Here is an 86163-nt window from a genome sequence, read left to right on the forward strand (position 1 = left end):
GCTCGAGGTCGTCCAGGGACGCGATCTTGCTGGTTGCGTGGCGCTCGAGGGCGAGCGCGAGCTCGTCGCGGGCGATGCCGCAGCCGTCGTCCACCACCCGGATGCGGCGCACGCCACCCTGTTCGAGCTGCACTTCGATCGCCTGCGCGCCGGCGTCGACCGCATTCTCCAGCACCTCCTTGAGCACCGAGGCGGGGCGTTCCACGACCTCGCCGGCAGCGATCTGGTTGACCAGCAGGTCGGGCAGGCGATGGATGTGGGGCATGGGGTGGCGCTCGGCAAAGCCGGCATTATACAAAGGCCTGCGGTCGCGGCCGGGAGGTGTGTCCGGGAAGTGTGGCCGGGAAGTCGCGGGAAGGCGTTCCCGCTCGGTTATGATCGAAGCCGGTATGCACGAAGCAGGGGAGGGCGACGGATGGCGGAGGCTGCAGGCCTTGGGCGGCGGGGGCGGCGTGACGGCGCGGTCCTCATGGTCGCCGTGCTTCTGGTCGCCGCCTGCGTGTTGCTGTCGGCGTGCTCGGCGCCGGGGACTGCACCGAACGCACGCGGCAGGGGCGGGTTCGACCTCGGTCAACTGGTCAAGACCGACATCAACCGCGTTGCCGAAACCCACCAGCAGCACGTGTTCGCGAGCCTGAGGCGGCTGGCCGACAAGCTCTACCGGCGTAACCCTGCCGAGTGGCGCAAGGGCGGCGCGCCGAGCGCCGAGGCGGCGATCTCGCGCATTTTCGACGAGAAGCATCGCTGGCGTTTCGCGGCGCTCGGCCACCGCCGCGACCTGGAGGCGATGCGCATCGCACTGCATCCGGAATTTCGCGGTGATCGCGTGCAGGCGCTGATCGTCGGCCTGGCGAGCATGGTGCAGTCGGCCCTGGGCGACCGCGAAGTTTTTTACATGCTGGATGATCTGGCGCCCCAGCACCTCTACAATGCGGCCCGCAACGTCGAGATCGTGGCCTGGAAGCTGGCGAGCACGCGTGACGCTGCGGGAAGTCTGCTGCTGCTCTCCAACGAGATCGGCGAGGTCAGCAACCTGAGCTTCGAGCGCGAGTTCGGGCGCGTCATCGGACTGCTCGATGCGCTGGCCGACATCGTCGAGGATGAGACCGAGCGCACGGTGACGCGCGTGGTCCAGAACCTCACCACGGCTGTCTTCCTGCCGGTTTACTGACTTTCGTCGGGCACAACGACTGCCCGGCATCCCTTTCAATCCAGCGGTTTTTTCATGAAGTCCATCGTCATTCTCATCTCGGGTCGCGGCAGCAACATGGAAGCCATCGTGCGTGCGCGCATCCCGGGCGTCCGCATCGCGGCGGTGATCAGCAATCGTCCGGGTGCAGCAGGGCTCTCCTTCGCGCGCTCGCACGGGATTGCCACCGCCGTGGTCGATCACACCGCGCACACCGACCGCGCCAGCTTCGATGCCGCGCTGGCCGAGTGCATCGATGCCCATGCGCCGGATCTGGTCGTGCTCGCGGGGTTCATGCGTGTACTGACCGATGGCTTCGTGCGCCGCTACGCGGGGCGGCTGATCAACATCCACCCCTCGCTGCTGCCGGCGTTTCCCGGCCTGCACACGCACCGGCGCGCGCTCGAGGCCGGGGTGAAACTGCATGGCGCGACGGTGCACTTCGTGACCGCCGAACTCGACGACGGACCGATCGTGGTCCAGGCCGCGGTGCCTGTGCGTGCCGACGACGACGAGGCGGCGCTGGCCGCGCGCGTGCTGGGGCAGGAACACGTGATCTACCCGCAGGCGGTGCGCTGGTTTGCCGAGGGGCGGATTGCGTTAGATGCGAGGGGGCGGGCGGTGGTGCGCGATGCGCGTATCGATGACGATGCGGTGTGGATCTCGCCGGCGCCCGACCGGTTTGCTGCAGGAGGTGACTGATGCGCAAGGTACTGACAGGATTTTTCCTCGCGTTCGCGATGCTGGCTTCGCCGACGATGGCGGCCGCGGGGGCCAAGGTGGCGCCCGTGGGCAGCATCTACTTCGACGTTCATTACGGCTCGCAGGGTCTGAGGATCGGCGAGGCTCGCCATGACTGGCGCTTCGCCGGTGACAAGTACGAGATGAGCCTGAACCTGGAGGCCAAAGGGCTGGCTGGCTTGTTCGGGTTGCAGTACGAGCAGCGCAGCGTCGGTACGACGGATGCAAAGGGCATGCGCCCCGAGCGTTTCACCGTCGACCAGCGCGGTCGCAAGCTCGAGAGCGCGGAGTTCGACTGGCAGGCGGGGCGGGTGAGCATTCGCCGCGACGGCAGCGAGCGCCGCAGTGGCGCCATCGCGCCGGGCGACCAGGACCTGCTCAGTCTGTGGCATCAGGCGCGACGGGTCGCCGAGACGGGCAAGGCGGTCAAGCGCACCGTGGTTACCAACAAGAGCGTCAAGCAGGCGACCCTCGAACCCAGCGGCACCGAAACCCTCAAGCTCGCCATCGGCCAGGTCGACACACTGCGCGTGCGTGCCTGGGCGGAGGAAGGCGAGCTCGACATCGAAATATGGCTGTCGCAGCAGCATGGGCTGCTGCCGGTGCGCATCCGCATCGAGGACGAGAAGGGCGGGGTGCTCGATCAGCGCGCGTCGCGCATCGAACTCGGTGCGCCCGCGGAAGATCCCCCAGCCACGCAGAATTCCACGCAGAACTGACATGAACAACAAGACAAGCAAATCCACCTCGGGCAAATTTACCGCAGGCAAGCCGGCCGCAGGCAGGACCACCGCAGCCAAGCCCACCGAAGGTGCGCCGAAGGCGCCCGAAGGCGCCGTGTCCCGCCCGCTCTTCATCCAGGCCACACAGGCGCTGAGTGCAGTGCTGGCGTTCGATTTTCCGGCCGACGCGGTGCTGTCGCGCCACTTCCGCGACAACCGTGAACTCGGCCACCGCGACCGCGGCTTCATCGCCGAGGCGGTCTATGGCGTGCTGCGGCGGCTACGCTGGCTGCGCCGGCTGGCGGGCGAAGAGGCCACGCCGCGCATGCTGCTGCTGGCCTGGTTCGCGCGCGGCGAGGGCTGGCCGATGCGCAACTTCGAAGGTCTGGTGAGTGCCACCGAGCGTGACTGGGTGGCCTCGGTCAAGGCCGCGGATCCGGGCGAGCTGACCTTGGCCGAACGCGCCGACCTGCCCGACTGGCTGGCCGAGCGCCTGCTCGCGCAGATGGACGAGGCGGACGTGCTGGCGCTGGCCCACGGCCTGAACCGTGCGGCGCCGCTCGATCTGCGCGTGAACCTGCTCAAGGCGGACCGTGACGCCGTGCTCGCCCGCCTGCGCGAAGACGGCGTCGGTGCCGAGGCTGGCACACTTTCGCCGCAGGCGATCCGCCTTGCCGGCAAGCCTGCACTGCAGAAGTACCCGCTGTTCCTCGACGGCAGCTTCGAGGTGCAGGACGAGGGCAGCCAGTTGCTCGGCCTGCTGGTGCAGCCCAAGCGCGGCGAGCTGGTGGTGGATTTCTGTGCCGGCGCAGGCGGCAAGACGCTGCAGCTCGGCGCGATGATGCGCTCGACCGGGCGGCTGTATGCCTTCGACGTGTCGGAGAAGCGGCTGGCGAAGCTCAAGCCGCGCATGGCGCGCGCCGGGCTGTCGAACGTGCATCCGGTGCTGATCGCGCATGAGTCCGATGCCAAGGTCAAGCGCCTGGCGGGCAAGGCCGACCGCGTGCTGGTCGATGCGCCGTGCACCGGTCTGGGCACGCTGCGCCGCAACCCCGACCTCAAGTGGCGCCAGTCGCCGGCAGCGGTCGAGGAGATGGTTGCCAATCAGGGCGCGATTCTGGCCGCGGCTGCGCGCCTGGTGCGACCGGGCGGCCGCCTGGTCTATGCGACCTGCAGCCCGCTTGCCGAAGAGAACGATGGCATCGTCGATGCCTTCCTCGCCGCCCATCCCGAGTTCCGTTCGCTGTCGGCGCAGGAGATCCTCGACAAGCAGGGCGTGAGCCTGGAGACCGGCGAGCGCCTGCGCATGCTGCCGCACGTGCATGACACCGACGGCTTCTTCGCAGCGGTGATGGAGCGTGCCTGAGCGGGACCCCGGTAGGCGCCGGAAGGGCGTGGCGGCAGGCCGGGCGCTTCTGACCGGGGCCGCGCTGCTCGCCGTTTCGGCCCTGACGCCCCAGTTGGCGCACGCCAGCCAGCGGTTTCCCGCCCACGGCGAGATCGAAGTGGCGTTCTCGCCGCGCGACGACACCGAGAAGGTGCTGATCGACCTCATCCGCAGCGCACGCAAGAGCCTGAAGGTTCACGCCTATGTCTTCACCAGCCGGCAGATTGCCGATGCGATGGTGGCTGCGCATCGACGCGGAGTGAAGGTCGAGGTACTCGCCGATGCGCAGATGAACCGGCGCGAGAAGGGCAATGCCGTTCCGCGCCTCCTGGCCGGTGGCGTGCCGGTAGCCTTCGAGACGCGTTACAACGCCGCTCACAACAAGGTGCTGATCGTCGACGCCGAAGGGCCCGGTTGTGCGGTGCTCACCGGGTCTTACAACTTCACCTGGTCGGCGAAAAACCGTAACGCCGAGAACCTGCTCATCGTGCGCGATCAGTGCGCCCTCGCGCGCGCCTACCGCGATAACTGGCAGCGCCATCGCGCCGAGGCCACCCCGGTCAGCTCGCTGCCGTGGCGGCCCTGATAGCCTACCCGGCGTTGAACGCCTTGCGTCAAAGGGAGTCTGAACAAAGTGTGCCATCCTGCCCGGGGTGGCGCCTGGCGGGCACCCGAAGCGGCTCCCGCCCTGCAGCTTCCTGCGGATGCGTTGCGCAGGGCGGCGTAGAATCGCCGGGCTGTTTCTCTCAAGGATGTTGATCCGCATGTACAACGGGTTGTTCGATCTCCCCTGGTGGGGCTACGTCGTCGTGGCCCTCGTTCTCACCCACATCACGATCGCCGCGGTGACGATCTTCCTGCACCGTCACCAGGCTCATCGCGCACTCGATCTGCACCCGATTCCCAGCCACTTTTTCCGCTTCTGGCTGTGGCTGACCACCGGCATGGTCACCAGGGAGTGGGCGGCGATCCACCGCAAGCACCACGCCAAGTGCGAAACCGAGGAAGACCCCCACAGCCCGCAGACGCGCGGCATCCGCAAGGTGATCTGGGAAGGTGCGGAGCTTTACCGCGCCGAGGCCATGAACCAGGACACGCTGCAGCGCTATGGCCACGGCACGCCCGACGACTGGCTCGAGCGCAATGTCTATCGCCGCTCGGCGCTGGGGGTGTCGGTCATGCTGGTGATCGACGTGATCGCATTCGGCGCGCTCGGGCTGACGGTCTGGGCGGTGCAGATGGCTTGGATTCCGATCTGGGCCGCTGGCGTCGTCAACGGCATCGGCCACTACTGGGGCTACCGCAACTACGACTGCGTCGACGCGTCGCGCAACATCTCGCCCTGGGGCATCCTGATCGGCGGCGAGGAGCTGCACAACAATCATCACAGCTTCGCCACCTCGGCCAAGCTGTCGTCGAAGTGGTACGAGTTCGACATCGGCTGGATGTACATCCGCATCCTGGAAATGCTCGGCCTCGCCAAGGTCAAGAAGACCATCCCGCAGCCGAAGTTCGGCGAAGCGAAGGCGGTGCCCGATTTCGACACGCTGCAGGCCGTCGTCACCCATCGCTACGACGTGATGACGCGCTACATGCGCTCGCTCAGGCGCCTGTGTGCCGAGGAGGCCGAGCGCCTGAAGGCGGCGCACGGATCGGCGCTCGATGTGCGTGCGTTGCGGCGCTGGGTGCTGGCGGGCGAATCGGCTCAACTCGCGGTCGAACAGAAGCAGCAACTCGCGGTGGTGGTGAAGCAGAGCCCCGCGCTCAGCACCGCGCTGTCGATGCGCGAAGAGCTCGCTGGCCTGTGGGCGCGTTCGAACGCGAGTCGCGAGCAATTGCTGGCGCAGTTGCAGGACTGGACTGCACGCGCCGAGCAGAGCGGCATCCGGCAGTTGCAGGAGTTTTCGCAGCGTCTGAGGCGTTACGCGGTCTGAAGTCTCATCGACGGCGGCGCGGGTGGACAGGGCGCTCACTCGTGCCGCCCCACCCCGCGCCGCGCGCAACGCGGGCAGGGGCCGGCTTTCAGCTCGAGAGGTAGCGCGCGAACAGCGTCGCCATGGGCTTCGCCGCGGCTGAAAGCGGGACGCCGCGCAGGCGCAGGATGCCGAAATCCATTGCCGGTGGCAGCGGCGCTACCTTCAGACATTGAATGCCGTGGCCGACCAGCCTGTCCCTGAACAGGCGCTCCGGGCCGATGCCGATGCAGTCCGTGCGTTGCATCAGTTCGAGCATCAGCATCGTCGATGCGCAGCGGATCATGTGCTGGGGCGGGGGCTGGCCCTGCTCGCCCAGCCACGACAGGAGCGCGCCCCCCAGGCTGCCGGGGCTCAGGTTCATCACCCATTTCGCATCCCGCAGCTCGGCCCAGGTCGCCGCCGCGGCCAGGGGATGTCCCTCGCGTGCGGCCAGCACGGCATTTGCGGGCCCCAGGGGCTCGAACACGATCTCGTAGGGCAGGTCGGCGGCGTCGGCTACCGCAAGCGCAAAGTCCAGGCGACCCTCGATCAGATCGGGCAGCACCTGGGTCAGCAGCCCTTCGGTGAGGTGCACCTCGGTCTCAGGCTGCAGCGCCTCGTACTCGCGCAACACCCTCGGCAGCACCGTCGCGCCCACCATCGGCGTCACGGCGATCACCACCCGCGCACCGGGCCCGCCATGCAGCAGGCGGACTTCCTCCACCGCCTTATCCAGGATCGACAGGGCCAGCCGGGCGTGGCCGAGCAGGAGCGAGCCGGCGGCAGTGAATTCGATGCCCTTGTAGCTGCGGGTCAGGAGCTGGGCGCCCACGTCTTCCTCAAGCTCGCGCAGGGCCTTGGTCAGTGCGCTCTGGCTCAGGTTCATGGCGCGCGCGGCGGCGCGGATCGAGCTGCTCTCGGCCACATGTACGAGTGCTCGGAGCTGGTGGTCTTTCATCGGTTCGCCCGCTGTTGGCCTCAGGTTGTCGCTCGCGCAAGGTATCGCCTTGGGCGAGTGCGTTCAAGCGATTCCATAAACGACAGAGCGGCCATCCATAAGTGATTCGGGGCGATTCCAGACGGTGGTCATCGCGGAAAACGGAATGCCTTATTTTTTATGTGGGAATCCCTAGGATGGCGGGGCAGAAATCGATCAACCCGCTGCCTTTAGGAGACCACCATGACAGCCACTGCGGGTAAGGCTTCAACGTATCAAGGTAACGACAAGCTACTGTACGGCATCATCCTCGGCGTCATCACGTTCTGGCTCTTCGCGCAGACGACCCTGAACATCGCGCCGGCCATGCAGAAGGACCTCGGTCTGGATGCAAGCATGATGAATATCGCGGTCGCCATCACGGCCCTGTTCTCGGGCATCTTCATCGTCGTCATCGGCGGCCTCGCCGACCGCATCGGCCGCGTCAAGACCGTGCAGATCGGCTTCTACCTCAGCATCATCGGTTCGCTTCTGATCGCGATCGCCCCCACCGGCAGCATGGCGACGGCCTTCCTGCTGGTCGGGCGCGCGCTGCAGGGCGTATCGGCGGCGTGCATCATGCCCGCCAGCCTCGCGCTGGTTAAGACCTACTGGGACGGTCCGGCGCGCCAGCGTGCGGTGAGCCTGTGGTCGATCGGTTCCTGGGGCGGTTCGGGCGTGTGCTCGCTGTTCGGCGGCCTGGTGGCCGACAACATCGGCTGGCGCTACATCTTCTTCGCCTCGATCGTCGTTGCCGTCATCGGCCTGCTGATGATGAAGGGAACGCCGGAAAGCAAGGCCGAGACCAAGGGCGCGTACAAGTTCGACCTGGCCGGCGTGCTGACCTTCCTGATCGCCATGGTGGCCCTGCAGATCGTCGTCACCCAGGGTAACAAGATGGGCTGGACCAGCCCGCTGATCCTCAGCCTGATCGCGGCGGTGATCGTTTTCGGTGCGCTCTTCTTCCGCATCGAGAACACCTCTGGTCAGCCCTTCGTCGATTTCAAGCTGTTCCGCAATCCGACCTACACCGGCGCCACGATCTCCAACTTCCTGCTCAACGGCGTGGCCGGCACCCTCCTGGTCTCCCTGCAACTGGTGCAACTCGGCGGCGACATGACCGCTCAGCAAGCGGGCGGACTGACCCTGGGTTATGCGGTGGCGATCATTGCCTTCATCCGCGTCGGCGAGAAGCTGCTGCAGCGCTTCGGTGCGCGCCGGCCGATGATCTGGGGTTGCCTGATCACCGGTCTGGCGATCGTGCTGCTGTCGCCGGCCAACGTGCTGCTCGATGACTACAAGATCCTCGCCATGATCGGTTACACGCTGTTCGGTGTTGGCCTCGCCTTCTACGCCACCCCTTCCACCGACGCCGCGCTCTCCAGTCTGCCGGCCGCCCAGGCGGGTTCCGGTGCAGGCATCTACAAGATGGCTTCCTCGCTCGGCGCCGCCTTTGGCGTGGCGATCTCGGCGGCGATCTTCACCGCGCTCAGCGCCAACCCGGAGAGCGTTTCCTGGCTTGCCGGCGTGATCACCTTCGAAGGCCGTCAGGACAACCTGGCCGTGCGTGAGGCCGCGATCATCGCCCTGATGTTCAACGTCTTCATGGTGGTCGTGGCGATCATGTCGATCATGCTCACCGTCCCCAAGGCCAGTCCGAAGCAGGCGCGCTAAGGCAGGCAGCGCCCACCACGGACCAACGGCACGGCCACGCAACACACCGCGCCTGCCGTACGCCGCGCACCGCGGCAACACGAATGAAAACGACGCCCGGGTTGAGTGTGCTCAGTCCGCAGGGCCCGGGCGTCCCTGCAGAACGTCTCAGGTTTCGATCAGGAGTCATCATGGACACCCTTTTGAATGCGCTGTCGGCCGATCAGGAACAGATGAAGGCGTGGCGGCATCACATGCACCGCCACCCGGAAGTCGCCTTCGACGAACACAACACCGCGCGCTACATCGCCGAACTCCTTCGCGGGTGGGGTTACGAGGTTGCCGAGGGCGTGGGCAAGACCGGCGTCGTCGCCCGGCTGAGCTGCGGCGACGGCAAGAAGTCGATCGGCCTGCGCGCCGACACCGATGCGCTCGCCGTGCAGGAGATGATCGACAGCGATCACAAGAGCACCATCGAAGGAAAGTCGCACACCTGCGGCCACGACGGTCACAGCGCGATGTTGCTCGGCGCGGCGCAGTACCTGGCGCGCACGCGGGCCTTCAACGGCACCGTCAACCTGATCTTCCAGCCCGCGGAAGAGATCATGGGCGGCGCGGTGGCGATGATCAGGGATGGGCTGTTCGAGCGTTTCCCGATGGATGCGGTGTTCGGCATGCACAACATGCCCGGGCTCGAGCGCGGCAAACTTCACTTCACTGGCGGCCCCATCATGGCAGCGGTGGATAACTGGGAAATCGTGCTCACGGGCAAGGGCAGCCACGGTTCGATGCCCGAGAAGAGCATTGATCCAGTTGTGGCCGGCGCGTCGCTGGTGATGGCCTTGCAGACCATCGTGTCGCGCAACGTGGCGGCGAAGGACTCCGCCGTGGTGTCGGTGGGGGCCTTCCTGGCTGGCGACGCGGGCAACGTGATTCCGCAGACGGCGACGCTGCGCCTGAGCATCCGCAGCAGCGCGCCGGAAACCCGCAAGCTGGTGCTGGAGAAGGTGAAGTCGATCACGGCCGCCCAGGCCTCAGCGTTCGGTGTCGGCCACGAGATTCGCGAGGGCGCGCCCGGGGCGGTGCTGGTCAATGATCCCGATCAGACCCTCGAATGCGCGGACGTCGCACGCGCGCTGCTCGGCGAGGAGCAGGTGGTGATGCCCGGCCCCACCTTCATGGGCAGCGAGGACTTTGCCTACTATGCGCAGCAGAAGCCGGGCACTTATTGTTTCATCGGCAATGGCGACACACCGATGGTGCACCACCCGATGTACGACTTCGACGATCGCAATCTCCCCGTGGGGGCTGCCTACTGGGTGGCGGTGACCGAGCACTTCCTGAAGTAAGTCCTGTATAAGGACGGGCGGCACGCTTCGCAACGCGGGGCGTGCCGCCTTGTCGCGTGCGTATCGTGACCGATGCGCACGATTTCAGCCTTTGCCAAATCCTTTAGCGCGCTCCCTGGGGGCGCGAACGCTTTTCCGGTGCTGAACAGATGAAGTTTGAAACGATCCTGCTGGTCATCGAGGTCGGCGGCACGCTTGCATTCGCCATGTCCGGCCTGCTCGAGGCAATCCGCAAGCGCATGGACATCATCGGCGTGTTTTCGGTCGCCTTCGTCAGCGCCTTTGGTGGCGGTACGGTGCGTGATGTGCTGCTGGATCGCCAGCCGTTGTTCTGGATCCAGAATCACGAATACGTCTGGATGGTCATCGGGCTGGCGCTGACGGCGCCGCTATGGTTGAAGACCTCCCAGCATCAGCTGACGGAAAAGGCCATGGAGTTTGCAGATGCCTGCGGTCTGGGGCTGTTCGCCATTTCGGGCGCTTCGATCGCCACCGCTGCCGGCATGCCGCCAGTGGTGGCGATCCTGATGGGGGCGATCACGGCGGTGTTCGGCGGGGTGTCGCGTGATGTGCTGTGCAACCAGATCCCGAAGGTCTATCACGACCACCGGCCCTACACCCTGTGCGCGGTCGTGGGTTGCGTCGTGCTGCTCGCGGCGAACGCGCTCGGCTTTGCGCCGCAGGTGTCCATGGTGGCCGGAATCTGCACGGCGACCGGCTCGCGCCTGCTGGCGGTTGCATTCGGATGGAAGCTCCCGGCCTGGCCCTCACATAAGGCCTGATCAGCCCCTCTGCTGCGGCCGCTTGCGAGCCCCGCGCCTGGCGGCGCCGCTGCCGGGGGTGTTGCGCGCTCAGGCGCGGACCGCGTCCGCCCAGCAGTTGGGTGTTTCGTACAACCGCACGCGCTCGAGCCGGAGGTGGTTGCCGTAGCTGTCGCGGTAGGCCGGATCGAGGATGCGGAAGGCCTCGGCGGCGAGGTTTTCCGCGGTGGGCACAACGTCCAGCACCACGGTCTTGTGCCCAGGTACGGCGGCGAGAAAATCGGCGACCAGCGTGTCGCCGCGATAGACGAGGAAGGCGTGGTCCCATTGATGGACCACGAGTTCGTTGGCAATGCGCTTGACGTCGGCGAAATCCATCACCATGCCATTGACCGCCAGGCCGTCGGCCTTGATGATCTCGCCGGACAGGGTCACTTCGAGCGCATAGCGGTGGCCGTGCAGGTGGCGGCACTGGCTGGCGTGATCGGGAATCCGGTGACCGGCGTCGAATTCGAGGCGGCGGGTGATGCGCATGGCGGGTCTCTCTGAAATGGCCGCGGATTATAGCACCGGCAGGCCCCGTGGCTGCCTGGGTGGTTTCTGCAAGTATCTGAGCAAACGATGAATTCTTCTATCCCGCATGCTGCCGGCAGTGCCGCGGCGCTGACGATCCGCAATCATGATCGCGATCTCGCCGGGCTCACCTACGTCTATCCGGTGCTGTCGCGCCGTGCGGGTGGGGTGTCGGTGGGCATCAACCTCAATCCCAACAATGCCTGCAACTGGCACTGCGTGTACTGCCAGGTGCCCGACCTCGTGCGCGGCAAGGCGCCCGCCATCGATCTCGCACAACTCGAGGACGAACTGCGCGGTTTTCTCGGCGACCTGGTGCATGGTGGCTGGATGGCGCGCTTCGTTCCCGAAGGCTTGCGTGTGATCCGCGACATCGCGTTCTCGGGCAATGGTGAGCCGACCAGTGCGGTCGTGTTTCCCGAGGCAGTGGCCTTGGTGCTGCGCTTGCGGGCCGAGTTCGGGCTGTCGAGCGCCGAGGTGCCCCTGCGCCTGATCACCAACGGCAGCCTGATCGGTCAGGCGCGCGTGCAGGAGGGCGTGCGCCTGCTGGGCGAAGCGGGTGGTGAGGTGTGGTTCAAGGTCGATGGCGGCACGGCCGATGCGATCGAGCGCATCAATGGCGTGCGCCTCGAGCCCGAATCGATCGCGCGCAATCTGGCGCGCTGTGCGCAACTGTGCCCCACCTGGGTGCAGACCTGCATGTTCCGCTGGGATGGCGAGGCGCCTTCAGCGGCGGAACTCGATGCCTATCTCGCAGTGCTCGAAGCGGCCGGCATCGATGCGCTGCAAGGCGTGCTGCTGTACGGAATCGCCCGCCAGTCGATGCAGCCCGAGGCGGTCCGGCTTGCGCCACTTGCCGGGGACGAACTCGAGTCGATCGCAGCGTACATACGAAAAAAAGGGCTGACGGTTCGCGTCAGCCCTTGAACGTGTGCGCCACGCGCTCAGCGTTCCTTGCGCTTGGCGCGCGCTTCCTTCTTTAGCGTCTTGTACAGCTCGGGGTTGCTGGCCTTGAGGTATTCGGCCACATCCACGTCGTCGCGCTTGACCTTGTTGATGTCGATCTGTTCGACATGCACGAGGCGGAGCAGCGCCTGGACCGGACGCGGTATGTTGCGTCCACTCTCATAGCGCGAACCGCCGCTTTGCGTGACGCCGATCTTGGACCAGAACTGTGACTGGTTCAGTCCCAGCTTGCGGCGGATTTCACGAACATCCAGTTTTTCGGTGGCTTTCATCAGACTATCCTCATCGTTGAACAGAACCTGTGCTCGGCTCGCCAAGATTCCCACATTGCATTGACTTTTACCTATGACCAAAGTCATAAGACAAATGAAGTATAGGTCACTATTCCTTCAACATACAGTGTTGATTATGGCGATTTTGTTAAAAACTACGTAAATCTCTATCGCCTCGTTTTGCCCTGTGTCAAGCGCGCAAAAAGTCGCGCCTTTGGATAGAATCATGGGCTTTATCCACTAGCGCTTGGATACGACAATGGCACTGATAGTTCAGAAGTACGGCGGCACCTCGGTTGGAAGCCCCGATCGCATCAAGAACGTCGCGCGCAAGGTGGCGAAGTTCCGCGCTGAGGGTCATCAGGTGGTGGTCGTGGTGTCGGCGATGAGCGGCGAGACCAACCGCCTGATTGCGCTGACGAAAGAGGTGGCAGCCAACCCCAGTCCGCGCGAACTCGACGTCGTCGTGTCGACCGGCGAGCAGGTCACGATCGGCCTGCTGTGCATGGCGCTCGAGGACGCCGGCGTGCCGGCCAAGAGCTACACCGGTGGCCAGGTCAAGATCCTGACGGACTCGCTGCACACCAAGGCGCGCATCCTCAACATCGATGACGCGCCAGTGCGTCGCGACCTCGACGAAGGCAAGGTCGTGGTCGTTGCAGGCTTCCAGGGTGTGGACGAGCAGGGCAACATCACCACGCTCGGCCGTGGCGGCTCGGACACTACCGGCGTGGCCCTGGCTGCGGCGCTCAAGGCCGACGAGTGCCAGATCTATACCGACGTCGACGGTGTCTACACCACCGATCCGCGCATCGTCCCCGAAGCCCGCAAGCTCGACACCATCACCTTCGAAGAGATGCTGGAAATGGCCAGCCTGGGTTCGAAGGTGCTGCAGATTCGCTCGGTCGAATTCGCCGGCAAGTACAAGGTCAAGCTGCGCGTCCTCTCCAGTTTCGAAGGTCGCGAAGGCGAGGGCACGCTCATCACCGTTGAGGAAGACAAGAAAATGGAACAACCCGTCATCTCCGGCATCGCCTTCTCGCGCGACGAAGCCAAGCTCACCGTCACCGGCGTGCCCGACAAGCCGGGCATCGCATACCAGATCCTGGGGCCGATCGCCGACGCCAACATCGACGTTGACATGATCATCCAGAACGTCGGCCATGACGGCACCACCGACTTCTCCTTCACTGTTGGCCGTGGCGATCTCTCCAAGGCACTGAACGTGCTCGAAGGTGTTCGCGCCCACATTGGCGCGCGCGCGGTCGACAGCGACGGCTCCATGTGCAAGGTCTCCATCGTCGGCGTCGGCATGCGCTCGCACCCGGGCGTCGCCTCCCAGATGTTCCGCACGCTGGCCGAGGAAGGCATCAACATCCAGATGATCTCGACCTCGGAGATCAAGATCTCGGTGGCCATCGAGGACAAATACCTCGAGCTCGCCGTGCGCGCGCTGCACAAGGCGTTCGGCCTCGAAGCAGCGGCCTCATAAAATCGATTCATCCTGTTTGACCGGCAGGCGCGAACTCGCTATGATCGCGCCTTCCTGATGGAGACGTGGCCGAGAGGTCGAAGGCACTCCCCTGCTAAGGGAGCAGACGGGCAAAACCTGTCTCAAGGGTTCGAATCCCTTCGTCTCCGCCAGAAATAAAGATAAGCTCTTCATTTTGAAGGGCTTTTTCTTTTTCACGCATGCGCATCCATCTCGCGCCCTCAACATGTCCCAGCTCCCTCGCGCCTGCGGTGTCGACTTCGGCACGTCGAACTCCACCGTGGGCTGGCTGCGTCCGGGTGTCCCCGCCCTGATCCTGCTGGAGGACGGGCGCCAGACCCTGCCGTCGGCCGTGTTCTTCAATGCCGACGAGAACTCGGTGAGCTTCGGGCGGGCGGCGATGGCCGAGTATCTCGAGGGTTACGAGGGCCGGCTGATGCGGGCGCTCAAGAGCCTGCTCGGCACCAGCCTCATCGACGGCCATACCGAAGTGCTCGGTCGTCCGCTCGGCTTCCGTGAGCTGCTGGCGAACTTCATCGCCGAGCTCAAGCGCCGCGCCGAGCGTGAAGCGGGGCGTGGTTTCGAGATGGCAGTGTTCGGTCGCCCGGTGCACTTCATCGATGACGATCCGGTGGCCGATCGGCGGGCGCAGGACACCCTGGAGGCGATTGCGCGCCAGGTGGGCTTTCGCGAGGTCAGCTTCCAGTTCGAGCCGATCGGTGCTGCGCTGCATTACGAAAGCTCGCTGAGTCGCGAGGAACTGGTACTGATCGCCGACATCGGTGGCGGCACGGCCGACTTTTCGATCGTGCGCCTGTCGCCCGAGCGCATGCGCCATGACGATCGCCGTGCGGATGTGCTCGGCAATGCGGGCATCCACATCGGTGGCACGGATTTCGATCGAATGCTGAGCCTTGAATGCGTGATGCCGCTGTTCGGGTATCGCACCCGCATGCGTAACGGCGCCGAGGTGCCGTCGAGCATCTACTTCCAGCTTGCCGCCTGGCATACGATCAACTTTGCCTATACCCGGCAGGTGTGGGCGGACCTGCAGCATCTCTATCGCGACGCGACCGCGCGCGAAGCACTCGATCGCCTCTGTCACCTCGTCAGCCAGCGCGAGGGGCACTGGCTCGCGCTCCAGGTCGAGCAGGCCAAGGTTGAGCTGTCGGCAGAGCGCGCCACCCGGATGACGCTCGACCGCATTGCCGACGGGCTGGTGCTGGACGTTACGCGCGAGGCCTTCGCCGCTGCCACCCAAGGCCTCGTCGAGCGTGTCGGCGCTTGCGTGGCCGGTCTGCTGCAGGACGTGGATGTGGCGCGCGCGCGCATCGACACCATTTATTTCACCGGCGGCGCGAGCGGCGTCCCCCAGTTGCGCGACCGGATCGCGGCCGAATTGCCGGACACGCGGGTCGTGGAGGGTGATCTATACGGCAGCATCGGCACCGGCCTGGCCGTGGAGGCGGCGCGGCGCTACGGCTAAGCGCTGGCACGATCAGCGGACGACGTGATTCCGGCTCATGTCTTCTCGGCGCGTGCGGGTTCGCGGCGTTCTGCGAGTACGAGCAGATTGCGTGGTGTCAGCGTGCGAGCGCAGAAGTGGCCGACCTGGACATCGAAGCCGCGCTCATCGAGACCGAGGGCGATGTCGAGTACGAGCCAGAGCTCGAGCGCGCGGCGAAAGGCATGGCGAACGAGTTCGAAGCGCCGCACCTGCGCGCGGCGCTGCCAGCCGAGCGCCTCCCAGTCTGGCCAGGTGATTTGCGCAGGCAGCGCGACGTCCTCGCGTGCAGCAAGCTGGCGGCAGAAGACTTCGAAGCCGTCAGCTCGCCAGGATGCCGGGACCGGGCGGAACGGGCGGGGCGCCTCGCCTTCGATCGCATTGCGCAGCGCGACGAAGCCGAGTTTCCACGCCTGATCGCGGGCGAGGCGTTTGCGATCATGGCGCGGCGCCGTTACGGTTTCGGTCACCGCCAGGCGCAGCGTCGAGGCATCGAGAGCGAGCCGGGCATCGCGGCTGAGGGGAAGGTAGACGTCGTCGGTGCCGAGGTGGTAGCAGCACGGGGCAATGCGATACGCCTGGGCGCCGTCGCGATCCGCGCTGCGCACGAGGCAGCGATGGAGTTCGCCGCAAGCATGTAGTGCCAGCACGGAGTGGTCGCGCACGTGGGCACGGGATGTTTCGTCGAGCGCGTTCGCGCATACCACCTGCTGATCCGTGCCCGTACGGGCCGCCAGGCGCACCGCGTCGGCGCACAGTGCGGGGTCGATCTCGAGCGAAATGACCTGCATGCGATCGGCGAGCGCGACTCGACGCCCGAGGTGGCCCTTTCCTGCACACCATTCCAGGACGGGGGTCGTGGCGGCTGGCATGTGGCGGGTGAAGGCCTCGATCTGCAAGCGCTTGCGACCCGGGATGCCGTCGTCGAAATGCGCGTTGCACGCGGGCACGGTGCGTCCGGGCAGCTCGGGCACGCGGCAGGCGTCGACCAGGCGGTCAAGTTCGGGCAGTTGCGACGCAAGCCATGTGGTGCAGGCGTCGACGTCGTCGGCGAATCGTTCGACGAACTCGTCATCGAGCGCTTCCAGCGCAGCAGCCAGGCCCGGCCACTGCGCGCACCACTCCGGGCGCGCTACGTGAAATGGGGCGGGGCGCCAGAGCGACGCATGCCGCGTCAACAGGGACTGGAGGCCGAGGAAGCGGGCGCGAAGGTTCATCTGTCGATGAGGCGCGTTGACGCGCCGGGTGGGCTAATCCTCGTCATCCTCGTCCTCGTCATCATCGATGACAGCATCCACCCCAGCGGCTGCGACATCGACCGTCGTCTCGACGACGGTGGCCGTCACGCTGACAGCCGTTGCGGCCACCGATACGACCGCATCGGCAACGGCGACGACGGCGCAACCGTTCAAGCAGATGACGCCAAACAATGCAAGGAATAGGGTGCGAGACATGAATGAAGTTGCTGGATTCGTCGAGTTCGGCGCTCGATCGGGGCAAAGGCCGTGCTGTGAAAGCCATTGACCTGGCGGCTTGGACGCATGGCAAGGGCGACACGGAGCGATGCATGCAGTTTAATTGATGGGCAAAGGATCTGCGTCGGCATGGCGGTGACCGCCTTGATCGGCCGGTGTGCAGAGGCGCTTTCAAGTGCCGGCTGTGACGCATGTGTCCAGGCGCAAGATTGTGCGCGTGAGTTACGCGCTGATCAGCTTTTTTGTGCGCAGTCGGGCCAGGTTGCGATGTCAATCCGCCAGGAATTGCGCAGAATCATGGTCGCCAACCCGAGAGGGGGCGCGGATAAGTCGACGCTTGCCCTGAACGGGATGGACCGGATCATGGTGCCGGTCTCGCCGTCCCGCCGCATACCCCGTGATTTCGCGTTGATCCGCCAGCGAACGCCTGGTCTACGCTTCCTGTACCCCCGACACGATCAGACCCCAGCCCATGAGCTCCCCCGACATTCCACGAACCGGCACCGAACCGGGCCGCGTCCTCCGACCCGCCCGAGCCTCCGACCAGGCCGGCTGGAGGCGCTGGATGCCGGGCGTGCAAACCCTGCGCAGCTACGAGCTCGCCTGGCTGCGCCATGACCTCGTCGCCGGCCTGGTGCTGGCGGCGATGCTGGTGCCGGTGGGCATCGCCTATGCCGTCGCGTCGGGTCTGCCGGGTATCTACGGCCTCTACGCCACCATCGTCCCGCTGCTCGCCTACGCCGTGTTCGGCCCCAGCCGCATCCTGGTGCTGGGCCCCGACAGCGCGCTGGCCGCGCTGATCCTCGCGGTCGTGCTGCAGCAGTCCGGCGGCGACCCGATGCGCGCGGTCGCGCTCGCCGGCGCGATGGCGCTGGTCTCCGGCCTGGCCTGTATCGTGTTCGGACTGCTGCGCCTGGGCTTCGTCACCGAGCTGCTGTCCAAGCCGATCCGCTATGGCTACATGAACGGCATCGCGCTGACGGTGCTGATCAGCCAGCTGCCCAAGCTGTTCGGCTTCTCCATCGACGGCGGCGGGCCGGTGCAGGATCTGTGGGCGATCGGCGTGGCGATTGGCGAGGGTCGCACCAACTGGACCACCTTCCTCCTCGGCGCGGGCACGCTGGCGATCATCCTGCTGCTGGCGCGCTACCCGCGCATACCCGGCATCCTCGTCGCCGTCATTGCGGCGACGCTCGTCGTCGGTGCGCTGGACCTGGGCGAGCGCGCGGGCGTCGCGGTGCTCGGCGCGCTGCCCCAGGGCCTGCCGGCTTTCGCCATTCCGTGGATCACCTGGGGCGACCTCGGCACCGTGGTCATCGGCGGTCTCGCCGTCGCCCTGGTGTCGTTTGCCGACACCAGCGTGCTGTCGCGTGTCTATGCGGCGCGTACCCGCACCCACGTCGACCCGAGCCAGGAGTTGGTCGGGCTCGGTGCGGCCAACCTTGCGGCGGGGTTCTTCCAGGGCTTTCCGATCAGCAGCAGCTCCTCACGCACGCCGGTCGCAGAGGCGGCGGGTGCGCGCACGCAGCTCACCGGGGTCGTCGGCGCGCTCGCGGTCGCGCTGATGCTGCTGCTCGCGCCCGACCTGCTGCGCAATCTGCCGACCAGCGCGCTGGCGGCGGTGGTGATTGCAGCCGCGCTCGGCCTGTTCGAATTCGCCGACCTGCGCCGCATCTGGCGCATCCAGCGCTGGGAGTTCTGGCTCTCGGTGGGCTGCACCGCCGGGGTGGCGGTGCTGGGCGTCATCCCCGGCATCGGCCTGGCCATCGTCGTCGCCGTCATCGAGTTCCTGTGGGATGGCTGGCGTCCGCACTTTGCGGTGCTGGGCCGCGCCGAGGGCGTCAAGGGCTACCACGACATCAAGCGTTATCCCGATGCTCGCCGCGTGCCCGGGCTGGTCCTGTTCCGCTGGGACGCGCCGCTTTTCTTCGCCAACGCCGAGCTGTTCCGCGAGCGCGTGCTCGATGCGATCGACGAGTCGCCGACGCCCGTGCGCTGGCTCGTGGTCGCCGCGGAGCCGGTCACCAGCGTCGACGTCACCGCTGCGGACGTGCTCGCCGAACTCGACGAGAGCCTTCAGAGTGCCGGCATCGAGCTGTGCTTCGCCGAGATGAAGGATCCGGTCAAGGACAAGCTCAAGCGCTTCGGCCTGTTCGTGCGCTTGGGCGAGGAAACCTTCTTCCCCACGCTCGGCGTTGCGGTCAGCGCCTACGTCGCGGCCCACGACGTCGAGTGGAAGGACTGGGAGGAGCGCCAGGCGTGACGCACCGGGCTGATGTTCCCCTATCGGGACCACTCGCGGACGGGCTCGCGGCATAAGCAGGCAAGCCCGCGAGGGCCGACTCAGCGCGGCGCGCATTGGTGGGGGTTTAGCGCCCTGATCGACCTCTTTCGCTCAACACGCCTGGACCTGCGGGGCTGAAATGCGTGCGTCTTGTGCTCGTCAAATCCGCGCAACTCACGGCGCCCGTCTGATTGCCTCCCCTGGCGTATCCGGTGGCGCTGATCGCCGCCGGGTACGGTCGTGGATCCGCCTCGGGTTCGAAGGTCATCGAGCGGACATCTTCGTTCGGCATCATCCGTGTTCTCGCCTACCAATCCCCAGAGGACAACATGAAGATCTCCGCACTTGCCCGCGCTGTCTGTGCCGGGGTGTTTGCAAGCAGCATGCTTGCCGTGGCCGCCCCGGCGGCCTCGCCGTTCCAGGTGAAGCTGACACCCTTGGGCAGTTACGCATCGGGGCTTTTCGATCAGGCGGCGGCCGAGATCGTCGCGCACGATGCCAAGACGCAGCGCCTGTTCGTCGTCAATGCGGCAAGCGGCTTGATCGACGTCCTCGATGTCCGCGATCCCGCGCGGCCGAGCTTCATGTTCAACGTGTCACTGGGCGGGACGGTCAATAGCGTCGCCGCTCACCAGGGCTTGATCGCGGCGGCCGTCGAGAACGTGGACAGGACTGCCCCCGGCCGCGTCGCCTTCTTCACCGCCGATGGCCAGGTTCTGGCCGAGCTCGCGGTGGGCGCCCAGCCCGACATGCTGGTGTTCACGCCCGATGGCAAGCGCGTGCTGGTGGCCAACGAGGGCGAGCCGAGCGACGATTACCAGATCGACCCCGAGGGCTCGGTCAGCATCATCGAGGTGCCGGCGAACCCGAAGCTGCTCGGCACGCAGCATGTACGCACCGCGCGTTTCGACGGGTTCGAGCAGGGCAGGCTCGACCCGGCGGTTCGCGTCTTCGGACCGGCCGGCAGCGTCGCTCAGAATCTGGAGCCCGAGTACATCACGGTAGCCGGCGACGGCCGCACCGCCTGGGTGGCGCTGCAGGAGGCCAACGCGATCGCGATCCTCGACATCGATGCAGCCCAATTCACGGCGATCAAGCCGCTCGGCTTCAAGGACCACATGGCGCCGGGCAACGAACTCGACGTCAGTGATCGCGACGGCGCCATCCGCATCGGCAACTGGCCGGTCAAGGGCATGTACCAGCCCGACGCGATCGCGAGTTACCAGCGCGGCGGCCAGACCTTCATCGTCACCGCGAACGAGGGCGACTCCCGCGACTGGTCGGGCTACAGCGAGGTCTCACGCCTGCGCAGCCTCCCCAAGCCCCTGTGCGCGGATGGCCCGCAGATCCAGGCCTTCCTCGCCGACAACCCGTACGGCATCGACACCATCGCGCAGTTGCGCGACAACGCCAATCTGGGCCGTCTCAACGTCACGACGGCGACCGGTTTGCGTGCGGACGGAAGCTGCCATGAAGAGATCCACGCCTTCGGCGCGCGCTCGTTCTCGATCTGGAACGCCAATCTGGAACTGGTGTTCGACAGCGGCGCAGACTTCGAGCGCCGGATCGCGAGCGTGGCACCGACGACCTTCAACGCCAACCACACCGCCAACGCGTTCGATGCGCGCAGCGACGACAAGGGCCCCGAGCCCGAGGCGCTGGCAGTTGCGCCCCTGTTCGGTCGGGTGTTTGCCTTCATCGGGCTCGAGCGTGTCGGCGGCATCATGGTGTATGACGTGACCAACCCGAAGGTGCCGAACTTCGTGCAGTACCTCAACTATCGCGATTTCGGCGCGGCCCCGGGGACGGCGGAGGCGCTCGACCTCGGCCCCGAGGGTATCCGTGTGATCGCTCCCGAGATGAGTCCCTTGCCGGGCGTGCCGCTGCTGGTGGTGGCGAACGAGGTCAGTGGAACGACCACGCTGTTCCGCATCGAGCGTGAGCGCCTGGTGGGCGCGAGTTCGCGCTGACGCATGCGTGACCGGCGCCGCCTCCGCGTACGCGCAAGGGGCGGCGCCCGGTTGACCTCAGTCTTTCAGGCCTGCGCGCAGGCGGGCCAGGTTGCGATGCCAATCCTCCAGCGCATCCTGGTCATCCACCAGATCCGCGATGGTGCGCTTGCGTTGGGCAGTCCAGGCGCTGTAGGACGAGTGCTGTTCGGACTCGTTGCTTGCCATGTTCGCGTGAGACGCGACGGTGCCCGGGGTGTCCGGGTTCGGTGAGCGTGTGGTCGAAGCATGATTCGTGCGCATTTTGCGTACCTCCTGTTGAAATGACGAAGTGGGTGAGTCGGGGTTGATGGATTCGGTCTGAGTCCGGGCGGGCTGCGCCGCACGGGGCGTCAAGGCTCGAGTACGTAGGTGCCCGGTGCGTCGCCAAGGCTGGGATGGCGTTCGTCGAACGCGGGGCGGGCCGGGACGAGCTCGCCGGCGCGCGGCTTGAGCCAGGCCATCCAGTCGTCCCGCCAGCTTCCCGCATGGGTCTCGGCGCGATCGCGCCACTGCGCGGCCTTGTCGGTGCGGTGCGCGCTGCCTACCCAGTAGCGCCGCTTGGCAGGGCGCACCGGCGGATTCACGATACCCAGGATGTGGCCCGAGCTCGACAGCACGAAGCGCTTGTCGGCGGCGATGTGGTGCAGGGTGCGAAACGCCTGCGTCCACGGTGCGATGTGGTCGTCCTCGGCGGCCACCGCGTACAGCGGCTGGCGGATCGCGTGCAGGTCGATCGGCTCGCCGGCCACGGTCAGCGCCCCGGGCTGGATCAGGTGATTGTTCAGATACAGCTCGCGCAGGTACCAGGCGTGCATGGCGTAGGGCATGCGCGTGGTGTCCATGTTCCAGTGCAGCACATCGAACGGCGCGGGGGCTTCGCCGTACAGCCAGCCATGCACGACGTAGTGCCAGACGAGGCTGTTCGAGCGCAGCAGGCGGAAGGACGAGGCCATGTCCTTGCCGTCGAGGTAGCCCTTTCTCTCCATCTGGGCGGTCAGGTGCGCAACGCTGCCCTCGTCGATGAAGACCTCGATGTCGCCGGGTTTGTGGAAGTCGACCAGCGTGGTCAAGAGCGTCCAGTCGCGCACCGGCACCGCCTCTTCGCCGAAATGCCGCGCCGCCCACGCCATGTAGATCGCCAGCGCGGTGCCGCCGATGCAGTAACCCACAGCATGAACCCTGTCCGCCCCGCTGAACTCGCGCGCCACCTGCACGATCGCGTCGACGCCATCGCGGATGTAGTCGTCGAAACTCACGTCGCGCATCGATTCGTCGGGGTTCTTCCAGCTCGTGATGAAGACATCCAGGCCCTGATCCAGCAGGTAGCGCACCATGCTCTTCTTCGGGTTGAGATCGAGCACGTAGAACTTGTTGATCCAGGGTGTGACCTTGACCAGATCCCAGGTCGGCGATTCGGTCCACACCGGGTCGGCAAAGCGCGGATCGTCGGCGTGGGGCCGGACGGGATCGGGGCTCGGCAGGCCGACGCTGCGGTGGAAGCTGTGCCACTGCAACTGCCACAGGTCGGTGGTCAGCGCGGCCATGCGCTCGCTCAGCTCCTGCGGATGCATGAGCCAGGCGAGTTGGGCATGCAGCAGCGGCGCGGCGACGCCGAAGGGGTCGGCACGGGCGGCGATGCCGTCCTTCAGCGCAGTGACCTGACGATACAGCGCCTTGCCGTCGGGCACGCCGTTGGGACTGAAAACCTGCCTGCGAGGATGCGTCCGGCCCTCGGGGGGATGCCTGCCAGCGTGGCTGGGCGTGCGCATGCCGATGACTCCAACTGAGCTTGAGCGGGTTCACCGGCCCGCAACCGGGGCAACTCGTGATTGCAGCGCGACTGTGCGCTCGTTGCTTGACAGGCGTATTTCACTTCCGTGAATCCGGTGCCACGCGCGACGTGTCGCAGTGCACCACAGCGCGCAGCCGGTGTGACACGACTGTCACATTGCGCGCAGAGAATCGCGCCCAAGTGAATGGGAGCGTGCAATGGAAAAGATGGAAGCCGTCGCCACCTTGGGGCAGACGGAGCTGCTCAAGCCCGCGCGGGTGCGCGCGGCGCTGGCGGCCAATGACCGCTTGAAGCTCTACCTGAGCGTGCTGCAGGCGGCGCACGAACATGCCGCGGGCGCGGACGCGCCCACGCTCGACCTGTCGCGCGAGTTCGCGGCGGCGGGCGTCAAGGCCCCCTGGCTGGCCGAAGTGCCGGCCAACGCGTTTCGCGAGGGCAAGCGCCTGCACATCGCGGACTTGCCGCGACTGCGCGAGCTGCTCGCCGAGGATCTGCGCGTGATGGGGCGCCCGGTCGAGGACCAGGGGGACCAGGGCGATCTGACGACGCGGGTCGATCATTGGTGCGACTGGCTCGCGCAACTGGAACCCGACACGCTCTCGAGCGACGACCTGCACGCGCTCACCAGCGGCAAGCGCGGCAAGGACGACAGCCTGCATCTGCTGGTAATGGACCTGCACAAGGCGATCAACCGCCTCGCGGCCGAGCTCTCGAGCGAGAACATCGACGGCGCCCACGTGTGGCAGATCGACGAGGCCGACCGCGCCCGCGTCGCCGCCTTCATGCGCGGCATCAACCAGACCCGCGCGCTGAAGCTTTCCCATCCGGGGCTCGATACCGCCGCCACCCGCGACGGCGAGCGCCTGCTGCTGCAGAACGACATCGGCACCAACGACGCCCACGTGCTGGTGATCCAGGTCGAAGGGCTGGAGGTCACGCTGACCTATTCCGACCTTCAACGGCGCCGCTTCGCGTTCTTCCAGTCGCTGCTGTGCGAGGTCGGTGCGAGCTGGAGCGAGCCCCAGGCCCGCACCAATGCCGATCTCAACTTCGGCGCAACCTATTACGTCGGCACCGCCCACTTCAGTTGCACCGACGAGTCCCACCTGGGGACGGTGCTCGAAGGCATCGGCGCGCGCATCGTGTTCCTGATCGACTGGAACCGCGCGCGCAAACGCCTGGAGCAATTCGTCAGCAAGACCGACGCGGTGGCGATCCTGAGCGAGGCGGCGCGCCGGCGCAGCGGTCACATGGCGTGGCTGGAGGCGGGCGGCGAAAGGCTGATCTTCGACGCCATGCAGGCGCTGGGCGCGGATTACTTTCGCATCGGCGACCGCCTCGACACCGTGATGGGCACCGAGAAGGCGCGCGCCTTCGTGCTCGACGTGATGGCGCTGGCGATGGGCGCCGCGCAGCAGCACCAGCCGCTCGCGCTGGTCGCCGACGACACGCGGCTGCTGCTCACCCGCTACCTGCGTCGGCATGACGAGTTCGACCTGCTCGCCGAGCACGCCGCCTACTGCCACGCCATGGCCGAGGGCCTGCGCGACGGCCTGGCCCACGGTCATGAGCGCGATCGCAAGGCCGCGCGTGAATTTGCCGAGCGCGCCAAGGACTGGGAACGCCGCGCCGACCAGTTGGTGATGGACGCGCGCGCCCGCGCCGAAGCCCGGCCGCGCTGGGAGGCGTTCGCCGAGCTGGTCGAGACCGCCGACGACGTGGCCGACGCGCTCGAGGAGGCCGCCTTCCTGCTGTCGCTGATCGCAGCCGACCGCCACCAGGGCTGGCGCGGGGAAGTGCACCAGACCATGCAGTTGCTCGCCGATGCGGTGCTCGGTGCGGCGCAGGACCACGTGCGTGCGATCGAGGTGGCGCGCACGCTGGGCGAGGGCAGCAGCGCCGAGGACCACGAGGAGTTCGTCGCCGTGCTATGGCGCGTGCTCAACGCCGAACGCCAGTGCGACGTGCTGCTGCGCGATGTGCGGCGGGCGCTGGCCGAGCACGTCAGCGATGCGGCGACCTTGAACCTGAGTACCGACTTCGCGCAGGCGCTGGAGTCGGCTTCGGACTGGCTGCTGGCGACCGGCTACGGCCTGCGCCGGCTGGCCTTCAGCCGTGTGGGGGTGGGGCAATGAATGCACGTGTGGAACAGGTTGATTCGAGCGCCGCCGCGAGTGTCCTGACCGACGAGCGCTGCGTCGTGCACATGATCCATCGCGACGTGCCGCTGCCGCCCGGAAGCGGCCCCGCCACGCTGGGCGCCAAGGCGTGGAACCTCGCGCGCATGGCGGCGCTCGGCCTGCCGGTGCCGCCGGGCTTCGTGATCGGCACCGGCTGGTGCGTGCAGGCGCAGGCGCTCGAAGACGGCCACTGGCACCCTGCGCTCGAGATGCTCGAGCAATCGTGCGGGCTGCGTCTGGGCGACCCGCGTCACCCGCTGCTGGTGTCGGTGCGCTCCGGCGCGCCGGTGTCGATGCCGGGGATGATGGAGACCTTGCTCAACATCGGCCTCAGCGCCACGACCTTGCCCGGTTTCATCCGCAGCACCGGGCATCCGCGCCTGGCCTGGGACGCCTACCGTCGCCTGATCGCCGGCTACGGCGAGGTCGTCGCCAGCATCGATGCGGCGCACTTCGAGGCCGACCTCGATGAACTGCGCGGCCAGACCGACGAACGCGAGCTTGATTTCTCCGTGCTGCGCGCGCTCGCCGAGCGCCATCTGGACACCTACCGGCGCGAGGCCGGCGAGGCGTTTCCGCAGGACGCGCACGAGCAGCTCCGGCAGGCCATCGCCGCCGTGTTCGTTTCGTGGAGCAGCGACAAGGCGCGCACCTACCGCACGATGCACAGCATCGACCACCGCATCGGCACGGCGGTGACGGTGCAGCGCATGGTGTTCGGCAATGCGGGCGGACTCTCCGGCGCGGGGGTGGGCTTCACGCGCGATCCGAGCAGCGGCGAGCCGCAGCCGTGGGTGGATTTCCTGTTCAACGCCCAGGGCGAGGACGTGGTGAGCGGGCGGCGCAGCGCGCTCGGTCATGAAGCGCTGGCGGCGGTGGCGCCGGCGGTCTGGCAGGCGCTGCTCGATGCCACAGCCCGCCTCGAGCGCACCTTCGGCGACATGCAGGACTTCGAGTTCACCGTGCAGCAGGGCCAGCTTCACCTGTTGCAGACCCGCAAGGGCAAGCGCACGCCGCTGGCGGCGGCGCGTATCGCGCTCGATCTGCTCGACGAAGGCGTGATCGAAGCGCACACGGCCGCCGAACGCACGCGCGGCCTCGATGCCCGCGCGCTGGTGCAGCGCCGGATCGGGTCAGTCGACGGTGCGCCGATCGAGCCCATCGCCCATGCGCCGAGCGCCGCGAGCGGCGTCGCCTGCGGCGAGATCGCGCTCGACGAGCCGCGCGCCCGCGCGCGGCGCAAGGCCGGGGCGCGGGTGATCCTGGTGCGCCACGACGCCGAGACGCGCGACATCGCCGCGCTCGATCTGGCCGACGGGCTGCTGACCTGCCGTGGCGCGCGCACCTCGCACGCGGCGGTGGTGGCGCGCCAGCTCGGCAAGGTGTGCCTGGTGGGCTGCGAGGCGCTGCACATCGACGAGGCCGGGCGCGCCGTGCAATTTGGCGAGCGCGTGCTGACGGAAGGTGCGGTGCTCACGCTCGACGGCAACGAAGGCGCGATCTACGCCGGCGCCACGGCGATCGTCGAGACCGTGCCGGAGGCGCTCCTTGCCCGCCTCGACGCACTGCACCGCCCGCCGGTGCCCGCCGCGCAAGCCTGAAAAGGGGGGCTGAAGGCGCGCGGCGCTTCGCACTTGCATCGGCGATAATCGGGCCGTTCCGCCCCCACGACCCGAGCCCATGAACCAGCAAGCCCTCTCCGCCCTCATCTGGTCGGTCGCCGACCTTTTGCGCGGCGACTTCAAGCAGTCCGAATACGGCCGCGTCATCCTGCCCTTCACCGTGCTGCGCCGGCTCGACTGCGTGCTGGCGCCCACCAAGGCGGCGGTGCTCGCCGAACACAAGGCCAAGGGCGAGGCCGGGCTGCCCTTCGAACCCTTCGTGCTGAAGAAGTCGGGCGTGCCCTTCTACAACGTCAGCGCGCTCGACCTGCCCACGCTCGCCGGCGACCAGGACCACCTGCGCGCCAACCTGCACAGCTACATCCAGGGCTTCGCGCCCGACGTGCGCGACATCTTCGAGCGCTTCGACTTCGCCAACACCGTCGAGCGCCTGCACAAGGCCGGGCTGCTCTACCTGGTGGTGGAGAAGTTCGCCCACATCGAGCTCCACCCCAGGCGCGTCGACAACGTGCACATGGGCCTGGTCTTCGAGGAGCTGATCCGCAAGTTCGCCGAGATCTCCAACGAGACCGCCGGCGAGCACTTCACCCCGCGCGAGGTCATCCGCCTGATGGTGAGCCTGCTCTTCATCGAGGACGACGACGCGCTCGGCAAGCCCGGCATCGTGCGCACCATCTACGACCCCACCGCCGGCACCGGCGGCATGCTGTCGGTGGCGGGCGAGCATCTGCACGACATCAACCCCGGCGCGCGCCTCACCATGTTCGGCCAGGAGCTCAACCCCGAGTCCTACGCCATCTGCAAGGCCGACATGCTGATCAAGGGCCAGGACGTGCGCAACATCGTGCTCGGCAACACGCTGTCCGAGGACGGCCTGCTCGGCAAGCTCTTCGACTACATGCTCAGCAACCCGCCTTTCGGCGTGGAGTGGAAGAAGGTCGAGAAGGAGGTGCGCCGCGAGGCCGAGGAGAAAGGCTTCGCCGGCCGCTTCGGGCCGGGCCTGCCGCGCGTGTCGGACGGCTCGCTGCTCTTTCTGCTGCACCTGATCGCCAAGATGCGCCCGGCCGAGCAGGGCGGCAGCCGCATCGGCATCGTGCTCAACGGCTCGCCCTTGTTCACCGGCGGCGCCGGCTCGGGCGAGTCCGAGATCCGCCGCTACTTGCTCGAGAACGACCTGGTCGAAGCCATCGTCGGCCTGCCCACCGACATGTTCTACAACACCGGCATCAGCACCTACGTGTGGATCCTCACCAACCGCAAGGTCGACGACCGCAAGGGCTGGGTGCAACTGATCGATGCCTCCAGCTTCTGGCAGAAGATGCGGAAGAGCCTCGGCTCCAAGCGCAAGGAACTGTCCGAGGCCCACATCGGCGACATCACCCGCATCTTCGGCGGCTTTCTGGAGGTGGAGCAGGCGGTGGTGAGCGACGCCCAGGGCAAGGAGCTCGCCCGCGTCACGCTGTTCCCGGACGTCAAGCCGCCGACCGCGCCCGAAGGCGGCAAGGTCAAGCGCGTGCCCATCGCCCGCGTCTTCCGCAACGAGGACTTCGGCTACCGCACCATCACCGTCGAGCGCCCGCAGCGCGACGCGCAGGGCAACATCGTGCTCGGCGAGCGCGGCAAGCAGAAAGGCAAGCCCCAGCCCGACACCGCGCTGCGCGACACCGAGAACGTGCCGCTATCCGCGGACGTGCAGGCGTACTTCGAGCGCGAGGTGCTGCCCCACGCCCCCGACGCCTGGATCGACCACGACAAGACCAAGGTCGGCTACGAGATCCCCTTCAACCGCCACTTCTACGTCTTCGAGCCACCGCGGCCGCTGGCGGCGATTGACGCGGACCTCAAGCGCTCGATGGACCGGATCAAGCAGATGATCGAGGGGTTGGCGGGATGAGCTTTCCGCGTTATCCGGAGTACAAGGACTCGGGCGTCGAGTGGCTCGGGGAGGTGCCGGGGCATTGGCAGGTCTTACCTATCCGAACTGTGGCCAAACTCGAGTCGGGGCATACGCCCAGTCGCAGTCGCCCGGATTATTGGGAGAACTGTGATGTCCCCTGGTTCACGTTGGCGGACGTCTGGCAAATCAGGGAGGGTGCTGATTACGTCTTTCAGACCAAGGAGTCCGTAAGTGCGGTTGGCCTGGCGAACTCGTCCGCGCGCCTCTTGCCTGCGGGTACGGTGATCCTCTCGCGAACTGCGTCTGTTGGGTTCTCAGCAATCATGGGAGTCGCGATGGCGACCACTCAGGATTTTGCAAACTGGGTCTGCGGATCAAGGGTCCTGCCGAAGTATTTGCTTCACACCTTTCGGGCGATGGGTATGGAGTTTGAGAGCCTGAAGTTCGGGTCCACTCATAACACCATCTATATGCCCGACATCGCAGCGTTTCGTTTCGCACTTCCGTCAATTGAAGAGCAAAGCGCCATCGTCACCTATGTTGATCGAGAGGTCGCCAAGATTGACGCCCTCGTCGCCGAGCAGCAGAACCTGATCGCGCTGCTGAAGGAAAAGCGCCAGGCGCTGATCTCGCACGCGGTCACCAAGGGGCTGGACCCGGATGCGCCGATGAAGGATTCCGGGGTGGCGTGGCTGGGGGAGGTGCCGGCGCATTGGCGAGTCTGTTCGCTGCGGCGCGCGATCGCCAAGATCGAACAGGGGTGGAGTCCCGATTGCCATGCGCGTCCCGCCGAGGCGGGCGAGTGGGGCGTGCTCAAGGCCGGGTGCGTCAATGGCGGCAAGTACCGTCCAACCGAGAACAAGGCGCTCCCGTCGGAGTTGCTGCCTGACGAGTCCTACTGCGTGGAGGTCGGCGATGTCCTCATGTCTCGCGCGAGTGGCTCGCCCGACTTGGTCGGATCGACGGCGCTGGTGCGGGAGACGCCAGGGCGTCTGATGCTTTCCGACAAGATCTTCCGGCTCCGCCTTGAGATCGATGTTGCTCCGGCATTTTTTGTGGCGATGTTGAACGCTCGCGCCTTGCGGGCGCAGATTGAGCAGGCGCTGAGTGGTGGCAACGGCCTGGCGAACAATCTGCCCCAGTCGAACTTGCTTGCGTTCATCTGTGCTTTGCCGCCTGAGGAGGAGCAGGTTGCGATCGCCGCACGACTCAATCGCGACATCGAAGGCCTCGATCAGTTGATGGCTGAGGCGGAGTCGACAATCAGCCTTCTAATCGAGCGCCGCACCGCCCTGATCTCTGCCGCCGTCACCGGCAAGATCGACGTCCGCCACCTCGCCGTCGCCTCCGCCGAACCCACCCCGGAGCCCGCATGACCCCCGCCGCGCGCCCGCAGACCATCCAGATCTTCCTGCCGCTCGGCGACCCGCGCGGCATCCGCATCGCCGAGATCACCACCCGCATCGTGCAGCTCATCGAGGTGCCGCGCCCGCAGCTTGACGTCTTCCTCGCCATGCCCGAGAGCGAGCAGGTGGCGGTGTATTTCCTCTTCGGCCAGAGCGACGACGGCGCCGAGCCCAAGGTCTACATCGGCCAGACCGGCGACCTGCGCAAGCGCCTGGCCAGCCACAACAAGGACAAGGACTTCTGGCAGCGCGCACTGGTGCTGATCTCGCGCACCGGCAGCCTCACCCAGACGCACGGGCTGTTCCTGGAATGGCAGTGCATCCAGGCCGCCCGCCAGGCCGGGCGCTACGTCACCGAGAACGGCAACGCCGGCACCCGGCCGCACACCCCCGCGCCGCTCGAAGCCGACTGCATGGAGATCTTCGACACCGGCCGCACGCTGCTCGCCACCCTCGGCCATCCGCTCTTCGACCCCGTCGCCAACCCCGCCGGCCCGGCGGGCGAGGCCGAACTCTTTTACTGCCGCCGCGCCGGCACCGACGCGCGCGGCGAATACACCGCCGAGGGCTTCGTCGTGCTCAAGGGCTCGAAGGGCCGCGCGCAGATCGCCAGGGCCTTCGAGCATCACTCCTTCGCCAAGCGCCGGAACGAGCTGATCGAGCAGGGCAGGATCGTGGTCGATGGCGACGCCACCGTGTTCACCGAGGACGTGCTGTTTGCCTCGCCGAGCGGCGCGTCGGCGGTGGTGTGCGCGGCGGCGTCGAACGGGTGGTTGGACTGGAAGACGGCGCGCGGGGAGACGCTGAGCGAGGTGAAGCGCGGGGGGTGAATTTGTCGCGGGCAGGCAGCTTGCGTTCATTCGGCTGCTTTACTTTGAAAACTCCCGGATATCAGGTGCTGTTTACGCTGAATCAACCTCTCAGATTTCCGGTTCTTGGAATCAGCACATGGAAAGAATAGTTAAATCCCTGCTAAATGGCGACTTTGAGATGTACATGTCGGATTGCGTATTCCGCCAGTGCGGATTGGACTCCCCGATTGTCTACGAGGGGCCGGGACTTCTCACGCAGACGCGAGACAAATCCATACTCCTGAGGGTGTTCGCCGCTCCCGTAGACCATTCGGAGGCGTTTAGCCGCCAGTTCAACGACGACCTGACGCCGGGCGAATTGGTTCCGGACTCCCAGTACTACGACTTCGAGGGGAGAGACCCCTACGGGACGGTCTGGACGGCGAATCGGATATCAATCGAGACGGACTTCGGTTACGGAACCTACGTGCGCGCGCGACCGAGGACTCTCGAGAAGAAAGAGGAGCGGTCGAAGCCGGTTGAGCGGCCGGTGGTGGTGGCATTTCTTCCAGGAAAAATGGACCTGCCATGGCACGCGGTTACCGAGAAGGGAGAGCGGGGCTGGTCGTTAGACCGATTCGAAACGAATGCAGGTTGCCTTGAGTGGCGGGTCGCCAAGACAGACGACGGCGCGTGGCTTACCTTCAAGTGCGAGGACTCCCCAGTTGAACCCCGCTTTGCGGCGTTCCTGCGCGGCCTGTCCATTCTCGTGGGGAGGCGGCTGAAGCCTATTTGCCTCTCAATTTTCGAAGGTGAGCAGCAGACGACGAAGGTGCTGAACCGGCTTCACGAGCCCGACGCCGAGAGGCTGCTTGCTCCAGTTAGTGCGCAAAGGGATTTATCGGATGACGCCCACCTATTTCTGGAGCGGTTCATGGCGAGGGCAGGGGAAGAGGGCGAGTTTGGGGAGGGTGCATGCGGTTTGGCGCATCAGTACTGGTATCGGATCCTCAGGTCCCGCGAGAGCGACATCGAGAACAGCTCGCTGGTACTTTCCGTGGCCGTCGAGGGACTGGTGAAGAAGACTCTGCTTTCGAAGACGGACGCCGATCCCGAGTTCGTAAAGCAAGCCGAGGAAGCCAAGCCTATTTTGAAGAAAGCTGGGCTCGGCCCTCGGGCACTAGACTGCGTCCTGTCAAGCTTGGGTAACGCAAAGCATCCGAGGGTTTCGGACGCCTTGCGGCGACTCGCGACAGAGGGCGTCGCGAGCGAGGCCCACATCAAAGCCTGGAAGGGGCTCAGGAACGCGGCCGCCCACGGGAGCGTCCTGGAAGAAGACGGCAGGGCACTGCAAGAACACCTAGATCGCTTCCATGTCTGCCTCGACCTGTACTACCGGCTCGTTTTTGTTTTGATCGGATACAACGGAAGGCACACGGACTACGGAACGAGGGGGTGGCCGACACGCAGATTTCGACTGGGCAGGGAACTAACAGCCTCCACCGCTGAACCGGTCAGTACTCCTGAGTGCGCCTAGGTAACAAGATAGCCGAGCTACCGAAGAAGGTGGACCCTGTCTCGGAGTCTGCAGGGAACGAATTGCCAGTAGCCATAGCCTGTCACAACGAATGGCTACTGTGTTTCGTCCAGACTCTCAGCCGCTGACAGGGCGAAGAACCGTAATGGAGCACCTAACAGATTTTCGCGGACAGCCCAGGGGCGCGCGTCGTGGGCAAGCCTGAGGTCGGCCGCCCTCGCCGGAGCGTACAATGACGTTCAACTTAGACGACATTTAGCTCGATGCCGATGATCGCTGTTCACGTGGAAAAAGCCCTCGAAGACGAGATCTGTCGCGACCTCGCCGCCGCGGGCTGGCTGCACGAGGCGGGCGACGCGGCGCGCTACGATCGCGCGCTGGCGCTGTTCCCGGACGACGTCACGGGCTGGATCCAGACGACGCAGCCCGAGGCCTGGGCGAGCATCGAGCAGACCCACGGCGCCAACGCGCGCAAGGTGGTGTGCGAACGCCTGTGTGAGGGCGCTGGGGTCAGGTCTTTCATTGCACTGCCCCCGTCTTCTTCCCCTGCTCCGCCGCCTACGCTTGCCGGCGGCGGCGCGCCATTGCGATGTCGTAGCAATCCTAAACATGACAGGGAGCAAGCATGTCGCTACAAAACCTCCTTGATATCGAGCTTCCCATCCTCCAGGCGCCGATGGCCGGAGTGCAGGACAGCGCACTGGCGATCGCCGTGTCGAACGCGGGCGGGCTGGGCGCGTTGCCGTGCGCGATGCTGGACGCCAACGCCGTGTGCAAGCAGGTCGAGATCCTGCGTGCAGGGACGAGCCGCCCCTTCAACCTCAACTTCTTCAGCCATACGCCACCCGTACCCGACGAGGACAAGGCACGGGCGTGGCGGGCGCTTTTTGCCGGCTATTACGCCGAATTCGGCCTCGATGCCGGTGCGCAGCCTGCCGGGCCGGCTCGGCTGCCGTTCGATGACGCGATGGCCGATGTGGTGTGCGAGTTGCGCCCGGCCGTGGTCAGCTTCCACTTCGGCCTCCCGGCGCCCGCGCTGTTGAAGCGGGTGCGCGACGCCGGCGCCCGGATCCTCGCTTCGGCGACGACCGTGGACGAGGCGCGCTGGCTGGAAGCGCGGGGCGTCGACGCGGTCATCGCGCAAGGTCTGGAGGCGGGCGGGCATCGCGGGATGTTCCTGAACGACGACATCGCCACCCAGGTCGGCACCTTCGCGTTGGTGCCGCAGGTGGTCGAGGCGCTGCGCGTGCCGGTGATCGCCGCGGGCGGGGTCGCGGATGCGCAAGGCGTGCGCGCGGCGCTCGACCTGGGAGCGGCCGGCGTGCAGGTGGGAACAGCCTACCTGCTGTGTCCGGAAGCGACGACGAGCGCGATCCATCGGGCGGCGCTGAAGCGCGAGTCGGCCCGCGTCACTGCGCTGACCAATCTCTTCACCGGCCGGCCCGCGCGCGGGATCGTCAATCGCCTGATGCGCGAGCTCGGCCCGATGAATGCGCAGGCGCCGCAGTTCCCGCTTGCCGCGGCCGCACCGGCGCCTTTGCGCGCGCGGGCCGAGAGCCTTGGAAACGGCGATTTCTCGCCCTTGTGGGCGGGGCAGAACGCAAGCGGCTGCAGGGAGATCGGCGCGGGTGAGCTGACGCGAGCGCTGGCGGGGCTAAGGTGGGGCGATCGTCGGTATCGGGCCGATACACGCCCGTAGCCTTGTTCGGGGGCCAGCACATGAACGGCCTGCCACCCGGGGGCCTTTCTCATCGCTTGAAGGTTTGAAAGGCACGGATAAGCGCATCAAGTGGTGCTAATCTTGAAGCAGGTCACCTCAACGAGTCCATCATGCGTACCACCCTCGCGCTCGACGACGAGCTGCTTGCCAAAGCCCAGGCGTTGACCGGGCTGACCGAGAAATCCACGCTGGTGCGGGAAGCCCTGCGTGCGCTGATCCAGCGCGAAAGTGCGCGGCGCCTGGCCCTGCTGGGTGGATCCGAACCTCAACTGAACGACATCCCGCGGCGGCAGCCGGAATCCGCTGCATGATCCTTGTCGATACCTCGATCTGGATCGATCACCTGCGCGGATCGGATGAACACCTGTCCGGGCTTCTCACCGCGGGGAGGGTGCTGACGCATCCGTATGTGCTGGGCGAAGTCGCGCTGGGTAACGTGAAGAACCGTGCTGCCGTGTTGGGTGCGATGAGCGATCTGCCGCTGGCGGCGGCCGCGACGGACGATGAGGTGCGCCGCTTCATCGACGCCCGTGCGCTTTTCGGGCTGGGCATCGGTTACATCGATGCGCATCTGCTGGCCGCCGTGATGCTGGCGCCCGGAACCAGGCTGTGGACGCGCGACAGGCGCCTGGGCGCTGCAAGCGCTCGTCTCGGTCTGGCCTATGCTCTGGCCCATTGACTCGCGTACCGGAATTCCGATGACCGCCCTCCACACCGAAAAAGCCCTCGAAGACGAGATCTGCCACGACCTCGCCGCCGCCGACTGGCTGCACGACGCAGCCGACGCCGCGCGCTACGACCGCGCGCTGGCGCTGTTCCCCGACGACGTGGTGGGCTGGATCCAGACGACGCAGCCCGAGGCCTGGGCGAGCATCGAGCAGACACACGGCGCCAACGCGCGCAAGGTGGTGTGCGAGCGCCTGCGCCGCACGCTCGCCGACCACGGCACGCTGCACGTGCTGCGCCACGGCTTCGAGATGCTGGGGCTGCGCCGGCCGATCCTGATGGCGCAGTTTCGCCCCGCGCTGGCGATGAACGCCGAGCTGCAGGCCAAGTACGCCGCCAACCGCCTGCGCGTGGTGCGGCAGTTGCGCTATTCGCTGCACCACGAAAACTGCATCGACCTCGGGCTGTTCCTCAATGGCATTCCGGTGGCGACCTGCGAGATCAAGACCGACTACACCCAGGCGGTGGACGACGCCGTGCTGCAGTACCGCAAGGACCGCCCGCCGCGGGTGGCGGGCAGCAACGCGGTCGAGCCGCTGCTGGCCTTTCCGCAGGGCGCGCTGGTGCATTTCGCGCTCAGCAACTCGGCGGTGCGCATGACGACGAAGCTCGACGGCTTCGACACCGTGTTCCTGCCTTTCGATATGGGTGACGCCGGTGCCGCCGGCAATCCGCCCAACCCGGCGGGCTACGCCACCGACTACCTGTGGAAAGACGTATGGGCGCGCGACTCGTGGCTGGAGATCCTCGGCCGCTACATCGTGCCGAGAAAGAACGACGCCCGGCAGCTCGTCAACACCATCTTCCCGCGCTACCACCAGCTCGACGCCACCCGCGCCATCGTCGCCGCGGTGCGCCGCGACGGCCCGGGCGACAAGTACCTGATCCAGCACTCGGCGGGCTCGGGCAAGACCAACTCGATCGCGTGGACCGCGCACTTCCTCGCCGACCTGCACGACGCGGACAATCGCAAGGTCTTCGACACGGTGGTGGTGGTGTCCGACCGCACCGTGCTCGACGACCAGTTGCAGGAAGCCATCATGGGCTTCGAGCGCACCCAGGGCGTGGTCGCGGTGGTGAAGGGCGAGGGCGCGAGCAAGAGCCAGGAGCTGGCCGAGGCGCTCGCCGCCGGCAAGAAGATCGTGGTGTGCACGCTGCAGACCTTTCCCCGCGCGCTCGACAAGGTGCGCGAGCTGGCGGCGACCGAGGGCAAGCGCTTTGCGGTGATTGCCGACGAGGCGCATTCCTCGCAGACCAACGAGACCGCCGCCAAGTTGAAGGAAGTGCTGTCGCCGGCGGAGCTCGCCGAGCTGGAGGACGGCGGCGAGATTAGCACTGAGGACATCCTCGCCGCGCAGATGCAGGCCAAGGCGGCGGGCTCATTTGACAACACTCGGTTGGGCATCACCTTCGTCGCCTTCACCGCCACGCCCAAGGACAAGACGCTGCAGCTCTTCGGCACGCGGCCCGACCCATCGCGCCCGCCCGCTGATGAAAACCTGCCCGCGCCCTTCCACGTGTATTCGATGCGGCAGGCGATCGAGGAGGGCTTCATCCTCGACGTGCTGCAGAACTACACCAGCTACAAGGTCGCCTTCAACCTGGCGCACGAAGGCGGGGCCAGGTACTCCGAGGTCGATCGCGACACCGCCATGAAGGGCATCATGGGCTGGGTGCGGCTGCACGAGTACAACATCGCCCAGCGCGTGCACATCGTGGTCGAGCACTTCCGAGCGCACGTGGCGCCGCTGCTCGGCGGCCAGGCCAAGGCCATGGTGGTGACCGCCAGCCGCAAGGAGGCGGTGCGCTGGCAACTGGCGATGCGCAAGTACATCGACGAGCACGGCTACCGCATCGAGACCCTGGTGGCGTTCTCGGGCGAGGTGGAAGACCCCGAATCCGCGCCCGAACCGCTCGCCGAGACCAGCGCGCTGATGAACCCGCGCCTGCGCGGCCGCGGCATCCGCGAGGCCTTCAAGGGCGGCGACTACGCCATCCTGCTGGTGGCCAACAAGTTCCAGACCGGCTTCGACGAGCCGCTGCTGTGCGGCATGTACGTGGACAAGCGCCTGGCCGGCATCCAGGCGGTGCAGACGCTGTCGCGCCTGAACCGCGCGCACCCGGGCAAGGACACCACCTACGTGGTCGACTTCGTCAATGACCCCGACGAGGTCCTCGCCGCCTTCCGCGTCTATCACACCACCGCGGAGCTGGCCGGCGTGAGCGACCCCGAGCAGATCTACACCCTGCGCGCAAAGCTTGACGGGCTGGGCTTCTACGACAGCTTCGAGGTCGATCGCGTGGTCGAGGTGGCCCTGCACGACAACAAGCAGTCCGCGCTCGACCGCGCCCTGGTGCCGGTGGCCGACCGCCTGATCAAGCGCCACGCCGCCGCCCGGCGCCGGCTGCGCGACGCGGACAAGGGCAGCCCCGACGCTCACGCCGCCAAGCTCGAGCTCGACGCGCTCGTCCTCTTCAAGCGCGACATCGCCACCTACGTGCGCCTGTATGGCTTCCTGTCGCAGATCTTCAACTACGGCAACACCGACATCGAGAAGCGCGCGATCTTCTTCGGCCTGCTGCACAAGGTGCTCGACTTCGGCCGCGAGAGCGAGACCGTCGACCTGTCCTCGCTCGCGCTGACGCACTACACGCTGAAGAACCTCGGCACCCGCCGCCTGGCGCTGGACGCGGGGCAGGGCGAGTACAAGCTCAAGCCCAGCGGCCCCGGCGGCGGCGAGGTGCGCGACAAGCAGAAGGCCGCGCTCGACGAGATTATCGCGCGGGTGAACCTGCTCTTCGTCGGCGAGCTCACCGAGGGCGACAAGCTGCTCTACGTGAACAACGCCATCAAGGGCAAGCTGCTGGAATGCGAGACGCTGATCGAGCAGGCGGTGAACAACACCAAGGAGCAGTTCGGCAACTCGCCCGATCTGGATGCGCGCATTCTGGATGCGGTGATGGATGCGCTCTCGGCCTTCACCTCAATGAGCCGGCAGGCGCTCGAGTCGGAGCGCATCCGCGCCGAGATCAAGGCCATCCTGCTCGGCCCCGGGCGGCTATACGAATTGCTGCGCGAGGCCGGGCGGCGGGGAAGCTGAGGTGACTCGATGCGGCGCGCGGCTCAGGCCTTGCGGGGGACTGCGCACTCCGCGCAGTGGTAGCCATAGCGCGAGGTACCCCGCACGGCTTGTCGGCGGCCATTCACGACCCGGCTCTGGCGGCATTTCTGGCACCTGAACGACGGCAGGGTGACCCCCGCGAGCCCGGCGAGGCGTTGCGTGGCATCGCGGTATTGCTCGATCGCGTACTGGCTTCCATCTCTGCTCGTGAGCGGCATGCACACTCCTTCGGTGATCAGCGGGCTTTGGTAAGGACTCGTGGCGTCTCGTAGTGTCCGCACTCAGGGTTTCAATCCTGTGAAGTGCGCGCGCGGGGCTCACGAGCAGGATGCGATATCGAGCGCGGCCTCCTGAGCCGTTCCGCTCACGCCCGCCGAAGCCTGCTCCAGAATCCGACCCAGGATCTCGGGCGCCTCGAACAATGCCCGGTTGTCGATCCGTCTCACGCTCGCCTGGAATGCATCGAGACCGCTCAGGAGCTGTGCCACCGCGCGGTCGATGGTGCGAAAGCTGCCGTGCACCACGCCCAGCCCGTTCTCGCGCACCCATTCGGCGTTGTAGCGCTCCTGCGGCATGGTCCACGCGTTGTCGACGACGATCACCGGCAGGCCCTGCTGCACGGCCTCGCTGATGCTGCCGGGTCCGGGCTTGCCGATGAAGAAATCCGCCAGGCGCATGTAGTAGGGGATGTCGGAGGTGAACTCCACCACCAGGCGCGGTGCTACTTGCGGGAGCTGGCGCAGGCGCGCGGCGAGCGCCTTGTTGTGGCCGCAGATCAGGATCAACTGCGTCGCCGCCGCCAGGCGCTGCGCGATGCCGAGCATCGCCTTCGAGCCGTGGCCGCCGAACAGCACGAGCCCGGTGGGGCGCTTCGGGTCCAGGCCCAGACGCGATCGTTCCTCGGCGCGATCGACCGTGATCGGCTGGTAGAACTCGGGCCGGATGATCATCCCCGATGTGCTGTGGATGCGCGCCGCGTCGTGGCCGAGCATGCGCGCCTGTTCCGCGGCGCGTGGTGTGCCGCAGATGAAGTGCTGGGGCTGGTCGGCCTCGATCCAGAAGTTCGGCGGCAGGTCGGCGAGGTCGGTGAGCAGGGTGACGTAGGGCACCCCGGGCAGCGCCGAGGCCACGCTCTGGTAGAGCGCGCGGTTGAAGTTCGGCACCAGCGACACCACCAGATCGGGCTCGGTGCGCAGCCAGTGCTGCTGCAGTTGCCGGACCAGCAAAGGGTGACCAAGGCGGATGGCGGCCTGCAGGAGCTTCAGCTCCTGCGTCATGCCCAGCGTCCACCCGCGCGCCAGGCGCTTGTTGTACCAGTCCTCCGGCCCGCTACCGGTGACCGCGCGGAACTTGTCCTGCGGATCGAGCACCTCGAAGAGATTGACCAGGCGCACCTGCCAGGACGGGGCGTGCCGGCGCGGCGCCTGCCGGTGCAGCGCCGCCTCCAGGGCCAGCGCCGAGGCGCGGTGGCCGCCGCCGGCGTTGAAGTAGATAAGGTCGATCTTTTTCGTGCTCATCCTTCGTCCCCGCCGGGCTGGCCGGGTACCGATCCGCCGCCGATTTCTGTTCCCGCCGCGGTGCTCGGGAGCGCTTGAGGTAGTCCGAGGGTGTGCAACAGCTTTCCCGCGAACTCGGCGGGTGAGGCGTGGATGAAGTCGTCGGGCACGCCGAGGGCTTTGCGCAGGCGCAGTCGATCCTCCGCGCCGTAGGCGACGATGAAGGGGTACATGCCGGCACCGATCGCGGCGACGTAATCGCTGTATTCATCGCCGCAGGCGTAACAGCGCGCCGGGTTGATCGCCATGCGCTCGCGCGCGTCCCGGAACGAGGGCGTCTTGTCCCCACCCAGCGGGAGGCAGGCGAAATGGTCGAAGGCGTCGATGTCGATGTCGTGGCGCGCGAACAGGAGTCGGAGCGTCTCTTTCGGATCGACCGTGACGTTGCGCGTGACCAGGCCGACGCGCACCTGTGGCTCGGCGAGCAGGGCCTGGAGCAGGGGGGCGATGCCGGGGTAGAGGCTGGCCTCGGTGCGATAGAAGTCGGTCAGCGTCGCCAGCAGGCGCTTGCGGTTCTGCTTGCCGAACTGGTGGCGCAGGTTGTTCGGGAACTCACGCAGCCCGCCGAGATACTTGAAGAGCTTGCGCCGTTTCTGGAAGCGCTCCAGATCGCCGATGGCCATGCCGTGGCGCAGAAAGCTCTGCTCGATGGCATGGAAGGCGTCGATGGTGGTGCCATCGGCGTCGAAGATGACCAGTTGGTCGCGGTTCGGATAGGGAGCCATCCCCGCAAGCTAAATGAGCAATGCGACGGATTCGTGACACGCGTGTTCCGCACCCGGACGCTTGCGCGCCAAGGCGCACAGCCCGAATTGCCATGCGAGCGGGGGGGAAAGGAGAGGTGTGGAGTGCCGCTGTTGGTAGAAACAGAACAGTAAGCAAAGTGTCCACAAACGAAAAACCCACCGCTTAGGGTGGGTTTTTCTGCTTACCTGGGCTTTCTCCGCTCTCGCGGATTTGAGGTAAGTCTTCCATTTTGTGGGGCGACATACCGGTTTCGAACCGGTGACCTTTGGAGCCACAATCCAATGCTCTACCAACTGAGCTAATGCCGCCACTGCAGGACCCCGGAAATACCGAAGCCCTTGAAACTTGTCCTGGCCTGCCCGGCAGGGATCGAACCTGCAACCCCCAGCTTAGAAGGCTGGTGCTCTATCCAATTGAGCTACGGGCAGATTCCCGCGGGCAATCGGAGTGTGAGCTGGTCGGGGTGGAGGGATTCGAACCCCCGACATCTTGCTCCCAAAGCAAGCGCGCTACCGGACTGCGCTACACCCCGAGAGCCGCGAACTATACAGAGTCCTTTTCGCCGCGTCAAACGTATTTCGTGCTTTTGTTCATGCGCCTTTCAGGCGTTTGCTGCCTGATGCCATGCACGTACTGCCCGCAGCAGGTTCGCCAGCAGCCAGCCGAATTCCACGGTGACGAGCAAGCCTGCAAGTGGAGTGATCACCGGCACCAGCACTGAGAGCAGCAATGCAGCCAGCGCCGCGGCATGAACGCGCAACTGGTTGCGGATCAGTACGTCGGGAAGCAGCTTCTTCATGTTCGGAGCACGGATCCGGGCCTGGGTCAGGTTGAGCCAGGTCAGGAAGGGCACGATCTTGTAGAGCATCGCGCTGATGGCGCCGGCGAAGGTGCCGTGGAGCACGAGGACACCGGCGAGCACGGGCCACTGGGGGGCTTCGTGGGCCAGCGAGACGAGCAGCACGAGCAGGCTGCCGAGCAGGGCGATCATCGCGAGCCGAAATGCCCGGAAGGGCGCGTCCGGCGTGCTGCGCCGCGAGTTGCGTTGCAGCTTGAGGGTCTGCAGCGCGAATCCGCTGGCCAGGACGAGCAGCAAGGCGGAAAGCGCGAGCTTGAGCCAGGCGATGTCGGCGATCAGGGCGGATGACCACAGCACCAGCGAGACGAGCGTGGCGGGGGCCCAGAAGCGGGTGAAGTTGGCGGGATAGGCGGGGGTGATCTGGAACATCGGCACGACCACCCAGCTTGTTGCCGCGAGCAGGAGTCCGCCCCAGCCCATCCAGGCCCAGACGGCGTGCAGGTCAACCAGGGTCGGAAGTGCGATAGGCAGTGCGAGGCCCTGGCCCAGGGCGAGGGCGAGCACGATTCCCAGCGCGGTGGTGAGTGCAAGCGCCGCGAGGGCGAGGCGCAGATCGCGCGGGGTCCGGCTGGCGCCCTGGGCGGGCGCTGCGCGTGCAAGGCCGATCAGGCTGGCGGCGAGGAAGATGCACAGGCCGGATGCGAGCAGTACGCCGCCGGAGAAGATCGCGAGCGGTGAGCCGCCACCGAGTCCGAAGGCGAGACTCGTGGCACCAGAGCCAAGCAGGACATGCGTGGCGCCGGCGACACGCAGCGGGGCAGGGAAGCTGGCCCCAGCCACCACAGGCAGGATCTGCAGCAGGGCTCCGAGCATGACGTGCAGCATGAAGCCGGCAGCGAACAGATGGACCACCGCCAGTGCACCAGGTGTCCATCGGGATCCGAGCAGTTCGCCATCGAAGAGTAATACCAAGCCGGCGACCAGGCCGAAGATCGGCGCGGTCAGGAAGAATCGCAGCGGTGCCGAGAGCGGCGGCGTGTCCTCGTAAGCCAGGCCCGGGTTGGCACTGCTCATGGTCGGCTGATGAGGATCTCGACGGCGCCGTCGTCGCGAAACTCGGCCGTGTGGCGGTAGCCATCGCGCTCGAGCATGCGAAGCAGCGGATGCGGCATGCGATCGATCAGCAAGGTGAACTGCCCGCCTGCCGGCAGGTCGGCAATGGCTTCCATGGCGCGCTCGAAAGGCTCTGGCGGTTCGAGGCCGCGCGCGTCGACAGTCTTTGTGCTCATGCTGCGTGCTCCGGGGCGAGTCTGTTGGAAAGTGTGTCCACCAGTGCGTCACGCTCGCCGCCCAGACGCAGGTCGCACATCGGGTAAAGGATGTTCTCTTCCTTCATGTTGTGCTGCTGCATCATGATCAACAGGGTTTCGGCCTCGCCCGCGAATTCGTCGAGGTCACGACTGGCAAGTGCGGCGTGCAACTGTGCCAACGTCGTGCGCATCTCGGCGTGTTCGCCACGCATCACCTGGGTCGGCCCCTGCGTCATGCCGGTCACCGCCTCGAAGCGCGGGAACAACTCCTGCTCCTCGGCCTGAAAATGGGCTTCCAGTCCGGTCGTGAAGGCCTCGAGCGCCAGCGCAGCCGCGTTCCAGTCCTTCTTGTGCGCGAGGGTCTCGGCCCGGGCGAAATCGTGGTCGCAACTGCGGTGGTCGTGCGTCATCAGTTCGGCGATCGAGGTCATGTTCCGCTCCGGGGGGTTTGTCGCACGCATTTTCCGCGCGCTCGATCAGAAGGCATTGATACGAGTCAAGTCGACCATCTCGGGTGGCCGATCCACGTCGGCGGCTGCCCATGCTCGGGCTCGCCTGCGTGCGCCGCGGCAGGCACAATGCGGCTTTTTTCGCGATGGAATACGCCCGGATGCAATCGAGCGGGATGCCCAGCCGATGGGGGCGGATCTTCCTTCCGTTCGCGCTCGGCTATTACCTGTCCTACCTGCTGCGCACCGTCAACGCGGTGATCTCTCCCGCGCTGACGGCCGAGTTCGATCTGTCGGCGGCGAATCTGGGCCTGCTTACCAGCACCTACTTCCTTGCTTTCGGGCTGGCGCAGATACCGGTGGGGATCGCGCTCGATCGTTTCGGACCGCGCCGGGTCGAGGCGCTGCTGCTGCTGATCACTGCCATTGGTGCGGCGATTTTCGCGCTCGGCGACAGTCTGCAGATGCTCGGCTTCGGGCGCGCCTTGATCGGGCTCGGCGTGTCGGCGTGCCTGATGGCAGCGCTGAAGGGTTTCGCGCTGTGGTACCCGCGCGAGCGCCAGAGCTCGATGACCGGATTCATCATGGCGGCAGGCGCGCTCGGCGCGCTGACGGCGAGCATGCCGCTGGAGGCGGCGCTGCCTGTTCTCGGCTGGCGTGGCGCGTTCTGGATCATTGCCGTCGTCGCCTTGGTCGCGTCGTTCACGATTTTCCGCAGCCTGCCCGATGTGCCGGTGCAGGAAGCACGCGGCAGCATGGGAGATGCGCTGCGCGTGCTCGCCGGAATCTACGCATCGTCCGCCTTCCTGCGATTCGCTGCCTCGGCAGCAACCTTCGTCGGCGGTTTCATGGCGCTGCAGAGCCTGTGGGCGGTGCCCTGGCTGATGAATGTGAACGAGCTCGGGCTGGCGCAGGCCGCAGGCATGCTCGTGGTGCTGAACCTGGGCAATCTGGTGGGACAGCTCTCGATCGGGGTGCTTGGCGTGCGCCTGGCGCGTCGAGGCGTCGAGCCGGTCGCGCTGCTACGCGGCGGTTATGTCTGCCTCATTCTCGTGCAGCTTGCGATTCTGTTCGCGGCAGGCCCGGTGATGGTCGCATGGTTCCTGTTCGGCCTGTTCTCCGCAGTCAATTCGCAGAGCTATCTGGCGGCCTCCCGCGCCTTCGCGCCGGCGCTGTTCGGCCGCGTCAGTACGGCGCTGAATCTCATGGCCTTCGCTGGCGCATTCGCGGTGCAGTGGGGCCTCGGCCACGCGCTCGATGCACTGCGCGCCCACGGTCACGACATGGTGAGTGCGCTGCAGTATGCGTTCGGTGGGCTCATCCTGCTGCAGGTGGCAGGCTTCCTGCCGCTGTTGTTGAGGTTCCGCGACCCCGAGGCGCTCGACTGAGGCCGGCGAGAGCGGGCAGGGCGCCCTGATTTGCCGCGCTCAAACCGCCTCGCCGCAGGCGACGCCCGAGGACCACGCCCACTGAAAGTTGTAGCCGCCGAGGTGGCCGGTGACGTCCATGACCTCGCCGACGAAGTACAGCCCGGGCACGCTGCGCGCTTCCATCGTCTTGGACGACAGCGCCCGCGTATCGACGCCGCCGAGCGTGACCTCGGCCTTGGCGTAGCCCTGGGTGCCGGACGGCGTCAGCCGCCAGTCCGCCAGACTGGCGGCGATGGTGCGGAGTTCGGCGTGACGGATCTGATTGACCGGCTTCATCCAGCCATGGAGTTCGCACCAGGCGTGTGCGAAGCGCCGTGGCAGACGCTCGCCGAGCAGATTGGGCAGCAGCGCCTTGTCGTGCGCATGTTCCAGCAACCAGGCTTCGGCATCGACGCCTGGCAGCAGGTCGACGTGCACCGGTTCCCATTCATCATCCTTGTAAGCCTGGGCCTGCCAGTAGCTCGACACCTGCAGCACTGCTGGTCCCGAGAGGCCGCGGTGCGTCACCAGCGCCGCTTCGCGAAAGCCCGGCCCCCGGCAGTGGGCCTCGACTTCCAGCGAAATGCCGGCCAGCGTGGCGAGAAGCGCCAGGGTCTCAGGCGCCAGCGTGAGCGGGACCAGCGCCGGCCGCGGCGCGACGACCGGAATGCCGAACTGTTCGGCGATGCGATAGCCGAAGGGGGTGGCGCCGATCTTCGGGATCGCCAGGCCGCCGGTGGCGATCACCAGGCTCGAGGCACCGAAATGCCCGCGGTCGGTCTCGATCGCGAAGCGCTCGCCGTCAGCGTCGCCGCGATGATGGCGAACCTGGTGCACGGTGGCTGGCATCGCCCATTGCACGCCGCCGTCCTCGCACTCGGCGCGCAGCATGTCGATGATCTGTTGCGCGGAATCGTCGCAGAAGAGCTGGCCCCAATCCCTTTCGTGGAAATCGATGCCGTGGCTGTGCACAAGCTCGATAAAATCGCGCGCCGTATAGCGCGACAGCGCCGAGCGCACGAAATGCGGATTGAGGCTGAGATAGTGCTCGGGGCCGACCCGGCGGTTGGTGAAGTTGCAGCGGCCGCCGCCGGAGATGCGGATCTTCTCGGCGAGCCGGACGGCGTGATCCACCAGAAGCACGCTGCGTCCGCGCTGGCCGGCGGTGGCGGCACACATCATGCCGGCGGCACCGGCGCCGATGATCACGACATCGAAGTGGCGGCCGCTGGGCGGCGCAGCGGGCGTGAACGCGTGCACCACGTGCTTACCTGTAGGGGGAAAGCGGCGCAGAATACGCGCTATGCCGCAATGCGGCAATCCACCCGAGTGTAAGCCAGCTTATGCGCTTGGGCTGGAGTGGGATAATAAAAATGAATCGTCTCCTTGGAGTGTCTTATGTCTGATACCACGACCGACTCGACCATGGCGCCTCCGCGGCGCAAGGGGGTCCGTCGGGCACTGTGGACTGCGGGAACGCTGCTGGCACTATCGGCGGTGGCGTATCTCGCCATCCCGCCAATCGCGCGCCACTATGCACAAATGTACCTTGGCGAGGCCCTCGGGCGTGAAGTCAGCATCGAGCGCGTGCTCATCAACCCCTTCCGGCTGACCGCCGAGGTGGGCGGCCTGCGGGTGATGGAAGCAGACGGCAGCGGCGAGGCGCTGACCTTCGACACCCTGCGTGCCAACCTCGAGATCGAATCGGTCGTGCGCAAGGGCATCGTGCTGCACGAACTCGCGCTCGAAGCGCCGCGGATCAAGCTGGTGCTCGACGAAGGCGGCAAACACAACTGGACCGACGTGCTCGAGCGCATCCAGGCGCTGGGGGGCGACGCTGCGGCCGAAGATGCGCCACCGGCGCTGTTCTCGATCGGCAACATCCGCATCAGCGACGGCCACGTCGAGGTCGAGGACAAGCCGCGCGGCCTAAAGCACGAACTCAGCGCGATCGGCCTCGGCGTGCCCTTCATCTCCAACTTGCCGGTGCGGGTCGATGTTTTCGTGCAGCCGTCGCTGAACGCGACGCTCAACGGCGACCCGCTGCTGCTCAACGCCCGCACCAAGCCCTTTGCCGAATCGCAGGAGACCATCGTCGACGTCGCGCTCAAGCAGTTCGACCTCGCGCCGTGGATGGCCTACCTGCCGATCGAGCCGCGCTTCAGGTTGCCGTCGGCCTTGCTCACCACCAACCTCGAAGTGTCCTTCAGCCAGCCGACCGATGCGCCGCCAGTGGTCGCCCTGCGCGGTCCGCTGCACATCGACCAGCTCGTGCTGCAGGACCGCGAAGGCGAGCCGGTCGCGACGGTCGCCGAACTGGAGCTCGAGTTCGCCGATGTGCAGCCCCTGATCGGGCGCTGGCATTTCACCCGACTGCGCCTGGACAAGCCGGAAGTGGATCTGGTGATGTTGAAGGACGGCAGGATGAACATCCTCGATCTGCTGCCCCCGCCCGCGAAGCCGGCTGGCAAGGCGCCCGGTGCGACGTCCGAAACACCTGCAGCCGCCGGCGCGGACGGCACCACCACGGCAGCAGCCAATGCCACCGAACCGGATTTCCTGCTGGCGCTCACCCGCATTCGCGACGGGGTGATCCGGTTCGAGGACCGCACACTCGCCGAGCCTTTCCGCGCGCGCATCGAGACCATCAACCTCGACATGCGCGACCTCTCCAATGTGGGCGAAATCCCGGCCGAGATCCGTCTCGACTATGTGAGCGACGCAGGCGAGAAGTTCGTCCACGAGGACGTGCTTCGCCTGTCGCCCTTCCAGTTCTCCGGAAACCTGCAGTTCGAGGCCATCAAGCTCGCCCGCTACGCGCCTTACCTGGCCAAGGCCCTGCCGGGCGGCACGATCAGCGACGGCGCTTTGACGGGCGCGCTGCAGTACCGCGTCACCCTGGGCGACAAGGGAGAGCCCAAGGTCGAGATTGGCTCGGAAGCCCTTGCCCTGCGTGATTTCGCGCTCATGCTCAAGGGCGCGAAGACGCCGGCGATCAAGGTGCCTGAACTCGACGTGCGCTCGGTGTTGGTGGACCTTGGCGGACGCAGCGTTCGCCTGGGCGGGCTCGATCTCAAGGGTGCCCAGATATCGGCCGTGCGATTCAAGGATGGCAGCTTTGACATCGTGAAGGCGCTCGTGCCGCCGGCGTCTCCCGCCAGCAAGGGCGCCAAGGGCGTTGCGTCGGCCAGGAGCGGTCCGGACTGGGTGGTTGCGGTCGACAAGCTGACGCTGAAGACCGCCTCGGTGCGCCTGGAAGATCGCAGCGTGCGGCGTCCGGTGGTGACGACGGTGGACAACATCGACTTCGAGGTCGACGGCTTCTCCACCGCCAAGGGCAACACGCTGCAGTTCAAGCTCGATTCGCGCTTCAACCAGCGCGGCAAGGTGGCGGCCTCCGGGCCGCTGACGCTCGAGCCGCTCAAGGCCGACCTGCGCCTCGACCTGCGCAACGTTGATCTGCTGCCGCTCCAGCCCTATGTGCTCGAGCAGACGAAGATCGCGATCTCGCGCGGCAATATCACCAGTCAGGGGCGGTTGAACCTGCAGATCGGGCGGCGCGGGCAGGTGCTCGCGCGCTTCAATGGCGATGTCGGCGTGGCCAATTTCGCCTCTGTCGACCGCCTCAACGCCACCGATTTCCTGCGCTGGCGCACGCTGCGCGTGGGCGGCATCGACGCCCGGCTCGAGCCGTTCTCGCTCGCCATCAAGCGTGTCGCCGTGGACGATTTCTACACCCGGCTGATCCTCGACGACCAGGGTCGACTCAACCTGCGCGAGATCGGCGGCTTCAGTGGTGACGAGCCGGCTCCCCCGCCCAGGGCCGCCGCGCAGGTTGTGAGCGCGGGCGATGGCAGCTTCCCCGGTGAGGCGAGTGCGACTGCCGAAGGCAAGCGCACCGTGGAGGTCGCCACGCCCGCCACGCCGCCCCCGCCGATCCGCATCGACCGCATCGAGATGAAGCGCGGCAACGTCGCTTTCAGCGACCGCTTCGTCCGCCCGAACTACGACGCCAACCTGACCGAGCTCGTTGGCACGCTCATCGGCTTCTCGACCGCGCCGGACGCGATCGCCAAGCTCGATCTCAACGGCAAGGTGGACAAGACGGCGCCGCTCAGCATCAACGGCGAGTTCAACCTCTTCCGCCAGGACGCCCACCTCGACATCGTCGCCAAGGTCACCGGTTTCGAGCTCACCGGCCTGTCGAGCTACTCGGGCAAGTACGTCGGCTATGGCATCGCCAAGGGCAAGCTCTCGGCCGAGCTCAACTACAAGATCGAGGATCGCAAGCTCACCGCGACCAACCAGATCTTCCTCGATCAGCTCACCTTCGGCGACAAGGTCGACAGCCCCGACGCGGTGAATCTGCCGGTGCAGCTCGCGGTGTCGCTGCTCAAGAACAGCCGCGGCGAGATCGACCTTCGCCTGCCCGTCAGCGGCACGCTCGACGACCCTGAATTCAGCATCTTCGGGCTGGTGCTGAAGATGTTCTTCAACCTGATCGGCAAGGCCATCACCTCGCCGTTCGCGCTGCTTGGCTCGGCACTCGGGGGCGGGGAGGAGCTGTCGCAACTCGAGTTCGTGGCCGGCAGTGCGCAGCCCGGCGATGCGCAGCAGGGCAAGCTCAAGACGCTCGCGCAGGCGCTGGTCGACCGGCCGACGCTCAAACTCGACATCGTCGGCCGCGCCGATTCGGCCAACGACCTCGACGGTCTGCGCCAGGTCGCGCTCGACAACGCGGTGCGTGCGCAAAAGCTCAAGGCGATGATCGCCCGCGGCGAGGACGCGCCCTCGCTCGAAGACATCGAAGTCGGCGCCGAGGAGTATCCGGCGCTGCTCGAAAAGGCCTACAAGGCGGCCGACTTCAAGAAGCCGCGCAACATGATCGGCCTCACCAAGGCCATTCCGGTGCCCGAGATGGAGGCGCTGATGCGCGCCAACGTCAAGGTCGGCGATGCCGAACTGCGCACGCTCGCCCAGCAGCGTGCGCAGGCTGTGCGTGAGTGGCTGGTGGGCGAAGGGGCCGTGCCGGGCGAGCGCATCTTCGTGCTCGAGCCCAAGGTGGAGGCGGCTGGCGAAGGCGGGCAGGTCCAGTTCTCGCTGCGCTGAGCGCGGTCCGCTGCGTGCATGATCGATGGGGGCTGCGGCCCCCGTCGTGCTTTCGGGGGCTATGATTGAAGCGTGAATAGCACCGCGCGCGCGGGAGGAAGCGGCCATGGGCAAGGTTTTCATCAGCTACCGGCGTGAGGACGCGGCAGGTTACGCGCGTGCGATCTACGAAGAGCTGACCGAGCGCTTCACGGCCGATCGCATCTTCATGGACGTCGATGCGATCGAGCCCGGCCTGCCTTTCGACGAGGTCATCCGCAACGCGGTCGGCCAGTGCGAGGCGCTGCTGGTGCTGATCGGCGCGCGCTGGCTGGCACCGCAACCCGACGGCAAGACGCGGCTCGAAGACGAGCGCGACTTCGTCCGCCTCGAGATCGCCGCCGCGCTCGCGCGCAATATCCGCGTCATCCCCGTGCTGCTCGACGGCACACCGATGCCCAAGGAGGCCGAGCTGCCCGAAGCGCTGCGCGGGCTGGTGTGGCGCAACGCGATCGAAGTCAGCAACACGCGTTTCAACACGGATGTGGACCGCCTTGCCAATGTGCTGGCGAAGGTGCTGGATGGTCCGGCGGTGGCGAACGCGGCGGATGTCACGCCGAGCTCGGCTACGCCCGTTGCAGAGGAGCCGCCCGGGCCGTCGGTGGCAGACGCGGTAAGGATTTCGGCTGGGTCAGGGAGCGGTTTGCGATACCTGTTGGGTGCGGTGGCGCTGGTGGCAGTCGGCGTGCTTGCGTGGGTGATGTGGCCAGCCGCGACGCCGCCCGCGCAGGGCCCGGCAGTGGACGAGCGGGTAGCGGTGGAGGCAGCCCGGAGCCCGGGCCTGCCCGCCGGCGTCGAACTGGACGCACGGACGGCGGTGGACTTTGCCGGGCGCCCCTGGGGCGTGGTGTTCGGCAGCGACCGTGCCCTGGACGCGGCGCGCGACGAGCTGCGCCGTGCGAGCCGCAACGGGGTGGCGCAGACCGCGATCTACCTGCGCAACGGCTACTACGCCAGCATCGCGCTGCGCGCGGATCGCGCCGAGGCCGACCGCGTCCTTCGCATCGTGCGCGCATTCCGCAGCGACGCCTATGTGGCGAACATGCGCACCTGGTGCCTGCGGCCGGAGCCGCTTGCAGGCTACGTGGCGTGTGGCGCGGCGACGGCGGACTGAAATCCGGAGCCCCCGACGTGTGCTGCAGTTTCACGACGGCCCGGCACGTGGGCGGCCAGGAGCCGGGCGCAGACCAGGGAGAGCAGCCCCCCCTCAGGAGTGCCCCTCAGCGCAGATTCCTCAGTACAGCCCCATCTCCAGCCGCGCCGCCTCGCTCATCATCTCGCGGCTCCACGGCGGATCCCACACCAACGTGACCTCTGCCTCGGCGACGCCGGGGATGGTCAGCAGCTTGGCTTGTGCCTCGTCGGCGATCAGCGTGCCCATGCCGCAGCCGGGGGCGGTGAGCGTCATGCTCACCGCGAGGCGAAAGTCTCCGTCGGGTAGCGCCTCGGCGGTGCAGGCGTAGATCAGGCCGAGATTGACGATGTCGATAGGGATCTCGGGGTCGAAGCAGGTGGCGAGCTGGGCCCAGGCGGCGCGCTCGATGCTCTCGGTGGTCTGCTCGCCGTCCTGCGGCACCGGCGCTGCGGCGGCGAGTTGCGGCTCGAGCCCGAGCGCGTCGGCGTTGCGCTCGTCGATGCGGTAGAGGTTGCCGCCGCTCATCACCGTGATCGAGCCGCCCAGGCGCTGGGTGATGAGTGCGTAGCTGCCTTCTTCCAGCGTTTCCGGCCGGCCCCAGGGCACGCTCACTGCCGCGCATTCGCGTTGCAGCACGCGGGATTCGGTTTCGCCGTAGCGGTCGCCCATGGTGGTTCTCTCCTCGATGGCGGTGCAGTGGATCTGCGGTTATTCGGTGTGCGCGGTCTCGTGCTCGCCGGCGAGCGCGTTGTGCAGCGTGTGCCAGGCGAGCGTGGCGCACTTGACCCGTGCCGGGAAGTCCTTCACCCCGGCGAGCACCTCGAGCTTGCCGAAGTCGCGCGCCGGGTCGGTGGCCGCGCGGCCTTCGGTGAGCAGCGCGTGCACGTCGCGGAACAGCGCCTCGACCTCCTCGACCGGCTTGCCCTTGACCGCCTCGGTCATCAGCGAGGCCGACGCCGTGGAGATCGCGCAGCCGTGGCCGACGAAGCTCGCCTCGCGCACGATGCCGTCCTCGACCTGCACGTACACCGTGAGCTGGTCGCCGCACAGCGGGTTGTGGCCGTCGGCGTGGTGGCTGGCGGCGGGCAGCGGGCGGTAGTTACGCGGGTTGCGGTTGTGGTCGAAGATCACTTCCTGGTACAGCTCGCGCAGCGAATCCTGCATGTCGGTCATGGCGCTCTCCTGGTGCCGAACAGGTCCTGCGCCTTGTGGATGGCGACCACCAATGCGTCGATGTCGGCGCGCTCGTTGTAAAGCCCGAGCGAGGCGCGCGCCGTGCCGGGGATGCCGAAGCGCGTCATCAGCGGCATCGCGCAGTGGTGGCCGGCGCGGATCGCCACGCCTTCGGCGTCGAGGATGGTGCCGAGGTCGTGCGGATGGATACCCTCGACCAGAAACGAGAGGATGCCGGCCTTGTCACGCGCGGTGCCGACCAGACGCACGCCGGGGATGGCCTGCAGCGCCGCGGTGCCGTATTCCAGCAGCGTCTGCTCGTGGGCGTGGATGCGGTCCAGACCCACGCCCTGCACGTAGTCGATCGCCGCGGCCAGCGCGATCGTGCCGGCGATGTTGGGCGTGCCGGCCTCGAAGCGCTGCGGCGGCGGCGCGAAGGTGGTGTTCTCGAAGGCGACGGTGCGGATCATGTCGCCGCCGCCCTGCCATGGCGGCATCTGGCGCAGCAGCTCGGCGCGGCCGTAGAGCACGCCGATGCCGGTGGGGGCATACAGCTTGTGTCCGGAGAACGCGTAGAAGTCGCAGCCGATCGCCTGCACGTCCACCGCCTGGTGGGCCACCGCCTGCGCGCCGTCGATCAGCACGACCGCACCGAGTTCGTGCGCGCGCCGCGTCATCTCGGCCACCGGGTTCACCGTGCCGAGCGCGTTGGAGACATGGGTGATCGCCAGCAGCCGGGTGCGTTCGCCGAGCAGGCCTGTGAAGGCCTCCATGTCGAGCTCGCCGTTGTCCTGCACCGGGATCACCTTGAGCACCGCGCCGGTCTGCTCGCACAGCAGTTGCCAGGGCACGATGTTGGAGTGGTGCTCCATGGTGCTGAGCAGGATCTCGTCGCCCGCGGTGAGTCGCGGCCGGCCCCAGCTCTGCGCCACCAGGTTGATCGCCTCGGTGGTGCCGCGGGTGAACACGATCTCGTCCGCGCTGGCGGCGTTGAGGAAGCGCTGCACCGTGACGCGTGCGCCGTCGTAGAGCTCGGTGGCGTGCTGCGACAGCCAATGCACGCCGCGGTGGATGTTGGCGTTGGACTCGCGGTAGAAGCGCGCCTCGGCGTCGATCACCACGGCGGGTTTCTGCGTGGTGGCGCCGTTGTCCAGGTAGGCCAGGCGGCGGCCGTGCACCGGCCGCGCCAGGATCGGGAAGTCGGCGGCGAGGTCGCGCAAGGCAGCGTCCATGACGTTTTCGTGCGGGGCATTCACGACAGTTCCTCCAGTCGGGCCTCGGCCGGCAGGCGCTGGAGCAGCGCGGCGCGGCCGAGCGCACGCAGCGGGGCGTGGGCGATGCGCTCGAGCACCTCGGCGGCGAAGGCGTAGGTCAGCACCTGGCGCGCGTGCGTGGCGTCGAGGCCGCGGCTGCGCAGGTAGAAGAGGGCGTCGTCGTCGATCTGGCCGACGGTGGCACCGTGCGCGCATTTGACGTCGTCGGCGTAGATCTCGAGCTCGGGGCGGGCGTCGGCCTCGGCCAGCCTGGACAGCAGCAGGTTGTCGCAGCGCTGCATGGCGTCGGTGCGCTGGGCGTCCTGGGCGACCAGGATGCGGCCTGTGAACACGCCGCGCGCGTTGCCGTCGAGCAGCCCGCGGTAGAACTCGCGGCTGGTGCCTTGCGGGGCGGCATGGTCGATGCGGGTGTGGTGGTCGACATGGCGGCGGCCGTCGGCGTGGTAGAGGCCGTTCAACAGCGCCTCGGCACCTTCGCCGTCGAGCCGGGTGCGGATGTCGTTGCGCGCCAGGCGCGCGCCGAAGGACAGCGAGTGCGAGGCGAACACCGCGCCGCGCGCCTGCACGGCGTCGATCGTGGCCAGGTGGATGGCTTCGGGCGCTTCTTCCTGCAACTTCAGGTGCACCACGTTGCTGTCCTGCGCGGCGAGGATGCGGGTGACCGCGGTGGTCAGCGTGCTACCGGCGGCGCCCGCCGGATAGTGCTCGACGATCGTCGCCTGGGTGCCGGCCTCGGCGACGACGAGGTTGCGCAGGTGTCTGTCTGCGGCTGTGGCACCGATGAAGACGAGGTGGATCGCCTGCTCGACGGCGACGCCACGGCTGAGGCGGATCCAGGCGCCGTCGGTGGCGAGGGCGGCGTTGAGGGCCTGGGGGGTTTCGCCATCGCTGGCGTTGCCGAAGGCGGCTTCGACCGCTTCGGGGGTCCGCTTCAGTGCGTCGGCGAGGCTGCCGATCTGCGCGCCGCCAGGCAGTCCGCCGATCGCGGACAGTGCCGGGGCGAAGCGGCCGTCGACGAAGACCAGCCAGTGGTCGAGGTCCTGGGGGGCGGAGGCTGCAGCGTTCGCGGGCGAGCCCGCTCCCACGGCGCTGGCCACTCCTTCATGCGAGCCGGCCTGCCCGCGAGTCGCCGTGCGATAACGTTCGCGCAGCCGCGCCAGCACCGCTTCGGGTTTGTCGCCCGCCTCGGCCGCCAGGGCCTGCTGCCCCATGAACGCAAGCGAGGTGTGGCGCCAGTTCTCGCGCCGCGTCGTCGGCCAGCCTTCGTCGGCGAAGCGGTCGATTGCCTCCTCGCGCAGGCGGACGAGCCAGGGCAGGCTCGCGCCAGGCAGATCGGCGGCGGCGTCGCGATGGCGTCCGAGCCAGATGTCGACCGCGCTCATGGCTGCGCTCCCGTGCGCGCGCCGACCCCGCCCACGCTCGACACGCCGGCGCGTGCGGCAGGGCTTGCCCCGGCTGCAGGTTCGCCACTCGCCTTGCCGCCCTTCGCCGCGTCGATCCAGCCGTAGCCGTGCTCTTCCAGCTCCAGCGCCAGCTCGCGTCCGCCCGAGCGCACGATGCGGCCCTGCGACAGCACGTGCACCTTGTCGGGCACGATGTAGTCGAGCAGGCGCTGATAGTGGGTGATGACGATCATCGAACGCTCGGGCGAGCGCAGGCGATTGACGCCCTCGGCGACGATCTTCAGCGCGTCGATGTCCAGCCCGGAGTCGGTCTCGTCCAGCACCGCGAGCTTGGGCTCGAGCAACGCCATCTGCAGGATCTCGTTGCGCTTCTTCTCGCCGCCGGAGAAGCCTTCGTTCACCGAGCGGTAGAGGAACTCCTCCTTCATGCCGACCGCCTTCATCTCCGCCTTCACCTTGGCGAGGAAGTCCATTGCGTCGAACTCGGGCAAGCCGCGGTGGCGACGGATCGCGTTGACCGCGGCCTTCAGGAAGTAGGCGTTCGACACCCCGGGGATCTCCACCGGGTACTGGAAGGCGAGGAAGAGCCCGGCGCGCGCGCGCTCTTCGGCGGGCAGGGCGAGCAGGTCGGTGCCGTCCCAGTCCACGCTGCCGTCGGTGACGGTGAAGGTGTCGCGCCCGGCCAGCACCTGGGCGAGCGTGCTCTTGCCCGAGCCGTTGGGGCCCATGATCGCGTGCACCTCGCCGTCGGCGACCTCGAGGTTCAGCCCGTTGAGGATCGCCTTGCCCTCGACCGTGGCGTGCAGGTTGTTGATTTTCAGCATGTCTGTTCTCCCTTTTGTCCTTAGCCGACGCTGCCTTCGAGGCTCACGCCCAGCAATTTCTGTGCTTCCACCGCGAACTCCATCGGCAGTTCCTTGAACACCTCGCGGCAGAAGCCATTGACGATCATCGATACCGCGTCCTCGGCGCTGATGCCGCGCTGCATCGCATAGAACAACTGGTCTTCACCGATGCGGGAGGTGGTGGCCTCGTGCTCGACGTGGGCCGTGGGGTGGCGCACCTCGATGGTGGGGAAGGTGTGCGCCGCGCAGCGGTCGCCGATCAAGAGCGAATCGCACTGCGTGTAGTTGCGCGCGCCCTCGGCCTTGGGCGTGATCTTGACCAGGCCGCGGAAGGTGTTGCTGCCGCGCCCGGCCGAGATGCCCTTGCTGAGGATGGTGCTCTTCGTGTTGCGCCCCATGTGGATCATCTTGGTGCCGGTGTCGGCCTGCTGCAGGTTGTTGGTCAGCGCCACCGAATGGAAGTCGCCCACCGACGAGTCGCCGCGCAGGATCACGCTCGGGTACTTCCAGGTGATCGCGGAGCCGGTCTCGACCTGCGTCCAGGAAATGTGCGAGCGTGCGCCGCGGCAGTCGCCACGCTTGGTGACGAAGTTGTAGATGCCGCCCTTGCCGTCCTTGTCGCCCGGGTACCAGTTCTGCACGGTGGAATACTTGATCTTGGCGTCGTCGAGCGCGATCAGCTCGACCACCGCGGCGTGGAGCTGGTTCTCGTCGCGCATCGGCGCGGTACAGCCTTCCAGGTAGCTCACCGACGCGCCTTCCTCGGCGATGATCAGCGTGCGCTCGAACTGCCCGGTGTCGCGGGCGTTGATGCGGAAGTAGGTCGAGAGCTCCATCGGGCACTTCACGCCCTTGGGGATGAAGACGAAGGAGCCGTCGGAGAACACCGCGGAATTCAGCGCGGCGTAGAAGTTGTCCTCCGGGGGCACCACGGTGCCGAGGTACTGGCGCACCAGCTCCGGGTGTTCCTTCACCGCTTCGGAGAAGGAAGAGAAGATCACGCCGTGCTCGCCCAGCTCCTTCTTGAAGGTGGTGGCCACGCTCACCGAGTCGAACACCGCATCCACCGCCACGCCGGCCAGGCGCGCGCGCTCGTGCAGCGGCACACCGAGCTTCTCGAAGGTGCGCAGCAACTCGGGGTCGACCTCGTCCAGGCTCTTGGGGCCGTCCTTCTTCGACTTGGGCGCGGAGTAGTAGACGATGTCCTGGAAGTCGATCGACGGAAACTGCACCGCGGCCCAGGTGGGCGGGCGCATCGTCAGCCAGTGGCGGTAGGCTTGGAGGCGCCAGTCGAGCAGCCATTCGGGCTCGCCCTTGCGCGCCGAGATGATGCGGATGACGTCTTCCGACAGGCCCTTGGGTACGGTGTCGGTCTCGAGCGTGGTGACGAAGCCGGCGGCGTAGTCCTGTTCCAGAAAGGCGCCGATGGCGTCGCTGCGGGAGGGGGCGTTCATGTCAGATCTCCTGGTCGTCTGCGCGCGTACTGGGGATGCATGCGGGGGGAATGCACGCGGCGGCTGGGCGACTGCCGGCGCTTGTAGGGCCGTGCAGGCGATGTTCGGTGGATGCGCCGGCGGCTGTCGTGTCGTTGTTTGGGCGGAGCCGGGCGAAGGGCGAGTTGTTCTGTGGATGGACCATGTCGGCGACGGTCACGGCCTGCAGGGCCTGGCGAACCACGGTGTTGATGCGCAGCCAGTTGTCGCGGATCCGGCAGTCGCTTTCCATGCTGCACACGCCGGTGCTGGCGCTGCATTCGGTGAGGCCGAAGGGGTGGTCTTCGAGCGCATCGATGACGTCGGCCACGCTGATCTGCGCCGCCGGGCGGCTGAGCGCGTAACCGCCGTGCGCGCCGCGCTGGCTTGTCACGAGGGTATGGCGGCCGAGCGTCTTGAGGACCTTGCTGACGGTGGGCAGCCCGAGCCCGAGCGCGTCGGCAAGCCCCGTGGCGCTGTGCACACGGTCCGGCAAGCCCGCCATGTGGGCGAGGATGAGGGTGCCGTAGTCGGTGAGTTTGCTGATGCGCAGCATGTGGGTCTGCCTGATCGCCTGTCGATGTGGCTTAAAAGTACTAAAACGGTACTGTATAGTCAAGTGCTCGCGCGGAAGGTTCCACGCACTGGGCGACTGGGAAGCGAGGTCGCCGCTTCTGCCGAGCGCAGCGACTATCATGAAGACGAGCAATGAAGACTTGGCCGGACAACGGGTGACGCCCAGCCGGCCGGTCAGGAGAGACACGGATGGAACCACGCATCGGACAGCGCTACACGATCCGGCTGTGCAGCGGCGAGCTGCGCTGCTGGCGTTTCGAGGGCGTAGACGCGCGCGAGCTGGGATGGTGGCGTGACGTGGACACCGGGCTGAGCTTTTCGGAGGCCACCCTGATGTACGCATGGCAGATAGCGGATGAAGTCGGCGCCGACGTGTCGGCCGAAGGAGTTCACCGTGGCTGAGGCCGCAGGCAATCGGCTGGCGCTTGGCTATCCGGGATCACTCGTGGTGTCGGGGGCGGGCATGTTGCTCGCGGGCTACGTACTGGCGGAAACCGGGCTGCCGCCATGGCTGGCGCTGGCGTTGATGGTGGGCGGTTTCGTGCTGTGGACGCTGCTCGAATACCTGCTGCACCGGTTCGTGCTGCACGGACTGTGGCCGTTCAAGGCCTGGCACGAGCTGCACCACCGCTTGCCGGACGAGCCCATCCGGATCCCGCTCGCGTTCAGCGTGCCGCTGGCGCTGGTGATGTTGATGGCGCCCACGCTGCTGCTGCGCAACGTGGCGCTGGGCGCTGCGCTTGCGATCGGCCTGCTGGCGGGCGAGATCATCCAGGAGGTGGTGCATGAACGTCTGCACCGCGGCAGCGCGGGTGGCGACCTCAGTGACAAGGGCAGGGGATGGCTCGCGGTCCGGCGCCGGGAGCATGGTTTTCACCATACGCAGGACGCGCGACGGGCGTTCGGTACGCTGAGCGGCTTCTGGGACCGTTTTCTGGGCACCGCGCCGCCACGCTGAAGGCCGGGCGGCACGGTGGGACATCAGGCCGCCTGCTCGGCCTTCAGTGCGGCCTGCACCGCCGGACGTGCGGCGACGCGGTCGACGAAGGCGGCGAGGTTGGGCCACTTCGCCAGATCGATCTTGATGAATTTCATCCAGCCCAGCACGGTGAACAGGTAGCCGTCGGCGACGCTGAAGTCCTCGCCCGTCAGGTAGGGCTTGCCTTCGAGCTGCGCGTTCACGTAAGCGAGGCGGCGCTCGAGGTTGGCGCTGGCGATCTCCTTCCACTCCTTGCCCGAGGCCGGATTGAAGAAGGGGCTGCACGACTTGTGCAGCTCGGTGCCGATGAAGTTGAGCCACGACTGCAGGCGATAGCGCTCGATGGTGCCGTTGGCGGGGGCGAGCTTCTTCGCCGGGGCCTGGTCGGCGATGTACTGCACGATCGCCGCGCCCTCGGTCAGCAGCTCGCCGCTGTCGAGCAGCAGGGCCGGCACGTAGCCCTTGGGGTTGCTCTTGGTGAAGTCGGCGCCGCTGGCGGTGATCTTGGTCTTGAGGTCAACGACCTCGGTCTCGTAGGGCAGACCGGACTCCTCCAGCGCGATGTGGGGCGAGAGCGAGCAGGCGCCGGGTTTCAGGTAGAGCTTCATGGAGTGTTTCCTTCTCTGTGGGGGAGGGGGAGGCTGATTCTGTGTGACGCGGATTGCCGCCGTGCGTCTGCTTCAGACCGGCGGGGCGATGCGCAGCGGGACTGTGACCGGGCCGTCGTTGATGAGTTGCACCTTCATGTCGGCGGCAAAGCGACCGGTCTGCACCAGCGGGTGCGCGGCGCGCGCGCGGGCGACGAAATGCGCGTAGAGCGCCTGGCCGGTGTGCGGGTCGGCGGCGTTGGTGAAGCTCGGCCGGTTGCCGCCCGAGGTGTCGGCGGCGAGGGTGAACTGGCTGACGATGAGCAGGCCGCCTTCCACGTCCTGCACCGAGCGGTTCATCTTGCCGGCGTCGTCGGCAAAGATGCGCAGCTTGAGCATCTTCGCCAGCAGCTTGTCGGCCTCGGCAGTCGTGTCGCCGCGCTCGGCGCACACCAGCGCGAGCAGGCCATGGCCGATCTCGCCGATGATTTCGCCATCGACGATCACGCGCGCTTCGGAGACGCGTTGCAGCACTGCGAGCATCGGGAATCCTTACGAGAGGGGTGGCGAAGTGCGCTGCGAGTCCTTCAATGCGCCCAGGGGTCGATGACTGCCAGGCCAGCCGCCTTGAACGGGCTCGTATCGCGCGTGGTGACCATCAGCCCGCGCGCGGCCGCGGTGGCTGCGATGGAGCCGTCTGCGTTGCCGATCGCAAGGCCTGCGGCTCGTGCCCGAGCCATCAGCTCACCGTAGGCTTTCGAGGCGTCCAGGTCGAAGGGTAGAACGCGCCCGGCAAACGCCGGCAGCACTTCGCGTTCCAGGCGCTCCTGGTAGATCGTGCGGCGCTTGCCTTCGGGCATCGCCGCCAGCCCAAAGCGCAACTCGGCGACGGTAATGGCGGACAGAAAGAGGGTTTCCACGACCTGGGCGTCCATCCAGGCCAGCACCTTGGGATCGGGCGCAACCCGCCACAACTCCGACAGTACGTTCGTGTCGACGACGATCATTCGAAGCGCATCGGCGGGGCCGGGGTCTTGTCACGCGCGTTCTCGAAGAAAGCGAGCTCCTCGTCGGTCAGCCCGCCCGCCTCGCGGGCGATCGAAGCCAGCAGCGTCCCGAGCTTCAGGCGCCCCTCGGGCTTCGCCGCCTGCTCGAGAATGTCGCGTACCTCGGCTTCGGCGCTGCGGCCATGCGTGGCTGCGCGAACGCGGATGGCGCGATGCACCTCGTCAGGGATGTTTCGTACGGTGATGGAAGGCATGTTGCAAAGCCTCGTACTGATTGATTTGATTGCACTTTAGTTTAATGCTATCAGTGGTGCAAGGCCGACGTTCCTGGGGGTAAGGGCGATCGTGGTCTGTCCCCTATTCCCCCGCCCGTTCGACTGTCATGACGGATTGTCTTGAAAAGCATGGTTGGTATAGAGATCGACTACGCCTCGAAGCTCTTCAGTCGTGATTCCTTTTCCACACTTGATATGCGCTGATATCCATTGAACATTCGCAAATCGTATCTGCTTTCTGCGAGGGGTTTCGTTTTCAAGAGACTTACTTCCATAGGCATGAAGACATATTTGTAGGATTAAGTCGGCTGTTTATTTTTCAGCCTCTGTGCACGATGGGTGTAGCTTAATTTTCTTAACTATATTTGGCTTAGCTTCAATGGATGTTTTCTCAACTTCACTGATTATAAACTTCGCAAAATCGGGTCGCCATAAAGATAAAATTGTAGAAAATTAAAGGGCTGGGCGCACTTTATTAGCATCCATGCTCGTCAATGCCGCCGTTTGAATCCGTTAAATAAAATTTTAAAAAATTTGATTACTAGCTTTTCAATTATTGGCGTTATTGCGGGATGTAGCGGCACTCTTTAGCCAATCCGGGACAGATCACGGTTTGCAGCGAAGCCGCAATCTGTCCCGTTCAGGCGCCTTCACTACTTGATCAAACTCCCGCCAGCGCCTGCTCCAGATCCTCAATGATGTCGTCGATATGCTCGATGCCGATCGACAGCCGCACCATGTCCGGCGACACCCCAGCCTTGGCCATTTCCGCGGGCGACAACTGGCGGTGGGTGGTCGAAGCCGGATGGCAGGCGAGCGACTTGGCGTCGCCGATGTTGACCAGGCGGGTGATGAGCTTGAGCGCGTCCTGGAAGCGGCCGCCAGCTTCGAATCCACCCTTCACCCCGAACGACAGGATGCCCGAGGCGCGCCCGCCCATGTACTTCTGCACCAGGCCGTGGTCGGCGTGGTCGGACAGGCCGGCGTAGTTCACCCATTCGACCTTGGCGTGCGCCTTCAGGTACTCGGCCACCTTCACCGTGTTCTCGCAGATGCGGTCCATGCGCAGCGCCAGGGTCTCGACGCCTTGCAGGATCAGGAAGCTGTTGAAGGGCGAGATGGCCGCGCCCATGTTGCGCAGCGGCACCACGCGCGCGCGGCCGATGAAGGCTGCGGCGCCCAGGGCCTCGGTGTAGACCACGCCGTGGTAGGACACGTCCGGCTCGTTCAGGCGCTTGAAGCGCGCCTTGTGCTCGGCCCAGGGGAACTTGCCCGAATCGACGATGGCGCCGCCGATCGAGTTGCCGTGGCCGCCGAGGTATTTGGTGAGCGCGTGCACCACGATGTCGGCGCCGTGCTCGAAGGGGCGGCACAGGTAGGGCGAGGGCACGGTGTTGTCGACGATCAGCGGCACGCCGGCCTTGTGCGCGATCTCGGCCAGGCGGCCGATGTCGGTGACGTTGCCGAGCGGGTTGCCGACCGACTCGCAGAAGATCGCCTTGGTGCGCTCGTCGATCAGCGCAGCGAAGCTGTCCGGGTCGCGGTAGTCGGCAAAGCGCACCTGGATGCCGAACTGCGGCAGGGTGTGGGCGAACAGGTTGTAGGTGCCGCCGTACAGCGTGGAGGCCGAGACGATGTTGTCGCCGGCTTCGGCGATGGTCTGGATGGCGTAGGTGATCGCCGACATGCCCGAGGCCACGGCCAGCGCGCCGATGCCGCCTTCGAGCTCCGCGACACGCTGCTCGAGCACCGCGGTGGTCGGGTTCATGATGCGGGTGTAGATGTTGCCCTGCACCTTGAGGTCGAAGAGGTCCGCGCCGTGCTGGGTGTCGTCGAAGGCGTACGAGGTGGTCTGGTAGATCGGCACCGCGACCGCCTTGGTGGTCGGATCGGGCGAATAGCCGCCGTGCACGGCGATGGTTTCGAGCTTCATGTGTCAGGTCTCCCCTTGGGTGAAAGTGCGGGGGAGTATAGCCAGCGCGGGCGGGATGACGAAATGGCGGGGAGTGCGGTGGATTGGTTCGCGCCATGTGGGTTCGCGCTATGGGCCAAGCTGCAGTGAGCCGGTACACTCCGCGGCCTGACTCACCCGATCTCTCCGGAACCCCTCATGGCCCAACTCATCCTCCACCCCGGCAAGGAGCGCTCGCTGTTCCGCCGCCATCCCTGGATCTTCGCCGGCTCGGTCGATCGTCTCGACGGCCGTGCGCGCCCGGGCGACACGGTGACGGTGGTCACCGCCGAGGGCAAGGCGCTGGCGCGCGCGGCGTGGTCGCCGGAATCGCAGATCCGTGCGCGGGTGTGGAGCTTCGACGCCGAGGCCGTGATCGACCACGCCTTCTTCAAGCGCGCGGTGGCGGCGTCGGTGGGGCGGCGCGCGGCGATCCCGGCGCTGCACGGGCAGGAGGGCATGCGCCTCATTCATGGCGAATCCGACGGTCTTCCGGGCGTGATCGCCGACCGCTACGGCGACGTGGTCGTGCTCCAGCTCACCAGCGCGGGCGCGGACAAGTGGCGCGAGGCGATCGTCGCCGGCCTGGTGCAGGCCACCGGCTGCGCGGCCGTTTATGAACGCTCGGACTCCGAGGTGCGCGGCCTTGAAGGCCTGGAGCCGCGAGTCGGCTGTGCGCACGGCGAGCTGCCCGCGGGCGGGCTCACCATCGTCGAGAACAGCGTGCGCCTGGAGGTGGACGTGGAGGGCGGCCACAAGACCGGCTTCTACCTCGACCAGCGCGACAACCGGCTCCTCACCGGCCAGCTCGCCGCCGGGCGCGCGGTGCTCAACTGCTTCTGCTACACCGGCGGCTTCTCGCTGCAAGCGCTCGCGGGCGGGGCGGCGTCGGTGCTGTCGATCGACTCCTCCGGGCCGGCGCTGGAATCGGCGCGCCGCAACGTGGCGCTCAACCCGCAGCTCGACGCCAGCCGCGCCGAATGGCAGGAGGCCGACGTGTTCAAGGCGCTGCGTGCGTTGAAGGAAGAGGGCCGCAAGTTCGACCTGATCGTGCTCGACCCGCCCAAGTTCGCACCCTCGGCGGCGCATGCCGAGCGTGCCGCGCGCGCCTACAAGGACATCAACCTGTTCGGCTTCCGCCTGCTCAACCCGGGCGGCATCCTGATGACCTATTCGTGCTCGGGCGGCATCGGCCAGGAGCTGTTCCAGAAGATCGTCGCCGGCGCGGCGATCGATGCCGGCGTCGACGCGCGCATCCTCTACCGGCTGTCGGCCGCGCCCGACCACCCGATCGGGCTGGCGGTGCCGGAAGGCGAGTACCTCAAGGGGCTGGCCTGCCAGGTCGGTTGAGGGTGCCGGATCGCCGCGCCTCAGGCATCATGGCGCGCTTGATAACGTAACCGGCAGATAGGCCCCCATGTATCCGATCCACGACACCGACGCGCAGTTGCTACTGGCGACCCTGATCGCAGCCAAGAGGCGGCCTGCCGCGCTGACCGATATTGTCGCGGCGGCCGAATTCATGGGTTTCCCGGTGACCGCGCCCGGCGCGTGGGCGACGGCGTTCGATCGCTTCTTCACCCACGGCCTGCTGGCCGCGGCGGGCGAGGGCTACGTGCTGACGCCTGCTGCCGTACAACTGGTCGAGGGCCTGCCCAAGAAGGCGGAGGCCGACGAGCGCGTCTTCCTCGTGCGCGAGCGGCTGGCGGCCTGGAAGCCGGTGGCCGAGCACGCCGGAGCCGAGCACGCCGGAGTCGCGATCAGCGCTGCGCACTTCGAGGCCGCGCTGCAGGACCACGCCAAGCTGGCGCAGCAGGGTGGAAAGAACCTGCTGATGCCCAAGCCCAAGCGCGACGAGGAGGACGAACGGCGCCGTCCATACGGCCGCCGGCCTGCCGGCAACCGCTTCGGCAACCCCCGCCGCCGCCCTTGACTGCGCAGCCATCTACCAGGAGCGCGGCCGGATGATCCCGCCCGCTGCAACCCCGCCGCCAGCCGACAGCCGCGGCTCCCGCGCTGCGCTGATCTTTGCACTGACGGCCGAGCGCCTGTCGCTGTGGTACGAACATGGCCAGTGGCCCACCGAGGCGCAGGGCGCCACGCTGGCCGCGGACTGGCTGGCGCGCACCCGGCGCAACCTGCCCCTGGCCGAGCGCCGCCACCTGTCGGATCTCAGTGACCAGCTCGCACGCCGGATCGCCGGCTCGCTGTCACGCGAGGCGGGGCTCTACACGACGCACGAGATGATGGAAGCGCTCGATGCGAACTACGAGTCCGAGCTCGGGCAGTCGCTGATGCTCGAGTGCGAGCGTCTGCTCGACGCCGATCCCGTTCCGGATCAACCATAGGCGCACAGGCCGCGCCCCTCACCCGAACCGGGTGGGGGGCGCCTCGCGCCCCACGCTGTCGGCTTCGGTCACCGGCTCGCCCGTCACCGAATGCAAGGGGATCACGCCCGCCCACACCGGCCAGTCAAGATCTTCCGTGTCATCCGACACACCCCAGTCGCGCACCTTGGCCGAGGCCTCGGTCAGCGCGATCCGCAGCAGGCCGGTGGCGTTCAGCTCCTTGTCGGTGATCGGGCGCAGGGTGTCCCAGCGTCCGGGGTAGAGCCCCTCGATGAAGGTGCGCAGGCTGCCGAGCTTGTGATCGGCGTCGGTCACCCGCTCGAAGCGGCCATACACCACGACGGAGCGGTAGTTCATCGAGTGATGCATCGCCGAGCGCGCCAGCACGAGGCCGTCGGCCAGGGCGATCGTCACGCAGGCTTCGCCTTCAGTCAGCGCTTTCAGCATGCGCGTGGCCTTGGCGCCGTGGATGTACAGGTGATCGCCCTCGCGCCAGTGGATGGTCGGGATGGCATGCACCGCGCCGTCGATCTGGAAGGCGACGGTGCAGATCATCGCCGCATCGACGATGGCGGCGACGCGGTGGGCGTCGTAGTGGGCGCGTTCGGGCAGGCGGCGCACGCGGGTGCGCGCGGATGGGGCGGCGGGCTTGTTCATGGCGGGAGTGCTCCGGCAGGTCGATGAGACCATGGTAGATTTCCGCTGGTGCCTTCCGTAGTGCCACGCGACGCATCGATCATGGAGCCACGATGGACTTCGACTGGCTGCTTTCCGAGCCGCTGCCCGCGGGTGTTCCGCGTCAGCGCGTGCTGTACCAGCGTCTGCGCGCAGCGATCCTGAGCGCTCGCCTGCCCGCCGGCACAGCGCTGCCGGCCAGCCGCAGCCTGGCGGCGGCCCTGGGCATTGCGCGCAACACCGTGTTGTTCGCCTACGAGCAGCTCGTCGCCGAGGGCTGTCTCGTCGCCGACCGCCAGGGGACCCGCGTCGCCCGTCTGCCGGTCCGCGCCGAACCCCGCGCGGCGGCAAGGCACCGCACAGGCGCAGCGCTGCATCTGTCGGCGCGTGCCGCCACCGCGCTGCCGCCGGAGCCCGTGCGCGACGCCCAGGCGCTGCCGTTCTCGCCCGGGGTGCCGGATTTCGGCGCCTTTCCCTTCCGCGCCTGGCGTGCGTGCCTCGAGCGCACCTGGCGCGAGGTCGGCTGGCGACAGCTCGGCTATGCCGCGCATGGTGGCGATCCAAGGCTGCGCGCGGCGCTCGCCGGCCACCTCGGCAGCGTGCGCGGCCTGGCGGTCGATGCCGCGCAGATCGTCATCACCAGCGGCACCCAGGCCGCGCTCGACCTCTGCGCGCGGCTGCTCGCCGACCACGGCGACACCGTCTGGGCGGAAAACCCCGGCTATCTGGCGGCGCGCGTCGCCTTCGGCCTTGCCGGGCTGACGGTGCATGACGTCGCGGTCGACGGCGAAGGGCTGGCCCCCACCGCAGACGACTGGCGCGCCCATCCGCCGCGCCTCGTCATGGTCACGCCCTCGCACCAGTATCCGACCGGCCGCGTGATGTCGCTGGCGCGCCGTCTCGCCCTGATCGAGCGTGCCCGGCTCGCGGGCGCCTGGATCGTCGAGGACGACTACGACAGCGAATTTCGCCGTGGCGGCCCGGCGCCGCCGGCACTGTTTGGCCTGCAGGCCGATGCGCCGGTGGTGTACGTCGGGACCTTCAGCAAGACGATGTATCCCGGCTTGCGCCTCGGCTACCTCGTGCTGCCGCAGGCCATCGCGGCCGACTTTGCCCGCGCCGCAGTGCTCGCCACGCGCGCGGGGCAGGGCATCGAACAGCATGCGCTGGCCGATTTCATCCACCGTGGCCATTACACCGCCCACCTGCGCCGGATGCGCGTGCGCTACAGCAGTCGGCAGGCGGCACTGCGTGACGCCCTGCAGCGCGCCTTCGGGCCCGGGCTGGTGCTGTCTGGCGGAGAGGCCGGCCTGCACCTGGTGATGTGGCTGCCCGCCGGGACGCCGGACATCGCGGTGGCGCAGCAGGCCGCACAGATGGGCCTCGGGGTGCGTGCCCTGTCTGCCTACGCCCGGCCGCCGGTGAGCTGCAACGGGCTGGTGCTGGGCTATGGCAACCTCGATGTGGACGCCGTGGCCGGGGCGGTGGCACGTCTGAAGCAGGCGGCTGAGAGGGCGGGCGCCGGCTCGGACGGACTTCTGCGATCGCCGACCGGGTAGGCGGCCCTCGTCCCACGGGCCCAAGGCTGAAAAGACGCCGCCCGCAGGGCGTCGAAACGCGTTGCGGGCGGCGGGTGGGCGCGAAGGCGCGGGGGCTTAGCTCAGGTCGAAGCGGTCCGCGTTCATGACCTTCGTCCACGCGGCGACGAAGTCACGCACGAACTTCTCCTTGCTGTCGTCCTGGGCGTAGACCTCGGCATACGCACGCAGGATGGCGTTCGAGCCGAACACCAGATCGACGCGGGTCGCGGTCCACCTGGTGGCACCCGACTTGCGATCGACGATGGCGTAGCTGTTGCGCCCGGTCGGCTTCCACATGTAGGCCATGTCGGTGAGATTGACGAAGAAGTCGTTCGTCAGCGCACCGACGCGGTCGGTGAACACGCCGTGCTGGCTGCCTCCGCAGTTGGTGCCGAGCACGCGCATGCCGCCGATCAGTGCGGTCATCTCGTGCGCGGTCAGGCCCATCAACTGCGTGCGATCGAGCAGCATCTCCTCGGGCTGGACCACGTAGTCCTTCTTCTGCCAGTTGCGGAAGCCGTCATGCAGCGGCTCGAGCACCTCGAAGGATTCGACGTCGGTCATCTCCTGCGTCGCATCACCACGACCCGGCGCAAACGGCACGTCCACGCTGAAGCCGGCGGCCTTGATCGCCTGCTCGAGGCCGACGTTGCCACCGAGCACGATCACGTCGGCCACGCTGGCGCCGGTCTCTGCGGCGATCTTCTCGTACGCCGCCAGCACCTTGGCCAGCCGCGCCGGCTCGTTGCCTTCCCAGTCCTTCTGCGGGGCGAGGCGGATACGCGCACCGTTGGCGCCGCCACGGTAGTCCGAGCCGCGGAAGGTGCGGGCGCTGTCCCAGGCGGTGGCGACCATCTCGCCGACCGACAGGCCGGCGGCGGCGATCTTCGCCTTCACCGCGGCGATGTCGTAGTTCTTGTTGCCGGCGGGCACCGGGTCCTGCCAGATCAGGTTTTCAGCGGGCACGTCGGGGCCGATGTAGCGTGCCTTCGGGCCCATGTCGCGGTGGGTGAGCTTGAACCAGGCGCGCGCGAACACATCCTCGAAGTAGGCCTGGTCATTGCGGAAGCGCTCGGCGATCTTGCGGTATTCGGGGTCGAACTTCAGCGCCATGTCGGCGTCGGTCATCATCGGCTTGCGGCGGATCGACGGATCTTCCACGTCCACCGGCATGTCTTCCTCGGCGATGTTGACCGGCTCCCACTGCGAGGCGCCGGCCGGCGACTTCTGCAGCCACCAGTCGTGCTTGAACAACATGTCGAAGTAGCCGTTGTCCCACTTTGTCGGATTCGTCGTCCACGCGCCCTCGATGCCGCTGGTCACGGCGTCGCGGCCGATGCCGCGGGTCTTGTGGTTCATCCAGCCAAGGCCTTGTTCTTCAATGTCGGCGCCTTCCGGCGCCGGGCCGAGGTTGGCCGCGCTGCCGTTGCCGTGCGCCTTGCCGACGGTGTGGCCGCCGGCGGTGAGTGCGACGGTCTCTTCGTCGTTCATCGCCATGCGGGCGAAGGTGATGCGCATGTCGCGGGCGGTCTTGAAGGGGTCGGGCTTGCCGTCCACGCCCTCGGGGTTCACGTAGATCAGGCCCATCATCACCGCGGCAAGCGGGTTCTCGAGGTCGCGCTCACCCGAGTAGCGCGAGCCCTCGCTGCCGCTGGGGGCGAGCCATTCCTTCTCCGAGCCCCAGTAGGCGTCCTTTTCGGGGTGCCAGATGTCCTCGCGGCCAAAGGCGAAGCCGAAGGTCTTGAAGCCCATGGACTCGTAGGCGATGTTGCCGGCGAGGATCATCAGGTCGGCCCAGCTCACCTTGTTGCCGTACTTCTTCTTGATCGGCCACAGCAGGCGGCGGGCCTTGTCGAGGTTGCCGTTGTCGGGCCAGGAATTGAGCGGTGCGAAGCGCTGGTTGCCGGTGCCCGCGCCGCCGCGGCCGTCCGCGATGCGGTAGGTGCCCGCGGCATGCCAGGCGAGGCGGATCATCAGGCCGCCGTAGTGGCCCCAGTCGGCCGGCCACCAGTCCTGGCTGTCGGTCATCAACGCAGTCAGGTCTTTCTTGAGCGCGTCGACGTCGAGTTTCTTCAACTCTTCGCGGTAGTTGAAGTCCGGGCCGAGCGGGTTGGTCTTGGTGTCGTGCTGGTGGAGGATGTCGAGATTCAGCGCCTTCGGCCACCACGCCATCACCGAATTGCTCGCGGCGGTGTTGCCGCCATGCATGACAGGGCATTTGCCGCCGGTCTGGGGGTCGTGTTCACTCATGTGCATCTCCTTTTTGTAGCTTCGTTGGCCGTGGATCGAGAACGGCGTTGGCAAGCGGGCGGCACGGGTGCACCCGCTTCCGGAAGGGCTGCAGGGGTTGTTTCCCGGCCCTTGTTTGGTACTCACGACTGCAGACTAGCAAAAGCCGGGCACTTGCGAGTCAATGAGCATCATTGCGGCAGACTATTTTATTTTGTTGCACTGCAAACAAAAAGCTATTCCCGCGGCGCAGCTTCCTCGGTCGCCAAGGTCTCCAGCGCCGTACCGTGCTCACAGGCAGGCCGTGACGATGCGCCGGCTCATGGCCAGATCCACCGCGCGGTCCTCGCCGAGCTTGACCATCCGGTGCGCCTCGAGCTGGGCGACGATGCGATCGACCGCGTCGGCACCGATGCCGTAGTCGGCAAGCCGGGTGCGGACGCCGAGCGACTCGAAGAACGCGCGCGTCTGCGCAATGGCCTGGTCGATGCGCGCGTCCTCGTCGTCCGCGCGCAGGCCCCACACCCGATCGGCGTATTGCAGCAGCTTGGCGCGCTTGAGGTCGCGGCGCACGTCGAGCAGGTTCGGCAGCACCACCGCCAGCGTCTGCGCGTGGTCGAGGCCGTAAAGCGCGGTGATCTCGTGGCCGATCATGTGCGTGGCCCAATCCTGCGGCACACCGGCGCCCACCGCGCCATGCAGCGCCTGGGTGGCGGCCCACATCAGGTTGGCGCGCACGTCGTAATCAGTCGGGTTCGCCAGCGCTTGCGGGCCGGTCTCGATCAGCGTCAGCAGCAGGCTCTCGGCGTAGCGATCCTGCACCGCTGCGTTGGCCGGCTGGGTCACGTACTGCTCCATGATGTGCACGAAGGCATCGACCACACCGTTGGCGATCTGGCGCGGGGGCAGGGTGTAGGTCTTGACCGGGTCGAGCACCGCGAAGCGCGGGAAGAGCAGCGGGTTGCCGAAACCGAGCTTGGCCTGCAGCGCCTTGCGGGTGACGACCGCGGCGCAATTCACCTCGGAGCCGGTGGCCGGCAGCGTGAGCACGGCGCCGATCGGCAGTGCGGTGGTGATCTGCTTGCCGCGGGTCTCGAGGATGTGCCAGGGGTCGCCCGGGTAATCGACTGCGGCGGCGACGAACTTGGTGCCGTCGACCACCGAGCCGCCCCCCACTGCGAGCAGGAAGTCGAGCTTTTCGCGGCGGATCTGCTCGACCGCCTTCATCAAAGTCTCGTAGGTCGGGTTGGGCTCGATGCCGCCGAAGCGCTGGAACCTGCGGTCTCCCAGGGCGGCCTCGACGTCCGCCAGCGTGCCGTTGCGCTCGGCGCTGCCGCCGCCGTAGAGCACGAGTACGCGGGCGTCGGCGGGGACGAGGTCGGCGAGGCGGGGGATGCTGCCCTCGCCGAAGACGATGCGGGTCGGGTTGTAGTACTCGAAATTGTGCATGGCGTTCCTCTCGCGCGCGGTATGGCGCGGTGATTCATCGGAAAGGGGCTGCGCCCCATGAGCGGGCGACGACCGTGCCGAGGATAGAACAGACCCGCTGCGGATCGTTCCTCAATCGTCCTGCCCGCGATGGGGCGCACCTGCCGGGGGGGACGCAGCCCGCGTTAAGCGGTACATTTCGGCCTCGCCCCCAGGAAAGCATTTGCTTATGAAGAAGAATCTGTGGCTGCTGGCCATCGCGCAGGGCCTGTTCCTGACCAACAACGTGGTCTTCATCGCCATCAATGGCCTGGTGGGGCTGGCGCTCGCCCCGGTGGCGTGGATGGCGACGCTGCCGGTGATGGGCTACGTGGTGGGCGGCGCGCTGTCGACCGGGCTGGTGGCGCGCACGCAGCGGCGCTGGGGGCGCAGGGTTTCGTTCCAGCTCGGGCTGGCCGTGGCTTTCCTGACCGCGCTGCTGTGCGCGTTCGCGCTGTCGATCGGCAGCTTCTGGCTGCTGGTGGCGGGCACGGTGATCGCCGGTTATTACAGCGCCAACGGCCAGCTCTACCGATTCGCCGCCGCCGAACTGGCGCCGCCGTCCTTTCGCGAGAAGGCGGTGTCGCTGGTGCTGGCAGGCGGTCTGATCGGCGCGGTCATCGGCCCCAACCTGGCCAACTACACGCGCGAGGCGATGGGCGCGCCCTTCATGGGTTCGTACCTGGCGCTGGCCGTGGTGGCGCTGGTGTCGATGGCGGTGATGGCGGGCATCCAGTTCCCGCCCGAGCCGGCGAAGAAGGCCGGCGCAGGCGGTGGCCGGCCGCTTGGCGAGATCATGCGCCAGCCGGTGTTCATCGTATCGACGCTGGCCGCGGCCCTGAGCTACGGCGTGATGAATCTGCTGATGGCGGCCACCCCGCTGGCGATGGACGTGTGCGGCATGCCGTTCTCGGACGCGGCGCTGGTCCTTGAATGGCACGTGATCGGCATGTTCGCGCCCGGCTTCTTCACCGGCCACCTGATCAAGCGCTTCGGCGTGCTGCAGATCATGGGCGTGGGCGTCGCGCTCAACTTCGCCTGCATCGCGGTGGCGCTGTCGGGGCAGGACCTGCACCAGTTCCTCATTGGCCTCTTCCTGCTCGGCGTGGGCTGGAACTTCCTCTTCACCGGCGCCACCACGCTGGCGATGGAAGCCTATCGCCCGGAAGAAAAGGACAAGGCCCAGGCGGCAATCAACTTTGCGGTGTTCGCGGTGATGGCGCTGACCTCGTTCGCGTCCGGTGCGCTGGTGACGACGCAGGGCTGGACGCTGCTCAACGTGGGCTCGCTGCTGCCGGTGGTGCTCACCGCGGCGGCGCTGGTGTGGCTGGCGCTGCAGCGGCGGCGGGCGCCGGAGCAGGGCGCGTGAACTTCCTCGCCCATGCGCTGCTGGCCGGGGAATCGCCCGCGCTCGTCGTGGGCGGGGTGGTGGGCGACTGGATCAAGGGGCCGCTGCCCGCCGGCCTGCCGGAAGACCTGGCGCGCGGCGTGGCCCTGCATCGCGCGATCGATGTCTTTGCCGAGACCCACCCGGCCTTCTGCGCCAGCAGGGCACGGATGTCGGCAGGGCGCAGGCGCTACGCCGGGGTGCTGGTCGACATCTTCTACGACCACCTGCTGGCGCGTGACTGGGCGCGGTATCGCGCGGACGAGCTTGGGGGCTATTGCGCGCTCGTGTATCGGCAGATTGCCGAGCGACGCCATCATCTGCCAGCCTCGTCGCACCACGCGCTCGAGTTGATGGCGGCTGAGGACTGGCTGCAGTCCTATGGCGGGCTCGAGGACATCGCCGATGTGCTCGCGCGCATGTCGCGCCGCGCGCGCCAGCCCAATCCACTTGCGGGCGGCGAGGCGGATTTCGTTGCCGCGGCCGAGGGCTTCGAGCGTGATTTTCGCGACTGGCTGCCGGATGCGCAGCGCTTCGTGGCCGACTGGCTGGCCGCCCGATGAGCGGTATCAACCTGCTGCGCTCAGCGCACGAACACGGGATTGAATGCTTATGAACAGAGGATGGCTTTTGATCGGCGCGTTGTCCGCCGCGATTGCGGTGGGACTGGGGGCCTTCGGCGCACACGGCCTGCGCGGCGTGCTGACGCCGGAGATGCTGGCGGTGTTCGAGACCGGGGTGCGCTATCAGATGTATCACGCGCTGGCGCTGGTCGCGCTCGGGCTGGCGGGCAGTGCCCGGGTGGGGCGGCTGGCGAATGTGGCGGGCGGGTTGTTCGTCGTGGGTTCGGTGTGTTTTTCCGGCAGCCTGTACCTGCTCACACTCGCGGGCACCAAGGGCATCGGCCTGGTGACGCCGCTCGGTGGGCTGCTGCTGCTGGTGGGCTGGCTGGTGCTGGCGGTCGCGGCGCTGAAGGCTGCGCCGGGCAGGGGCTGAAGGCTCAGGGGCTGAGGGCGGGCCCCGAACTGCCCTCTGCCGCACGTCAGGTCAGGTGCACCTTGCGTGCGGCGAAGGCCTCGGCGAGCGTGGTGAATTCCCGGCTGCGATCGGCGCTGAGGCGGAAGAAAACCCGGTTGTCCTGCACGCGGCCGCAGTAGCTGCGGATGATCACGCGCTCGATGCCGGGAATGCCTGGGTTCGATTCGACGGTCTTGATCGCGCCGGTGCCAGTGTCGTACACACCGGGCCGCTCCCTGAGGCCGAAGGGGTCGTCGATGCAGCGATCGTTCATGGGCGCTTACTCCTCGAACAGGTGATGCACGCCGCAAAGATAGCACCGACCGGCGTGTGGCGTTGAGTGGCACTGTCCGGCGATGTTGTTCAGTGACGCAGCTCAGTGAAAATCCCGGCTGCGTGCCGCCAGGCTGCCGAGCAGTGGCGAGTGATCCACCACCCGGTTCGCCACCAGATGCACGACGCGGCCCTGGCGGCTGATCTGGCCGAACACGCCCATCAGCCGCGCGCCGAGCAGGATGCGGCGCTGCAGCTCGAAGAGTTCGGGACGGACGATGACGTTGGTGAGTCCGGTTTCATCCTCCAGCGTGACGAACAGCGTGCCCTTGGCGGTGCCGGGGCGCTGGCGGCAGGTGACCAGGCCGGCGCCGCGGGCGAGCATGCGGTCGGGGGCGACGGCGATGTCGGCGGCGGTGAGAAAGCGCAGGCGGGTGAGCTCGTCGCGCACGAAGGACAGCGGATGGCGGCCGAGGGTGAAGCCGAGGCGGGCGTAGTCGGCGAGCAGGTCTTCGGCCTCGGCCGGCGCAGCGAGCAGGGCGGCGACGTCGCCGCCAGGGGCGTCGGCGAGCAGGCCGGGCAGGGGCGCGGCGCCGCTCGCCTGCCACAAGGCCTGGCGGCGATGGCCGGCGAGTGTGGCGAGCGCGCCGCCGGCGGCGAGCGTGCGCAGGTCGCCGGCATCGAGCCGGGCGCGCGCGGCGAGGTCTTGTACGTCGGTGAAGGCGCGTGCGCTGCGGGCGGCGGCGATGCGCGCGGCAGCGTCATGGGCCAGGCCGCGGATCATGCGCAGGCCGAGGCGGACCGCGGGGGCGATGGCGGATTCGGTGACAGATTCGGTGGCGGGCTCGAGTGTGCAATCCCATTCGCTCACGGTCACATCCGCCGCCCGCACCTCCACCCCATGCCGGCGTGCGTCCTGGATCAGTTGCGAGGGCGCATAGAAGCCCATCGGCTGGCTGTTGAGCAGCGCGGCGAGGAAGGCCGCGGGCTCGAAGCACTTCAACCAGGCCGAGGCATATACCAGCAGCGCGAAGCTGGCGGCGTGGGACTCGGGGAAGCCGTAGCTGCCGAAGCCCTCGATCTGCTGGCACAGGCGCTGGGCGAAGTCGGGGTCGTAGCCGTTGTCTGCCAGCCCGTCGAGCAGCTTCTGGCGGTAGCGCTCGAGTTCGCCCTTGCGCCGCCAGGCGCCCATCGCGCGCCGCAACTGATCGGCCTCGCCGCCGCTGAAGTCGGCCGCGACCACCGCGAGCTGCATCACCTGCTCCTGGAAGATCGGCACCCCGAGCGTGCGCGCAAGCACGCCGCGGATCTCTTCGCGCAGCCCCTCCATCGGCTCCTCGCCGCGCGCCACGCGCTCGCGCGCCTGCAGGTAGGGATGGACCATGCCGCCCTGGATCGGGCCGGGGCGCACGATCGCGACCTCCACCACGAGGTCGTAGAAGCGGCGCGGCTTGAGCCGCGGCAGCATGGTCATCTGCGCGCGCGATTCAACCTGGAACACGCCCACCGAGTCGGCGCGGGTCAGCATTTCGTACACTTCGGGCCGTTCGCGCGGGATGGTCGCCAGCGTCAGCGGCCGGCCGCGCCAGGCCGACACCAGCGCCAGGCCGCGGCGCAGCGCCGACAGCATGCCGAGCGCGAGCACGTCGATCTTCATCAGCCCGACCGCGTCGAGGTCGTCCTTGTCCCACTGGATCACGGTGCGATCGGCCATGGCGGCGTTTTCCACCGGCACCAGCTCGTCGAGCCGGCCGCGGGCGATGACGAAGCCGCCGACGTGCTGCGACAGGTGGCGCGGAAAGCCGATGAGTTCTTCGGTGAGTGCGACCAGCCTTTGCGTGACCGGACTGGCCGGGTCGAGCCCGGCCTCCGCCAGGCGTTCGGGCAGGATGTGGCGGCCGTCGAACCAGTGGTGCTCGCGCGTCAGGCGTTCGATCAGTGCCTCGTCCAGGCCGAGCGCGCGGCCGACGTCGCGCAGCGCGCTGCGCGAACGGTAGCTGATCACGGTGGCGGCGAGCGCGGCGCGCTCGCGGCCGTACTTGCGGTAGATGTACTGGATGACCTCCTCGCGGCGGTCGTGCTCGAAATCGACGTCGATGTCGGGCGGTTCGTTGCGCTCGCGCGAGATGAAGCGCTCGACCAGCATGATGCCGAGCTGCGGGTCGACCTCGGTGATGCCGAGCGCCCAGCACACCACCGAATTCGCCGCCGAGCCGCGGCCCTGGCACAGGATGCCGGCCGCGCGGGCGAAGCGGACGATGTCGTGCACGGTGAGGAAGTAGGGCTCGTAGCCGAGCTCTGCGATCAGCGCGAGCTCGTGCTCTATCTGCGCGCGCACCGGGGGCGGGGCGGGGTCGTCGGTGGGCGAGGGTGGTGCGGCACTCGTGGCAGGCGACATGAGGCAGACAGCAGAAGCTGTGGTGTCGTCGAGCTTTCGGTAGCGCCAGGCCAGCCCGCCCTCGAGCAGGCGGCGCAGCCAGCTCGTAGGCGTCTCGCCTGCAGGGACGAGCTCGGCAGGGTATTCGTAGCGCAGCTCGTCCAGGCTGAATGTGCAGCGCTCGGCTACCGCCAGGGTTTCGGCGAGCAGGGCAGGCGGATAGCGGCGGGCGAGCGCCTCGCGATCGTGCAGGCGCTGCTCGGCGTTGGCGGCTAGCGCCAGCCCGGCCTCTGCCACGCTGCAATGCAGGCGCAGCGCGGTCATCACGTCGGCGAGCGGGCGGCGCTCGGGGGCGTGCATCAGCGCGCCACTGGCGGCCAGCGCCGGGATGCCGGCGCTGCGCGCGATGCGGCGCAGCAGCGTGATGCGCGCCCGGTCGCGGCCGTCGAGTCGCACCGTCACCGTCATCCACGCACGACCGGGAAAGCGCCCGGCAAGCCACTCGGCGTCTGCCAGCATGCTGGCGCAGGCGGTCTCGGTGCCGGCGCGGGGCGGGAATGCGGGTGGCGGTACGAGCAACGCGAGACACCCGGGCAGGCTGTCGATCATGTCGCGCGTCAGCAGGTATTCCCCCTTGCCGGCAGCGCGTCGGGCCACGGTGATGAGGCGCGACAACTGGCCGTAGCCGGTACGATCGGTCGCGAGGAGCACGAGGCGCGGGCCGTCGGCGAGCTGCAGTTCGCTGCCGATGATCAGCCTGGGCCGGTCGGCTGCGGGCAGGCCCTGCAGCGCGCGGTGGGCGCGCACGATGCCGGCGAAGGAGCATTCGTCGGTGAGCGCGATGGCGGCGTAGCCGAATGCCGCTGCCTGCGTGACGAGCTCTTCGGGGTGCGAGGCGCCACGCTGGAAGCTGAAGTTGCTGAGGCAGTGGAGTTCGGCATACGGGGGTTTCATTGTGTGGACTGTAAAAAAATACAGTCATTGCGGCAAGGGGCACGCCCAGGGTGCGCAGCTCCGGGTCCACCGCAGTCGCGTAACCCGGGCGCGCTGTTAAACTCTCGTTCTTCAAAATTTTTCGAACGTCGCGCTCGACGATCGCGCACGTCCACCACTGTCCGGCCACCACGGCCGCAAAGGAGCCCTCGATGTCCTCCACCATGTCCCGCAAGGTGCTGTTCGGCGCGCTGGCGCTGGCTTTCGCGATGGCCAGCCCGGTCCATGCGCAGCAGAAATCCGTTGCCATCACCGCAATCGTCGAACACCCGGCGCTCGACGCGGTGCGTGACGGCGTCAAGGAAGCGCTGACTGCAGCGGGCTACGAGGAAGGCACGAACCTCAAGTGGCAGTACCAGAGCGCCCAGGGCAACACCGGCACCGCAGCGCAGATCGCGCGCAAGTTCATCGGCGACAAGTCGGACGTGATCGTCGCCATCGCCACCCCCTCGGCGCAGGCCGTGGCGGCGGCGACCAAGGACATCCCGCTGGTGTATTCGGCGGTGACCGATCCGGTGGCGGCCAAGCTGGTGCCCTCGATGGCTGCCTCTGGGACGAACATCACCGGCGTGTCCGATGCGCTCGAACTCGACAAGCAGATCGAGCTGATCAAGCGCGTCGCCCCCAACGCCAAGCGCGTGGGCATGGTGTTCAACCCGGGCGAGGCCAACTCGGTGGTGGTGCTCGAGCAACTGCGCGAGATGCTGCCCAAGCATGGCATGAGCCTGGTCGATGCGGCCGCGCCGCGTTCGGTGGACGTCGGTTCGGCTGCGCGCAGCCTGATCGGCAAGGCCGACGTGTTCTACACCAGCACCGACAACAACGTGGTGTCGGCCTACGAGGCCCTGGTCAAGGTCGGCATGGACGCCAAGATTCCGCTGGTGGCGGCCGACACCGACAGCGTGGCGCGTGGCGCGGTTGCCGCCTACGGCATGGACTACAAGGCGATCGGCGTGCAGACCGGGCAGATGGTGGTGCGTATCCTCAAGGGCGAGAAGCCGGGCGACATCGCCTCCGAGACCAGCAAGAAGCTCGAGCTGCACGTTAATCCGGGCGCGGCCCAGAAGCAGGGCATCACGCTGTCCGACGAACTCGTCAAGGACGCGGCCAAGGTCGTCCAGTAACAACGGGCCGGCTCGGGCCAGCATCCGGCTGGCCCGAGCCGGCCGCGGCGGGCGCTCCATGGCGAGCGCCCGCGTCGTCTCCTCTCCAACGGTATTTTCCATGTCCCTCTACACCCTGCTCGGGGCGCGCGAGATCGGTCTGATCTTCAGTCTCGTCGCCCTCGGCGTGTACATCTCCATCCGCCAGCTGCGTTTTCCCGACCTCACCGTCGATGGCAGCTTCCCGCTCGGCGGCGCGGTCGCCGCGACCATGATCGCGGCCGGCTACGATCCCTTCACCGCGACCATCGTGGCGACCATCGCCGGCGCGGTGGCGGGCCTGATCACCGGCTGGCTCAACGTCAGCCTCAAGATCATGGACCTGCTCGCGAGCATCCTGATGATGATCGCGCTGTACTCGATCAACCTGCGCATCATGGGCAAGCCCAACGTGCCCTTGATCACCGAACCCACGGTCTTCAACCTGCTGCAGCCCGAGTCGATGGCTGATTACGTGTTCCGCCCGCTGTTGCTGGTGTTCGTGGTGCTGGCGGTGAAGCTGCTGCTCGATGGTTTCTTCGCCACCCAGAGCGGCCTGGCGATCCGTGCGACCGGCTCGAACGCGCGCATGGCGCGCGCGCAGGGCGTCAATACCGGCCTGGCGGTGCTCGCCGGCATGGCGCTGTCGAACGCGCTGGTCGGCCTGGCGGGCGCGCTGTTCGCGCAGACCCAGGGCGGGGCGGATATTTCCATGGGCGTGGGCACCATCGTCATCGGCCTCGCGGCGGTGATCGTCGGCGAGAGCCTGCTGCCTTCGCGCAAGCTCTACCTGGCGACGATCGCGGTGATCGTGGGCGCCATCGTCTATCGCTTCTTCATCGCGCTCGCGCTCAATTCCGACTTCATCGGCCTGCAGGCGCAGGACCTGAACCTGGTCACCGCGCTGCTGGTGACGGTCGCGCTGGTGGTGCCGAGGCTGCGCGCGCACTGGTCTGGAAAGAGGGGGAACTGAGATGTTGAAAGCAACCGACCTGCGTCTCACCTTCAACCCCGGCACGCCGATCGAGACCCAGGCCCTGCGCGGCATGTCGCTCGAGATCCCGACCGGGCAGTTCGTCACCGTGATCGGCTCCAACGGCGCCGGCAAGTCGACCTTCCTCAATGCCGTTTCCGGCGAGCAGAAGGTCGACGGCGGCACCATCGAGATCGACGGCATCGACATGACCCGTCAGCCGGTGTGGGGCAGGGCGCGCCATGTCGCGCGCGTGTTCCAGGACCCGCTTGCCGGCACCTGCGAGGATCTGACCATCGAGGAGAACATGGCGCTCGCCAAGATGCGGGGCGAGCGCCGCGGCTTGTCGTTCGCGGTCAAGCCGGCGCTGCGCGAGGAGTTCCGCGCCCAGCTCGCCACGCTCGGCCTCGGGCTGGAGAATCGTCTTTCGGATCGCATCGGCCTGCTCTCGGGCGGCCAGCGCCAGGCGGTGAGCCTCTTGATGGCGGCGCTGCAGCCTTCGCGCCTGCTGCTGCTCGACGAACACACCGCCGCGCTCGATCCGCGCACCGCGGCCTTCGTGCTGGAACTCACCGTGCGCATCGTCGCCGAGCACAAGCTCACCACGATGATGGTCACCCACTCGATGCGCCAGGCGCTCGACGTCGGCCAGCGCACCGTGATGCTGCACCAGGGCCGTGTCGTGCTGGATGTGCACGGTACCGAGCGCGAAGGACTCGATGTGCATCACCTGCTCGACATGTTCGAGAAGGTGCGCGGCGAGGAAATCGACGACGACGCGCTCTTGTTGGGCTGAGTCCAAGGGTTGAGTTTTTCTCCGTGCACTGGCCGCCCGAACGACTCGCCTGATCACCCGAATTCAAACGAAACACAACCGAACGCAAAGATGACTTCCGCTTCCCGTCCCGTCCGCACCCGCTTTGCCCCCAGTCCCACCGGCTACCTGCACATCGGCGGTGCGCGCACCGCGCTGTTCTCCTGGGCCTTCGCCCGTCGCCACGCTGGCAGCTTCATCCTGCGCATCGAGGACACCGATGTCGCACGCTCCACCCCCGAGGCGGTGCAGGCCATCCTCGACGGCATGCAGTGGCTTGGGCTGGAACACGACGAAGGTCCGTTCTACCAGATGCAGCGCATGGATCGGTACAAGGAGGTCATCGGCCAGATGCTGGCCGCCGGCACCGCCTACCATTGCTACATGTCGTCCGAAGAGCTCGACCGCATCCGCGAGGAGCAGCGCGCGCGTGGCGAGAAGCCGCGCTACGACGGGCGCTGGCGCCCCGAGGCGGGCAAGACCCTGCCGCCGCCGCCCGAGGGCGTGCAGCCGGTGGTGCGCTTTTGCAACCCGACCGAAGGCGTGGTGGCCTGGGACGATCTGGTCAAGGGTCGCATCGAGATCGCCAACGCCGAGATGGACGACTTCATCATCGCGCGCGCCGACGGCACGCCGACCTACAACTTCTGCGTGGTGGTGGACGACTGGGACATGGGTATCACCCACGTCATCCGCGGCGACGACCATGTGAACAATACTCCGCGCCAGATCAACGTGCTGCAGGCGCTCGGCGCCGAGGTGCCGTTGTACGCACACCTGTCGATGATCCTCGGCGACGACGGCACCAAGCTCTCCAAGCGCCACGGCGCGGTCAGCGTGATGCAGTACGACGAGGATGGCTACCTGCCCGAGGCGGTCATCAACTACCTCGCGCGCCTGGGCTGGAGCCACGGCGACGATGAAGTTTTCAGCCGTGAGCAGTTCGTCGAATGGTTCGACCTCGACCACATCACGCCGTCTGCCGCGCAGTTCAACACCGAGAAGCTCAACTGGCTCAACGCGCAGTACATCAAGAAGGCGGACGATTCATTCCTGGCCGCCGAAGTCGCCAACCGCCTCGCCCGGCGCGAGGTGAATCCCGAAACCGGCGTGACGCTGGAGGCGGTGGTGGCGCTGTACAAGGACCGCGCCACCAACCTCAACGAACTGACCGATTCGGCCGAGCTCTTCGTGGCCGACGTGCATCCGGCGCCGGAGGTGATCGGCCAGCACCTGACCGACGCGGCGAGGGCCGCGCTCGCCAGCCTGCGTGCGCGCCTGGCCGCTGCCGAGTGGAACAAGGCGACGCTCAGCCAGGCGATCAAGGACACCATGGCCGAGCACGGCCTGAAGATGCCGCAGGTGGCGATTCCGCTGCGGGTGGTGGTGCTCGGCGTGCCGCAGACGCCGGCGATCGATGCGGTGCTCGAGGTGCTCGGGCGCGAGCGCGTGCTCGCACGGCTCGACCGCCACATCTGATCGGGTGCGGCGGGCGGGTCAGGCCGGTTAACGGCTTGCCCGCTGGCCACCCCATAAAACGAAAGCCCCGGCGCAAACCGGGGCTTTCGTGCCTTCAGGCGCTGGCCGGAGTTCAGGCGGCCTTGCGCATGCTGCGGTTGCGCGACTCCGTCTCTGTGGCGGTGTCGAGCGGGTTCGCCGGATTCAGCGTGCGGGCTTGCTGCAGCAGCGAGCTCACCGACGCCTGCAGTTGCTCGAACTGACGGTTGCCCAGTTCCACCAGCTCGCTCTGCGTATCGACACACACCTCATTAACGCGGCGCAGGTAGTCGCCCAGTTGCTCCAGGCTGCGGCCGTGCGCGGCGGCCTGCTTCGCCAGGGTCTCCTGAACGTCCGTGCCGACCAGTGGTGCCGGGCTGGCAGAAAGGGACTCGCACAGCGAGCGCGCAGCGCCGAAGTTGATGGCGAGCAGCTTCTCGGAGGCGTCGAGCGTGATCTGGGCCCAGGCCTGGAATTGTTCGGCGTTGCGGTGCGCCGTTTCGGCGAGCTTCTTGAAGGTGGGTTGATTCGTCATGGCAAAGTCTCCGAAATGATGCCGTGGGAATGTCTGGCGTCCCGGATATTAAGTCATTGCCCAACCCGGGCACATACCCCGTTCGGTGTGTTTCGCCTACCGGGAAACCGGTAGAGCGCGTGCGTCCGGGCCCGCCTCGCGCGGCTCAGTTCGGGAGCCCTCCATCGAGCGCCTGGCGGGTCGGGCTGATGCCCTGGGTGATCGCATAGCGGGCGAGCTCGGCGACGTTGTGCAGGTCGAGCTTGCGCATCAGGTTGCGACGGTGCACATCCACGGTCGACGCGGCGATGTGCAGGCGATCGCCGATCTGCATCGAGGTCAGGCCTTCGGCGATGAGCTGCAGCACCTGGCGCTCGCGCTCGGTCAGGCGCGGTGCGGCGGCGTAGAGGCTGCCGCGGTCTAGCAGCGCGCTCGCCACCGTGGCGGCGACGTCGGGGCACAGGTAGGTGCGCCCCTCGCGCACGGTGTGGATGGCGCGCAACAGTTCGTCGCCGGCCTCGGCCTTGGTGATGTATCCGCGCGCGCCGGCCTCGAGCAGGTCGATGACGAACTGGCGATCGGCAAAGGCCGACAGCCCGATCACGCCGATGTGCGGATGCGCAGCGAGCAGGCGGCGGGTGGCGTCGATGCCGTTCATGCCGGGCATGGCGATGTCCATGCACACCAGGTCGACCGGCTGTGCGGCGGCGATCGCCAGCACCTCGTCGCCGCTGGCGGCCTCGGCGACCACCTTGAACGCAGGCTCGCGTGCGAGCAATGCACGCAGCGCGTGGCGGAACATCTGGTGGTCGTCGGCAAGCACGATGCGCAGGCTCATCGCGGCGGCTCCTGGGGCTCGGAAGGACTGGGCAGGCAGGGCAGGTCGACCGTGATCTCGGTGCCTTCGCCCGGTCGGGTGTGCAGGCAGAAGCGGCCGCCGGCGAGCTCGACCCGCTCGCGCATGGTGATCAGCCCCAGCCCGGGCGTGCTGCCGGCCTCGCCGAGCCGCGACAGATCGAAGCCCACGCCATCATCGGCCACGGTCAGGCGGATGTGGTGCGCGTCGCGCTCGAGGTGGATGCGCACGCCGCCCGCCTGGGCGTGCTTGGCACAATTGGTGAGCGCCTCCTGCACCAGCCGGAAGCACAGCGCGGTCGATGCCGGCGTGAGCGCGCAGGTGTCGGCGTCGGAAGCGATGTCGATCGCCGCGTCGAGTCCGGTGCGCTGGCGGAACTGGGTGACGTACTCGTTGAGCGCCGGCGCCAGGCCGCCGTAGTCGAGCGTGGCCGGGCGCAGGTTGGTGCAGATCTCGCGGATGCCGGCGGTGGTGTCGGCCAGCAGCGCACCCGCGTCGTCGAGCATCGGCTCGACCTCGGCACGGACGGCGGGCGGCAGGGCCTGGAACAGGTTGGCGAACAGGATGCGCAGCGCGGCCAGGTTGGGGCTGGCGCGGTCGTGCAGTGTGCTCGCCAGCTCGCGGCGTTCGCGCTCCTCGATGGCGACCAGATGGCGCGACAGGGTCTCGAGCCGGGCCAGATGCTCGATGCGCTCGGCCTCCATCTGCTTGCGTTCGGTGATGTCCTGAACGGTGCCGTAGAGCTTGTACACCTGGCCCTGGCCGTCGCTCACCGGCACGATCACGGTGACGTGGTGGCGCACCTGGCCCGAAGGCAGGGTCACCTCCTGCTCGAGCGCGCAGCGCCTGCCGGTGTCGATCGCCTGCCAGAAGGCGTCGCGTGTGCGCTCGAGCGAGGTGGGGTTGTAGTACGCGAGCGCTTCGTTGATGTCGGGCACGCCCAGCGCCTCGGGGCGATCGAAGAGGCGGAACAACTGGCGCGACCAGCGCATCCGGCCGCTGTGGCGGTCGAGCTCCCAGTCGCCGACGCGGGCGAGGTCCTGCGTGGCCTCCAGGCGAAAGGCCGTGCTGTCGAGCGCGGCGCGCAGCAGTCCCGTCCTGCGCCGCTTCATTCGTCGATGCGTCCGGTGATCGGCGGGCGAAGGATGAAGCGTGCCGGATCGATGGCCTCGCACAGGTCGCGGGTCAGTGGCAGCGGATCCTGCTCGAGCTGGCTGGCCAGCAGTTCGGCGGCCAGCCCCGACCACACCAGGCCGCGCGCGCCGTAGCCGGACAGCACGTACAGGCCGGGCTGGCGTACGACCGCGGTCAGGTCGGGCTTGATCGGCGGCACGCTGGCGTCGGCTGCGGCGCCGATCATCGGCAGGCGGTCGGGCGAGGCCGGTCGAAAGCCGACGCGCCCGGCGAGCGTTGCGGTGCTGAGAGCACTCGCAAAGCCGGGCAGCATGGCGTCGAGTTTCTGCAGGTTCTCGGCATGGTCGGCGACACGCAGCGCGGTTTCGTCGTCATCGACCGCGAAGGTGGCGCCGGCGCAGCGCACGCCGTCGACCTCGGGGCTGACGTAGCCACCGCGGCACACCACCACCTTCGGCGCCGTGCCGGGCAGGGCCGGCAGATGCGAAACCTGGCCACGTGCGCTGACGACCGGCAGGCCGCCCGCCGCGTCGAAGCGACGCACGTCCACGCCGGCGGCGAGGATGACGACCGGCGCGGCGGCGATCGTGCTGCCGTCGGCGGCGATCGCCAGCCAGCCGTTGGCCTCGCGCTGCAGCCCGGCTACGTGGCGTCCGAATTGCGCGCGCACGCGCTCGCCGGCGGCGGCCAGGCTCGCGGCGCACAGGCTCGGCGGCTGCACCCAGCCGCTCCCGGCGAACCACCAGCCGCCAGCGGCCACCGCACAGCCGGCGATCTGCGCGGCCTGGGTACCATCCACCCAGGCAAGGTGTTCGGGCGGCAGCGCGAGGCGCTCCACCACCGCGCGCATCTTCGCTTCCTGAGCGCTATCGCGGGCGAGGTGCAGTACGCCGCACGCGTCCGCTCGGACGGCAAAGCCGCGCGCAGCCAGGCGTGCGATGTTGCCCCAGCCGTACAGGCTGCCGGCCCGCGTGAGCCGGCTCATGCGGTTGTCGTCCAGGCTGGGCAGGGGCCGTAATACGCCGGCGAGATTGCCCGATGCACCTTGCCCGGGCGCCGCGGCGGCGTCGATCAGATCGATGGTCCAGCCACGCTCGGCCAGGCGCTCGACCAGCGTGCATCCGGCGATGCCGGCGCCGATCACCAGCGCGTGGCGGTCGGTCGACCCGGCCGGTGGCGCCTCCTCGGGCATGGCGCGTGCGAGGTGGCCGCGCAGCATCTGCCATTTGCCGCCGAAACCGCGGACCTTCTCGCTCTCGAAGCCCGCACGTCGTAGCCCCTCGCGCACGCTGCCGGCAACCGACCAGGTCGCCAGCGTCGCGCCCGGTGCCGCCAGGCGGGCAAGCAGGTGAAAGATGCGCGCCGACCACAGGTCCGGGTTCTTCGCCGGCGCGAAGCCGTCGAGGTAGAAGGCGTCGGCGCGCGCCACCACCTGCGCCAGCCCATCGGCGGCGTCGCCGAGGAAGAGCGTCAGCGTGACGCGGCCGCCGTCGAGATTGAGCCGGTGCAGACCGGGGGCGAGCACCGGCCACTGCGCCTGCAGTTCGGCGGCCTGGGCGGCGAAGGCCGGCCAGCGTGCATGGATGAGGGCGAGATCCTCGCGCCGGAAGGGTTGGCGCTCGCACGACACGAAGTGCAGGCGGGCGCAGCGCAGCGCGTCGTCGCGCCATGCCGCCCAGGTGGCGAGGAAGTTGAGCCCGGCACCGAAGCCGGTTTCGACGATGGTGAAGCGTTCGCGCCGCTGCCAGCGCTCGGGCAAGCCATTGCCGGCGACAAAGACATGCCGGGCCTGGCCGAGCGCGTCCTCGGGCGAGTGATAGACATCGTCGAACGCGCTCGAATACAGCACGCCGTCCGGCGTGCGCTCGAGGCGGGTGGGGATGATCGGCATCAGGCGGGCCGCGGGCGAATCATCCGCCGTCGCGCAGCGCCGGGATGCGCCGCGCGGCGGCCGGGGTGATCAGAGTTCGCGCTCCTGCAGCGCGGCACTGGCCGAGTACTCGGGGCGCATCTGCGGGAACAGGATCACGTCGCGGATCGCCGGCGCATCGGTGAGCAGCATCACCAGGCGGTCGATGCCGATACCGCAGCCGCCGGTCGGCGGCAGGCCGTACTCGAGCGCGCGGATGTAGTCGGCGTCGTAGTACATGGCCTCCTCGTCGCCGGCTTCCTTGGCTTCGACCTGGGCGCGGAAGCGCGCGGCCTGGTCCTCGGGGTCGTTGAGCTCGGAGAAGCCGTTGGCGATCTCGCGGCCGACGATGAAGAGCTCGAAGCGCTCGGTGATCTCGGGGTTGGTGTCCGAGGCGCGTGCCAGCGGCGACACTTCGACCGGGTAATCGATGATGAAGGTCGGCTCCCACAGCTCGGCTTCGGCGCAGGCCTCGAAGAGCTGCAGTTGCAGGCTGCCCAGGCCACCCGGCTTCACCTTCTCGCCGAAGGCGACGATCTTTTCCTTCAGCCAGCCGGCGTCGGCGAGCTGCTCCTCGGTGAAGCCCGGGTGGTATTTGCGGATCGCCTGCACGATGGTGAGGCGGTGGAAGGGCCTGGACAGGTCGAGCTCGCGACCCTGGTACACGAAGGTCTCGGTGCCCAGCGCCTCGCGCGCGGCGTGGCGGATCAGGCCCTCGGTGAAGTCCATCAGCGTGCGGTAGTTCGCGTACGCCTCGTAGAACTCCATCATCGTGAATTCGGGGTTGTGGCGCGGGCTGA

At 67.4% G+C, this 86163-nt stretch carries 77 protein-coding genes and 4 tRNA genes (1 of these 81 cut by a window edge); 42 read left to right on the plus strand and 39 right to left on the minus strand.

Translation table 11 applies throughout. The annotated features are described in order from the left end of the window. Positions 1-265 carry the beginning of a DNA mismatch repair endonuclease MutL gene (gene mutL, locus RBT54_RS06730; protein ID WP_320365434.1) on the minus strand. Its footprint begins 1577 nt before the window's first position, so 265 of the gene's 1842 nt are visible here — the first part of the coding sequence; the start codon lies at positions 263-265; its stop codon lies beyond the left edge, outside the window. Positions 266-469: 204 nt separating this feature from the next. Here mutL and RBT54_RS06735 point away from each other — a divergent pair, with 204 nt between their 5' ends. From RBT54_RS06735 to RBT54_RS06760, 6 genes are all read left to right on the plus strand, one after another. After that, positions 470-1171, plus strand: coding sequence for a hypothetical protein (locus RBT54_RS06735; RefSeq protein ID WP_320365436.1), 702 nt, complete (start codon positions 470-472; stop codon positions 1169-1171). A gap of 54 nt (positions 1172-1225) precedes the next feature. After that, positions 1226-1891, plus strand: coding sequence for a phosphoribosylglycinamide formyltransferase (gene purN, locus RBT54_RS06740; RefSeq protein WP_320365438.1), 666 nt, complete (start codon positions 1226-1228; stop codon positions 1889-1891). Beyond that, complete coding sequence (locus RBT54_RS06745) at positions 1891-2649, plus strand: DUF3108 domain-containing protein (protein WP_320365439.1); 759 nt, start codon at positions 1891-1893, stop codon at positions 2647-2649. Before purN ends, RBT54_RS06745 begins: the two co-directional genes overlap by 1 nt. A 1-nt stretch (position 2650) precedes the next feature. Next, entirely contained in the window at positions 2651-4018 is a 1368-nt protein-coding gene (locus RBT54_RS06750; protein ID WP_320365441.1) for an RsmB/NOP family class I SAM-dependent RNA methyltransferase, read from the plus strand. A 28-nt stretch (positions 4019-4046) separates the two neighbouring features. Beyond that, complete coding sequence (locus RBT54_RS06755; RefSeq protein WP_413788427.1) at positions 4047-4625, plus strand: phospholipase D family protein; 579 nt, start codon at positions 4047-4049, stop codon at positions 4623-4625. A 178-nt stretch (positions 4626-4803) separates the two neighbouring features. Then, complete coding sequence (locus RBT54_RS06760; protein WP_320365443.1) at positions 4804-5973, plus strand: fatty acid desaturase; 1170 nt, start codon at positions 4804-4806, stop codon at positions 5971-5973. A gap of 88 nt (positions 5974-6061) precedes the next feature. Here RBT54_RS06760 and RBT54_RS06765 read toward each other — a convergent pair whose 3' ends face one another. Next, positions 6062-6952 carry a LysR substrate-binding domain-containing protein gene (locus RBT54_RS06765; protein ID WP_320365445.1) on the minus strand — a complete coding sequence of 297 codons (891 nt, stop codon included), beginning with the start codon at positions 6950-6952 and terminating at the stop codon, positions 6062-6064. A gap of 222 nt (positions 6953-7174) precedes the next feature. Here RBT54_RS06765 and RBT54_RS06770 point away from each other — a divergent pair, with 222 nt between their 5' ends. The 3 genes from RBT54_RS06770 (at position 7175) to RBT54_RS06780 (ending at position 10754) form a co-directional block, all read left to right on the plus strand. Beyond that, complete coding sequence (locus RBT54_RS06770; RefSeq protein ID WP_320365448.1) at positions 7175-8644, plus strand: MFS transporter; 1470 nt, start codon at positions 7175-7177, stop codon at positions 8642-8644. A gap of 170 nt (positions 8645-8814) precedes the next feature. Next, the gene (locus RBT54_RS06775) at positions 8815-9972 is read left to right on the plus strand and encodes a M20 aminoacylase family protein (protein WP_320365450.1); all 1158 of its coding nucleotides are present in this window, start codon (positions 8815-8817) and stop codon (positions 9970-9972) included. A gap of 149 nt (positions 9973-10121) precedes the next feature. Next, on the plus strand, positions 10122-10754 hold the full coding sequence (locus RBT54_RS06780; RefSeq protein WP_320365452.1) for a trimeric intracellular cation channel family protein: 633 nt from the start codon (positions 10122-10124) through the stop codon (positions 10752-10754). Between the two features lie 69 nt (positions 10755-10823). Here RBT54_RS06780 and queD read toward each other — a convergent pair whose 3' ends face one another. Then, a complete protein-coding gene (gene queD, locus RBT54_RS06785) occupies positions 10824-11267 on the minus strand; it encodes a 6-carboxytetrahydropterin synthase QueD (RefSeq protein WP_320365454.1) in 444 nt (147 codons plus the stop codon). A gap of 87 nt (positions 11268-11354) precedes the next feature. Here queD and RBT54_RS06790 point away from each other — a divergent pair, with 87 nt between their 5' ends. Beyond that, positions 11355-12233 (plus strand): radical SAM protein, encoded by an 879-nt coding sequence (locus tag RBT54_RS06790; protein WP_320365456.1) that lies wholly within the window; start codon positions 11355-11357, stop codon positions 12231-12233. Between the two features lie 17 nt (positions 12234-12250). On the opposite strand, the gene RBT54_RS06795 is transcribed toward RBT54_RS06790, so the two are convergent. After that, on the minus strand, positions 12251-12544 hold the full coding sequence (locus tag RBT54_RS06795; protein WP_320365458.1) for a helix-turn-helix domain-containing protein: 294 nt from the start codon (positions 12542-12544) through the stop codon (positions 12251-12253). 259 nt (positions 12545-12803) lie between these two features. On the opposite strand from RBT54_RS06795, the gene RBT54_RS06800 reads away from it, so the two are divergent. The 3 genes from RBT54_RS06800 (at position 12804) to RBT54_RS06810 (ending at position 15522) form a co-directional block, all read left to right on the plus strand. Beyond that, a complete protein-coding gene (locus RBT54_RS06800; RefSeq protein ID WP_320365460.1) occupies positions 12804-14036 on the plus strand; it encodes an aspartate kinase in 1233 nt (410 codons plus the stop codon). Positions 14037-14095: 59 nt separating this feature from the next. Further along, a tRNA-Ser gene (locus RBT54_RS06805) sits at positions 14096-14188 on the plus strand. Positions 14189-14262: 74 nt separating this feature from the next. After that, positions 14263-15522: an Hsp70 family protein gene (locus tag RBT54_RS06810; RefSeq protein WP_320365462.1), complete on the plus strand. Its 1260-nt coding sequence runs from the start codon at positions 14263-14265 to the stop codon at positions 15520-15522. Between the two features lie 35 nt (positions 15523-15557). Here RBT54_RS06810 and RBT54_RS06815 read toward each other — a convergent pair whose 3' ends face one another. Together RBT54_RS06815 and RBT54_RS06820 are read right to left on the minus strand one after the other, a co-directional pair. Continuing rightward, positions 15558-16757, minus strand: a complete 1200-nt coding sequence (locus RBT54_RS06815; RefSeq protein ID WP_320365464.1) for a methyltransferase — start codon at positions 16755-16757, stop codon at positions 15558-15560. A 33-nt stretch (positions 16758-16790) separates the two neighbouring features. Further along, positions 16791-16994 carry a hypothetical protein gene (locus RBT54_RS06820; RefSeq protein ID WP_320365466.1) on the minus strand — a complete coding sequence of 68 codons (204 nt, stop codon included), beginning with the start codon at positions 16992-16994 and terminating at the stop codon, positions 16791-16793. Between the two features lie 2 nt (positions 16995-16996). Here RBT54_RS06820 and RBT54_RS06825 point away from each other — a divergent pair, with 2 nt between their 5' ends. From RBT54_RS06825 to RBT54_RS06835, 3 genes are all read left to right on the plus strand, one after another. After that, the gene (locus tag RBT54_RS06825) at positions 16997-17122 is read left to right on the plus strand and encodes a hypothetical protein (RefSeq protein WP_320365468.1); all 126 of its coding nucleotides are present in this window, start codon (positions 16997-16999) and stop codon (positions 17120-17122) included. A gap of 458 nt (positions 17123-17580) precedes the next feature. Further along, the gene (locus RBT54_RS06830) at positions 17581-19278 is read left to right on the plus strand and encodes a sulfate permease (protein ID WP_320365470.1); all 1698 of its coding nucleotides are present in this window, start codon (positions 17581-17583) and stop codon (positions 19276-19278) included. Between the two features lie 212 nt (positions 19279-19490). Next, positions 19491-21269: a choice-of-anchor I family protein gene (locus RBT54_RS06835; RefSeq protein WP_320365472.1), complete on the plus strand. Its 1779-nt coding sequence runs from the start codon at positions 19491-19493 to the stop codon at positions 21267-21269. A gap of 57 nt (positions 21270-21326) precedes the next feature. Here the strand turns inward: RBT54_RS06835 and RBT54_RS06840 are convergent, their stop codons facing one another. Together RBT54_RS06840 and RBT54_RS06845 are read right to left on the minus strand one after the other, a co-directional pair. Further along, complete coding sequence (locus tag RBT54_RS06840; RefSeq protein ID WP_320365474.1) at positions 21327-21551, minus strand: hypothetical protein; 225 nt, start codon at positions 21549-21551, stop codon at positions 21327-21329. An 89-nt stretch (positions 21552-21640) separates the two neighbouring features. Continuing rightward, positions 21641-23059: a PHA/PHB synthase family protein gene (locus tag RBT54_RS06845; protein ID WP_320365477.1), complete on the minus strand. Its 1419-nt coding sequence runs from the start codon at positions 23057-23059 to the stop codon at positions 21641-21643. 220 nt (positions 23060-23279) lie between these two features. On the opposite strand from RBT54_RS06845, the gene RBT54_RS06850 reads away from it, so the two are divergent. The 10 genes from RBT54_RS06850 to RBT54_RS06895 all read left to right on the plus strand — a co-directional run bounded on the left by RBT54_RS06850 (position 23280) and on the right by RBT54_RS06895 (position 38062). After that, positions 23280-25217 (plus strand): DUF47 family protein, encoded by a 1938-nt coding sequence (locus RBT54_RS06850; RefSeq protein ID WP_320365479.1) that lies wholly within the window; start codon positions 23280-23282, stop codon positions 25215-25217. Continuing rightward, positions 25214-26863: a PEP/pyruvate-binding domain-containing protein gene (locus RBT54_RS06855; protein ID WP_320365481.1), complete on the plus strand. Its 1650-nt coding sequence runs from the start codon at positions 25214-25216 to the stop codon at positions 26861-26863. Before RBT54_RS06850 ends, RBT54_RS06855 begins: the two co-directional genes overlap by 4 nt. Before the next feature lie 79 nt (positions 26864-26942). Beyond that, complete coding sequence (locus tag RBT54_RS06860) at positions 26943-28778, plus strand: class I SAM-dependent DNA methyltransferase (protein ID WP_320365482.1); 1836 nt, start codon at positions 26943-26945, stop codon at positions 28776-28778. Further along, a complete protein-coding gene (locus tag RBT54_RS06865; RefSeq protein WP_320365484.1) occupies positions 28775-30157 on the plus strand; it encodes a restriction endonuclease subunit S in 1383 nt (460 codons plus the stop codon). Before RBT54_RS06860 ends, RBT54_RS06865 begins: the two co-directional genes overlap by 4 nt. Next, positions 30154-31017: a GIY-YIG nuclease family protein gene (locus RBT54_RS06870; RefSeq protein WP_320365487.1), complete on the plus strand. Its 864-nt coding sequence runs from the start codon at positions 30154-30156 to the stop codon at positions 31015-31017. Before RBT54_RS06865 ends, RBT54_RS06870 begins: the two co-directional genes overlap by 4 nt. A gap of 118 nt (positions 31018-31135) precedes the next feature. Continuing rightward, the gene (locus RBT54_RS06875) at positions 31136-32515 is read left to right on the plus strand and encodes a hypothetical protein (protein ID WP_320365489.1); all 1380 of its coding nucleotides are present in this window, start codon (positions 31136-31138) and stop codon (positions 32513-32515) included. A gap of 625 nt (positions 32516-33140) precedes the next feature. After that, on the plus strand, positions 33141-34214 hold the full coding sequence (locus RBT54_RS06880; RefSeq protein WP_320365491.1) for a nitronate monooxygenase: 1074 nt from the start codon (positions 33141-33143) through the stop codon (positions 34212-34214). A gap of 131 nt (positions 34215-34345) precedes the next feature. Next, positions 34346-34546, plus strand: a complete 201-nt coding sequence (locus tag RBT54_RS06885; protein WP_021250637.1) for a type II toxin-antitoxin system VapB family antitoxin — start codon at positions 34346-34348, stop codon at positions 34544-34546. Next, positions 34543-34914 carry a type II toxin-antitoxin system VapC family toxin gene (locus tag RBT54_RS06890; RefSeq protein ID WP_320365494.1) on the plus strand — a complete coding sequence of 124 codons (372 nt, stop codon included), beginning with the start codon at positions 34543-34545 and terminating at the stop codon, positions 34912-34914. The genes RBT54_RS06885 and RBT54_RS06890 overlap by 4 nt, the downstream gene beginning before the upstream one ends. A 19-nt stretch (positions 34915-34933) precedes the next feature. Continuing rightward, complete coding sequence (locus tag RBT54_RS06895; RefSeq protein WP_320365496.1) at positions 34934-38062, plus strand: type I restriction endonuclease subunit R; 3129 nt, start codon at positions 34934-34936, stop codon at positions 38060-38062. Between the two features lie 338 nt (positions 38063-38400). Here RBT54_RS06895 and RBT54_RS06900 read toward each other — a convergent pair whose 3' ends face one another. The 8 genes from RBT54_RS06900 to RBT54_RS06935 all read right to left on the minus strand — a co-directional run bounded on the left by RBT54_RS06900 (position 38401) and on the right by RBT54_RS06935 (position 42926). Next, a complete protein-coding gene (locus RBT54_RS06900) occupies positions 38401-39600 on the minus strand; it encodes a glycosyltransferase (RefSeq protein WP_320365499.1) in 1200 nt (399 codons plus the stop codon). Then, positions 39597-40364 carry an HAD family hydrolase gene (locus RBT54_RS06905; protein WP_320365501.1) on the minus strand — a complete coding sequence of 256 codons (768 nt, stop codon included), beginning with the start codon at positions 40362-40364 and terminating at the stop codon, positions 39597-39599. Before RBT54_RS06905 ends, RBT54_RS06900 begins: the two co-directional genes overlap by 4 nt. Before the next feature lie 254 nt (positions 40365-40618). Further along, positions 40619-40694, minus strand: a tRNA-His gene (locus tag RBT54_RS06910). 43 nt (positions 40695-40737) lie between these two features. After that, positions 40738-40814: transfer RNA gene (locus RBT54_RS06915), tRNA-Arg, on the minus strand. A 27-nt stretch (positions 40815-40841) separates the two neighbouring features. Beyond that, positions 40842-40918, minus strand: a tRNA-Pro gene (locus tag RBT54_RS06920). 69 nt (positions 40919-40987) lie between these two features. Continuing rightward, on the minus strand, positions 40988-42259 hold the full coding sequence (locus RBT54_RS06925) for a hypothetical protein (protein ID WP_320365503.1): 1272 nt from the start codon (positions 42257-42259) through the stop codon (positions 40988-40990). Continuing rightward, complete coding sequence (locus RBT54_RS06930; RefSeq protein WP_320365505.1) at positions 42256-42474, minus strand: DUF2249 domain-containing protein; 219 nt, start codon at positions 42472-42474, stop codon at positions 42256-42258. Before RBT54_RS06930 ends, RBT54_RS06925 begins: the two co-directional genes overlap by 4 nt. Further along, positions 42471-42926 carry a hemerythrin domain-containing protein gene (locus RBT54_RS06935; protein WP_320365507.1) on the minus strand — a complete coding sequence of 152 codons (456 nt, stop codon included), beginning with the start codon at positions 42924-42926 and terminating at the stop codon, positions 42471-42473. The genes RBT54_RS06930 and RBT54_RS06935 overlap by 4 nt, the downstream gene beginning before the upstream one ends. Positions 42927-43120: 194 nt before the next feature. Here RBT54_RS06935 and RBT54_RS06940 point away from each other — a divergent pair, with 194 nt between their 5' ends. Further along, a complete protein-coding gene (locus RBT54_RS06940) occupies positions 43121-44332 on the plus strand; it encodes an MFS transporter (RefSeq protein ID WP_320365508.1) in 1212 nt (403 codons plus the stop codon). Between the two features lie 39 nt (positions 44333-44371). Here RBT54_RS06940 and RBT54_RS06945 read toward each other — a convergent pair whose 3' ends face one another. Further along, a complete protein-coding gene (locus tag RBT54_RS06945) occupies positions 44372-45613 on the minus strand; it encodes an NAD(P)/FAD-dependent oxidoreductase (protein WP_320365510.1) in 1242 nt (413 codons plus the stop codon). Between the two features lie 138 nt (positions 45614-45751). Here RBT54_RS06945 and RBT54_RS06950 point away from each other — a divergent pair, with 138 nt between their 5' ends. Together RBT54_RS06950 and RBT54_RS06955 are read left to right on the plus strand one after the other, a co-directional pair. Continuing rightward, positions 45752-49462, plus strand: a complete 3711-nt coding sequence (locus RBT54_RS06950; RefSeq protein WP_320365512.1) for a DUF748 domain-containing protein — start codon at positions 45752-45754, stop codon at positions 49460-49462. Positions 49463-49568: 106 nt separating this feature from the next. Then, positions 49569-50615, plus strand: a complete 1047-nt coding sequence (locus RBT54_RS06955; RefSeq protein ID WP_320365514.1) for a toll/interleukin-1 receptor domain-containing protein — start codon at positions 49569-49571, stop codon at positions 50613-50615. 120 nt (positions 50616-50735) lie between these two features. On the opposite strand, the gene sufT is transcribed toward RBT54_RS06955, so the two are convergent. Genes sufT through RBT54_RS06990 form a run of 7 tightly spaced genes read right to left on the minus strand, consistent with a single transcriptional unit; the run spans position 50736 to position 57359 of the window. Next, positions 50736-51305 carry a putative Fe-S cluster assembly protein SufT gene (gene sufT / locus RBT54_RS06960; protein WP_320365516.1) on the minus strand — a complete coding sequence of 190 codons (570 nt, stop codon included), beginning with the start codon at positions 51303-51305 and terminating at the stop codon, positions 50736-50738. A 39-nt stretch (positions 51306-51344) separates the two neighbouring features. After that, positions 51345-51809: a Fe-S cluster assembly sulfur transfer protein SufU gene (gene sufU, locus RBT54_RS06965; RefSeq protein ID WP_320365517.1), complete on the minus strand. Its 465-nt coding sequence runs from the start codon at positions 51807-51809 to the stop codon at positions 51345-51347. Further along, positions 51806-53041 carry a cysteine desulfurase gene (locus RBT54_RS06970; RefSeq protein WP_320365589.1) on the minus strand — a complete coding sequence of 412 codons (1236 nt, stop codon included), beginning with the start codon at positions 53039-53041 and terminating at the stop codon, positions 51806-51808. The genes sufU and RBT54_RS06970 overlap by 4 nt, the downstream gene beginning before the upstream one ends. Positions 53042-53061: 20 nt before the next feature. Next, positions 53062-54465, minus strand: a complete 1404-nt coding sequence (gene sufD, locus RBT54_RS06975) for a Fe-S cluster assembly protein SufD (RefSeq protein WP_320365519.1) — start codon at positions 54463-54465, stop codon at positions 53062-53064. Further along, on the minus strand, positions 54462-55310 hold the full coding sequence (gene sufC, locus RBT54_RS06980; RefSeq protein ID WP_320365521.1) for a Fe-S cluster assembly ATPase SufC: 849 nt from the start codon (positions 55308-55310) through the stop codon (positions 54462-54464). Before sufC ends, sufD begins: the two co-directional genes overlap by 4 nt. 20 nt (positions 55311-55330) lie before the next feature. Next, positions 55331-56785: a Fe-S cluster assembly protein SufB gene (gene sufB, locus RBT54_RS06985; protein ID WP_320365522.1), complete on the minus strand. Its 1455-nt coding sequence runs from the start codon at positions 56783-56785 to the stop codon at positions 55331-55333. 1 nt (position 56786) lies between these two features. Further along, positions 56787-57359 (minus strand): SUF system Fe-S cluster assembly regulator, encoded by a 573-nt coding sequence (locus tag RBT54_RS06990; RefSeq protein ID WP_320365524.1) that lies wholly within the window; start codon positions 57357-57359, stop codon positions 56787-56789. 209 nt (positions 57360-57568) lie between these two features. Here RBT54_RS06990 and RBT54_RS06995 point away from each other — a divergent pair, with 209 nt between their 5' ends. Both RBT54_RS06995 and RBT54_RS07000 read left to right on the plus strand, forming a co-directional pair. Next, on the plus strand, positions 57569-57781 hold the full coding sequence (locus RBT54_RS06995; RefSeq protein WP_320365526.1) for a hypothetical protein: 213 nt from the start codon (positions 57569-57571) through the stop codon (positions 57779-57781). Next, positions 57774-58337, plus strand: a complete 564-nt coding sequence (locus RBT54_RS07000; protein WP_320365528.1) for a sterol desaturase family protein — start codon at positions 57774-57776, stop codon at positions 58335-58337. Before RBT54_RS06995 ends, RBT54_RS07000 begins: the two co-directional genes overlap by 8 nt. Before the next feature lie 23 nt (positions 58338-58360). On the opposite strand, the gene gstA is transcribed toward RBT54_RS07000, so the two are convergent. From gstA to RBT54_RS07025, 5 genes are all read right to left on the minus strand, one after another. Next, positions 58361-58966 (minus strand): glutathione transferase GstA, encoded by a 606-nt coding sequence (gene gstA, locus RBT54_RS07005; protein WP_320365529.1) that lies wholly within the window; start codon positions 58964-58966, stop codon positions 58361-58363. A 72-nt stretch (positions 58967-59038) separates the two neighbouring features. Next, positions 59039-59488: a D-aminoacyl-tRNA deacylase gene (dtd, locus tag RBT54_RS07010; RefSeq protein ID WP_320365531.1), complete on the minus strand. Its 450-nt coding sequence runs from the start codon at positions 59486-59488 to the stop codon at positions 59039-59041. Between the two features lie 44 nt (positions 59489-59532). Continuing rightward, positions 59533-59952 carry a type II toxin-antitoxin system VapC family toxin gene (locus RBT54_RS07015; RefSeq protein WP_320365533.1) on the minus strand — a complete coding sequence of 140 codons (420 nt, stop codon included), beginning with the start codon at positions 59950-59952 and terminating at the stop codon, positions 59533-59535. Further along, positions 59949-60206, minus strand: a complete 258-nt coding sequence (locus RBT54_RS07020) for a FitA-like ribbon-helix-helix domain-containing protein (RefSeq protein ID WP_320365535.1) — start codon at positions 60204-60206, stop codon at positions 59949-59951. Before RBT54_RS07020 ends, RBT54_RS07015 begins: the two co-directional genes overlap by 4 nt. Positions 60207-60888: 682 nt before the next feature. Next, positions 60889-62160, minus strand: coding sequence for an O-acetylhomoserine aminocarboxypropyltransferase/cysteine synthase family protein (locus RBT54_RS07025; RefSeq protein WP_320365537.1), 1272 nt, complete (start codon positions 62158-62160; stop codon positions 60889-60891). 177 nt (positions 62161-62337) lie between these two features. Here RBT54_RS07025 and RBT54_RS07030 point away from each other — a divergent pair, with 177 nt between their 5' ends. The 3 genes from RBT54_RS07030 (at position 62338) to RBT54_RS07040 (ending at position 64526) form a co-directional block, all read left to right on the plus strand. Beyond that, positions 62338-63528: a class I SAM-dependent rRNA methyltransferase gene (locus RBT54_RS07030; protein ID WP_320365539.1), complete on the plus strand. Its 1191-nt coding sequence runs from the start codon at positions 62338-62340 to the stop codon at positions 63526-63528. Between the two features lie 67 nt (positions 63529-63595). Beyond that, positions 63596-64111: a hypothetical protein gene (locus RBT54_RS07035; RefSeq protein WP_320365541.1), complete on the plus strand. Its 516-nt coding sequence runs from the start codon at positions 63596-63598 to the stop codon at positions 64109-64111. A 31-nt stretch (positions 64112-64142) separates the two neighbouring features. Further along, positions 64143-64526, plus strand: a complete 384-nt coding sequence (locus RBT54_RS07040; protein WP_320365543.1) for a hypothetical protein — start codon at positions 64143-64145, stop codon at positions 64524-64526. 18 nt (positions 64527-64544) lie between these two features. Here RBT54_RS07040 and RBT54_RS07045 read toward each other — a convergent pair whose 3' ends face one another. Further along, a complete protein-coding gene (locus tag RBT54_RS07045) occupies positions 64545-65183 on the minus strand; it encodes a pyridoxamine 5'-phosphate oxidase family protein (RefSeq protein WP_320365545.1) in 639 nt (212 codons plus the stop codon). A gap of 92 nt (positions 65184-65275) precedes the next feature. On the opposite strand from RBT54_RS07045, the gene RBT54_RS07050 reads away from it, so the two are divergent. After that, positions 65276-66760 carry a PLP-dependent aminotransferase family protein gene (locus RBT54_RS07050; RefSeq protein ID WP_320365547.1) on the plus strand — a complete coding sequence of 495 codons (1485 nt, stop codon included), beginning with the start codon at positions 65276-65278 and terminating at the stop codon, positions 66758-66760. A gap of 96 nt (positions 66761-66856) precedes the next feature. Here RBT54_RS07050 and katG read toward each other — a convergent pair whose 3' ends face one another. Then, positions 66857-69031 (minus strand): catalase/peroxidase HPI, encoded by a 2175-nt coding sequence (gene katG, locus RBT54_RS07055; RefSeq protein ID WP_320365550.1) that lies wholly within the window; start codon positions 69029-69031, stop codon positions 66857-66859. A gap of 270 nt (positions 69032-69301) precedes the next feature. Further along, a complete protein-coding gene (locus RBT54_RS07060; protein WP_320365552.1) occupies positions 69302-70459 on the minus strand; it encodes an iron-containing alcohol dehydrogenase in 1158 nt (385 codons plus the stop codon). A 208-nt stretch (positions 70460-70667) separates the two neighbouring features. On the opposite strand from RBT54_RS07060, the gene RBT54_RS07065 reads away from it, so the two are divergent. The 3 genes from RBT54_RS07065 to RBT54_RS07075 are packed head-to-tail and all read left to right on the plus strand — an operon-like array spanning position 70668 to position 72860. Beyond that, on the plus strand, positions 70668-71846 hold the full coding sequence (locus tag RBT54_RS07065; protein ID WP_320365554.1) for an MFS transporter: 1179 nt from the start codon (positions 70668-70670) through the stop codon (positions 71844-71846). After that, positions 71843-72427, plus strand: a complete 585-nt coding sequence (locus RBT54_RS07070; RefSeq protein ID WP_320365556.1) for an ACP phosphodiesterase — start codon at positions 71843-71845, stop codon at positions 72425-72427. Before RBT54_RS07065 ends, RBT54_RS07070 begins: the two co-directional genes overlap by 4 nt. Before the next feature lie 49 nt (positions 72428-72476). After that, positions 72477-72860 carry a DUF423 domain-containing protein gene (locus RBT54_RS07075; protein WP_320365559.1) on the plus strand — a complete coding sequence of 128 codons (384 nt, stop codon included), beginning with the start codon at positions 72477-72479 and terminating at the stop codon, positions 72858-72860. A 46-nt stretch (positions 72861-72906) separates the two neighbouring features. Here the strand turns inward: RBT54_RS07075 and RBT54_RS07080 are convergent, their stop codons facing one another. Continuing rightward, the gene (locus RBT54_RS07080; protein WP_320365561.1) at positions 72907-73155 is read right to left on the minus strand and encodes a hypothetical protein; all 249 of its coding nucleotides are present in this window, start codon (positions 73153-73155) and stop codon (positions 72907-72909) included. A 102-nt stretch (positions 73156-73257) separates the two neighbouring features. After that, positions 73258-76485, minus strand: coding sequence for an error-prone DNA polymerase (locus RBT54_RS07085; RefSeq protein WP_320365564.1), 3228 nt, complete (start codon positions 76483-76485; stop codon positions 73258-73260). A gap of 191 nt (positions 76486-76676) precedes the next feature. On the opposite strand from RBT54_RS07085, the gene RBT54_RS07090 reads away from it, so the two are divergent. The 4 genes from RBT54_RS07090 (at position 76677) to gltX (ending at position 80932) form a co-directional block, all read left to right on the plus strand. Then, positions 76677-77648: an ABC transporter substrate-binding protein gene (locus RBT54_RS07090; protein ID WP_320365566.1), complete on the plus strand. Its 972-nt coding sequence runs from the start codon at positions 76677-76679 to the stop codon at positions 77646-77648. 100 nt (positions 77649-77748) lie between these two features. Beyond that, positions 77749-78639 (plus strand): ABC transporter permease, encoded by an 891-nt coding sequence (locus RBT54_RS07095; protein WP_320365568.1) that lies wholly within the window; start codon positions 77749-77751, stop codon positions 78637-78639. 1 nt (position 78640) lies between these two features. Next, positions 78641-79435, plus strand: a complete 795-nt coding sequence (locus RBT54_RS07100; protein ID WP_320365570.1) for an ABC transporter ATP-binding protein — start codon at positions 78641-78643, stop codon at positions 79433-79435. Between the two features lie 90 nt (positions 79436-79525). Continuing rightward, positions 79526-80932: a glutamate--tRNA ligase gene (gene gltX / locus RBT54_RS07105; protein WP_320365572.1), complete on the plus strand. Its 1407-nt coding sequence runs from the start codon at positions 79526-79528 to the stop codon at positions 80930-80932. 112 nt (positions 80933-81044) lie between these two features. On the opposite strand, the gene RBT54_RS07110 is transcribed toward gltX, so the two are convergent. The 5 genes from RBT54_RS07110 to RBT54_RS07130 form a co-directional block, all read right to left on the minus strand. After that, a complete protein-coding gene (locus RBT54_RS07110; protein WP_320365574.1) occupies positions 81045-81485 on the minus strand; it encodes a phasin family protein in 441 nt (146 codons plus the stop codon). A 145-nt stretch (positions 81486-81630) separates the two neighbouring features. Beyond that, positions 81631-82302 (minus strand): response regulator transcription factor, encoded by a 672-nt coding sequence (locus RBT54_RS07115; RefSeq protein ID WP_320365575.1) that lies wholly within the window; start codon positions 82300-82302, stop codon positions 81631-81633. After that, positions 82299-83432, minus strand: coding sequence for an ATP-binding protein (locus tag RBT54_RS07120; protein WP_320365577.1), 1134 nt, complete (start codon positions 83430-83432; stop codon positions 82299-82301). The genes RBT54_RS07115 and RBT54_RS07120 overlap by 4 nt, the downstream gene beginning before the upstream one ends. Further along, positions 83429-85345: a bifunctional tRNA (5-methylaminomethyl-2-thiouridine)(34)-methyltransferase MnmD/FAD-dependent 5-carboxymethylaminomethyl-2-thiouridine(34) oxidoreductase MnmC gene (mnmC, locus tag RBT54_RS07125; RefSeq protein ID WP_320365579.1), complete on the minus strand. Its 1917-nt coding sequence runs from the start codon at positions 85343-85345 to the stop codon at positions 83429-83431. The genes RBT54_RS07120 and mnmC overlap by 4 nt, the downstream gene beginning before the upstream one ends. Positions 85346-85414: 69 nt before the next feature. Continuing rightward, positions 85415-86163 (minus strand): amino acid--tRNA ligase-related protein (locus RBT54_RS07130; RefSeq protein WP_320365581.1); only part of this gene is annotated, 749 nt, incomplete at its 5' end.

The organism is Thauera sp., assembly GCF_034003485.1.
In the GTDB taxonomy this organism is placed as follows: Bacteria; Pseudomonadota; Gammaproteobacteria; order Burkholderiales; family Rhodocyclaceae; genus Thauera.

Bases quoted from the DNA above. Each gene is read 5' to 3' on its own strand.
- RBT54_RS06735 (WP_320365436.1), top strand. From the start codon at position 470: ATGGTCGCCGTGCTTCTGGTCGCCGCCTGCGTGTTGCTGTCGGCGTGC.
- purN (WP_320365438.1), top strand. From the start codon at position 1,226: ATGAAGTCCATCGTCATTCTCATCTCGGGTCGCGGCAGCAACATGGAA.
- RBT54_RS06745 (WP_320365439.1), top strand. From the start codon at position 1,891: ATGCGCAAGGTACTGACAGGATTTTTCCTCGCGTTCGCGATGCTGGCT.
- RBT54_RS06750 (WP_320365441.1), top strand. From the start codon at position 2,651: ATGAACAACAAGACAAGCAAATCCACCTCGGGCAAATTTACCGCAGGC.
- RBT54_RS06760 (WP_320365443.1), top strand. From the start codon at position 4,804: ATGTACAACGGGTTGTTCGATCTCCCCTGGTGGGGCTACGTCGTCGTG.
- RBT54_RS06765 (WP_320365445.1), bottom strand. From the start codon at position 6,952: ATGAAAGACCACCAGCTCCGAGCACTCGTACATGTGGCCGAGAGCAGC.
- RBT54_RS06770 (WP_320365448.1), top strand. From the start codon at position 7,175: ATGACAGCCACTGCGGGTAAGGCTTCAACGTATCAAGGTAACGACAAG.
- RBT54_RS06775 (WP_320365450.1), top strand. From the start codon at position 8,815: ATGGACACCCTTTTGAATGCGCTGTCGGCCGATCAGGAACAGATGAAG.
- RBT54_RS06780 (WP_320365452.1), top strand. From the start codon at position 10,122: ATGAAGTTTGAAACGATCCTGCTGGTCATCGAGGTCGGCGGCACGCTT.
- queD (WP_320365454.1), bottom strand. From the start codon at position 11,267: ATGCGCATCACCCGCCGCCTCGAATTCGACGCCGGTCACCGGATTCCC.
- RBT54_RS06790 (WP_320365456.1), top strand. From the start codon at position 11,355: ATGAATTCTTCTATCCCGCATGCTGCCGGCAGTGCCGCGGCGCTGACG.
- RBT54_RS06795 (WP_320365458.1), bottom strand. From the start codon at position 12,544: ATGAAAGCCACCGAAAAACTGGATGTTCGTGAAATCCGCCGCAAGCTG.
- RBT54_RS06800 (WP_320365460.1), top strand. From the start codon at position 12,804: ATGGCACTGATAGTTCAGAAGTACGGCGGCACCTCGGTTGGAAGCCCC.
- RBT54_RS06810 (WP_320365462.1), top strand. From the start codon at position 14,263: ATGTCCCAGCTCCCTCGCGCCTGCGGTGTCGACTTCGGCACGTCGAAC.
- RBT54_RS06815 (WP_320365464.1), bottom strand. From the start codon at position 16,757: ATGAACCTTCGCGCCCGCTTCCTCGGCCTCCAGTCCCTGTTGACGCGG.
- RBT54_RS06820 (WP_320365466.1), bottom strand. From the start codon at position 16,994: ATGTCTCGCACCCTATTCCTTGCATTGTTTGGCGTCATCTGCTTGAAC.
- RBT54_RS06825 (WP_320365468.1), top strand. From the start codon at position 16,997: ATGAAGTTGCTGGATTCGTCGAGTTCGGCGCTCGATCGGGGCAAAGGC.
- RBT54_RS06830 (WP_320365470.1), top strand. From the start codon at position 17,581: ATGCCGGGCGTGCAAACCCTGCGCAGCTACGAGCTCGCCTGGCTGCGC.
- RBT54_RS06840 (WP_320365474.1), bottom strand. From the start codon at position 21,551: ATGCGCACGAATCATGCTTCGACCACACGCTCACCGAACCCGGACACC.
- RBT54_RS06845 (WP_320365477.1), bottom strand. From the start codon at position 23,059: ATGCGCACGCCCAGCCACGCTGGCAGGCATCCCCCCGAGGGCCGGACG.
- RBT54_RS06850 (WP_320365479.1), top strand. From the start codon at position 23,280: ATGGAAAAGATGGAAGCCGTCGCCACCTTGGGGCAGACGGAGCTGCTC.
- RBT54_RS06855 (WP_320365481.1), top strand. From the start codon at position 25,214: ATGAATGCACGTGTGGAACAGGTTGATTCGAGCGCCGCCGCGAGTGTC.
- RBT54_RS06860 (WP_320365482.1), top strand. From the start codon at position 26,943: ATGAACCAGCAAGCCCTCTCCGCCCTCATCTGGTCGGTCGCCGACCTT.
- RBT54_RS06865 (WP_320365484.1), top strand. From the start codon at position 28,775: ATGAGCTTTCCGCGTTATCCGGAGTACAAGGACTCGGGCGTCGAGTGG.
- RBT54_RS06870 (WP_320365487.1), top strand. From the start codon at position 30,154: ATGACCCCCGCCGCGCGCCCGCAGACCATCCAGATCTTCCTGCCGCTC.
- RBT54_RS06875 (WP_320365489.1), top strand. From the start codon at position 31,136: ATGGAAAGAATAGTTAAATCCCTGCTAAATGGCGACTTTGAGATGTAC.
- RBT54_RS06880 (WP_320365491.1), top strand. From the start codon at position 33,141: ATGTCGCTACAAAACCTCCTTGATATCGAGCTTCCCATCCTCCAGGCG.
- RBT54_RS06885 (WP_021250637.1), top strand. From the start codon at position 34,346: ATGCGTACCACCCTCGCGCTCGACGACGAGCTGCTTGCCAAAGCCCAG.
- RBT54_RS06890 (WP_320365494.1), top strand. From the start codon at position 34,543: ATGATCCTTGTCGATACCTCGATCTGGATCGATCACCTGCGCGGATCG.
- RBT54_RS06895 (WP_320365496.1), top strand. From the start codon at position 34,934: ATGACCGCCCTCCACACCGAAAAAGCCCTCGAAGACGAGATCTGCCAC.
- RBT54_RS06900 (WP_320365499.1), bottom strand. From the start codon at position 39,600: ATGAGCACGAAAAAGATCGACCTTATCTACTTCAACGCCGGCGGCGGC.
- RBT54_RS06905 (WP_320365501.1), bottom strand. From the start codon at position 40,364: ATGGCTCCCTATCCGAACCGCGACCAACTGGTCATCTTCGACGCCGAT.
- RBT54_RS06925 (WP_320365503.1), bottom strand. From the start codon at position 42,259: ATGAGCAGTGCCAACCCGGGCCTGGCTTACGAGGACACGCCGCCGCTC.
- RBT54_RS06930 (WP_320365505.1), bottom strand. From the start codon at position 42,474: ATGAGCACAAAGACTGTCGACGCGCGCGGCCTCGAACCGCCAGAGCCT.
- RBT54_RS06935 (WP_320365507.1), bottom strand. From the start codon at position 42,926: ATGACCTCGATCGCCGAACTGATGACGCACGACCACCGCAGTTGCGAC.
- RBT54_RS06940 (WP_320365508.1), top strand. From the start codon at position 43,121: ATGCCCAGCCGATGGGGGCGGATCTTCCTTCCGTTCGCGCTCGGCTAT.
- RBT54_RS06950 (WP_320365512.1), top strand. From the start codon at position 45,752: ATGTCTGATACCACGACCGACTCGACCATGGCGCCTCCGCGGCGCAAG.
- RBT54_RS06955 (WP_320365514.1), top strand. From the start codon at position 49,569: ATGGGCAAGGTTTTCATCAGCTACCGGCGTGAGGACGCGGCAGGTTAC.
- sufT (WP_320365516.1), bottom strand. From the start codon at position 51,305: ATGGGCGACCGCTACGGCGAAACCGAATCCCGCGTGCTGCAACGCGAA.
- sufU (WP_320365517.1), bottom strand. From the start codon at position 51,809: ATGACCGACATGCAGGATTCGCTGCGCGAGCTGTACCAGGAAGTGATC.
- RBT54_RS06970 (WP_320365589.1), bottom strand. From the start codon at position 53,041: ATGGACGCTGCCTTGCGCGACCTCGCCGCCGACTTCCCGATCCTGGCG.
- sufD (WP_320365519.1), bottom strand. From the start codon at position 54,465: ATGAGCGCGGTCGACATCTGGCTCGGACGCCATCGCGACGCCGCCGCC.
- sufC (WP_320365521.1), bottom strand. From the start codon at position 55,310: ATGCTGAAAATCAACAACCTGCACGCCACGGTCGAGGGCAAGGCGATC.
- sufB (WP_320365522.1), bottom strand. From the start codon at position 56,785: ATGAACGCCCCCTCCCGCAGCGACGCCATCGGCGCCTTTCTGGAACAG.
- RBT54_RS06990 (WP_320365524.1), bottom strand. From the start codon at position 57,359: ATGCTGCGCATCAGCAAACTCACCGACTACGGCACCCTCATCCTCGCC.
- RBT54_RS06995 (WP_320365526.1), top strand. From the start codon at position 57,569: ATGGAACCACGCATCGGACAGCGCTACACGATCCGGCTGTGCAGCGGC.
- gstA (WP_320365529.1), bottom strand. From the start codon at position 58,966: ATGAAGCTCTACCTGAAACCCGGCGCCTGCTCGCTCTCGCCCCACATC.
- dtd (WP_320365531.1), bottom strand. From the start codon at position 59,488: ATGCTCGCAGTGCTGCAACGCGTCTCCGAAGCGCGCGTGATCGTCGAT.
- RBT54_RS07015 (WP_320365533.1), bottom strand. From the start codon at position 59,952: ATGATCGTCGTCGACACGAACGTACTGTCGGAGTTGTGGCGGGTTGCG.
- RBT54_RS07020 (WP_320365535.1), bottom strand. From the start codon at position 60,206: ATGCCTTCCATCACCGTACGAAACATCCCTGACGAGGTGCATCGCGCC.
- RBT54_RS07025 (WP_320365537.1), bottom strand. From the start codon at position 62,160: ATGAAGCTCGAAACCATCGCCGTGCACGGCGGCTATTCGCCCGATCCG.
- RBT54_RS07030 (WP_320365539.1), top strand. From the start codon at position 62,338: ATGGCCCAACTCATCCTCCACCCCGGCAAGGAGCGCTCGCTGTTCCGC.
- RBT54_RS07035 (WP_320365541.1), top strand. From the start codon at position 63,596: ATGTATCCGATCCACGACACCGACGCGCAGTTGCTACTGGCGACCCTG.
- RBT54_RS07040 (WP_320365543.1), top strand. From the start codon at position 64,143: ATGATCCCGCCCGCTGCAACCCCGCCGCCAGCCGACAGCCGCGGCTCC.
- RBT54_RS07045 (WP_320365545.1), bottom strand. From the start codon at position 65,183: ATGAACAAGCCCGCCGCCCCATCCGCGCGCACCCGCGTGCGCCGCCTG.
- RBT54_RS07050 (WP_320365547.1), top strand. From the start codon at position 65,276: ATGGACTTCGACTGGCTGCTTTCCGAGCCGCTGCCCGCGGGTGTTCCG.
- katG (WP_320365550.1), bottom strand. From the start codon at position 69,031: ATGAGTGAACACGACCCCCAGACCGGCGGCAAATGCCCTGTCATGCAT.
- RBT54_RS07060 (WP_320365552.1), bottom strand. From the start codon at position 70,459: ATGCACAATTTCGAGTACTACAACCCGACCCGCATCGTCTTCGGCGAG.
- RBT54_RS07065 (WP_320365554.1), top strand. From the start codon at position 70,668: ATGAAGAAGAATCTGTGGCTGCTGGCCATCGCGCAGGGCCTGTTCCTG.
- RBT54_RS07075 (WP_320365559.1), top strand. From the start codon at position 72,477: ATGAACAGAGGATGGCTTTTGATCGGCGCGTTGTCCGCCGCGATTGCG.
- RBT54_RS07080 (WP_320365561.1), bottom strand. From the start codon at position 73,155: ATGAACGATCGCTGCATCGACGACCCCTTCGGCCTCAGGGAGCGGCCC.
- RBT54_RS07085 (WP_320365564.1), bottom strand. From the start codon at position 76,485: ATGAAACCCCCGTATGCCGAACTCCACTGCCTCAGCAACTTCAGCTTC.
- RBT54_RS07090 (WP_320365566.1), top strand. From the start codon at position 76,677: ATGTCCTCCACCATGTCCCGCAAGGTGCTGTTCGGCGCGCTGGCGCTG.
- RBT54_RS07095 (WP_320365568.1), top strand. From the start codon at position 77,749: ATGTCCCTCTACACCCTGCTCGGGGCGCGCGAGATCGGTCTGATCTTC.
- RBT54_RS07100 (WP_320365570.1), top strand. From the start codon at position 78,641: ATGTTGAAAGCAACCGACCTGCGTCTCACCTTCAACCCCGGCACGCCG.
- gltX (WP_320365572.1), top strand. From the start codon at position 79,526: ATGACTTCCGCTTCCCGTCCCGTCCGCACCCGCTTTGCCCCCAGTCCC.
- RBT54_RS07110 (WP_320365574.1), bottom strand. From the start codon at position 81,485: ATGACGAATCAACCCACCTTCAAGAAGCTCGCCGAAACGGCGCACCGC.
- RBT54_RS07115 (WP_320365575.1), bottom strand. From the start codon at position 82,302: ATGAGCCTGCGCATCGTGCTTGCCGACGACCACCAGATGTTCCGCCAC.
- RBT54_RS07120 (WP_320365577.1), bottom strand. From the start codon at position 83,432: ATGAAGCGGCGCAGGACGGGACTGCTGCGCGCCGCGCTCGACAGCACG.
- mnmC (WP_320365579.1), bottom strand. From the start codon at position 85,345: ATGCCGATCATCCCCACCCGCCTCGAGCGCACGCCGGACGGCGTGCTG.